Source organism: Rhizobium sp. R86522 (assembly GCF_042466255.1).
GTDB lineage: Bacteria > Pseudomonadota > Alphaproteobacteria > Rhizobiales > Rhizobiaceae > Allorhizobium.
On sequence record NZ_JAXHBX010000001.1, the window covers coordinates 3,050,874 to 3,164,533 of the forward strand.

At 60.8% G+C, this 113,660-nt stretch carries 108 protein-coding genes and 1 tRNA gene (2 of these 109 cut by a window edge); 32 read left to right on the forward strand and 77 right to left on the reverse strand.

Annotated elements, in window-relative coordinates; translation table 11 throughout:
* Window positions 1-2,716: the 3' portion of an EAL domain-containing protein gene (locus SJY08_RS14820; RefSeq protein ID WP_377276593.1), read on the forward strand. It extends 119 nt beyond the left edge of the window; 2,716 of the gene's 2,835 nt are visible here — the last part of the coding sequence; its start codon lies beyond the left edge, outside the window; its stop codon occupies window positions 2,714-2,716.
* On the opposite strand, the gene SJY08_RS14825 is transcribed toward SJY08_RS14820, so the two are convergent.
* A complete protein-coding gene (locus SJY08_RS14825; RefSeq protein ID WP_054150777.1) occupies window positions 2,691-3,053 on the reverse strand; it encodes a YbaN family protein in 363 nt (120 codons plus the stop codon). The genes SJY08_RS14820 and SJY08_RS14825 overlap by 26 nt on opposite strands.
* 165 nt (window positions 3,054-3,218) lie before the next feature.
* Here SJY08_RS14825 and SJY08_RS14830 point away from each other — a divergent pair, with 165 nt between their 5' ends.
* The 4 genes from SJY08_RS14830 (at window position 3,219) to aguB (ending at window position 8,304) form a co-directional block, all read left to right on the forward strand.
* Window positions 3,219-4,472: an NAD(P)/FAD-dependent oxidoreductase gene (locus SJY08_RS14830; protein WP_377276596.1), complete on the forward strand. Its 1,254-nt coding sequence runs from the start codon at window positions 3,219-3,221 to the stop codon at window positions 4,470-4,472.
* Between the two features lie 284 nt (window positions 4,473-4,756).
* On the forward strand, window positions 4,757-6,115 hold the full coding sequence (locus SJY08_RS14835) for a glutamine synthetase family protein (protein WP_054150779.1): 1,359 nt from the start codon (window positions 4,757-4,759) through the stop codon (window positions 6,113-6,115).
* Window positions 6,116-6,124: 9 nt separating this feature from the next.
* A complete protein-coding gene (locus SJY08_RS14840) occupies window positions 6,125-7,423 on the forward strand; it encodes an FAD-binding oxidoreductase (RefSeq protein WP_054150780.1) in 1,299 nt (432 codons plus the stop codon).
* An 11-nt stretch (window positions 7,424-7,434) separates the two neighbouring features.
* Window positions 7,435-8,304: an N-carbamoylputrescine amidase gene (gene aguB, locus SJY08_RS14845; RefSeq protein WP_377276598.1), complete on the forward strand. Its 870-nt coding sequence runs from the start codon at window positions 7,435-7,437 to the stop codon at window positions 8,302-8,304.
* A gap of 3 nt (window positions 8,305-8,307) precedes the next feature.
* On the opposite strand, the gene SJY08_RS14850 is transcribed toward aguB, so the two are convergent.
* From SJY08_RS14850 to rirA, 3 genes are all read right to left on the reverse strand, one after another.
* On the reverse strand, window positions 8,308-8,841 hold the full coding sequence (locus tag SJY08_RS14850; protein WP_377276600.1) for a gluconokinase: 534 nt from the start codon (window positions 8,839-8,841) through the stop codon (window positions 8,308-8,310).
* Between the two features lie 50 nt (window positions 8,842-8,891).
* Entirely contained in the window at window positions 8,892-10,559 is a 1,668-nt protein-coding gene (locus SJY08_RS14855) for a GMC family oxidoreductase (RefSeq protein WP_377276602.1), read from the reverse strand.
* A gap of 181 nt (window positions 10,560-10,740) precedes the next feature.
* Window positions 10,741-11,229 carry an iron-responsive transcriptional regulator RirA gene (rirA, locus tag SJY08_RS14860; protein WP_377276604.1) on the reverse strand — a complete coding sequence of 163 codons (489 nt, stop codon included), beginning with the start codon at window positions 11,227-11,229 and terminating at the stop codon, window positions 10,741-10,743.
* A 172-nt stretch (window positions 11,230-11,401) separates the two neighbouring features.
* Here rirA and SJY08_RS14865 point away from each other — a divergent pair, with 172 nt between their 5' ends.
* A complete protein-coding gene (locus tag SJY08_RS14865; protein WP_377276606.1) occupies window positions 11,402-12,439 on the forward strand; it encodes a Fe(3+) ABC transporter substrate-binding protein in 1,038 nt (345 codons plus the stop codon).
* A 97-nt stretch (window positions 12,440-12,536) separates the two neighbouring features.
* Here SJY08_RS14865 and SJY08_RS14870 read toward each other — a convergent pair whose 3' ends face one another.
* The 4 genes from SJY08_RS14870 to SJY08_RS14885 form a co-directional block, all read right to left on the reverse strand.
* On the reverse strand, window positions 12,537-13,595 hold the full coding sequence (locus SJY08_RS14870) for a M48 family metallopeptidase (protein ID WP_377276608.1): 1,059 nt from the start codon (window positions 13,593-13,595) through the stop codon (window positions 12,537-12,539).
* The gene (locus SJY08_RS14875) at window positions 13,585-14,652 is read right to left on the reverse strand and encodes a YjgN family protein (RefSeq protein WP_069042224.1); all 1,068 of its coding nucleotides are present in this window, start codon (window positions 14,650-14,652) and stop codon (window positions 13,585-13,587) included. The genes SJY08_RS14870 and SJY08_RS14875 overlap by 11 nt, the downstream gene beginning before the upstream one ends.
* A 124-nt stretch (window positions 14,653-14,776) precedes the next feature.
* Window positions 14,777-15,169 (reverse strand): GFA family protein, encoded by a 393-nt coding sequence (locus SJY08_RS14880; protein WP_377276610.1) that lies wholly within the window; start codon window positions 15,167-15,169, stop codon window positions 14,777-14,779.
* A gap of 107 nt (window positions 15,170-15,276) precedes the next feature.
* Window positions 15,277-16,773 carry a CoA-acylating methylmalonate-semialdehyde dehydrogenase gene (locus SJY08_RS14885; RefSeq protein WP_153761446.1) on the reverse strand — a complete coding sequence of 499 codons (1,497 nt, stop codon included), beginning with the start codon at window positions 16,771-16,773 and terminating at the stop codon, window positions 15,277-15,279.
* A 375-nt stretch (window positions 16,774-17,148) separates the two neighbouring features.
* Here SJY08_RS14885 and SJY08_RS14890 point away from each other — a divergent pair, with 375 nt between their 5' ends.
* The 4 genes from SJY08_RS14890 to SJY08_RS14905 all read left to right on the forward strand — a co-directional run bounded on the left by SJY08_RS14890 (window position 17,149) and on the right by SJY08_RS14905 (window position 21,026).
* Window positions 17,149-18,030, forward strand: a complete 882-nt coding sequence (locus tag SJY08_RS14890) for a LysR family transcriptional regulator (protein WP_300890767.1) — start codon at window positions 17,149-17,151, stop codon at window positions 18,028-18,030.
* A 97-nt stretch (window positions 18,031-18,127) separates the two neighbouring features.
* The gene (locus tag SJY08_RS14895; RefSeq protein ID WP_377276613.1) at window positions 18,128-18,733 is read left to right on the forward strand and encodes a HupE/UreJ family protein; all 606 of its coding nucleotides are present in this window, start codon (window positions 18,128-18,130) and stop codon (window positions 18,731-18,733) included.
* Window positions 18,734-18,892: 159 nt separating this feature from the next.
* A complete protein-coding gene (locus SJY08_RS14900) occupies window positions 18,893-19,996 on the forward strand; it encodes a branched-chain amino acid aminotransferase (RefSeq protein WP_377276615.1) in 1,104 nt (367 codons plus the stop codon).
* A gap of 166 nt (window positions 19,997-20,162) precedes the next feature.
* Window positions 20,163-21,026 carry a DUF6671 family protein gene (locus SJY08_RS14905; RefSeq protein WP_377276617.1) on the forward strand — a complete coding sequence of 288 codons (864 nt, stop codon included), beginning with the start codon at window positions 20,163-20,165 and terminating at the stop codon, window positions 21,024-21,026.
* Window positions 21,027-21,060: 34 nt separating this feature from the next.
* Here SJY08_RS14905 and SJY08_RS14910 read toward each other — a convergent pair whose 3' ends face one another.
* From SJY08_RS14910 to SJY08_RS14920, 3 genes are all read right to left on the reverse strand, one after another.
* Window positions 21,061-21,363, reverse strand: a complete 303-nt coding sequence (locus SJY08_RS14910; RefSeq protein ID WP_377276619.1) for a PilZ domain-containing protein — start codon at window positions 21,361-21,363, stop codon at window positions 21,061-21,063.
* 188 nt (window positions 21,364-21,551) lie between these two features.
* Window positions 21,552-21,628, reverse strand: a tRNA-His gene (locus tag SJY08_RS14915).
* A gap of 164 nt (window positions 21,629-21,792) precedes the next feature.
* The gene (locus SJY08_RS14920; protein ID WP_054150794.1) at window positions 21,793-22,233 is read right to left on the reverse strand and encodes a phasin; all 441 of its coding nucleotides are present in this window, start codon (window positions 22,231-22,233) and stop codon (window positions 21,793-21,795) included.
* Between the two features lie 247 nt (window positions 22,234-22,480).
* Here SJY08_RS14920 and SJY08_RS14925 point away from each other — a divergent pair, with 247 nt between their 5' ends.
* From SJY08_RS14925 to SJY08_RS14935, 3 genes are all read left to right on the forward strand, one after another.
* Complete coding sequence (locus SJY08_RS14925; RefSeq protein ID WP_377276621.1) at window positions 22,481-26,254, forward strand: ATP-binding protein; 3,774 nt, start codon at window positions 22,481-22,483, stop codon at window positions 26,252-26,254.
* Window positions 26,255-26,289: 35 nt separating this feature from the next.
* Window positions 26,290-26,931, forward strand: coding sequence for a LysE family translocator (locus SJY08_RS14930; RefSeq protein WP_054150796.1), 642 nt, complete (start codon window positions 26,290-26,292; stop codon window positions 26,929-26,931).
* A gap of 154 nt (window positions 26,932-27,085) precedes the next feature.
* A complete protein-coding gene (locus tag SJY08_RS14935; protein ID WP_377276624.1) occupies window positions 27,086-28,708 on the forward strand; it encodes an ABC transporter permease in 1,623 nt (540 codons plus the stop codon).
* A gap of 250 nt (window positions 28,709-28,958) precedes the next feature.
* Here SJY08_RS14935 and SJY08_RS14940 read toward each other — a convergent pair whose 3' ends face one another.
* A complete protein-coding gene (locus SJY08_RS14940; protein WP_377278623.1) occupies window positions 28,959-30,842 on the reverse strand; it encodes an acetoacetate--CoA ligase in 1,884 nt (627 codons plus the stop codon).
* A gap of 294 nt (window positions 30,843-31,136) precedes the next feature.
* Here SJY08_RS14940 and SJY08_RS14945 point away from each other — a divergent pair, with 294 nt between their 5' ends.
* Entirely contained in the window at window positions 31,137-32,948 is a 1,812-nt protein-coding gene (locus SJY08_RS14945) for an AsmA-like C-terminal region-containing protein (protein ID WP_069042233.1), read from the forward strand.
* A 91-nt stretch (window positions 32,949-33,039) separates the two neighbouring features.
* Complete coding sequence (locus SJY08_RS14950; protein ID WP_300899436.1) at window positions 33,040-33,273, forward strand: DUF6460 domain-containing protein; 234 nt, start codon at window positions 33,040-33,042, stop codon at window positions 33,271-33,273.
* 19 nt (window positions 33,274-33,292) lie between these two features.
* Here the strand turns inward: SJY08_RS14950 and SJY08_RS14955 are convergent, their stop codons facing one another.
* From SJY08_RS14955 to SJY08_RS14975, 5 genes are all read right to left on the reverse strand, one after another.
* Window positions 33,293-34,114, reverse strand: a complete 822-nt coding sequence (locus SJY08_RS14955) for an ABC transporter permease (RefSeq protein WP_054150801.1) — start codon at window positions 34,112-34,114, stop codon at window positions 33,293-33,295.
* A gap of 10 nt (window positions 34,115-34,124) precedes the next feature.
* Window positions 34,125-35,030, reverse strand: a complete 906-nt coding sequence (locus SJY08_RS14960) for an ABC transporter permease subunit (RefSeq protein WP_054150802.1) — start codon at window positions 35,028-35,030, stop codon at window positions 34,125-34,127.
* Window positions 35,031-35,040: 10 nt separating this feature from the next.
* A complete protein-coding gene (locus SJY08_RS14965; protein ID WP_153761435.1) occupies window positions 35,041-36,195 on the reverse strand; it encodes an ABC transporter ATP-binding protein in 1,155 nt (384 codons plus the stop codon).
* Window positions 36,196-36,282: 87 nt separating this feature from the next.
* On the reverse strand, window positions 36,283-37,383 hold the full coding sequence (locus tag SJY08_RS14970; RefSeq protein ID WP_054150804.1) for a polyamine ABC transporter substrate-binding protein: 1,101 nt from the start codon (window positions 37,381-37,383) through the stop codon (window positions 36,283-36,285).
* A 139-nt stretch (window positions 37,384-37,522) separates the two neighbouring features.
* Window positions 37,523-38,950, reverse strand: coding sequence for a short-chain fatty acyl-CoA regulator family protein (locus tag SJY08_RS14975; RefSeq protein ID WP_377276628.1), 1,428 nt, complete (start codon window positions 38,948-38,950; stop codon window positions 37,523-37,525).
* A gap of 241 nt (window positions 38,951-39,191) precedes the next feature.
* Between SJY08_RS14975 and aceA the strand changes: the two genes are divergently transcribed.
* On the forward strand, window positions 39,192-40,481 hold the full coding sequence (gene aceA / locus SJY08_RS14980) for an isocitrate lyase (RefSeq protein WP_069042236.1): 1,290 nt from the start codon (window positions 39,192-39,194) through the stop codon (window positions 40,479-40,481).
* Window positions 40,482-40,581: 100 nt separating this feature from the next.
* Window positions 40,582-40,830, forward strand: a complete 249-nt coding sequence (locus SJY08_RS14985; protein WP_054150807.1) for a hypothetical protein — start codon at window positions 40,582-40,584, stop codon at window positions 40,828-40,830.
* Between the two features lie 126 nt (window positions 40,831-40,956).
* Here SJY08_RS14985 and SJY08_RS14990 read toward each other — a convergent pair whose 3' ends face one another.
* A complete protein-coding gene (locus SJY08_RS14990) occupies window positions 40,957-41,832 on the reverse strand; it encodes a LysR family transcriptional regulator (RefSeq protein ID WP_377276631.1) in 876 nt (291 codons plus the stop codon).
* 89 nt (window positions 41,833-41,921) lie between these two features.
* Here SJY08_RS14990 and SJY08_RS14995 point away from each other — a divergent pair, with 89 nt between their 5' ends.
* Complete coding sequence (locus SJY08_RS14995; RefSeq protein ID WP_054150808.1) at window positions 41,922-42,146, forward strand: hypothetical protein; 225 nt, start codon at window positions 41,922-41,924, stop codon at window positions 42,144-42,146.
* 55 nt (window positions 42,147-42,201) lie between these two features.
* On the opposite strand, the gene SJY08_RS15000 is transcribed toward SJY08_RS14995, so the two are convergent.
* The 3 genes from SJY08_RS15000 to SJY08_RS15010 form a co-directional block, all read right to left on the reverse strand.
* Entirely contained in the window at window positions 42,202-44,730 is a 2,529-nt protein-coding gene (locus tag SJY08_RS15000; protein ID WP_377276633.1) for a methyl-accepting chemotaxis protein, read from the reverse strand.
* Window positions 44,731-45,011: 281 nt separating this feature from the next.
* On the reverse strand, window positions 45,012-45,161 hold the full coding sequence (locus SJY08_RS15005; protein ID WP_153761431.1) for a hypothetical protein: 150 nt from the start codon (window positions 45,159-45,161) through the stop codon (window positions 45,012-45,014).
* Window positions 45,162-45,336: 175 nt separating this feature from the next.
* The gene (locus SJY08_RS15010; RefSeq protein WP_377276635.1) at window positions 45,337-46,518 is read right to left on the reverse strand and encodes an NAD(P)/FAD-dependent oxidoreductase; all 1,182 of its coding nucleotides are present in this window, start codon (window positions 46,516-46,518) and stop codon (window positions 45,337-45,339) included.
* Window positions 46,519-46,661: 143 nt separating this feature from the next.
* Between SJY08_RS15010 and SJY08_RS15015 the strand changes: the two genes are divergently transcribed.
* The 6 genes from SJY08_RS15015 to SJY08_RS15040 all read left to right on the forward strand — a co-directional run bounded on the left by SJY08_RS15015 (window position 46,662) and on the right by SJY08_RS15040 (window position 55,758).
* On the forward strand, window positions 46,662-48,077 hold the full coding sequence (locus SJY08_RS15015; RefSeq protein WP_371418507.1) for a glutamine synthetase family protein: 1,416 nt from the start codon (window positions 46,662-46,664) through the stop codon (window positions 48,075-48,077).
* 12 nt (window positions 48,078-48,089) lie between these two features.
* Window positions 48,090-49,376, forward strand: a complete 1,287-nt coding sequence (locus SJY08_RS15020; protein ID WP_054150812.1) for an FAD-binding oxidoreductase — start codon at window positions 48,090-48,092, stop codon at window positions 49,374-49,376.
* Window positions 49,377-49,560: 184 nt separating this feature from the next.
* Window positions 49,561-51,033, forward strand: coding sequence for a glucose-6-phosphate dehydrogenase (gene zwf / locus SJY08_RS15025; protein ID WP_069042242.1), 1,473 nt, complete (start codon window positions 49,561-49,563; stop codon window positions 51,031-51,033).
* Window positions 51,034-51,044: 11 nt separating this feature from the next.
* Entirely contained in the window at window positions 51,045-51,743 is a 699-nt protein-coding gene (pgl, locus tag SJY08_RS15030; protein ID WP_377276638.1) for a 6-phosphogluconolactonase, read from the forward strand.
* A gap of 123 nt (window positions 51,744-51,866) precedes the next feature.
* The gene (gene edd, locus SJY08_RS15035; RefSeq protein WP_069042244.1) at window positions 51,867-53,684 is read left to right on the forward strand and encodes a phosphogluconate dehydratase; all 1,818 of its coding nucleotides are present in this window, start codon (window positions 51,867-51,869) and stop codon (window positions 53,682-53,684) included.
* A gap of 277 nt (window positions 53,685-53,961) precedes the next feature.
* Window positions 53,962-55,758: a methyl-accepting chemotaxis protein gene (locus SJY08_RS15040; protein ID WP_153761427.1), complete on the forward strand. Its 1,797-nt coding sequence runs from the start codon at window positions 53,962-53,964 to the stop codon at window positions 55,756-55,758.
* 43 nt (window positions 55,759-55,801) lie between these two features.
* Here SJY08_RS15040 and SJY08_RS15045 read toward each other — a convergent pair whose 3' ends face one another.
* Window positions 55,802-56,509: an anti-sigma factor domain-containing protein gene (locus SJY08_RS15045; protein WP_377276641.1), complete on the reverse strand. Its 708-nt coding sequence runs from the start codon at window positions 56,507-56,509 to the stop codon at window positions 55,802-55,804.
* On the reverse strand, window positions 56,506-57,057 hold the full coding sequence (locus SJY08_RS15050) for a sigma-70 family RNA polymerase sigma factor (RefSeq protein WP_377278626.1): 552 nt from the start codon (window positions 57,055-57,057) through the stop codon (window positions 56,506-56,508). Before SJY08_RS15050 ends, SJY08_RS15045 begins: the two co-directional genes overlap by 4 nt.
* Before the next feature lie 262 nt (window positions 57,058-57,319).
* Between SJY08_RS15050 and SJY08_RS15055 the strand changes: the two genes are divergently transcribed.
* Entirely contained in the window at window positions 57,320-58,105 is a 786-nt protein-coding gene (locus tag SJY08_RS15055) for a DUF4394 domain-containing protein (RefSeq protein WP_069042247.1), read from the forward strand.
* Window positions 58,106-58,191: 86 nt separating this feature from the next.
* Here SJY08_RS15055 and SJY08_RS15060 read toward each other — a convergent pair whose 3' ends face one another.
* The 8 genes from SJY08_RS15060 to SJY08_RS15095 form a co-directional block, all read right to left on the reverse strand.
* Window positions 58,192-59,523 (reverse strand): tlde1 domain-containing protein, encoded by a 1,332-nt coding sequence (locus SJY08_RS15060; protein WP_377276643.1) that lies wholly within the window; start codon window positions 59,521-59,523, stop codon window positions 58,192-58,194.
* Between the two features lie 185 nt (window positions 59,524-59,708).
* Complete coding sequence (locus SJY08_RS15065; RefSeq protein ID WP_377276645.1) at window positions 59,709-60,413, reverse strand: SDR family oxidoreductase; 705 nt, start codon at window positions 60,411-60,413, stop codon at window positions 59,709-59,711.
* A gap of 123 nt (window positions 60,414-60,536) precedes the next feature.
* The gene (locus SJY08_RS15070) at window positions 60,537-60,944 is read right to left on the reverse strand and encodes a hypothetical protein (protein ID WP_054150821.1); all 408 of its coding nucleotides are present in this window, start codon (window positions 60,942-60,944) and stop codon (window positions 60,537-60,539) included.
* 155 nt (window positions 60,945-61,099) lie between these two features.
* On the reverse strand, window positions 61,100-62,188 hold the full coding sequence (locus tag SJY08_RS15075) for an ABC transporter ATP-binding protein (RefSeq protein ID WP_377276648.1): 1,089 nt from the start codon (window positions 62,186-62,188) through the stop codon (window positions 61,100-61,102).
* A 14-nt stretch (window positions 62,189-62,202) separates the two neighbouring features.
* A complete protein-coding gene (locus SJY08_RS15080) occupies window positions 62,203-63,858 on the reverse strand; it encodes an alpha-glucosidase (protein ID WP_069042252.1) in 1,656 nt (551 codons plus the stop codon).
* A 36-nt stretch (window positions 63,859-63,894) separates the two neighbouring features.
* Window positions 63,895-65,058 (reverse strand): carbohydrate ABC transporter permease, encoded by a 1,164-nt coding sequence (locus tag SJY08_RS15085; protein WP_069042253.1) that lies wholly within the window; start codon window positions 65,056-65,058, stop codon window positions 63,895-63,897.
* A 14-nt stretch (window positions 65,059-65,072) separates the two neighbouring features.
* Window positions 65,073-66,314, reverse strand: coding sequence for a carbohydrate ABC transporter permease (locus tag SJY08_RS15090; protein WP_054150825.1), 1,242 nt, complete (start codon window positions 66,312-66,314; stop codon window positions 65,073-65,075).
* A gap of 92 nt (window positions 66,315-66,406) precedes the next feature.
* Complete coding sequence (locus SJY08_RS15095) at window positions 66,407-67,759, reverse strand: ABC transporter substrate-binding protein (protein WP_054150826.1); 1,353 nt, start codon at window positions 67,757-67,759, stop codon at window positions 66,407-66,409.
* Window positions 67,760-68,039: 280 nt separating this feature from the next.
* Between SJY08_RS15095 and SJY08_RS15100 the strand changes: the two genes are divergently transcribed.
* Window positions 68,040-69,065: a substrate-binding domain-containing protein gene (locus SJY08_RS15100; protein ID WP_300890551.1), complete on the forward strand. Its 1,026-nt coding sequence runs from the start codon at window positions 68,040-68,042 to the stop codon at window positions 69,063-69,065.
* Window positions 69,066-69,087: 22 nt separating this feature from the next.
* Here SJY08_RS15100 and folD read toward each other — a convergent pair whose 3' ends face one another.
* The 38 genes from folD to flgF all read right to left on the reverse strand — a co-directional run bounded on the left by folD (window position 69,088) and on the right by flgF (window position 101,798).
* A complete protein-coding gene (gene folD, locus SJY08_RS15105; RefSeq protein ID WP_377276652.1) occupies window positions 69,088-69,987 on the reverse strand; it encodes a bifunctional methylenetetrahydrofolate dehydrogenase/methenyltetrahydrofolate cyclohydrolase FolD in 900 nt (299 codons plus the stop codon).
* A 125-nt stretch (window positions 69,988-70,112) separates the two neighbouring features.
* Window positions 70,113-70,934, reverse strand: coding sequence for a WecB/TagA/CpsF family glycosyltransferase (locus SJY08_RS15110; protein WP_156322945.1), 822 nt, complete (start codon window positions 70,932-70,934; stop codon window positions 70,113-70,115).
* Window positions 70,935-71,057: 123 nt separating this feature from the next.
* Complete coding sequence (locus SJY08_RS15115; protein WP_054150829.1) at window positions 71,058-71,597, reverse strand: flagellar basal body-associated FliL family protein; 540 nt, start codon at window positions 71,595-71,597, stop codon at window positions 71,058-71,060.
* Window positions 71,597-71,962: a hypothetical protein gene (locus SJY08_RS15120; protein ID WP_054150928.1), complete on the reverse strand. Its 366-nt coding sequence runs from the start codon at window positions 71,960-71,962 to the stop codon at window positions 71,597-71,599. Before SJY08_RS15120 ends, SJY08_RS15115 begins: the two co-directional genes overlap by 1 nt.
* A 29-nt stretch (window positions 71,963-71,991) precedes the next feature.
* Window positions 71,992-72,552 (reverse strand): rod-binding protein, encoded by a 561-nt coding sequence (locus SJY08_RS15125; RefSeq protein ID WP_069042257.1) that lies wholly within the window; start codon window positions 72,550-72,552, stop codon window positions 71,992-71,994.
* 33 nt (window positions 72,553-72,585) lie between these two features.
* Window positions 72,586-72,939 carry a hypothetical protein gene (locus SJY08_RS15130; protein WP_052018175.1) on the reverse strand — a complete coding sequence of 118 codons (354 nt, stop codon included), beginning with the start codon at window positions 72,937-72,939 and terminating at the stop codon, window positions 72,586-72,588.
* Between the two features lie 67 nt (window positions 72,940-73,006).
* On the reverse strand, window positions 73,007-73,756 hold the full coding sequence (locus SJY08_RS15135; protein WP_054150831.1) for a flagellar biosynthetic protein FliR: 750 nt from the start codon (window positions 73,754-73,756) through the stop codon (window positions 73,007-73,009).
* Window positions 73,753-75,840, reverse strand: coding sequence for a flagellar biosynthesis protein FlhA (gene flhA / locus SJY08_RS15140; RefSeq protein WP_377276656.1), 2,088 nt, complete (start codon window positions 75,838-75,840; stop codon window positions 73,753-73,755). Before flhA ends, SJY08_RS15135 begins: the two co-directional genes overlap by 4 nt.
* A 106-nt stretch (window positions 75,841-75,946) precedes the next feature.
* Window positions 75,947-76,213, reverse strand: a complete 267-nt coding sequence (locus tag SJY08_RS15145) for a flagellar biosynthetic protein FliQ (protein WP_054150832.1) — start codon at window positions 76,211-76,213, stop codon at window positions 75,947-75,949.
* Window positions 76,214-76,271: 58 nt separating this feature from the next.
* A complete protein-coding gene (gene flgD / locus SJY08_RS15150; RefSeq protein WP_054150833.1) occupies window positions 76,272-76,715 on the reverse strand; it encodes a flagellar hook assembly protein FlgD in 444 nt (147 codons plus the stop codon).
* Window positions 76,706-77,155 (reverse strand): flagellar biosynthesis repressor FlbT, encoded by a 450-nt coding sequence (flbT, locus tag SJY08_RS15155; RefSeq protein WP_054150834.1) that lies wholly within the window; start codon window positions 77,153-77,155, stop codon window positions 76,706-76,708. Before flbT ends, flgD begins: the two co-directional genes overlap by 10 nt.
* Entirely contained in the window at window positions 77,152-77,499 is a 348-nt protein-coding gene (gene flaF / locus SJY08_RS15160) for a flagellar biosynthesis regulator FlaF (RefSeq protein WP_006726381.1), read from the reverse strand. The genes flbT and flaF overlap by 4 nt, the downstream gene beginning before the upstream one ends.
* A gap of 36 nt (window positions 77,500-77,535) precedes the next feature.
* Window positions 77,536-78,600 (reverse strand): flagellar hook-associated family protein, encoded by a 1,065-nt coding sequence (locus tag SJY08_RS15165; RefSeq protein WP_377276660.1) that lies wholly within the window; start codon window positions 78,598-78,600, stop codon window positions 77,536-77,538.
* 5 nt (window positions 78,601-78,605) lie between these two features.
* Window positions 78,606-80,060: a flagellar hook-associated protein FlgK gene (gene flgK / locus SJY08_RS15170; protein WP_377276662.1), complete on the reverse strand. Its 1,455-nt coding sequence runs from the start codon at window positions 80,058-80,060 to the stop codon at window positions 78,606-78,608.
* Between the two features lie 21 nt (window positions 80,061-80,081).
* On the reverse strand, window positions 80,082-81,308 hold the full coding sequence (locus tag SJY08_RS15175) for a flagellar hook protein FlgE (RefSeq protein WP_377276664.1): 1,227 nt from the start codon (window positions 81,306-81,308) through the stop codon (window positions 80,082-80,084).
* Window positions 81,309-81,446: 138 nt separating this feature from the next.
* Window positions 81,447-82,118, reverse strand: a complete 672-nt coding sequence (gene rem / locus SJY08_RS15180) for a transcriptional activator Rem (RefSeq protein ID WP_054150838.1) — start codon at window positions 82,116-82,118, stop codon at window positions 81,447-81,449.
* 280 nt (window positions 82,119-82,398) lie between these two features.
* The gene (locus SJY08_RS15185; RefSeq protein ID WP_054150839.1) at window positions 82,399-82,956 is read right to left on the reverse strand and encodes a transglycosylase SLT domain-containing protein; all 558 of its coding nucleotides are present in this window, start codon (window positions 82,954-82,956) and stop codon (window positions 82,399-82,401) included.
* Complete coding sequence (locus SJY08_RS15190) at window positions 82,904-84,301, reverse strand: flagellar hook-length control protein FliK (RefSeq protein WP_377276667.1); 1,398 nt, start codon at window positions 84,299-84,301, stop codon at window positions 82,904-82,906. The genes SJY08_RS15185 and SJY08_RS15190 overlap by 53 nt, the downstream gene beginning before the upstream one ends.
* A gap of 1 nt (window position 84,302) precedes the next feature.
* Complete coding sequence (motC, locus tag SJY08_RS15195) at window positions 84,303-85,625, reverse strand: chemotaxis protein MotC (protein WP_377276669.1); 1,323 nt, start codon at window positions 85,623-85,625, stop codon at window positions 84,303-84,305.
* Between the two features lie 2 nt (window positions 85,626-85,627).
* Window positions 85,628-86,950, reverse strand: a complete 1,323-nt coding sequence (locus tag SJY08_RS15200; RefSeq protein WP_054150842.1) for a MotB family protein — start codon at window positions 86,948-86,950, stop codon at window positions 85,628-85,630.
* Window positions 86,947-87,594 (reverse strand): GTPase, encoded by a 648-nt coding sequence (locus SJY08_RS15205; protein WP_069042263.1) that lies wholly within the window; start codon window positions 87,592-87,594, stop codon window positions 86,947-86,949. The genes SJY08_RS15200 and SJY08_RS15205 overlap by 4 nt, the downstream gene beginning before the upstream one ends.
* Before the next feature lie 263 nt (window positions 87,595-87,857).
* Window positions 87,858-88,817, reverse strand: a complete 960-nt coding sequence (locus tag SJY08_RS15210; protein ID WP_054150844.1) for a flagellin — start codon at window positions 88,815-88,817, stop codon at window positions 87,858-87,860.
* 305 nt (window positions 88,818-89,122) lie between these two features.
* Complete coding sequence (locus tag SJY08_RS15215) at window positions 89,123-90,121, reverse strand: flagellin (protein WP_377276672.1); 999 nt, start codon at window positions 90,119-90,121, stop codon at window positions 89,123-89,125.
* 222 nt (window positions 90,122-90,343) lie between these two features.
* Entirely contained in the window at window positions 90,344-91,339 is a 996-nt protein-coding gene (locus tag SJY08_RS15220) for a flagellin (RefSeq protein WP_300890557.1), read from the reverse strand.
* A gap of 402 nt (window positions 91,340-91,741) precedes the next feature.
* Complete coding sequence (locus SJY08_RS15225) at window positions 91,742-92,668, reverse strand: flagellin (RefSeq protein ID WP_153761415.1); 927 nt, start codon at window positions 92,666-92,668, stop codon at window positions 91,742-91,744.
* A gap of 248 nt (window positions 92,669-92,916) precedes the next feature.
* Window positions 92,917-93,654: a flagellar type III secretion system pore protein FliP gene (gene fliP / locus SJY08_RS15230; RefSeq protein WP_153761414.1), complete on the reverse strand. Its 738-nt coding sequence runs from the start codon at window positions 93,652-93,654 to the stop codon at window positions 92,917-92,919.
* Window positions 93,651-94,169, reverse strand: coding sequence for a flagellar basal body-associated FliL family protein (locus tag SJY08_RS15235; RefSeq protein WP_069042267.1), 519 nt, complete (start codon window positions 94,167-94,169; stop codon window positions 93,651-93,653). The genes fliP and SJY08_RS15235 overlap by 4 nt, the downstream gene beginning before the upstream one ends.
* A gap of 19 nt (window positions 94,170-94,188) precedes the next feature.
* Window positions 94,189-94,908, reverse strand: coding sequence for a flagellar basal body L-ring protein FlgH (gene flgH / locus SJY08_RS15240; protein ID WP_069042268.1), 720 nt, complete (start codon window positions 94,906-94,908; stop codon window positions 94,189-94,191).
* Complete coding sequence (locus SJY08_RS15245; RefSeq protein WP_377276677.1) at window positions 94,905-95,441, reverse strand: MotE family protein; 537 nt, start codon at window positions 95,439-95,441, stop codon at window positions 94,905-94,907. Before SJY08_RS15245 ends, flgH begins: the two co-directional genes overlap by 4 nt.
* Window positions 95,438-96,541 (reverse strand): flagellar basal body P-ring protein FlgI, encoded by a 1,104-nt coding sequence (locus SJY08_RS15250; RefSeq protein ID WP_377278629.1) that lies wholly within the window; start codon window positions 96,539-96,541, stop codon window positions 95,438-95,440. The genes SJY08_RS15245 and SJY08_RS15250 overlap by 4 nt, the downstream gene beginning before the upstream one ends.
* A 14-nt stretch (window positions 96,542-96,555) precedes the next feature.
* Window positions 96,556-97,032 (reverse strand): flagellar basal body P-ring formation chaperone FlgA, encoded by a 477-nt coding sequence (flgA, locus tag SJY08_RS15255; RefSeq protein WP_069042271.1) that lies wholly within the window; start codon window positions 97,030-97,032, stop codon window positions 96,556-96,558.
* A 17-nt stretch (window positions 97,033-97,049) separates the two neighbouring features.
* Entirely contained in the window at window positions 97,050-97,838 is a 789-nt protein-coding gene (gene flgG, locus SJY08_RS15260) for a flagellar basal-body rod protein FlgG (RefSeq protein ID WP_006726361.1), read from the reverse strand.
* Between the two features lie 15 nt (window positions 97,839-97,853).
* The gene (locus tag SJY08_RS15265; RefSeq protein WP_054150854.1) at window positions 97,854-98,189 is read right to left on the reverse strand and encodes a flagellar hook-basal body complex protein FliE; all 336 of its coding nucleotides are present in this window, start codon (window positions 98,187-98,189) and stop codon (window positions 97,854-97,856) included.
* Entirely contained in the window at window positions 98,186-98,608 is a 423-nt protein-coding gene (flgC, locus tag SJY08_RS15270) for a flagellar basal body rod protein FlgC (RefSeq protein ID WP_054150855.1), read from the reverse strand. The genes SJY08_RS15265 and flgC overlap by 4 nt, the downstream gene beginning before the upstream one ends.
* On the reverse strand, window positions 98,608-99,003 hold the full coding sequence (gene flgB / locus SJY08_RS15275) for a flagellar basal body rod protein FlgB (RefSeq protein WP_054150856.1): 396 nt from the start codon (window positions 99,001-99,003) through the stop codon (window positions 98,608-98,610). The genes flgC and flgB overlap by 1 nt, the downstream gene beginning before the upstream one ends.
* 75 nt (window positions 99,004-99,078) lie before the next feature.
* Complete coding sequence (locus tag SJY08_RS15280) at window positions 99,079-99,654, reverse strand: flagellar protein (protein ID WP_377276682.1); 576 nt, start codon at window positions 99,652-99,654, stop codon at window positions 99,079-99,081.
* 2 nt (window positions 99,655-99,656) lie between these two features.
* A complete protein-coding gene (gene fliI / locus SJY08_RS15285; RefSeq protein WP_054150858.1) occupies window positions 99,657-101,045 on the reverse strand; it encodes a flagellar protein export ATPase FliI in 1,389 nt (462 codons plus the stop codon).
* An 18-nt stretch (window positions 101,046-101,063) separates the two neighbouring features.
* The gene (gene flgF / locus SJY08_RS15290; protein WP_054150859.1) at window positions 101,064-101,798 is read right to left on the reverse strand and encodes a flagellar basal-body rod protein FlgF; all 735 of its coding nucleotides are present in this window, start codon (window positions 101,796-101,798) and stop codon (window positions 101,064-101,066) included.
* A 222-nt stretch (window positions 101,799-102,020) separates the two neighbouring features.
* Here flgF and motA point away from each other — a divergent pair, with 222 nt between their 5' ends.
* From motA to SJY08_RS15320, 6 genes are all read left to right on the forward strand, one after another.
* Complete coding sequence (gene motA, locus SJY08_RS15295) at window positions 102,021-102,899, forward strand: flagellar motor stator protein MotA (RefSeq protein WP_377276685.1); 879 nt, start codon at window positions 102,021-102,023, stop codon at window positions 102,897-102,899.
* Between the two features lie 2 nt (window positions 102,900-102,901).
* Window positions 102,902-103,849, forward strand: coding sequence for a FliM/FliN family flagellar motor switch protein (locus SJY08_RS15300; protein ID WP_377276687.1), 948 nt, complete (start codon window positions 102,902-102,904; stop codon window positions 103,847-103,849).
* A gap of 61 nt (window positions 103,850-103,910) precedes the next feature.
* Window positions 103,911-104,540 carry a flagellar motor switch protein FliN gene (gene fliN, locus SJY08_RS15305; RefSeq protein ID WP_054150862.1) on the forward strand — a complete coding sequence of 210 codons (630 nt, stop codon included), beginning with the start codon at window positions 103,911-103,913 and terminating at the stop codon, window positions 104,538-104,540.
* Window positions 104,541-104,568: 28 nt separating this feature from the next.
* Window positions 104,569-105,609 carry a flagellar motor switch protein FliG gene (gene fliG / locus SJY08_RS15310; protein ID WP_377276690.1) on the forward strand — a complete coding sequence of 347 codons (1,041 nt, stop codon included), beginning with the start codon at window positions 104,569-104,571 and terminating at the stop codon, window positions 105,607-105,609.
* Between the two features lie 182 nt (window positions 105,610-105,791).
* Window positions 105,792-106,874 (forward strand): flagellar biosynthesis protein FlhB, encoded by a 1,083-nt coding sequence (flhB, locus tag SJY08_RS15315; RefSeq protein ID WP_054150863.1) that lies wholly within the window; start codon window positions 105,792-105,794, stop codon window positions 106,872-106,874.
* A 5-nt stretch (window positions 106,875-106,879) separates the two neighbouring features.
* Window positions 106,880-107,320, forward strand: a complete 441-nt coding sequence (locus SJY08_RS15320) for a hypothetical protein (RefSeq protein ID WP_054150864.1) — start codon at window positions 106,880-106,882, stop codon at window positions 107,318-107,320.
* A gap of 7 nt (window positions 107,321-107,327) precedes the next feature.
* On the opposite strand, the gene visR is transcribed toward SJY08_RS15320, so the two are convergent.
* The 8 genes from visR to cheR form a co-directional block, all read right to left on the reverse strand.
* Window positions 107,328-108,077: a transcriptional regulator VisR gene (gene visR, locus SJY08_RS15325; protein WP_054150865.1), complete on the reverse strand. Its 750-nt coding sequence runs from the start codon at window positions 108,075-108,077 to the stop codon at window positions 107,328-107,330.
* A gap of 10 nt (window positions 108,078-108,087) precedes the next feature.
* Window positions 108,088-108,837 carry a transcriptional regulator VisN gene (gene visN / locus SJY08_RS15330; protein ID WP_153761410.1) on the reverse strand — a complete coding sequence of 250 codons (750 nt, stop codon included), beginning with the start codon at window positions 108,835-108,837 and terminating at the stop codon, window positions 108,088-108,090.
* 268 nt (window positions 108,838-109,105) lie between these two features.
* On the reverse strand, window positions 109,106-110,800 hold the full coding sequence (gene fliF / locus SJY08_RS15335) for a flagellar basal-body MS-ring/collar protein FliF (RefSeq protein WP_377276694.1): 1,695 nt from the start codon (window positions 110,798-110,800) through the stop codon (window positions 109,106-109,108).
* A 170-nt stretch (window positions 110,801-110,970) separates the two neighbouring features.
* Complete coding sequence (locus SJY08_RS15340) at window positions 110,971-111,360, reverse strand: hypothetical protein (protein WP_006726291.1); 390 nt, start codon at window positions 111,358-111,360, stop codon at window positions 110,971-110,973.
* 13 nt (window positions 111,361-111,373) lie between these two features.
* Window positions 111,374-111,928 carry a chemoreceptor glutamine deamidase CheD gene (gene cheD, locus SJY08_RS15345; RefSeq protein ID WP_054150868.1) on the reverse strand — a complete coding sequence of 185 codons (555 nt, stop codon included), beginning with the start codon at window positions 111,926-111,928 and terminating at the stop codon, window positions 111,374-111,376.
* Window positions 111,925-112,314 carry a response regulator gene (locus SJY08_RS15350; protein ID WP_006726293.1) on the reverse strand — a complete coding sequence of 130 codons (390 nt, stop codon included), beginning with the start codon at window positions 112,312-112,314 and terminating at the stop codon, window positions 111,925-111,927. The genes cheD and SJY08_RS15350 overlap by 4 nt, the downstream gene beginning before the upstream one ends.
* Window positions 112,314-113,360, reverse strand: a complete 1,047-nt coding sequence (gene cheB / locus SJY08_RS15355) for a protein-glutamate O-methylesterase CheB (protein WP_054150869.1) — start codon at window positions 113,358-113,360, stop codon at window positions 112,314-112,316. Before cheB ends, SJY08_RS15350 begins: the two co-directional genes overlap by 1 nt.
* Window positions 113,360-113,660 carry the final stretch of a protein-glutamate O-methyltransferase CheR gene (gene cheR / locus SJY08_RS15360; RefSeq protein ID WP_054150870.1) on the reverse strand. Its footprint extends 602 nt past the window's final position, so only the last 301 of its 903 coding nucleotides appear in the window; the start codon falls outside the window, past its right edge; its stop codon occupies window positions 113,360-113,362. The genes cheB and cheR overlap by 1 nt, the downstream gene beginning before the upstream one ends.

Here is a 113,660-nt window from a genome sequence, read left to right on the forward strand (position 1 = left end):
GCATCTCGACAACGATCTGAGCGCCTTTCGCGCCGCTGCGGCCCCCCGTGCTGCCAGCGGCGACTTCGTATTCGTCGCGATCGACAAGAAAAGCCTGATCGAGGTTGGCACCTGGCCCTGGCCGCGCGCCGTACATGCCGAGCTGATCGACAGGCTCGTGGCGTCTGGCGCTCAGGACATCTTCCTGGATATCGACTTCAGCACGCCCTCCCAGCCGGAAAATGATGTCCGGCTTGCAAAAGCTCTCGAAGAGGCCGGTGGCGGTGTCATCCTGCCGATTTTCCGTCAGCAGTTCGGTGCCAGGTCATCGGATCCGTTGACTGTGACTGCGCCGCTGCCGATCTTTGCGGAGCATTCCTGGCCGGCTTTGGTGGACGTTGCGCTTGATGACGATGGCTTGATGCGGTCCTTCCCGGTGACGGAACTCATCGACGGTATTCCGACGCAGTCGGCGCCCGCAGTCCTTGCCGGCTACAGTGATGCACGGACCAGCCGGCTCGAGATCGACTTCTCCATTCGGCCTGAAACAGTTCCCACCTATTCGGTCACCGATATCCTCTCCGGCGCTGTCGGAGGCGATGCCATCGATGGCAAGTCGGTGGTGGTCGGCGCTTATGCGACGGAACTGAAGGACCTCTTTGCGGTGCCCGTCTACGGCATCCTCAGCGGGCCGATGCTGCATGTGCTGGCGACGGAGACACTGGTCCAGGAGCGAATTCTCCGGCCACTGCGCACCGAGCCGATCGGCCTGCTGCTCGCGGCCTTGATCATCGCCTATACGCTGACATTCCATCGCCAGTTGCTGGGCGTGCCGCTCGCAGCGTCCGCAGCCTTGCTGACGATTGCCGAGGCGGTCTCCTTCCTCCTCTACAAGCACGAGGCCCTGGTCTTCCACACCGCCAGCCTTTGGCTGATGTTCGCCTTCGGCTTTTTCATGCTGATGGCCGAAAAAGTGGGGCTCAGCGGATGGCTCGCGGAGCTCGCGGTAACGGAGAATCGCGACATTCGCCGTGTCCTGAAGCGCATCATCAATGACAGCATCGACCCGGTCATCGTGCTCGATCAGAAGCGTAACCTGCTCGATGCAAGCCAGACCCTGAGCGGCGTGCTCGAACGCGACGAAGCGGTTGTGCGCGGTAGCAATCTGAGTGTGTTTGCGCCCCCTGCCCTCACCGAGGCTCTGCTCGCTCTCGAAGCGATCCACATCACAGAGCCCCAGCAGATTCACAGCCAGACCGTTGCACTCGACATTCCGGGCCGAAAGGGCCGGCGCCATCTCGAAGCCGCCATTACGATCTCGCCCTTCGAAAGCCGTGGCGGCCAGGGGCTGTCACCGGTCGGCTCACATGTAACCTGCATCAGCCTGCGAGACGTGACGGCCCGCCGCCTCTACGAAACCAAGCTCGAAGAGATGGCACGGGTCGACGACCTCACCGGGCTCCTGACCCGACGCGGCCTGATCGACGCGATGGCAGCCACCGGACGCGGCTTCTCCGTCTTTGCCATCGACCTGCATCGCTTCGGTCATCTGAATGAAATGCTCGGCCGGGAAAAAGGCGACAGCGTCCTTCAGGCCGTCGCCGCCCGACTTCGGCGCCATGCGGGGATAGACGGCCTGACGGCCCGGCTTGCTGGCGACGTTCTCTGCTTGGCGACCGCCGGCATCGAGAGCGAGGATGCACTCGCTGAAAGTGCCGCGCAGTTGCTCGCACTCTTCGACACGCCCTTCGGTATCGACGGGATCAAGATCGAACTCAACGCCCGCATCGGCGCCTGCAGTGGCTCGGAAAACCTCGGCAGCCCGGGGAAATGGATCGAAGCAGCCGAACTGGCGCTCATCGATGCCAAACGGGTCGGAGGAAGTGGCTGGCGGGCGTATGACCCCGCCTCGACGCTGCGCAGGGCCCGCTCAAGGCTGCTCGAAGCAGAGCTGCGCACCGGGCTCGATCAGGGACAGTTTTTCCTGCTCTTTCAGCCCCAGGTCGCCCTCACCTCCGGGCGGCTCGTGGGCGCCGAGGCGCTTTTACGGTGGCAGCATCCGACGCTCGGCATGATTTCGCCGGCGGAATTCATCAGCATCTCGGAAGCCAATGGCTTCATCTGCGATCTCGGCCAGTTCATGTTCCGGGAGGCCTGCAAGGCCGCCACGAACTGGCCCTCGCATGTCAGCGTCGCGGTCAACATTTCCCCGGTCCAGTTTCTGCGCGGCGATCTGCTTTCCGACATCCGTGCGGCGCTCGACGCCAGCGGTCTTCAGCCACATCGGCTGCATGTCGAGATCACCGAATCCATCTTCGTCGAACGCTCCGAGGAGCTTCTCACCAAACTGGATGCGCTGCGTGATCTCGGCGTGACCATTGCCCTCGACGACTTCGGGACAGGTTATTCATCGCTCAGCTACATCTCCAGCCTGCCGCTCGACAAGCTGAAGATCGATCAGTCCTTCGTCCGTGACATGGTCAGCGATCCCGCAGCCCAGAGTATCGTTCAGGCGGTCATGACGCTCGCCCACGGCCTCGGCCTCAAGGTGGTCGGCGAGGGTATCGAAAATGCGCTGCAGGCGGAAATGCTCACGGCCATGGGCTGCGAAGAAGGGCAAGGCTATCTCTTCGGCCGGCCGCAGTCGGCCCGCCAGGTCCAGGCCCTGTCGGCCGCCCACTCGCTGCTTTCCGGCGGCCATGAAGCCTCTGTCAGCGCCCTGGCGCAGGCCGGGTGAGGACAAAGGCCGCACAGGCGACGAGGATGACGCCGATCAGCAGCTTCAGCCAAAGCTGCGGTGGCCCGAAGAAGACAACAATGCCGTAGCTCAGGGTCATCAACGACACCGATGCAATCTTGGCCCTTTGCGAAATCGCGCCTTCACGACGCCAGTCGATCAGGGGCTGTCCATAGCGGGGGTGGTCGAGCAACCATTGCTCGAAGCGCGGGGAAGACCGGGCGAAGAGCGCGGCGGCGAGGATCATGAAAGGCGTCGTGGGCAAGACCGGCAGGAAAATGCCGATGACACCGATCCCGACCATCAGCCAGGCGCAGCCAAGAATGAGCAGGCGCATCAAGTCCCCTTCGCTGGCTGCCGTCGCTTCGACTGGAGATATGGCATGATTCGGGATCGACAAGGATTTTGAGGATTGCGGCAAATGCGGCGATTTTTCGTTTGCGCCGCAACAGGCTGAAATGCATCCTTGCCCGGCAATCCCACATTCAGGAATTCAACTGACATGTCCAAGGTTACCCTCGTGCTCGGCGCCGGCATTATCGGCGTTTCCACAGCCATCCATCTCGCCCGCCGCGGGCGTTCGGTGGTGCTGGTGGACCGCCGGGGCGCCGGTGAGGAAACCTCTTTCGGCAATGCGGGCCTGATCCAGCGCGAGGGCGTCGTGCCCTACGGTTTCCCGCAGGAACTCGGGATGCTGATCCGCTACGGTTTCAACAACCGGATCGACGCGCATTATCATGCAAGCGCGATGCTGAAGCTCGTGCCGTTCCTGTCCCGCTACTGGTGGCATTCGAACAAGAGCCGCCATCAGGCGATTGCACGCGCCTATGCGCCACTGATCGAAAACTCGATCACCGAGCATCAGGACCTGATCCAGGCGGCCAAGGCCGACCATCTGATCCGCAAGGATGGCTGGATGGAGATCTTCCGCACGACGGCCAAACGCGACGGCGAGCTTGCCGAGGCCGCTCGCCTCGCCCGCGAATATGGCGTCAGCTACAGGGCCTTGAACCGCGAAGAGCTGGCCAAGGAAGAGCCACATATCAGGGGCGACTTCGTCGGCGGTCTGAAGTGGAACGACCCCTGGTCGGTCACCAATCCGCATGGCCTGACGCAAGCCTATCTCACCTATTTTCAGTCGATTGGCGGGCGCTTCGTCAAGGGCGACGCCACATCGCTGGAAACGGGCGCTTCCGGCAAGGGCTGGCGCGTAAAGACCGATGACGGGATGGTCGATGGCGACGATGTGGTGCTGGCACTTGGCCCCTGGTCGGAGGAAGTCACCCGAAAGTTCGGCTACCGCTTCCTGCTCGGCGTCAAGCGCGGCTACCACATGCACTACGCGCCCGAGGGCAATGCCGTCCTCAACAACTGGACCATGGATGCCGAGCGCGGCTATTTCCTGGCACCTATGGAAAAGGGCATTCGCCTGACGACGGGTGCGGAATTTGCCAATCGCGATGCGCCCAAGTCTCCCGTCCAGCTCGCCCGGGCGGAAAAGGTGGCGCGCGACATCTTCCCGCTGGCCGACAGGCTCGACGCCGAACCCTGGATGGGCGCCCGCCCCTGCACGCCCGACATGATGCCGGTCATCGGCAAGGCGCCGCGCCACGAGGGCATGTGGTTCGCGTTTGGCCATGCGCATCACGGCCTGACGCTGGGTCCGGTCACGGGCCGTCTGATCGGGGAAATGATGGACGGGGAGAAGACATTCATCGACGCAAAGGCCTGGAGCCCTGAGCGTTTTCGCCCCTGAAAAACAACGCGTTTCTAGCCCCCTTCTCAGGGGGCTAGCCTTTTTGGCGCCGAGGTGGTAGTCATCCCTCATAATTTGATCAAATTGTTTCCCGGTGGAAACAGGCCGGAACGAAGCTCGCGTCGCAAGAACGCCGCCGGTCGAGGGGATCAGGAAAAGACGGACAGTGGCATGCGCCGGTGTTTGATCCATAACGCGAAAAGCGTCTATCGTTAGCGGACCAGCATCCGTTCGCGCCCTTATGCGTGTTTCGAACCCGATCGACATCAGCCACACGGTGATCCATGGACATGGCCGAAGAGGCACGCGAATTCTTCGCGGCAAATCCCGATATTGAAGTACTTGAAGCCTTCGTCATTGACGTGAACGGCGTGCCACGCGGCAAGTGGATCCCACGCGAGCGGGCCATCGACGTCTTGACCAAGGGCATGGCCATGCCGCGCTCGGTCTATGCCCTCGACGTATGGGGCCGCGACGTGAATGCCGCGGGCCTTGCCGAGGGAACCGGCGATCCTGATGGCATCTGCTTTCCGGTTCCGGGAACGCTCTCGCGCGTGACCTGGCTGTCGCGCCCGACGGCGCAGGTGCTCTTGCAAATGCACACGCAGGAAGGCGAGAGCTTCTACGCCGATCCGCGCCAGGTGCTCGGCAACGTGATGAAGCGCTTCACAGCGGCGAAACTGACGCCTGTCGTTGCCACAGAACTCGAATTCTACCTGATCGACCCGGTGCGCTCGGCGCTCGATCCGGTACGTCCGCCAAATACGCGAGACGGTCGCTGGCATACCGGCCAGACGCAGGTTCTGTCGATCTCCGAACTGCAGGACTTCGAAGAGGTCTTCCACGGCATTTCGACGGCCGCCCGCGCCCAGAACGTGCCGGCCGATACGACGTTGCGCGAAAACGGTCCCGGTCAGTACGAGATCAACCTCAATCACGTGCCGGATGCGCTGGCGGCTGCGGACTATGCGGTATTGCTCAAGCGCATCGTCAAGGGTGTGGCGCGCGCCAGCGATCTCGACGCCACCTTCATGGCCAAGCCCTATGGCACCCAGGCCGGTAGCGGCATGCATGTGCATTTCTCGATCCTGAACGAGAAGGGCGAGAACATCTATGTCGGCGAGGATGGACCCTCGGACGCCCTTTTCCATTCGGTCGGCGGGCTTCTCGAAAGCATGGGCGAGAGCATGGCGATCTTTGCACCGCACCAGAACTCCTATCGCCGCCTGCGCCCATCCGAACATGCGCCGACCTATGCGTCCTGGGGCTTCGATAACCGGTCTGCTGCCGTTCGCGTCATCACCGCATCGAAGCCTGCGACTCGCATCGAGCATCGCGTCGCCGGATCCGACACCAATCCCTATCTGGTTCTCGCCATGATCCTGTCGGCGGCGCTCGCCGGCATGAAGGAGAAGCTTTCGCCCGGTGGGGCGATCTCCGGCGACGACCATGCCGTCAACCACGAGCCGCTGCCGACCAACTGGGACTATGCGCTTCAGCGCTTTGGCAAGTCGAGCTTTGCCTATGCGGCGCTCGGGCCGAAATATCGCAGCCTTTATACCGCCTGCAAGCAGCAGGAACTCTCGGAGTTCTCGCTGCGTGTGACCGACGTCGAATACGACGCCTATATCCGGACCGTGTGAGGTGAAGCCATGACGAAGTCGATCGGACCCAATCCCGGCCATGCGGCCACCTATTACGCAGCCTCTGCCCGCGACAAGCGCGTGCGCCCGAAGCTTGACGGCCAGCACACGGCCGACATCTGCATCATCGGCGCCGGCTTTACCGGCATTTCGGCAGCCCTTGAGCTTTCGGAAAAGGGCTATGCCGTGATCGTTCTCGAAGGCGATCGGATCGGCTTCGGCGCCTCGGGTCGCAATGGCGGTCAGATCGTCAACGGCTATAGCCGTGATCTTGAAACGATTGCAAAACGCTACGGGCAGGAAAAGGCGGATCGGCTCGGCGAGATGTCGCTCGAGGGTGGTCGGATCATCCGCGAGCGCGTGGCGAAATACGGGATCGAATGCGATCTCGTCGACGGCGGGTTCTTCGCAGCCTTCACCGACAAGCAGGTGAAGGAGATGGCGGACGTCCGGGCCCACTGGATGAAGCATGGGCATGACGGGCTGGAGATGGTCTCCAAGGCCGAGGTCGCCAAGTATGCCAAGACCGACCGCTATGTCGGCGGCATGATCGATCGCCACGGCGGCCATATCCATCCGCTCGATCTGGTGCTCGGCGAGGCGGCAGCGGCCGAAAGCCTCGGCGCCAAGATCTTTGAAAACTCCAAGGTCGTGCATCTCGACACCGGCCCGCAGCCCTTCGTCTGCACCGAGGGCGGCATTGTCAGGGCCAAGCACATTCTCGTCTGCGGCAATGCCTATATGGCCGGCATCGCGCCGAAGGTGACCGAGAAGATGATGCCGGTCTCCAGCCAGGTGATGGCCACGGAGCCGCTCGATGCCAAGCTGATCGAGGAACTGCTGCCCTCCAATTACTGCGTCGAAGATGCAAACTACGTGCTCGACTATTACCGCCGCACCGCCGACAACCGCCTGCTTTACGGCGGCGGCATCGGCTATGGCGGCCAGGACCCTAAGAACCTGACGGGCGTCATCCGGCCGAACATGCTGAAAACCTTCCCGCAGCTGAAGGACGTGAAGATCGACTATGCCTGGAGCGGCAATTTTGCCCTCACGCTGACCCGCATCCCGCATATGGGCAAGCTGTCGGACACGGTCTACTTCTCGCATGGCGACAGCGGCCATGGCGTGACGACGACGCATCTGCTTGGCAAGATCCTTGGCGAGGCTGTTCATGGCCAGATGAGCCGCTTCGATGTCTGGTCGTCGTTGCAGGCCTATCCGTTCCCGGGCGGGCGCATGTTCCGCGTGCCGTTCACGGCACTCGGTGCCTGGTATTACGGCATGCGTGATCGGCTCGGCGTTTGAGGAAAGAAGAGATGACCCGCACCGTCACCGTCGCCGCCACCCAGATGGCCTGCACATGGGATCTGCCCGGCAATATCGTACGGGCCGAAAAGCTCGTGCGCGAGGCTGCCGCAAAGGGCGCACAAATCGTCCTGATCCAGGAGCTGTTCGAGGCACCTTATTTCTGCCAGGACCAGATCGCCGAGTTCTTCGATCTCGCCAAGCCGGCCCATGACAATGCACTGATCGAGCACTTCGCAGCGCTTGCCGAAGAGCTCAACGTCGTCATTCCCGTCAGCTTCTTCGAAAAGGCCGGGCAGACGTTCTTCAACAGCGTGGCCATCGTCGACGCGACCGGGGACGTGCTCGGCATCTATCGCAAGAGCCATATTCCTGATGGTCCTGGATATACCGAGAAGTTCTACTTCTCGCCCGGCGATACCGGTTTCGAAGTCTGGGAGACGCGGCATGCGGCGATCGGCGTCGGCATCTGCTGGGACCAGTGGTTCCCGGAGGCGGCCCGTGCCATGGCGCTGCAAGGCGCCGAACTTCTGTTCTATCCGACCGCGATCGGCTCGGAGCCGCAGGATGCGAGCCTCGACAGCTCCGGCCATTGGCAGCGGGTGATGCAGGGGCATGCAGCGGCCAATCTCATGCCGGTCATCGCGTCGAATTGGATCGGCAAGGAAGATGGTCGCAAGGGTACCTCGCTTACCTTCTACGGCTCGTCCTTCATCTGCGACCAGACCGGTTCAATGGTGGCAACTGCCGACCGGGAGACTGAGACGGTGTTGACCGCGACCTTCGACCTCGATGGAATCGCAAGGCAGCGCGCCAGCTGGGGCCTGTTCCGAGACCGCCGGCCGGAGCTTTACGGCCCGCTCCTGGGTTACGAGGGCTGAAGCTCAGGTTTCCGCTTTCAGACCGTCGAGCGCGTCGGCGACGATGCCCTCGACGGTCTGATCGATCGAGACGGTGACAACGCCCGGCTCGCCGGTCGGGACTTCCAGGGTGGCGAGCTGGCTATCGAGCAGACCAAGCGGCATGAAATGCCCAGTGCGGGCGCCCATGCGGCGGCCGAGCAGTTCCCGTGAACCATCGAGATAGACGAAGGCGAGGCGACCACCGGTCGCGGCACGCAAGTGTTCGCGGTAGATCTTCTTCAGCGCCGAGCAGGACACGATGATCCCCTCCCCGCGCGCCAAGGCGTCCGCCATGCGCTCGCCGATCACGGTCAGCCAGGGCCAGCGATCCTCGTCGGTTAGCGGCGTACCGGCGGCCATCTTCGCGACGTTGCTTTCGGGGTGCAGGACATCCCCCTCGATGAAGGGAAGCCCGAGACGGGCCGCGAGCGCCTCGCCGACCGAGGACTTTCCGCAGCTGCTGACTCCCATGACGATCACCGCCTGCGGGGCGGCCAGCTTGTTGTCCTGCGGCATGCTCTTCCTCTTCCTCAGCCCTCATCCAGGGGCCGCGACAATAGGAAGGTTCAGGCGAAATGCAATCCGCTCTCACTGTTTGCGCTTCTGCCGGTGGCCCGTTCCCTGGCTGCTCTCGCCTCTGCCCGGATGGATGCGGCGATCTTTTCCGCCATCATGATGACGGGGGCGTTGGTGTTGCCGCCAATCAGACGCGGCATGACTGAGGCGTCGACGACACGCAGCCCCACTATGCCCTTCAGCCTGAGATCGGGATCGACCACCGCATCGCCATCGGAGCCCATGCGGCAGGTGCCGACGGGGTGATAGATCGTATCGGCGCGGGTACGGATCGCCGCGTCGAGTTCCGCATCCGACGTTCCGGCCGGATAGAGTTCAGGTCCGCGATAGCGATTGAATGCGGGGGCTGCCATGATCTCGGCCATCATGCGGGCACCCTTGCGCAGGGTTTCCAAGTCGCGCGGATCCGAGAGAAATGCGGGATCGATGAGCGGCGAAGCGGACGGATCGGTGCTCGCGAGCCGGACCGTGCCACGCGAATGCGGGCGCAAGACGCAGACATGGCAGGAATAGCCGTGGCCCCAATGCATCTTGCGCACGTGGTCGTCGACCATCGCAACGAGGAAATGCAGCTGGATGTCAGGACGATCGAGCGACGGATCGGTCTTCAGAAAAGCACCCGATTCCGCGCAGGTCGATCGCAGGTGACCCATACGCTCCGTGCGCCACTCGTTTGCGGCGCGCATCAGATCGCGCGTCGCCATGATACCCAAGCCGAACATGTCGGTATCCGGCGAGCGGAAGATCATGGTGTAGTCGAGATGATCCTGGAGGTTGGCGCCGACTTCCGTTCGGTCCAGCACGACGGGAATGCCAAGAGAGGTCAGATGGTCTGCAGGGCCAATGCCCGAGAGCATCAGGATCTGCGGTGATTGCAGCGCCCCTGCCGACAAGAGCACCTCGCGATCGGCGCGGACGATCCGCTGCTCGTCCTTGCCGAAGCGATAGGCGACGCCGACCGCCCTGCCCTGTTCGACCAGGATGCGCGATACATGCGCTTCGGTGATGACGGTGAGATTGCGCCGCGTCATCACGTCGTGGAGATAGGCGGCAGCTGCCGAGCAGCGTTCGCCACGCTTTGGGCCGTTCCAGAACTGGGTGGCCTGATAGACGCCGGCCCCCTCCTGCATCGGCCCGTTGAAATCGTCGTTCTGACGGTGACCGCGCTGTTCGCAGGCCTTCAGGAAGGCCTGGTTGATCGGGCGCGCCCAGTTCTGATCGCAGACCTGAAGAGGGCCACCGCGGCCATGCAAATCGTCCGCCCCACGGATGTTGTCCTCGGCCTTCTTGAACCAGGGAAGGACGTCCTTCCACGACCAGCCTTCACAGCCGAGAGACGCCCACTCATCGTAATCGCCGGTATGCCCGCGGACATAGAGCATGGCATTGATCAGGCTCGATCCGCCAAGGCCGCGACCGCGCGGCTGGTAACCCCGACGTCCGTTGAGGCCCTCCTGCGGCACCGTCGAAAAACGCCAGTTTCCGCTCTTCACATGACCCGGCACAACAGCCGCTGACGCCATCGGCACGCGGGCGAAGATGCCGTCACCCCGACCGCCGGCTTCCAGCAGGCAGACGGTAACCGACGGGTCCTCGCTCAGCCGCGCCGCAAGGACCGAGCCGGCCGATCCGCCACCGATGATGACATAGTCGTACATGCTCCCCCCAGAGACCTGCACCAGCGACCCGTTTCAAGCCGCCCCAACCGGCAGATCTTAACTGCCGTGAACGTAAACGTAGCAGAGTGCCGGAAGGAAGCAAGGCGGGCGTACAGGCACTGCCCTGGAACGAAAAAACCCGCCTTTCGGCGGGTTTGATCAAGTGAATATTCGATGTTTTTCAGGCGGCCGGTGCGGCAGCTGGAGCGGTGGCCACACGGCGCGGCTGCAGGTCGTCGATGCCGAGCAGGAAGTTGATCTGCGGGCGTGCTTTGACGAGGTCGTCGATCGTGTATTCGGAAAGCACGTCGAAGAAGGCATTCAGCGCCTTGCGCAGCGCAGAGTTCAGGCCACAGCTGTCGATCAGCGGGCATTCGACGTCACCGTCGTCCTCGAAGCATTCCGCCATGGCGAAGCTGTCTTCCGTGACCTTCACGACATCGAACAGCGTGATCTTTTCGGCCGGACGGCCGAGGCGCACGCCACCGTTACGACCGCGGACGGTCTCGACCAAACCGGCCTTATTCAGCGGCTGCAGAATCTTGAACAGGAAGAGCTCCGACACGCCATAGGCCTTGGCGATCTCCGGGATCCGGCTCAACTGATCGCTGTTGGCTGCGCAATACATCAGCATGCGCACGGCGTAATTTGTCTGTTTTGTCAAACGCATGCACGATTCCTCTGTTTTCTTGCGGCTTATATAGCGCCTTTTGCAGTTTTGAACAATTCCAAAATACTCAAGTTCTAAACTCACGTGTTGGTGATTAAACTGGACTGCAATTGACAGCTTATCCTATTTCATGAATATGCGCCTCAACAATCCGCAAAGAGGGAGGCCTACCATGACATCCATCCGTACCATCGCACTCGGTGCAGTTTCCGTTCTGGCCCTTTCGGCCGGCTCGGCACTGGCAGACGGCGAAGTCAACATCTATTCCTATCGTCAGCCGGAACTGATCCAGCCGCTGATGGACGCCTTCACCAAGGAAACGGGCATCAAGACCAATGTGCTTTTCCTCGACAAGGGCCTCGTCGAGCGCATCACGGCAGAAGGTGCAAACTCGCCGGCCGACGTCATTCTGACGGTCGACATCGCGCGCCTCACGGAAGCCAGGGATGGCGGCGTGACCCAGCCGCTCGTCGACGAGAACATCAACAGCCAGATCCCGGCGCAGTATCGTGATCCGGAAGGCAATTGGTTCGGCCTGACCACCCGTGGCCGCGTTCTCTATGCTTCCAAGGACCGCGTATCCGAAGATGCGATCACCTATGAGGAACTCGCCGATCCCAAGTGGAAGGGCCGCATTTGCATGCGCGACGGTCAGCACGCCTACAATGTCGGCCTCTTCGCCTCGATGGTCGCCCACCATGGCGCCGAATACACGGAAACATGGCTCGCAGGCCTGAAGCAGAACCTGGTCAAGAAGCCTGACGGCAACGACCGCGCCCAGGCGAAGGCAATCCATGCCGGCGAATGCGATCTCGGCCTTGCCAACACCTACTACCTCGGTCTGATGAAGACCAACGAGAAGGATCCGGAAGAAAAGGACTGGGCCGCTTCGGTCAAGGTTCTCTTCCCCAACGCCGCTGACCGTGGCACGCATGTCAACATTTCCGGCATGGCGCTGACAAAGAACGCACCGAACAAGGACAATGCCGTCAAGCTGATGGAATTCCTGGCTTCCGACGAAGCGCAGACCATCTATGCCGAGCAGGTCTTCGAATATCCTGTCGGCCCCAATGCCAAGGTTTCCGAGATGGTTGCCAGCTTCGGCGCGATCAAGGCTGATCCGCTGCCGCTCGCCGACATCGCTGCCAACCGCAAGACCGCTTCCGAACTGGTCGACAAGGTCGGCCTGAACGACGGCGCAACGCAGTAATCTTCCGCGTATACTTGAAAGCAGAAGGGGCGGTCTCAGACCGCCCCTTCTTGCATTTCGGCATGTGCCATAGTCCGCCTCCCGCCTGGCCTCCCCCTCAGATGCCACCAGCTTCGACAGTTTTCGCGTGATCGTCGATTGCCTCCCGCCGCTCACTGGTGCCCGGATGGGTGGACAGGAAGGAGGAGTCTCCATCGAGACCGAGTTTTTCTTCCAGCCGAGCGAAGAAGCGGCCGATGGCGCGCGGATCACGGCCGGCCTTGGCCATGAGCTCCACCGAGATACGGTCGGCCTCGTTTTCCGCGTCACGCGAATGGGAGAGTGACATCAGGGCAGCGCCATTGGTCAGAATGTCCTCGCCGGCCGCACCGACATCGCCGGCGATCAGCATGATTAGACCGGCCATGCCGGCTGCGCGATAGAGCTGGCGGAGCGAGTGCTCCTCCTCGACATGGCCGATTTCGTGGGCAAGGACCCCGATGATCATGTCCATGTCGCCGTCTACAAGTTCGATCAGTTCGTCGGTGATGACAAGCGTTCCATCGGGAAGGGCAAACGCGTTCGGGCCAATCGGGCCACCCTGACGGAAATTGAGATTGTAGCCGGCAACACCCCGGGACGAGAGGACTGCGACCTGATTGAAGGCCTTCAGGATCTCCGTCTGACGGGCTTCGGGCAGTCGGCTTTCGCTGAACACCGCCTGGTCGAGCGACAGAAGCGTACCGCTTGCCATCCACTCGGTGACCGCCGGCGGTGTCACCAGAACGGCCACTTCGACCAGCGCCGGAACTGCATAGCGGTAGATCAGGCCCGCAAGCACGACAACAGCGAAGACGAAGGCGACCAGACGTGGGTGAAACCGCTCCAGTTCGTGAACGACGCCCTTCTTGCCATGCTTGCTCAGCCACAGGTCGACGGCGTCGTTGTCATCGGTCTCGAAGAGCGAGCTATCGGCGAAGGTGACCCGGCGGGGAATGCGACCGACGCGGGCCGATATCTCCGTCCGTGCCAGGTCTCCCAGAGACACCGGATCGCCTCCGGCGTCTAGCCGGACAAAAAGGGTCTTGCCCTCCGCCAGAAGGACCGCCGGCGCCGACCGGCTCGAGCCGGGAGGATGCCAGCGACCGGAGGCGATGCGCTTGTCGTCAGAAGCCAAAGTCGAACCCTTCAAGATCGAGATATTCCGCCGTCACGGCGGAGCCGGACGCCTGCATCGAGGATACCACATCACCGAGTTCACCATCGACCACGATGCCGGAATGCTCGATCACATAGCGGTGCTCGCGGACCGCTGCCCAGGGGCGCATCAGGCTGAGGGTGAGGATGGTGACGACCAGATTTGAGACGACGATCCAGAAATAACGCAGGCGGCCCAGATCCGAAAAAAGGGAATGACGGGTATCGAAGCGGGCTGAATTCATCACCACGTTGCGAACGCCGATGCGATAGAAAATCGCCGCGACGCCCCAAAGCAACAAGACCGGGATCACCGTTCCATAGATGCCGAGAACGAGCAGGGCCTCGCCATCCATGCCCGAGTCGGCGCTGGCCACCGCACCATAATAGATCAGGACAAAGAGAGCCCCTCCGACTGCCGCACCGACAAGCATCAGCAGGAAGGCTGGCAGCCAGACGCGGTAGAGCGCACCGATCTTCGGATCTGTCTCGAAGGCCCGGTCGCCGTAACGCAGGTTGTTGAAGATGTAGCGATAGAGCCAGCGGCTGGCGAAAGGCGCGAGGATGCCAAGCGAGAAGAAGGCGATGAGGCCGCCGAAGATGATCGCGACGAAGGCGCCCCAGGTCTTTCCGACGAAGTCGAAACGGATGTTGCGATAGCTCGTGACGCGGGCGTTGAAGCGAAGGCTGCGCATGACGATCCAGGGAAGCAGCACGAACATCAGCAACGCCAGGATACCGCCCGCGATCGGGCTGAAGGTCAGGAGAATGTTGTAGCCAATGATGTAGCCGAAAACGATGGCACGACCGATGAAGATCTGTAGCCCCTTGGCGTGGTAGTCGAAGGAGTGACCGTCAATGAATGAGTTTCCGTAGAAATAGCGGTTGCGCCGAACCTTGGCCCAGGCGGAGTAGATGCCGACCGTGACGATCGTCAGGAGAATGTTGACGATCCAGATACCGAAATACTCACCGGCGCTGCCGCGAAACTCGCCGCGGCGCAAAGCGTCGGCGCGGCCGAAGACTGCCTCTTGCATGAAATGTCCCTCATGAAATCAAAACCTGCACGTCGCTATCCCCCGCAACGCACGCCTGAACATTGACCATGAGAGCACCACGCACTCAAGTGCGCTCGGACACTTCGGGCGCCCGTTGCACCGTTCAGGTCTCGCAGATCTCGATGCACCACCATTTCGGCCGGCCACCCTTGTAGGAATGATAGGCGGGCCTGAGATCGGCGGCGCTGGTGCGATCGAAGGCTCCGAGCAGGAGCGCCACCGTCGGCTGATCGTCGATGGCGCCGATCGAAGAGCCGCAGGTGTCGCAGAATGCACGTGACGAAAAGTCGGAGGAGCGCCATGTGGCGGGGATGCCTGCAGGGCCAACCCAGCGCACGGCCTCGCGCGGGAATTCGACCCAGGTGGCGGTGAGACTGCCTGTATGGCGTTGGCACATCTTGCAGGAACAGGTGTGTGGCTTGGCGGCCGGCGCATCGGCTTCGAAGCGGATCGCGCCACAGAGGCAGCCGCCGGTATGGATCTTCTTTTTCGGCATGATCAGCCCTCCCCGCGGAGAAGCTACCAACTGGAGACAGGCAGACAAGAGAACGCCACCCTGCCTTTCGACGGGGTGGCGCAAATGTGATCGAACGGGTGGTTCGCTTACTTCATCGTCGGCATGACGAATTCGGCACCATCCTTGATGCCGGACGGCCAACGGCTGGTGACCGTCTTGGTGCGGGTCCAGAACTTGATCGAGTCCGTGCCGTGCTGGTTGAGATCCCCGAAGGAGGAAGACTTCCAGCCCCCGAAGGAGTGGTAGGCGAGCGGAACCGGGATCGGCACGTTGATGCCGACCATGCCGATGTTGATGCGGCTGGCGAAGTCACGGGCAGCGTCGCCGTCGCGGGTGTAGATTGCAACGCCATTGCCGTATTCATGCTTCATCGGCAGATCGAGGGCTTCCTCATAGGTCTTCGCGCGAACGACCGAGAGGACCGGGCCGAAGATTTCGGTCTTGTAGATGTCCATATCCGGCGTGACGTGGTCGAAGAGGCAGCCGCCGACGAAATAGCCGTTTTCATAGCCCTGGAGCTTGAAATCGCGGCCATCGACCACGAGCTTGGCACCGGCTTCGACGCCAGAGTCGATCAGGCCCTTGATGCGGGCCTGGGCTTCCTTGGTGACGACGGGGCCGAGATCGGCCTTGTCATCGGTGTAGGGGCCGATGCGCAGGCTTTCCACCATCGGTGTCAGCTTTTCGATCAGGCGGTTGGCGGTTTCTTCACCGACCGGAACGGCAACCGAGATCGCCATGCAGCGTTCGCCGGCCGAGCCGTAGCCGGCCCCCATCAGCGCCTGAGCGGCCTGGTCGAGGTCGGCATCCGGCATGATGATCATGTGGTTCTTGGCGCCGCCGAAGCACTGAGCGCGCTTGCCGTTCATCGCAGCCGTTCCATAGACGTAACGGGCAATCGGGGTCGAGCCGACGAAGGAGACGGCCGAGATGTCCGGATGCGTCAAGATGCCGTCGACGGCGGACTTGTCACCATTGACGACATTGAGGATGCCGGCGGGAAGCCCTGCCTCGATCATCAGTTCAGCCAGGCGGATCGGAACGGACGGGTCACGCTCGGACGGCTTCAGGATGAAGGCGTTGCCGCAGGCAATCGCAGGTGCGAACATCCACATCGGGATCATGGCCGGGAAGTTGAACGGCGTGATGCCGGCGCCGATGCCGACCGCTTGCCGAATTGAATACATGTCGATGTTCGGGCCAGCGCCTTCAGTGAACTCGCTCTTCGACAGATGCGGGATACCGATGACGAATTCGCAGACTTCCAGGCCACGGACGATGTCGCCCTTGGCGTCTTCGATGGTCTTGCCGTGTTCGCGCGAGAGAGTCTCGGCGAGTGAATCCATATTGTCGTTCAGGAGCTGAACGAACTTCATGAAGACGCGGGCGCGGCGCTGCGGATTGGTGGCGGCCCACTTGGCCTGGGCCGACTTGGCGTTCTCGACCGCCGCGTTCAGCTCTTCAGCGCTTGCGAGCGAGACCTCGCCCTGCACTTCGCCGGTGGCCGGGTTGTAGATCGGCTGCTTGCGGCCCGACGTGCCGGCGACATGCTTGCCGCCGATGAAATGACCAACCTGATACATGGGTGTCCTCCTGGATTGTTGTGGAGGCAGTATGCGCTTTGATTTGCACAAATCAACGCGATGATTTACGCATCTGTTGTGCGAAAATTAATGTTAGGTGACATCGTTGATCGGTCTTTCGTGTGGCACCCCCCTCTGCCCTGCCAGGCATCTCCCCCACACAGGCAGGGCTATCGCATATGAATACCTGCCTCGGTCACTGCGTGACATTTCCCCCGCAAGGGGGGAGAGCGGGGCGCCGCGTTTGCTGCTCGGTTCAGCAAGCTCCAAAGGCGGGCGACCGGCCGGCAGCTCATCAGTTCTTGCCCCATGTGGGGAGATGGCCGGCAGGCCAGAGGGGGGTAACCCGCATTCCGGGAGCAGAGGGGCCCACCGATGAACTGGGATGACGTTCGCATCTTTCTGGCCGTGGCGCGCACGGGCCAGATCCTCGCCGCCTCCAGACGTCTGGGCCTGAACCACGCCACGCTTTCGCGTCGGCTGACGGCGCTGGAGACGGCGCTGAAGACACGGCTCTTCATCCGCCGCACCAATGGCTGCGAACTGACCGCCGAGGGCGAGGCGTTTCTCGCCTCTGCGGAGCGGATGGAAACGGAGATGCTGGAGGTGCAGGCGCGGCTTGGTCGGACGGACACCCAGGTGGCGGGTACAGTACGGATCGGCGCACCGGACGGCTTTGGCGTCTTCTTTCTCGCCTCCCGGCTCGGCACGCTGATCGAGCGCCATCCCGAACTGAAGATCCAGCTGGTACCGGTGCCGCGCTCGTTTTCGCTGTCGCAGCGCGAAGCGGATATCGCTGTCACCCTGGAGCGGCCGGATCAGGGGCGGCTCGTCTCGTCGAAGCTTGTCGACTACACGCTCGGGCTCTATGCATCGAAGGGTTATGCCGGAACGAACGGTCTCCCGACGACCGCCGAAGGTCTCAAGGCCCATCGCCGGATCGGCTATGTGGAGGACCTGATCTTCACGCCGTCGCTGAATTTCACCGGCGAGGTGATGCGCGACTGGAATGCCGGCTTCGAGATCTCCTCGGCGATTGGCCAGACGGAAGCGGTTCTGGCGGGTGCGGGCATCGGTATCCTGCACAGCTATATCGCCCGGCAGCATGACAACCTCGTTCGCGTGCTGCCCGAGGTCACGATCCGGCGAGCCTATTGGACGACCTTCCATGAAAGCGCGCGGGAACTCGTGCGCGTTCGGGCGGTGGTGCAATTCCTGCAGGATGCGGTGGACGAAGATCGCGCGATCTTCAGCTGACGCGGTTGGCCGATGACCGGAGTGCGTTTTGAGGACGCTTTTCCGTCATGAGCGACGCAGATAGACTGCGCCGATCTGATCACCCATGGATACTGACATGCGCCAGCCCTTGCTTCATCTCGGCCTTCCGGCCTTTCTGTTTGCACTCCTCTTTGCACTTCCCGCCCATGCGCATGTGATGGACGGACCGCTCGGCGGGTTCGGCTCGGGCTTCGGCCATCCGCTGGCTGGCTTAGACCATCTGCTGGCCATGCTCGCCGTCGGGCTCTGGGGCGCGCAGATGGGTGGCCGATCGGTCTGGACGCTGCCCGCGACTTTCCCGATGATCATGTGCGCGGGCGGCATCATCGGCATGACCGGCCTTCTGCCCGACCAGCCGATCGAATACGGGATTGCCGTTTCTGTCATCGTTCTCGGCGGTGCGATTGCGGCCGCGTGGCGGGCGCCGGAATGGGCGGCGCTGGTGCTGATTGCAGCCTTTGCGCTCATGCATGGCTATCCGCATGGTGTGCTCGCGCCGCGCGCCAGCGACCCCGCAGCCTTTACCGTGGGCTTCGTGGTCTCCACTGGCGTGATCCATGTGATCGGGATCGCAATCGGTGCTGCCCTGAAGCCGATCGGCGGCGGCCGGCTGGTGCAGGCGCTGGGGGCTGCCATCTCGCTCGCCGGCTTCTGGTTCCTGTTCGGGCTCGCGATGCGCTAAGCCGGCTCTCGGCCCTGCAGACCAAGCGTTTTGCTGCATCGCGATAGCATGGTTTCTGTTGACAAACCGCGATCAAACCGCACAAACGACGGCACCGGTCGCGACCGTCTCCATCGGCGCGGCCCGCGCAACCGTGAACAGCTCAGACACAGGCTCTCCATGACCACGAATACCGCACTCCTCGACTTCCAGATCATTCCGAATGCCTCGCCCATGCCGGAAGCCGAGCGGCTCGCGGCTTTCGAAAACCTGGGCTTCGGAACGCTGTTCACCGACCACATGGCGGTGGTACATTGGCACGTCGACAAGGGCTGGCACAGCCCGGAAGTCTCGGCGCGCAAACCCTTCCAGATCGATCCGGCGGCAAGCGTGTTGCATTATGCGCAGGAGATCTTCGAGGGCATGAAGGCCTACAAGGCTGCCGATGGCCGCATCACGCTCTTCCGCCCGGAAGAAAATGCCCGCCGCTTCAACAGGTCGGCCGAGCGTATGGCAATGCCTGATGTGCCGGAAGAGCTTTTCCTTAAGGCTGTCGAAGAACTGGTCAAGATCGATGCCAAGTGGGTTCCGGAAGGCGAAGGCAGCCTCTATCTGCGTCCCTTCATGTTCGCCAGCGAAGCCTTCCTCGGCGTTCGCCCGTCGCGCGAATATATCTTCTGCGTCATCGCCTCACCTGTCGGCCCCTATTTCAAGGGCGGCAGCAAGCCGGTCACGCTCTGGGTCAGCGAGCACTACACCCGCGCAGCCCCTGGCGGCACGGGCGCTGCCAAGTGCGGCGGCAACTATGCGGCGAGCCTTCTCGCCCAGAAGGAAGCGGCAAGCCGCGGCTGCGACCAGGTCGTCTTCCTGGATGCCGCCGAGCACAAATGGATCGAAGAATTGGGCGGCATGAACGTCTTCTTCGTCATGGACGACAACACTGTCGTCACGCCGCCGCTCTCGGGCACGATCCTGCCGGGCATCACGCGCAACTCGATCATCAAGCTTGCCGGAGACAACGGCCTTGATGTCATCGAGCGCCCCTATTCCTTCGATGAATGGATGGCGGACGCCAAGAGCGGCAAGCTGCGCGAGGCCTTCGCCTGCGGCACGGCTGCCGTTGTTGCAGCGATCGGCACGGTGCGCCATCCCGGCGGCGAATTCGTCATCGGCAATGCCGGCACGGGCATGGAAACGGAAAAGCTGCGCAACCAGCTGACCGGCATCCAGCGCGGATCCGTGGCGGATACACATGGCTGGGTGAAGGAAGTGACGCGCGCCTGACGACAGGCACAGTCACACGCTTTGAACCCCCGTCATGGCAACATGGCGGGGTATTTCGTTTGGGCGGACGCCTTGGACACCGGAACGGACCGGCGCAAGCAATGAAGGTCCGAAACAAAAGAGACGGCGGCACATCTGCGGCCCGGAACAGATGCAGGAAGACGACATGACGAACGGTCGGTCCGCCTCGGACTTCGTGCTGCCGCGACGGATGGCCATGGCGACGATTCACGGAAAGGAGCGCGCTCTCTCCGCGTCATTCGCAGCCATCGGTATCGACCTGGTGCTGCCATCGGCCCTCGATACCGATCAATTCGGGACCTTCACCCGGGATCGGCCGCGATCCGGGACGATGCTGGAGGCGGCACGGGCCAAGGCACAAGCCGCCATGCAGGAAACTGGTCTGCAGGCAGCGCTTGCCAGCGAGGGCGCCTATGGCCCCCATCCGACCATTCCATTGCTCGCGGTCGGTCGCGAGCTGCTGCTCTACGTGGACGCGGCACAGGGCTTCGAAATCGCGGAGATGAGGATCGACGAGCAGCCAACATTCGGTCACTGCCCTGCCGTTTCGGTCGGGGATGCAGACGACTTTCTCGAGCGGATCGGCTTCCCGGAGCAGGGCCTGGTCGTCGCGCCCGTAGGTCGGTTGAACGCACCGGTGGCCAAGGGCATTCGCACTGTTGCGGATCTGGAAATCGCGATCGGGACCGCGGCCGGGCTTTCCTCGACCGGACGAGCGCATATCGAGACCGACATGCGGGCCTTCATGAATCCCCGGCGAATGGTGGTGATTGGCGAGGTTGGACGGCAGATGGCAGCGCGTCTGTCGACACCTTGCACGCATTGCCGCCATCCGGGCTGGGGCAAGGTCAGAACCGAATACGGTCTGCCCTGCAGTCTCTGTGGCTGTCCGACATCGCTGCCGCGGCATGATGTGTTCGGGTGTGTTTCCTGTGGCGTGGAGGAGCGCCATGAGCAAGCCTTCGGCGCCGTTGCGGACCCTACCTACTGCGCGCTCTGCAATCCGTGACGACAACGACGCGGCAGCCTGAAGACCGCAATCATCAGATCCTCGATGGCTGCAGGAGGTAGGGCCGGATCCGGCTGCTGACCGCCGCCGTCTTCCAGTTGCGTATCCGCGCTCCGATCCTCTCGTCCTGCTTCCAGATGATCTCGGCATGCAGAACACCGAACAGATCGCAATAAAGGACAAGCGGCTCCTGATCCGCGAGTTCTACGCCTTCGGAGAGCACCAGACCCAGCCCCTTGGGGCTGCAGTCGGAAATCCGTCCCCGGACATGGCAGCCGAACATCAGGACCAGCGAATCCAGTTCGCAGCGGTGTCTTATCTCATTGCGACGTTCCATCGGACCTCCGCTCGTCTGGTTCAAGTGAGAGCACCAAAAGGTCGAGGTTCAAAGCCGGAACTGTCCGAAGCCTTGTTTTCAGGTTAATGCAAACGATCGCATTTTAGGCATTGAAGAGCATGCGGACACACACACGGGCCGCGCCAAGCGGGCGTTCCAGATTGCTTCAGTATCAACCAGGGAGAAAATGGTACGGTTGGGGGGTCTCGAACCTCCGACCTCAGGTGCCACAAACCTGCGCTCTAACCAACTGAGCTACAACCGCACATGACCGCGTCGCTGACGCCGTCGAGGGGTCACATACGAGCAGATGGATTTTTTTTCAAGCCCTTTCTGCGCATCAGGCGAAAAGGCTTGGGGTTATGAAAAAGGCCGGGCGCTATGCCCGGCCCAAGATCCTTGGGAGGATTTTTCAGTAATCGCAGTCGATCAGGCGACCTTGAGCGAGGACATGACCTTTTCGGCAGCTTCCTTGCCAGGCTTGGTCATCGTTTCGGCAACCTTCTTGGCGGTTTCCTGGATCGCCTTGGCCTGTTCGATCGTCACTTCAGCCTGCTTGCGGATGAAGGCGGTCTGGAGTTCGACCAGTTCAGCCATCGACTTGACGCCGAGCAGCGCTTCCATGTGCGAGAGCGAGAGATCGGCATTGGTGCGCATGGCGTCGATCGCCTTGAGGCCGAGTTCGACGGTGCCGGCCTGGGCCGTCTGGACGGTCGCTTCCACGGTCTTCGTGGCTTCTTCCGTGGCGGACTTCATCTTGGCATAGGCTTCCTTCGACTGGACTGCGCCCTTTTCGGCGAAGTCACGGAAGCTTTCCTGCATCTTCGAAGGGTCGAAGGAGGAGAAAGAGAAGATATCATTGGTGTTCATGCTGCATTTCCTCTTGTCGGGGGATCTCGGCGACCCCTCATGTTTCATTCATGAACCCTATATAGCATCTGATATTGTGCATTGCAATATCATTGTGCGCTGCACAATTAGATTTTCTGCATGTTGAAAACCGGGGCGGATTAACCTTACCAATCGAAAGGGTCCCGACTTTCTGGACCCAAAGGCACTGCCTAGCTATTAAAAATCTGTTAATTTACTCGCAGGCCATGAAGCGACAGGTCCGAAAATGCCCGCTCAATACCCATTCATCGACGTCGCCGTGCACGACCTCATCCGACCGCGTCTGGCGCGGGGCGAGGCGCTCGTGCTGTTTGCGCCGGGGCTGGGGCGGGTACTCTGGTGCAACGGGGCCGGCGCCCGCTTCTTCGGCGCCAACTCGATCTACGACTTTCTCGAGGAAGGCCCTAACCGCGGAGACATCACCTTTCGGCAGCTCGAAACGGTTGCCCGCCAACTGTCTGCGCCGGGCGACAGCCGCAACCTGATGCTGCGCATCACCTCGGGCTTCCAGAAGCTGCCGATCACGGCATCCGCCGACTGCATCGAGATCCGCAAGGGGGAGCCGGTGATCCTGCTCTCGCTGCCGGCCCTCAAGCGCGCGACCGGGGATAAGCAGCTCGCCCAGGAACTGATGAGCGGCTTCGACGATCCGGACACGCATATGGCCGTGCTCGATGGCGAGGGCGGCCTCGTCGCGAGCTCCGACGGCTTCCCGGGCCTCGGCATCACGCCGCAGACGGCGCGCATGCTGATCAATCTCGTCGAGGCGGATGCAGACAGGCTCGTCAAGCGGCCGATCCCGACAGGCCGGGGATATCTCCCCGCCGCCATCGGCAAGATTTCTGACGCGCCGGCGCTCCATCTTCTGTTCGCGGTCGAGACGATCCTCGGCCAGATGGACCCGAGCGACGACTTTGCAGAAGACGAGGATCTGCCGACCGCAATCGCCGAGCCTGTCCGGGCCGACGATACGGTCGAAGACGAGACCGAGACCGAGACCGAGACCGAGACCGAGACCGAGACCGAGACCGAGACCGAGACCGAGACCGAAGACTTCGCAATCTCCGCGGATGAGGCAATGGCAGAATCGGCCGAGCTCCCCTCGCCTGCTGCGCCCTTTGAGAGCGTGATTGCTGCCCTCGGAGACATTGAAGAAATCGAGCCGGACACCGACGCTTTCGACGCGCAGGACGAAACGACCGATGCAGACGTTGATGTGCTGGTGGTCGAGTTGGCTGAGGCAGAGGTCGAAGCGATCCCGGACGAGACTGACGACACGTTTGCCAACGAGCCGGATGAGCCCTTGTCGTCGGAAGCGGCCGATCATTTCGACGAACCGCCTGTTGTCACGGAAGCGGACGTGCCCGCTACCAATCAGATCGTGGAGACCGTTGAGACCGCCGCTGCAGCGACCGTCGCGCCGACAACCAGGCTCGCCGGCCATGGCCCCGACACCGAAGGTTTCACGTTTCATCAGGATCGGCGCGCCACACGCTTTGTCTGGAAGATCGATGCCGAGGGCCGGTTCAGCGAGGTTTCGGCGGAGTTTGCCCAGGCCGTCGGCCCGCGTGCGGCCGATATCGGGGGCGTTGCCTTCTCCGATCTCGCGGCCCTTTTCAATCTCGATCCGGACGGCAAGATCAGCGAACTCTTGAAGAAACGCGACACCTGGTCCGGCAAGACGATCTACTGGCCCGTCGAAGGAACACGGCTGGTCGTGCCCGTCGATCTGGCGGCCCTGCCAACCTATACGCGCAACCGCGAATTCGACGGCTTCCGCGGTTTCGGGATCGTCAGGGTCGCGGACGCACAGGACGATCCAGACGCGATCGGCATGACCTTTGTTGAGCAGCGGCCCTCCGTTGATGCGCCGGATGAACTGCCGACCGGTATGCACAGCGACCGGGACGAGGAACTCGCGGAGTTCTTGAGCGAACTCAGCGAAGGCGAGAGTCATCCGCCGGAAGATTATCTCGAAGAGCAGATCTCCGAGGCAGGCGAACAGGTTCTCGACACCCGCATCGAGGCGGATGACGACAACGACGCGGTTGACGACGCTGAGCCGAGCGTGGAAGCCGAAAGCGCCAACGATCTTGCGCCGTCGCGCCCGGTCGACTTCGAGCCACCGGTGCTGCGGATCATGGAGCCGCGCAAACCCAGCCTGCCTGACAAGGTGGTGCAGCTGCAGGATCATCGTGTCCGCCAGCGCGACAGCCTGACACCCGGCGAACAGGCCGCATTCCAGGAGATCGCCCGCAAGCTCGATCCGCTCAGCCTCAGGGCAAAGGTCGAGCAGTCGCTGGCGTCGTCGGAGCCACCCGTGCTGCGAAACGAGCCGGCCGCGCCGTCACCGAAGACGCCGGAAGCGCCCCAAACGCCGCCCGCCAGCGCGATCACGCCGACCGAGCCCGTCGCCGAGCCTTCGGCCGAAGCCAATTTGCCGAGCCCATCGGCGGATCGGCCGGCCGGAAGACGCGAGCGCAGCCTGACCGCCGATATCATCGACCTGATGCCGGTCGCGCTTCTGGTGCATGTCGGCGACCGGCTGATCCACGCCAATCCGGAATTCTTCGCGCTCACCGGCTACAAGACGCTTAGCGAGCTCGACGAGGTCGGTGGCCTCGACACGCTGATCCAGCGTCGTGATCTGGAAGAGCCCGGCGATGAGGCGGGCCAGGTCGTGGCGCTCTGCGCCGACGATCGCCTGCTGCCGGTGACGGCACGCCTGCAATCCGTACGCTTCGAGGAAACCACCGCCCTGATGCTGGCACTGATTGCCCAGCCCGAAGAACAGGTCCGGCCGGAAATGTCGGCCGAGCCTGAGACGGTGACGGTTGCACCGGCCGCGACACCGGCGCAGGCGGGGGAACTCGCGCGCATGAAGGTCGAAGTGGACGAGCTGCGTTCGATCCTGGAAACCGCGACCGACGGCGTGGTGATCCTCGATTCCGACGGTGACATCCGTTCGATGAACCGGGCGGCAAGCGCGCTCTTCAACTTCGACGACATGGAGACGCGCGGGAAACCCTTTGTCATGCTGTTTGCGCATGAGAGCCAGAAGTCGATCCTCGACTATCTGAGCGGACTTGCCGGTCATGGCGTCGCTAGCGTCCTGAACGACGGTCGCGAAGTGATCGGTCGCGAGGCCTCCGGCGGCTTCCTGCCGCTGTTCATGACCATCGGCAGGCTCAACTCCTCCAACGGCTATTGCGCAGTCATCCGCGACATCACGCAATGGAAGCGGACCGAGGAAGAGCTGCGCAACGCAAAGCGCGCGGCGGAAACGGCCAACGCCCACAAGACCGACTTCCTTGCCCGCGTCAGCCATGAGATCCGGACACCGCTCAACGCGATCATCGGCTTTGCCGACATGATGGCCAACGAGCATTTCGGCCCGGTCGGTCATCCGCGCTACGGCGAATATGCCCATGACATCGTGCGCTCTGGCCGTCATGTGCTCGACATCGTCAACGACCTCCTCGACATTTCCAAGATCGAGGCGGGCGAGATGGAGCTCGATTTCTCCTCCGTCGGGCTGAACGAAATGGTGCAGGCAGCCGTATCGATCGTGCAGCCGCAGGCGAATGGCCAGCGGGTGATCATCCGCACCGCGCTGTCGCAGGCCGTGCCGAATGTTGTGGCCGACGGGCGCTCGATCAAGCAGATCGTGCTGAACATCCTGGCCAATGCGATCCGCTTCACGCCGTCTGGCGGACAGATCATCGTGTCGACGGCTTATGAAGCGAATGGCAGCGTGGCGCTCCGGATCCGGGATACCGGCATTGGAATGTCGCGCAGCGAACTCGAGCAGGCGATGAAACCCTTCCGCCAGGTTTCGACCGGCACGCCACGCAATCGCGGCGACGGCACCGGTCTCGGCCTTCCGCTGACCAAGGCCATGGTTGACGCGAACCGGGCCCAGTTTGCGATCTCGTCGACGCCGAACGAAGGCACGCTGGTCGAGGTGACCTTTCCTTCGCCGAGGGTATTGGCGGACTGACATCTCGGAATGATCGCGAGGACGGGGAGAACGGCATGACGGCATTCAGCATTCTCCTCGGCATTGCCGTCGCCATCGCGGTCGGTGCCATGAGCCCCGGGCCGAGCTTCGTACTTGTTTCGCGGATTTCGGTTGCCAATACGCGATTGCATGGACTTGCAGCAGCGATCGGGATGGGGCTTGGTGGGGCTCTGTTTGCGGTTCTGGCGCTCGCTGGTCTTATTGCTCTGCTCGAACGGGTTGAATGGCTCTACCTGGTTTTGAAGGTCGCGGGCGGGCTCTATCTCGTCTATCTCGGTGTGATGATCTGGCGCGGCGCAGCTGCGCCGATCTCGGTCGGATCGGCAGAGGGGCGGACCATGCACTCGCTGCCGCGCTGCTTGGCGCTCGGCTTCGTCACGCAGATCAGCAATCCGAAGACTGCCGTGGTCTATGCCAGCATCTTTGCGGCCCTGATGCCGCAAAACCCGCCACTCATGGTGGTTATTGCACTGCCGCCGGTGATCTTTCTGATCGAGGCCGGGTGGTATGCCATCGTTGCGATCGCCTTCTCGGTGCCGCGCTCGCAACGCGCCTATCTCAGCGCGAAACTTTGGGTCGACCGGCTCGCCGGCGTTGTCATCGGTGCACTTGGGTTGCGATTGATCGGCGAAAGTCTCGCACATCTGCGGCGCTGACCACGCCGCGACAGTCGGGCCGGTTTTCATCGCCCTCGCTTTCCGCTAGAGGAAAACCATTCCCGCATTCGCAAGGGCCGACCGTTTGTCCACATTGCCGCGCACGGGCACAGCCCACTCCGTTTCGCCCAAGGGCACGCATGCCAGCAGACGCATGGGATCGGCAACGTTTGCTGCGCTGATTGCCGCGGCGGTCGTTTTCATGCCGATCGTGGCGATCTTCGTCATCGGCTTCTCGGCCGAGCCCGACAACTGGCAGCACATGATGACGAATGTCATCCCGCGCGCTGGCGTCAGGACCTTCTGGCTGCTGCTCTTCACCGGGCTCGTGACGGCTGTGGTCGGGGTCGGCACGGCATGGCTGGTCACGGCATGCGAGTTTCCGCTGCGGCGCCTCCTCTCTCCAGCCCTTGTTCTGCCGCTCGCCATTCCCTCATATCTGGCTGCCTATGCCTTCGGGGAGTTTCTCGATTTCACGGGACCGGTGCAGACGACCTACAGGGCAATCTTCGGCTTCACGTCGTCGCGCGAATACAGTTTCTTCGATGTGAAATCGCTGTCGGGCGCCGTACTGGTCATGTCGGCGGTGCTCTATCCCTACGTCTACCTCGCCTGCCGATCGATGTTCCTGATGCAGGGACGCGCAGCAGCCGATGTCGCCCGCACACTCGGTTCCAGCCCATTCAGGGTCTTTGCCCGCATCCAGGTCCCGATGGCGCGCCCGGCGATCATGATCGGTCTGACGCTTGTGATGATGGAGACTCTGAACGACATCGGGGCAGTCGAGTATCTCGGCGTGCAGACGCTGACCTTCTCCGTCTATGACACCTGGCTTAATCGCGGCAGTCTGGCGGGTGCAGCGCAGATCGCCTGCGTGATGCTGGTGATCGTGGCCGGCCTTCTGGTCATCGAGCGCATCGCTCGCAGACAGCAGCGCTTCTCGAGCCACAAGACGACGGCCATCGTGCCCGATGCCATCCGGCTCAGGCTGAAGGGCCCGAAGGCATGGCTTGCGGCGATCTTCTGCCTTCTGCCGATCCTTGTCGGTTTCGTCGTGCCTGTCTTCGTGCTGGGCGGGTTCGCATTGCGTCGTCTCGAAGATTTCCTCGAGCCGCGCCTGCTTGATGCCCTCTGGAACTCGACGCTCGTGTCCTCGGCCGCCGCCCTGATCACGGTCTTCCTGGCCTTTGTGCTCTCCTATGCCGCGCGGACAGACCGTTCGCGCCTGGCGAAGGCCGCCGGACGGCTTGCCGCACTCGGTTATGGCATTCCCGGTACGGTGCTGGGGATTGGCGTTCTGATCCCGCTTGCGAGCTTCGACAACGCCCTGGACGGTTGGCTGCGTGAAAATCTGGGCATTTCGACCGGCCTTCTTCTGTCGGGCACAGGTTTTGCGATCGTCTATGCCTATACCGTCCGCTTCCTGACCATGGCGGAAGGCACGATCGATGCCGGTTTCCAGAAGCTATCCCCGCATCTCGACATGGCGGCTCGGACTCTCGGCCGCTCGGGTCTGCAGACATTGCGCCAGGTGCTGCTTCCCAACCTGCGTCCTGCCGTACTGACGGCGGCTTTGCTCGTCTTCATCGAGACGCTGAAGGAGCTCTCGGCCACGATCCTGCTGAGACCATTCAACTTCAATACGCTGGCGACGCTGGTCTATGAAGATGCCTCGCGGGGCATGGCACAGGATGCCTCGGTGGCGGCGATCATCATCATTGCTGCCGGCCTGATCCCGGTGATCCTGGTTTCCCGATCGCTCGACGAGAGGCGTTGAACCGGCCTCGCACGACAAAAAAAGGGCGGCCGAAGCCGCCCTTGAGTCAATGCTGTCGAACCGGAGTACTCGAGCGATCGACATTTTGTCGGAGGCGTATCTTGCGGCCTCACTGCGTCTGATCGCGCATCTCCAAGTTGCCCTCAGTCTTGCCGAATGCCAGTTAAGAGATCCTTACTCGGCAGCGCCGCCAGCTACCCAACATTTGAGGTATTGCCCTGATATTGCTGTGTTTCGGGACACATTTTCGTCAGGAGCGCAGCTGTGGCAGATCGGCAAAGAGGGCGAGCGCTTCCGGATTGGCGAGCGCCTCCCTGTTCTTGACAGGTCGTCCGTGCACCACCTCGCGCACGGCAAGCTCGACGATTTTGCCGGACTTGGTGCGGGGAATATCGTCCACCTGAATGATCTTGGCCGGGACGTGACGCGGCGAGGCGCCGGTGCGGATCTGCGTCTTGATCTTTTTGTCGAGTTCCTCGGTCAGAGACAGGCCCGGCGCGAGGCGCACGAATAGGATAACGCGGACATCGTCATCCCAGTCCTGACCGATGCAGATCGCCTCGACCACTTCATCGAGCTTTTCAACCTGGTTGTAGATCTCGGCCGTTCCGATCCGGACACCGCCAGGGTTCAGGGTCGCGTCTGAACGGCCGTGGATGACAATCCCGTCATGCTGGGTCCATTCGGCAAAGTCCCCATGGCACCAGGTGTTGTCGAAGCGTTCGAAGTAAGCGGCGCGATACTTGGCGCCGTCGGGATCGTTCCAGAACATCACCGGCATGGACGGGAAGGCCTTGGCACAGATCAGTTCGCCCTTCTCGCCGCGGACCGGTTTGCCGTCGTCATCCCAGACCTCAACCGCAAGCCCGAGGCCCGGCCCCTGGATTTCGCCACGCCAGACGGGCTTCAACGGATTGCCGAGCACGAAGCAGGACACGATGTCGGTGCCGCCGGAAATGGAGGCAAGCTGGATATCGTCCTTGATCCCCTCATAGACGAAGGAGAAGCCTTCCGGCGACAGCGGCGAGCCGGTCGACGTCATCAGCCTCAGGCTCGATAGATCATGCGAGCTCTTCGGCACGAGGCCGCCCTTTCGGACGGCATCGATGTATTTGGCCGATGTGCCGAAGATGGCGAACTTCTCGGTCGCGGCATAGTCGAAGAGGACATTGCCGTCGGGATAGAAGGGCGATCCATCGTAGAGGCAGAGGGTCGCGCCACAGGCAAGGCCTGAGACGAGCCAGTTCCACATCATCCAGCCGCAGGTGGTGAAGTAGAAAAGCCGCTCTCCGGCCTCAAGCCCGCAATGGAAACGGTGCTCCTTCAGATGCTGCAAGAGGGTGCCGCCGGCCGAATGCACGATGCATTTTGGCACGCCGGTCGTGCCGGAGGAGAAGAGGATGTAGATCGGATGGGAGAACGGCAGACGGCGATACTCGATGTCCTTGACCGAGAAATCGGTGATGAACTGTTCGAAGCTGCGGCCATCCGGCAAGCGCTCGATCAGCGCCGCCGTGTCTCCTGCGTAGGGAACGACGAGCACCGGGACATCGAGCTTGGCGGCGACGGCGACAATCTTGTCGGAGACGTCCTGCCGCTTGCCGTTATACCAATAGCCGTCACAGGCAACGAAAAGCTTCGGTTCGATCTGGCCGAAACGGTCGAGCACGCCCTGATCGCCGAAATCAGGCGAGCAGGAGGACCAGATCGCACCGAGCGAGGTAACGGCCAGCATCAGCGCCACCGTCTCCGGCATGTTCGGCATCATGGCCGCCACACGGTCACCTTCACCGATGCCCATGGCTGAAAGCGCCTGCTGCAGGCGGGATACCGTCGCAGTCAGTCGAGACCAGGACCACCGATCGGCGACCTTGTTTTCGCCCCGGAAGAGCAGCGCATCGCCCTCGCCTGCATGGGCGAGCAGATTCTCGGCGAAATTCAGTCGCGCTTCGGGGAAGAAGCGCGCCTTGAGCATGTCATCGCCGTCAGACAGCGCCAAACCGCCCTTTTCGCCGATCACCTCGCAATAGTCCCAGACAGCAGACCAGAATGCAGCGCGGTCCTCGACCGACCAGCGATGAAAATCATCATAATCCGCAAAGCTCCGGCCAAGGCGATCGGCGCACCACTGCATGAACAGGGTAAGCGGCTGTTTCGTCTTGAAATCTTCAGACGGTGTCCAAAGGGCTTTTTGTCCGGTCATGCTGATCCTCCTCAAGCGCATGGTCTTTCTATAGCATGCGGCAATGCAATATACAGACGCGTGCGGCTTGGAATATGGTCTGACATTTGCACCAGAGGGCAAATTCCTATATCCGCGCAGAAGTTCACGAAACCTCAGGACCTTCATCAGGGCATGCGCAATCCAGGACGTGGCGATCATACTTCACGCCCCTCCTCCCGCTGGCCGCGTGGCCGCCGCAGGGGCATGATCAAGCTCGCCTTGCTGATCGCCGCTGTCATCGTGGCCGTATCGGTCGTCCTGCGGCTCAGCGCTCCTTATCTGGTGTCGAGTTCCGTGGTGCGATCTGCCATCGCCTCGTCGATTGCGGCCTGGGTCGGACACGAGGTGACGATCGACGACGTAGCCGATATCGGCTTCTGGCCGCAGCCGGAGATCACGTTGACCGGCATCAAGGTGACGCGCATCTCCAATGGCGAACTGGAGACGCTTGGGGAGGTTGATCGGCTGTCTGCGCGGTTCGGCCTGATCTCCGCGCTTGCCGGCCGGCCGGACTTCAGTGCGTTTCGCCTGGAGCGCCCGCGGATCCAGGTCTGGCGCGGTATCGATGGTGGGCTCGACTGGAGCGATCAAGGCGTCTTGAGCGATGCGGTCCGCGCGGCAGTAGCCGCCACGCCTGATGTTCAGACAAACGGTGCCGCCGACAATGCGGAAATCGGATCGGTCGAGATCATCGATGGCGAGGTCACGCTGACCGATGTCGCCAGCGGCGCGTCTTTCGTTGCAAGCGGCGTCAATGCAAATATCGATTGGCCAGGTCTTGCAGCGCCCCTGTCCGGCCAGGGACGTTTTCGGCTGGGCGACACTCCGGTTTCGGTCAAACTCCAGACGCCGACGCCGTTGGTCCTGATCGGCGGAGCGGCGAGCCGGGTTGATGCATCCGCCTCGATTGCGGATTTGAGCGCAGAAGTTCGCGGAACCGTTAGCCTGCGTCAGGCGAGCGCCGAAGACACCGATATCAACATTCGCATCTCCGATGTTCCCAAGACGGCTGCGGCCCTCGGCCTTCGCCTTGCCGGAACCGAACGCTGGCGAACCGCCGCCATCCAGGCGCGGGTGACGAATGCCGAGGACGAATGGCGCTTCGAGGATCTCGACTTCGAGATCAACGATAGCCGCGGTGACGGCATCCTGGCGCTCAAAAATCGTCCCGGCGAGCGCCCCCTCCTGAGCAGCACGCTTGCAATCGACCATCTTCAACTGGACGATATGCTTCAGGCCCTGTCCATCAATGTCGGTGACCGGGCGAATGTTCGCCTGCCCGGCCTGACCCGTTGGCTCGACATCGACCTGCGCCTTTCGGCGGCCACGGCCGCTTTCGGCGGCTTTCCCATGAGTGACCTCGGGGCAAGCCTTATCGGTCGGGGTGATGCGCTCAACCTGGTGATTGCCGACACGCGCTTCCTCGGTGGGACGATTGCTGCCCGGCTGAGCGGCACGGGAGAAGGTTTCGACAAAGGCGCGGACGTCGCGGTGACAATGACACGCGTCGATCTCGGAGATCTGATGTCGCGCCTCTCACTTGATGGGGGCCCTTCACTCAAGGGGACCGGATCAGTCGGCTTCAATGCGAAACTGGTCGGGACCGGCTGGCAGCAGAACATCGAGGCCATGTCCGGCAAATTGACGATTGCGTCGGACAATGGGCAGGTCACCGGCTTCAGCCCGGACGGCTTGCGGCGGCTCGCAGCCGACCGGGCTTACTTCCAGCTGAGCGCCACCGGAAACGACGGCTTGGATTACAGCACGCTGGATATCGCCGTCAGTTTTTCGGAGGGGTCGGCGGAAGTCGAACGAGCTGACATCATCGGTAAGCGACAGAAGCTCGACCTGGCGGGGATCATTCCCTACAGCCGCCAGGCACTGGCGCTGACAGGTGCACTGTCAGCGGCCAGCAACGGCGACCAGACACAGCTTCCGCTCAGCTTCTTCATTGGCGGCGCGTGGAGCGATCCCGTCATCTCGCCTATCCCCGCTCGGCCGGTCCCTGGACAATAAAGGTCCGAAGTGTCGCTGCCTGACAGTTCCATTCGAAAACTCAAATACTAGAATGGACGAATCACAGGTTGGGGGACGGCTGGTGCAAACAATGCTGTCGGGTTTTCTGAAACTGGCTCTGGCATCGTTGCTGGCCGGCAGCCTGCTGTCCATCTTCGGCATCACGCCCAGATCGGTCATGGACTTCCTGGGTGTGACGGCCGAGGAGTTGCACAATGGCATGATCTCGGCCTTCGCCTGGGCGGCACCGCGCATGGTGATGGGGGCCCTGGTCATCCTGCCGATCTGGCTGGTCACCTATATCCTGATGCCGCCGAGGGGCTGACACACCCCGTTTTGCATATTCAGGCCAGTGTGCCTCGCGCGGCGACATGTTCGTCTCGCTGCCGCTGAAGCTCCCGCTGCTTGGTACCGATCGAGGCGATGATGACGCCGAGGGTCACGATCCCGATGAGGATGGTGCAGATAGCGTTGATCTCGGGCGTTACCCCTAAGCGCACCTGCGAGTAGATCTTGATCGGTAGCGTCGTGGCACCTGGACCGGTGGTGAAGCTTGCGATGACGAGATCGTCCAGCGAGAGCGTGAAGGCGAGCATCCAGCCGGAGATGACGGCGGGCAGGATCAGCGGCAGGGTCACCTTGAAGAAGGTCTTGACCGGCGGGCAGCCGAGATCCTGCGCTGCCTCTTCAAGGCTCGTATCGAAGGTGAGGAGACGCGACTGCACGACGATCGCCACGTAACACATGGTGAAGGTCGTGTGGGCGATCACGACGGTCATCAGGCCGCGATCGACGCCGATGGCGACGAAGAGCAAGAGCAGCGACAGGCCGGTGATGACTTCAGGCATGACCAGTGGGGCATAGACCATGCCGGAAAACAGCAGGCGTCCCTTGAAGCGTGTGTAGCGAACGAGTGTGAGAGCGGCGAGCGTGCCGAGCACCGTGCCGAGCGTGGCGCTCAAAAGACCGACCTGGAGCGTGACCCAGGCCGCGCTCATCAGGCCGGCATTGCGCCACATCTCGCCGTACCATTTGAGCGAAAAGCCACCCCAGACCGTCACCAGCTTCGACTCGTTGAAGGAATAGATCACCAGGATCAGGATCGGGATGTAGAGAAAGGCGAAGCTGAGCGTCAGGATAGTGGCGTCGAATTTTCCGGGTTTCATCATCGCGCCCTCACACTTTCTGCTGCTGGTTCTGGAAGATCGCGATGGGCACGACCAGAATGAGCAGGAGCAGGACGGCGACGGCGGAAGCCAGCGGCCAGTCGCGGTTGCCGAAGAATTCGGTCCACAGCGTCTTGCCGATCATCAGCGTATCAGCACCGCCAAGCAGATCGGGGATGACAAATTCGCCGGTGATCGGGATGAAGCAGATCATCGAGCCGGCGATCACGCCCGGGATCGACAGCGGGAAGGTGATCTTCCAGAAGGCCTTCCACGGCGGGCAGCCGAGGTCGCTTGCGGCTTCCAGCAGGGTGCCGTCCATCTTCTCCAGAGCCGAATAGAGCGGCAGCACCATGAAGGGCAGATAGGAATAGACGATGCCGATGAAGACGGCGATCTCAGTGCGGAAGATCTGGACCTGGCTGCCTTCGTCCATCAGGCCGAGCGATTGCAGAAGTACGGTCAGCAGCCCCTCCGGCTTCAGGATGCCGATCCAGGCATAGACGCGGATCAGGAACGAGGTCCAGAAGGGCAGGATGACCAGCATAACAAGCGTCGGGCGAATGCTGACGGAAGCACGCGCCATAGCAAGCGCCATGGGATAACCGATCAGAAGCAGCAGAAAGGTCGAGATTAGCGCGATGCGGAGCGACGAAACATAGGCGTTGAAATAGAGAGAGTCTTCCGTGAGGAAGACGTAGTTCTCGAAATCCAGCTGGCTAATGAAATCCCCGATCGCTGCGAAACCTTCCAACACCGGCGTGTAGGGCGGCATGGCGATCGCCGTGTCGGACAGCGAAATCTTCACGATGATCAGGAAGGGCGTCAGGAAGAAGAGCACCATCCACAGATAGGGAATGATGACGACCAGCCATTTGGCCAATCCTGGCTTCGAGGGAGCGACGGTTTCGGCCATTCTTGCCCCCTCAGCGTGTCAAAACAAGGCCGGCATCGGCCGACCAGGACAGCCAGACCATGTCGCCGAAGGTTATCGGGCGATCGACGAGACGCGAGACATTGGCCTGGGCGGCGCGGAACATGCGGCCATCGTCAAGGCGGACGATGAAGACCGAGAAGTCGCCGAGATAGCCGATGTCCCAGACCTCGCCATGCAGAGCGTTTGCAGTCTCGCCTTCCGGCTGGGTGGTGGAGATGCGCACCTTTTCGGGTCGGATGGCAAATGCGACTGTGTCACCGCTGTGGGCCTCGCAGGCCTGTTCGACCACGATCTTCACACCATCGCTGTCGATGCGAACAAGGTCGTCGGCCCCGTGGCTTTCCTTGGATTCGAGCTTGGCTTCGAGAATGTTGATGTCACCGATAAAGTCTGCGACGTAACGCGAGTTGGGCGCCTCGTAGATTTCCGCCGGCGTCGCCACCTGGACGAGGATGCCCTTGTCCATGACCGCGATGCGATCCGAGACGGTCATCGCCTCTTCCTGGTCATGGGTGACGATCAGAAAGGTCAGACCGAGCTTGGTCTGAATGTCCATCAACTCGAACTGTGTTTCTTCGCGCAGCTTGCGATCCAGAGCGCCGAGCGGCTCGTCGAGCAGCAGCACCTTGGGACGCTTGGCCAGCGAGCGAGCGAGTGCCACGCGCTGGCGCTGACCACCGGAAAGTTGGTTGGGCTTGCGCTTGGCGAACTGATCGAGCTTGACCAGCTTCAGCATTTCCTGGACGCGCGCGTCGATCTCGGCCTTCGGCAGATTGTCCTGCTCCAGACCAAAGGCGATGTTCTTCTCGACCGTCATATGCGGGAAGAGCGCGTAGGACTGGAACATCATGTTGGTCGGGCGCTTGTAGGGCGGCACGCCGGAGAGATCCTGGCCCTGCAGCAGAATTCGACCGGAGGTCGGCTGCTCGAAGCCGGCCAGCATGCGCATCAGCGTGGTCTTGCCGCAGCCCGAGGGGCCAAGCAGCGAGAAGAATTCCCGCTCGTAGATATCGAGGCTCAGATTGTCGACAGCGACGAAATCGCCGAAGCGCTTGGTGACGTTTTCGAAGCGGATGAATGGAACGGCATCCGGATCGGTCCAAGGAGAAAATTTACGCTTAACAGGCCCCAGTGTCTTCGCCATTACCCGATCCCAGCCGTTCTTCTTGTTGCCCCTACACCTTAAGCAATTCGCCGGGCGTTTGTGGCGCCCGGCGATTTCAGTGTTTGATCAGTTGCCGGTCTTGATCGTTGTCCAGACCCGGTTCAACACGCGTTGTTCACGCGGGCCATAAGGGGAAATGGTGAAGAGCTTGGCCATGACATCTTCCGGCGGATAAACGGCCGGATTGTCCTTAACCTCGGGGGCGAGCATCTCCTTCGACGCCAGGTTGCCGTTGGCATACTGGACGTAGTTGGAGGCCTTGGCGATCACGTCAGGGCGCATCAGGAAGTTGATGAACTCATGCGCTTCGGCGACGTTCTTGGCATCCGCGGGGATCGCCATGTTGTCGAACCACATGTAGGTGCCCTCCTTCGGGATCACGTAGTTGATCTCGACGCCGTTATTGGCCTCCTCGGCTCGTGCCTTCGCCTGGAGGATATCGCCCGACCAACCGATCGTCATGCAGACGTCACCGTTCGCGAGATCGTCGATATAGGCGGAGGAATTGAAGGTGCGCACCGAGGGGCGGATCTTCATATAGACTTCGCCACCGGCTTCCAGATCGGCCGATTCCTTGCTGTCCGGGTCTTTGCCGATATAGTTCATCGCGATCGCGAAGGTCTCGTCCGAAGCGTCGAGGATGTTGATGCCACAGGACTTCAGCTTCTCGGCATTTTCAGGCTTGAAAATCGCATCCCAGCTGTCGACAGTGAAATCGGCACCCAGTGCTTCCTTGACCTTGGCAACGTTGTAACCGATTCCGGTCGTGCCCCACATGTAATTGACGGCATATTCGTTGCCGGGGTCATATTTCGCGAGGCGCTCTGACACCATCGGCCAGAGGTTCGGCAGGTTGGTGAGCTTGGATTTGTCGAGTTTCTGGAAGACGCCTGCCTGGATCTGGCGCGCCAGGAAGGGTGCCGTCGGCACGACAACATCGTAGCCCGAGCCGCCAGCCAGCAGCTTGGTTTCGAGCAGTTCGTTGGAATCAAAGACGTCGTAGACGACCTTGATGCCGGTTTCCTTGGTGAAATCCTCAAGGACGGATTCGTCGATATAGTCCGACCAGTTGTAGACGTTGACGACGCGTTCCTGCGCCTGGACAGCCGATGCGATGAAGATCGTCGCCAGGGCTACCGACGCCGTACGGATGAAATGAGCCTTCATTTTTTTCTCCTGTTCCAGCCTTGGGGAGCGGAGAGCCCCCGATGCCATTCCCGTTATTTTTTAAGAGACTAGAAAGGAATTGGACGGGCGACAAGCGAAATTCTTCGCAGTCGCGAATGCTTTATCGGGTGTATCTGCTTCATTGGAAATCGAACGCCGAAAGGCCCGTGACCATCTCGTCGAGGCCGAGCGGGCGGGTGAGCGGCGGCTCGGCGCGCGCCAGACAGCCAGATCTTTCGCACAGCCGGCAGGCGGGGCCGATGGCGATTGCCGGCTGCGATCGATCGGGCAAAGCGGCGGCATAGGCCACCTCTTCGCGGCTCACGGCGTCGCAGCCGACCAGAAGGGCCGTGCGCCTGATACGCTCGCCGAAACCGGCCTGCGGACCTTCGAGGGTCCGCGAGATCGTCACGAAGCCGCTGCCATCCGGCATCTCAACCTGCTCGACCAACACCTGACCCGGCTGGGCAAACGCTGCATGGACATTGAGCTTGGGACAGCCGCCACCGAACTTCGAATGTGGGAAACCGGTGGCGCCCGCCCGGCGGAAGCGGTTTCCGGCATTGTCGATCTCCATCATGAAGAAGGGTACGCCCGTAGCACCCGGGCGCTGCATCATGGTCAGACGGTTGGCGGCCTGTTCGAAGGAAACATTGAAACGGGCACGCAACACGTCGATGTCGTAGCGGGCGCGGATCGCAGCCGAGAGAAAGGCGCCGTAGGGCATCATCAGGGCATGGGCTGTGTAACGGGCGAGCTCGAAGCGGGCGATGCGGCGCGCCTCGCCGGACGACAGCCCCAACGCATCCAGTTCGGCCTGGACATGTTCGCCGAGCGCCAGAAGCACCACCTCCATGGCCACCTCGCGCAACTGATCGAAGGGCGACAAGCGCTCGGAAAGGAACAGGCGCATGGAATGGCGGTCGTATCGGCGGCGCAGCGACGGCATCGTCTGCACCGGCAAGGCGCGAACAACAATGCCATGGGTGGAGCGCAGCCAGGCCTTGAGCGCGACGGCGAGATCATCACCGGGCGCGAGGTTCAAGCCCGCATGAAATGTCTCGGCTGCCTCGTCGAGCCGGGCGAAATAATTCGGTCGACGCTCGAAGACTTCGCGGACCTCATCGATCGGCAGACGCGCGCCTGATAGAGAGGTTTCGTGCCCCTCGCGGGCCAGGAGATCGGCGAGATCGGAGAGCCGGGCCGCCTGCTCGCGGTAAGCCCTGTAGAGCTTGACGATGCCACTCGCGGCATTGGGGGCGGCTTCCGCCACCTCGATCAGCTCCTGATCGCCTGGCAGCTCGCCTAAAAGCAGGGGATCTGCGAAGACCTCACGCAGCTGGCTCGTCGATCCACCGGCCTCCCCCTGCAGCTCATCGAGATCGACCTTGTAAACGGAGGCAAGCTTCAAGAGCAGCTGGACCGTGAGCGGCCGCTGATTGCGCTCAATGAGATTAAGATAGGACGGCGAGATTTCGAGCGCCTCGGCCATGGCCGTCTGGGTGAGGCCGAGGCCGTTTCTGATGCGGCGGACGCGGGGGCCCGCGAAAATCTTGCGCTCTGCCAATTTACAGCTCCTTTACAAGATTAGACCGGCACGATCGGCCCTTGCGTTGTGACTGTTTTTACAAATTTACACGGGACTTCTGTCAAAGGCAAGACAGCCTAACCTCTTTCATCCCTTTGTTTTATCGAATTTTCTGGTCGTCTTTTGCAGTGCGGTGTAAATCTAGTCACATCAGAAGCGGCCAAACAGCTCCAAGAACTACGGCTGATCCCGCTTCCTGCAGTGAACAGGGAGACCCGATATGACTGAATTTTACAATCTCGTTCCGAATGCCCCCAAGGGCCGCTATGACGGCATCGATCGTCCCTACACTGCAGCAGACGTACAGCGCCTGCGCGGCTCGGTCGAGATCAAGTATACGCTCGCCGAAATGGGCGCCAATCGCCTGTGGAAGCTGATCAACGAAGAGTCCTTCGTCAACGCGCTCGGCGCGCTCTCCGGCAACCAGGCCATGCAGATGGTCCGCGCCGGCCTCAAGGCCATCTACCTCTCCGGCTGGCAGGTCGCAGCTGACGCCAACACGGCCTCCGCCATGTATCCCGACCAGTCGCTCTATCCGGCCAATGCCGCACCGGAGCTTGCCAAGCGCATCAATCGCACACTTCAGCGTGCCGACCAGATCGAAACCCAGGAAGGCAAGGGCCTTTCGGTCGATACCTGGTTCGCCCCGATCGTTGCAGACGCTGAAGCCGGTTTCGGCGGACCGCTCAACGCGTTTGAGATCATGAAGGCCTTCATCGAGGCGGGTGCTGCAGGCGTGCACTTCGAGGACCAGCTGGCGTCTGAAAAGAAGTGCGGCCATCTCGGCGGCAAGGTTCTGATCCCGACGGCCGCCCATATCCGCAACCTGACGGCTGCCCGTCTGGCTGCCGACATCATGGGTGTCCCCACGCTGATCGTCGCCCGTACTGATGCCGAAGCCGCAAAGCTTCTCACCTCCGACATCGACGAGCGCGACCAGCCCTTCGTCGACTATGACGCGGGTCGCACTGCGGAAGGCTTCTACCAGGTTAAGAACGGCATCGAGCCCTGCATTGCACGCGCAATCGCCTACGCTCCTTACTGCGACATGATCTGGATGGAGACAGGCAAGCCGGATCTCGAACAGGCCCGCAAGTTCGCCGAAGCCGTGCACAAGGTCCATCCGGGCAAGAAGCTCGCCTACAACTGCTCGCCTTCCTTCAACTGGAAGAAGCACCTCGACGACGCGACGATTGCCAAGTTCCAGCGCGAACTGGGTGCGATGGGCTACAAGTTCCAGTTCATCACGCTCGCCGGCTTCCACCAGCTGAACTACGGCATGTTCGAACTGGCTCGCGGCTACAAGGATCGCCAAATGGCGGCCTATTCGGAGCTGCAGGAGGCGGAATTCGCCGCCGAGGTCAATGGTTACACCGCGACCAAGCACCAGCGCGAAGTCGGCACCGGTTACTTCGACGCCGTCTCGCTCGCCATCACCGCCGGCCAGTCTTCGACGACCGCGATGAAGGAATCGACCGAAACCGAGCAGTTCAAGCCGGCAGCTGAATAAACCTGGGCGACGGCCCCTCACCCTACCCTCTCCCCGCAAGCGGGGAAAGGAAGACGAGATCCACCATTCAAGAACCCCCAACACCAAGAGGAGAAATGCCATGACACCCCAGACCCGAGTCAAGGAACGCGCCGAAGAACAGTCCTCGGCCATGAGCACCGATCAGCAGGCGATGATCCGCATGCTGGCCAATGACCTGCACCGTCTCAACCATTCGATCATGAAGGCCGTAGATGCCGGCGTCTCGGTCGAGCTCGTCCGCTCCGCCCGCCATCATGGTGGCGACGGCAACTGGGGTGATCTCTTGATCCCCGTCATCGTGACCCAGGGCAATCATCAGGCCGCCTGAGCCACATCACTATCCCCCGTCACTATCCCCCGTCCGGCACCTGACCTCCGGATCGGTTCCCGCACGATGATCGCCTCTGAGGAGGAGTGCCGGTCGTCGTGCGGGTTTTTCATTTTCGGCTTGACGTCAGTTGCTCGTGCTGGGGCGCTTGCCCGCCAGAACATCCCGATGTGACTTCAACAGTTTTGCAACCCGATCGGCCACCATGCGGATATCGCTTCGATGACGATCGTCATTGTTGATGACGATCCACTGGCGATGGCGCAGTTCCGGGATTTCCTCGCCGACCCGCTCGAGTGTCGGATCGAGATCCCCAACGAAGCAGGGAAGCACGCCGACACCGGCTCCCGCCCTGACGAGATCCCTCAGCGACCTCGGGCGATTGACCGTCGCGACGATCTGCTCCGCCGACTGCTGGCGCGGCCAGCGCAGATAGGCGGAGACGGCATTCTCGTCATCAACCGCGACCCAGGGCTCCGGGCCCATCCATTCCCTGTTGCGGGCCCTGTAGGCCGCATAGGCCACTTCGCCTGCTGCGATCGCGGCGAGGTTCGGCTCTTCTGGTTCAAAGGCGCGGATGCCGATGTCACTCTCCCGATGCGCAAGCCTGGCACGTTGCTCGGCGACGTGCAGGTCGATGCGGAAGGCGTCGCGGGGGGTGCGGATCGTCGACATGTTCTGGCAGAGCAGCCAGGCGATCCAGGTACCAAGGCTGATGCGCACCAGGGACTGACCCGCCTTGCCACGTCGCCATTCCTCCACCCTCCTGCTTCCGGCTTCCAATTCAACCAGATGCTGCAGCAACTGGCTGCCGTCGCGGGTGAGGCGATAACCGGTCTGGCTGCGCAGGAAGAGCTCGCGGCCCAGCACCTGCTCAAGTTCGACCATGCGTCGGCCAAGGGTGGCGGCACTGAGACCGGTGGTCTCAGCGGCAGCCGACAGGCCGCCTTGCCGCGCAACGGCGAGGAAGAGTTGATAGGCGTCCCACGATATGTCTTTCATAGATGAAATGCATAGCACGATCATGAGCGTACCTGCATCCAAAAATGATGGATAAAAGGGAAGACGGCTTCAACAGCAGGAGATCCGTCATGCACGAAGTTTATGCAGCCCTCGCCATTGCCGCGCTAAACCAAGAACAAGGGCAGAAGGCCCGACTGTCCGAAGAGGAATTCTACGCACAGTATAGCGAAGTGCCCTGGGCCCGTCTGCGGCGCTTCATCCGCACCATGCGCGAAAGACAGGTTCGCAGACGAGATGCGGAGGTCGATTGCGAGACCGATCCGGGCAGATCTTGTCGTCTGGCTGAGGCTTGATACAAAAAAGGCCCGGTGCGATGACCGGGCTTTTCCGTTTGGCGAAGGTGGAACCTCAGGCGGCGCGATCGACAGACCGCGAACGACCGGCCTCGATGCGGAACTGCTGGAGCAGATCCCGCAGGGCATCGGTCTGGGCCGAGAGATCCTGTGTGGCGGCGGTCGCTTCCTCAACCATCGCAGCATTCTGCTGGGTCATCTGGTCCATGCGACCGACGGCACCATTGACCTCCTGCAGCGCGCCGGACTGCTCGCTGCTCGTCTCGGCAATCTTCTCGATATGCTCGCTGATCATCGCGATCTGGCCGCCGATGCGCGAGAGCACGGTTCCCGTCTGCTGAACGTGGGTGGAGCCGTTCGCCACCTCTTCGGCAGAACGGTTGATGAGCGCCTTGATTTCCTTTGCGGCACCGGCCGAGCGCTGGGCCAGTTCACGCACTTCCTGGGCAACGACGGCGAAGCCCTTGCCGGCCTCCCCGGCGCGGGCGGCTTCGACGCCAGCGTTCAGAGCGAGCAGGTTGGTCTGGAAGGCGATCTCGTCGATGACGCCGATGATGTTGGAGATCTGACGCGAGGCCTCCTCGATGCGGCCCATGGCCGAAATCGCGCTGCCGACGACCACAGCGGATTCGTCGGCGTTCTGTTTCGCCTCGCGGACGACGCCATTCACCATCTCGGCGCGCTCCGAGGACGAGCGAACGGCTGCGGTGATCTCATCGACCGCGGCAGCGGTCTCCTCAAGCGAGGCTGCCTGCTGCTCGGTGCGGCGGGCGAGATCGAGTGCAGACTGCGCCATCTGGCGGCCATTGTTCTGGATCTGGTCGACGTTCCCGGAGATCTGATGCATCGTGTCGCGCAGACGCGACAGCGACAGGTTGAAGTCGTTGCGGAGCTGTTCCAGGCGTCCGTGGAAGCGGCCTTCGATCTCGAAGGAAATATCGCCATTGGCAAGACGCTCCAGCGCCTGGGCGAGCTTGCCGACGGCATGTTCGATCTCCCGGTCGAGCGCCTGCTTTTCCTCGTCGTTGCGGCGACGCTCGGCTTCCGCTTCCATCTGCTCGCGCTGCCGCTCGGATTCGATCTCGAGCTTGGTGCGGGCGTTCGTCTTGAAGACGGCGAGTGCGCGGGCCATGGCGCCGATCTCGTCACCGCGCTTGTCGCCGGCAATGCCGGCTTCGAGGTCACCTTCAGCAAGGCGCTGCATGGTTGTGGTGATGCGGGTGATCGGCCGCTGCAGGGTCAGGACCAGCGCGATACCGCCGATGACGGCGAGGAGGACACCGGCGATCATGGTGCCGATCGAAAGGCGGTTTGCTTCCTGGCGCTCCGTGCCGGCGACATCCTTCTGCAGATCGGCAAAGGAGGTCAGCGAGGCCCAGATGGCATCCATCGTGCGGCTCGCCTGATCGAAGCTCGCGATGCGTTCGGCGCTGGTCTTCACGAGGGCTTCGGTATCGATCGTCAGCGAGACCAGCAGCGGTGTGATGGCTGCCGTCAGGCTGTCGTAGAAGGCCTTGTCGGCGATACTGCCGCCGAGAACCGCAAGGTTGTCGCCGATCAGCTTGATCTGGCGAAGGATCGGCTCGCGGGTCTTGTCATCCTTTACGTTCAGGAAAGTGGCGGTCATGATGCGCAGATCATAGACATCGGCGATCAGGGTGCGGCTGCCGACGAGAACATCGGCTGCCTGTACGGCGCCGGTCTCGACAGCGGCGAATTTCTGCACGGACTCGGCATATTTGACGGCGGCACCCGCGCTGAGCGTCGCTTCGAAGCCGCGGAAACGCGAGATCATCGAGCCAACGGCACGGGCGTTCTCAAGGCTCATGTCGCCGGTCGCGACCTTCGCCTTGATCTCGTTGATCGCAGCCAGGAGGGCCTTGCCCATGTCCCTGCTTTCAGCCGGCAGGGCATTGGCAATCTTGCGCTGGGTCTTGACCAGTTCAGGCAATTGTTTCTGCAGGTAGGGGAATTGCTCTTCAGGGGTTCCTGCGGAGAAGAAGCCCTGGAAGACTTCCGAGAGGTGCTTGGCACCGGAAGACAGGCGCTCGGCTTCCTTCAAGGCACCCTTCGCATCATTTTCACCACCGACGACGGCGCGCTGCAGTTTCTGCGCCTCATCCGACACGCGGATCTGCTGCGCCATCAAGCCCGTCAGATGGTTCTGGATGGAAGTGGCCAGCTTCACCTCCGCCTCGTGCAACTGCCAGAGCGCATCGATCTTCTCGTTGACGGCACCCGTGCCGGCAATCGCCTCATCAAGGAAGTTGCGCCCCATGCCGTCGGCGCCGATTTCCGAGATGTTCTGCGTGAGCGTCGACTGCTGGGACGCAAGCTGGTTCAAGACGGCGCTGCGCGTTTCTTCCGAGGTCTGATCGAGGAAGTGGGTCATGGCGGCGTTGACGTTCCGGAAGCCGTTCAGCGAACGCATCGTGCCGTTGGAAATTTCCATGCGCTGCTGCAGGAGGCCGGATGCGTAGAGGCCCATGAGACCGACTGCGGTGATCGACAGGACGAAGGGCAGCACAAAGGCAATGACCTTGGTCGATATCGAAAAGCGCGACAGTATTTGATCGATCAACATTGTTCCTCCAAACGAAAACGGCATCAAAGCTGCGCCGCAACCTTAAAAAAGTGGCGGCTCTGACTGTCGTCTTCGCCGTCTTTGCTCCTACCAGCCAAAACAGTTGCAGTAAAAGTCTCAAGACGGAGTTAAGGCCAAAGACTGACATCCCGAAGCGGGACAGAGATCGTTGATCGAGGAAAAGCTAGCACCGCCAAAGGGTCGGGGTGTCAAAGAGTGGCTGTCGTCAAACCGCTGAAAAGCGACTTGCTGCCACTGACAGGGAGGACCGTCGAGACGCCCTAGCCGAGGAGACCAAAGGCAAGTGCAGCGACAGCGCTTGCGGCATAAAAGCAGACGATACTCACATGACGCAACCGGTCGCGCTCTGCGTCACGGGTGCGGGTGGCGGCAATGGCGATGGCACGGGGCTTGCGGGTCTCATGGTTCATGGGGCGCGGTCCTTGATGCAGCCAGGGAAGGTCATGCCCTTGCGGGGCCTTAAGCCGGCCAAACCTCATGTCGCGATATCAGACGATATCGCACCGGCATTCGGGCAGGATGACCGACGCATGTTAACAAGCCCTGAATTACAGATATAAGCTTGTCCGGAGCGTGAGACTTTGCTCAGACGGCCTCGCCAACCGCATGGCCGGAGGCCCAGGCCCACTGGAAATTATAGCCCCCGAGCCAGCCTGTCACATCGACACACTCTCCGATGAAGAAGAGGCCCGGCACGGTTTTCGCCTGCATGGTACGGCTGTCGAGCGCGCCGGTATCGATGCCGCCGAGCGTTACTTCCGCCGTACGGTAGCCTTCCGACCCCGCCGGTTTGATCGGCCAGCGACGAATGCGGTCGGCAAGCGATGACAAGGCCTTGTCGGGGAGATCAGCGAGAGGACGTTCCAGCTTGGCGGTCTCCGCCAGATATTGCGAAAGGCGCTTGGGCAAATGCTGGGCGAGCACCGTCTGCACCTGCTGGCGCCCGTTTTCGCGCTTTGCCGCCTTCAGGAGCTCCGCAAAATCCGTCTCGGGTTGCAGAGAAAGCAGGATCTCGTCCCCTTCCCGCCAATAGCTTGAGATCTGCAGGATGGACGGACCGGACAGTCCGCGATGGGTGAAGAGAAGCGCCTCGTGGAAGCGGGTCTTGCCGCAGGAGACGTCCGCATCGATGGCAACACCCGAGAGCTCCGACAATTCGCCGAGCAGATTGGGTTCGAGCGTCAACGGCACAAGCGCGGGCCGGGTGTCGGTCACGGGCAGGCCGAACTGCTCGGCGATGCGATAGGCAAAGCCGGTCGCGCCCATCTTGGGGATCGACTTGCCGCCGCAGGCAACCACCAGACTGTCCGCGGCAATCGGGCCTTCGCTGGTGGAGAGGCGGAAACCGTCCGGTCCCTTCTCCAGTTCGGAGATCTCGCAGGAGAGTTTCAGGTCGACATGTACCGCGCGCATCTCCTCTAGAAGCATGCGAATGATGTCTTTCGCGCTGTCATCGCAAAAGAGCTGGCCGAGGGTCTTTTCGTGCCATGCGATCTTGTGGCGGTCGACCATGGCGATGAAGTCTGACGGTGTGTAGCGGGCGAGCGCCGACTTGGCGAAATGCGGGTTCTCAGAGATGTAGTTCTTCGGCGTGGCATGGATGTTGGTGAAGTTGCATCGCCCGCCGCCTGAGATGCGGATCTTCTCACCCGGGGCCTTGGCGTGGTCGAGGACGATGACAGATTTCCCACGCCGGCCGGCGGTAAAGGCCGCCATCATGCCGGCGGCACCGGCTCCGATGATCGCGACGTCGTACTTCCTGGCCATGCTGCTGCTCCCGGGGATCTGCCGCCTGTCTCGACAAACTTATGATCAAAGTCAACGCGTCCCGCTGGCCAAAGGCCAAAGTCTGGCTATGATGACCAGCATTAACAACCAACCGGTGAGACATGCCCGCGAAGAAATCCATGATGAGATCCCACAACGCTCCCTCCAAGAAGGCGGTGATCCCGCCGGATCCAGGATCCAAGCGCGGCGTCTCGAACTGGAAGGAAGCGGCCACCTGGCTCCGGGCGCGCGGCATCGAGGATATCGAGTGCATTACGCCTGACCTCGCCGGCGTGCCGCGCGGCAAGATGATGCCGTCGTCGAAGTTCACGTCCAACACGTCGTTGGCGCTTCCCTCGGCACTCTACCGCCACACGATCTCGGGCGAATATCCTGACGAGACGGAGAATTTCCGCTACGAGCCGCGCGACAGCGATCTGAAGCTCTTGCCGGATCTTTCGACGCTTTCGGTCGTGCCGTGGGAGACCGATCCGACCGCACAGGTGATCTGCGACATCGTCAATGTGGACGGGGAGAACGTCTCCTACACGCCGCGCAATGTGTTGAAGAACGTGCTGCGCCTTTATGACGAAAAGGGCTGGAAGCCGGTGGTCGCGCCGGAAATCGAGTTCTATCTCGTCGCCATGAACGACGACCCGGACTATCCGCTGCATCCGCCGAAGGGCCGCTCCGGTCGCTCGATCATCGGTGGCCAGGGCTATTCGATCGCCGCCATCAACGAATTCGACGAGCTGATCGACGACATCTATCACTTCTCGGAGAAGCAGGGACTCGAGATCGACACCCTGATTCACGAGGAAGGGCCGGCACAGCTCGAAATCAATCTGCGCCACGGCAATCCGATCGAACTTGCCGACCAGGTCTTCATGTTCAAGCGCACGATCCGCGAAGCGGCGCTGAAGCACGGGATCTATGCGACCTTCATGGCCAAGCCGATGCAGGGGCAGCCGGGATCCGCGATGCACATCCACCAGTCGGTCGTCGATGCCAAAACAGGCAAGAATATCTTCTCCAATCCAGACGGCTCTGCCTCGCCGGAATTCTTCCACTTCATCGGCGGCATGCAGAAATATGTACCAAGCTCGCTGGTGATGCTGGCGCCTTACGTGAATTCCTACCGTCGCCTGACGCCGGACATGGCCGCACCCGTCAACAATGCCTGGGGTTACGACAACCGCACGACGGCCTTCCGCGTGCCGGTGTCGGATTCCGCCGCACGGCGCGTCGAAAACCGCCTGCCGAGTTCGGATGCCAATCCTTATCTTGCGCTCGCGGCTTCGCTCGCCTGTGGTTATCTCGGCATCGTCAAGGAAATCGAACCGACGGCAGCGGCGGAAGGGTCGGCGAACGAGGGATCCGTCGATCTGCCACGCGGCCTGCTGGAAGCCGTTGCCCTGCTCGAGGGTGAAACCGACTTCCACGAGGTCTTCGGTTCGGAATTCGTCGGCCTCTATGCCGGCGTGAAGCGCGGCGAGTTCGAGACCTTCATGCAGGTGATCAGCCCGTGGGAACGCGAATTCCTCCTGCTCAACGTGTGAGGGAGGCGCCCCATGACATGGCAAAGCCCGATCGCGCCGGGAATTTCCTGGTATCAGGCGAGTGTTGGCGAGCGGCCGGAATACCCGGCCCTCGACGGTTCCACCTCTGCAGACGTCGCCATCATCGGCGGCGGCTTTACCGGCCTGCAGGCCGCATTCAACCTTGCCCGCCTCGGCGTCTCGGTCGTGCTGATCGAGGGGGGCCGCTTTGGTGACGGCGCCTCGGGTCGCAATGGCGGCCAGCTCGGCACCGGCCAGCGCGCATCTCCGGCAGAACTGGAGACCGAACTCGGCTTCGAGCGGTCAAAGGCGCTGTTCGAGATGGCGGAGAACGCCAAGCATTACCTGCTGGACTTCGCCGAACAGCACGGCATCGATATTGAATATCTTCCGGGGCAGATGAATGTCTCGCACAAGCGCGGTGGGGAAGAGGAATATCGGCACGAGGCCGAGATCATGGCCGTTCGCTATGGCTATCCGCATATTTCCTTCATGGACCGGGAAGAAACCCATGAGCGTGTCGGCTCGACGCGTTATCACTACGGCGTGCGCGATACCGGCACGGGGCATATCCATCCGCTGAAGCTGCTGGTTGGTCTGGCAAGGGTCGCGGCGGCGGCCGGAGCTCGCATCCACGAGATGACGCCCGCGAACGCCATTCGCCAGGAAGGCGGCAAGACCTTAATCGACACGCCGCGTGGCACGATCACTGCCGACCGTCTGCTGATCGCGACCAATGCCTATATCGGCAATCTGGAGCCGGTGACGGCGGCCCATGTGATGCCGATCCGCTCCTTCATCGGGGCGACGGAACCGCTGGACATGTTCCCGCAGGTGCTCAAGGGCTCGGAGGCCGTTGCCGACAGCCGGTTCGTGGTGCGCTACTTTCGCAAGAGTCGCGATGGGCGGCTTCTGTTCGGCGGGCGCGAGGCCTATACCGCCGATAGCCCGCGCGATATCTCGACCCATATCCGCCGGCAAATCGCCGAGATCTATCCCGATCTCAAGACCATCGAGATCACCCATGGCTGGGGCGGCTCGGTTGGCATTACCCTGCCGCGCAAGCCTTTTGCCCGGGATGTGATGCCCGGCGTAACCTCACTTGCGGGTTATTCGGGACACGGCGTGATGCTCTCCAACTATTGCGGCAAGATGTATGCCGACATGGTGGCCGGCAATGCCCGAGAGCTGGACGTGCTCAAGGACCTGAAGATCCCGCCCTTCCCAGGAGGTGCCAGCCTGCGCAAGCCACTGCTGTTCCTCGCGCTCACCTGGTATGCGCTCCGGGACCGTTTCTGACACGTGAGTGCCACCTGCCGGAGCCGCTCACACTGGGCGCTGGCAGGTGTGTTTGATTGTCGCAGAACACACTTTGTTCATACTTCCAGCGCCATCCAAAGACAATTTCCACCCGGTCGGGGTGGCTTTTTTAAATCGATTAGATTAGAACCTGTCCAACGAATTTGCCGAACGAGAGATGCGCATGAGCAGCCAGATCATCCCCGTTGAACCCTTTGACTACGTCGTCTTCGGCGGCACCGGCGACTTGGCCGAGCGCAAGCTACTGCCGGCTCTGTTCCACCGCCAGCTCGCGGGTCAGTTGACGGAGCCGACCCGTATCATCGGTGCTTCACGCACGGCGATGACGCATGAAGAGTATCGCAAGTTCACGCTCGACGCGCTTCATGAGCACCTGAAGGCCGAGGAGCTGGAAGAGAGCGAAGTCGCAAAGTTTCTCGATCGCGTCCATTACGTCTCTGTCGATGCCAAGTCGGACCAGGGCTGGGAAGATCTGAAGAAGCTGCTCGATCAGGGCAAGGATATCGTTCGCGCCTTCTATCTCGCCGTGTCCCCGTCGATCTTTGGCGACATTGCCGACAAGATCCGCGACCACAAGCTGATCACCAAGTCGACCCGGATCGTTGTCGAAAAGCCGATCGGCCGTGATCTCGCCTCGGCGCAGATCCTCAACGACACGATCGGCAAGGTGTTCAAGGAAGAGCAGATCTTCCGCATCGATCACTATCTCGGCAAGGAGACGGTGCAGAACCTGATGGCGTTGCGCTTCGCCAACGCGCTCTACGAGCCGCTGTGGAATTCCGCCCATATCGACCACGTTCAGATCACGGTGGCCGAATCCGTCGGCCTCGAAGGCCGCGTCACCTATTACGACAAGGCCGGCGCGCTGCGTGACATGGTGCAGAACCATATCCTGCAGCTGCTTTGCCTTGTGGCCATGGAAGCGCCCTCCTCGCTCGACGCCGAGGCCGTGCGCGACGAGAAGCTCAAAGTGCTGCGCTCGCTGAAGCCGATCACGCCGGCCAATGTCGAGAAGCAGACGGTTCGCGGCCAATATCGCGCTGGCGCTTCCGCCGGTGGTGCCGTCAATGGTTACCAGGAGGAGCTGGGCTCCGTGTCCGACACGGAAACCTTCGTCGCGATCAAGGCGGAGATCAACAACTGGCGCTGGGCGGGCGTGCCCTTCTACCTGCGAACCGGCAAGCGTCTGGCAACCCGCATGTCGGAGATCGTCATCGCCTTCAAGCCGATCCCGCATTCGATCTTCGGCGATGCAGCCGGCCGCATCGAGGCCAACAAGCTGGTCATCCGCCTGCAGCCGGACGAAGGCGTCAAGCAGTGGCTGATGATCAAGGATCCGGGTCCGGGCGGCATGCGCCTGCGCCACGTGTCGCTCGACATGAGCTTCGCCCAGGCCTTCGACGTGCGCAATCCGGATGCCTATGAACGCCTGCTGATGGACGTCATCCGTTCGAACCAGACGCTGTTCATGCGCCGCGACGAAGTGGAAGCCGCATGGAACTGGTGCGATCCGATCCTCAAATCCTGGGAGGAAATTGGCCAGAAGGCGCAGGGCTATACGTCCGGCACCTGGGGCCCGAGCCAGGCCATTGCGCTGATCGAGCGTGACGGTCGCACCTGGCACGAAATCGACTGAGGCCCGGACCAATGGCGCATCAGATGAAGATTTTCGAGAACGGAGCCGCTCTTGCGGCTGGTCTCGCCGATACCGTGGCTTCGGCCTTGTCGGCTGCGATTGCCGAGCGCGGCGAAGCCACGCTTGCCGTCTCCGGTGGCTCGACGCCCAAGGTGTTCTTCGAGGCTCTGTCAACGCGAGCGCTCGCCTGGCCGAAGGTCAAGGTGACGCTGGTGGATGAGCGCTTCGTGCCGGAAGACAATCCGCGTTCGAACCACCTGCTGGTCAAGACGCATCTCCTGAAGAATGCGGCTGAAGCGGCAGAGTTCGTGCCGCTCTACCGTCCGGAAGCGACGATCGAGGAGGCTGCAAAGACGGCCTCCGGCATCGTGCCCGGCATGACGGAACCCTTCGACGTTGCGATCCTCGGCATGGGCACGGACGGGCATACCGCCTCGTTCTTTCCCGGCGGCGACCATCTGGACGCCGCGCTCGATCTGAAGCAGCCGCGCCGCGTCATGACCATGGAAGCGCCAGGTGCGGGCGAAGCCCGCCTGACGCTGTCATTCTCCGCTCTTCATGATGCCGGCCTGCTGGTCGTGCATATCGAAGGTGCAGAAAAGAAAGCTGTGCTGGACAAGGCGCTTGCCGGCACGGACGAGGCAGAGATGCCGATCCGGGCCGTTCTTGAACGGGCCCATACCGCAACCGACATCTACTGGGCGCCCTGAGGGAGAGCCCTCGCCTGTCGGAGCGTTCCGGCAGGTGATGCGCATAAGACGAGTTTCACGGCCGAGGAGGCCTTTGCGCGATGTGCGCCTTGAGCGCCCGCGCCAGATGAGGAGCAATATCTCATGAGTGCAGACAGCCGCATCGAAGCCATCACCAAGCGGATCGTCGAGCGTTCCAAACCGACCCGCGAAGCCTATCTCGACCGCACACGTCGGGCAATCTCCAAGGGCGTGCATCGTTCGACTCTGTCATGCGGCAACCTCGCCCATGGCTTCGCCGTCTGTTCCCCCAAGGACAAGGAAGCCCTGGCCGGCGACGTGGTGCCCAACCTCGGCATCATCACGGCCTATAACGACATGCTCTCGGCCCACCAGCCCTTTGAGACCTATCCGGCGCTGATCCGCCAGGCAGCATCCGAAGCCGGCGGCGTGGCACAGGTCGCGGGTGGTGTTCCCGCAATGTGCGACGGCGTAACCCAGGGCCAACCGGGCATGGAGCTCTCGCTCTTCTCGCGCGATGCGATCGCGATGTCGGCGGCCATCGGCCTGTCGCACAACATGTTCGACAGCTCCGTTTATCTCGGCGTCTGCGACAAGATCGTGCCCGGTCTGATGATCGCTGCCCTCACCTTCGGCCACCTGCCCGCCGTATTCGTTCCTGCCGGACCGATGACGACCGGTCTCCCGAACGACGAGAAGTCGCGCATTCGCCAGCTCTATGCCGAGGGCAAGGTCGGGCGTGCGGAACTGCTCGAAGCGGAATCCAAGTCCTATCATGGGCCGGGCACCTGTACCTTCTACGGTACGGCCAACTCCAACCAGATGCTGATGGAGATCATGGGCTTCCACCTGCCCGGCGCCTCCTTCATCAATCCGGGCACTCCGCTGCGCGACGCTCTCACCAAGGAAGCGACGAAGCGGGCGCTCGCCATTACCGCGCTCGGCAACGAATTCACGCCGGCTGGCGAGATGATCGACGAACGCTCGATCGTCAACGGTGTCGTCGGTCTGCACGCAACCGGCGGCTCCACCAACCATACGATCCACCTGATCGCCATGGCGCGTGCCGGCGGCATCCAGCTCACCTGGCAGGACATTTCGGAACTCTCCGACATCGTGCCGCTTCTCGCCCGCGTCTATCCGAACGGGCTTGCCGACGTGAACCACTTCCACGCAGCCGGCGGCATGGGCTTCCTGATCAAGCAATTGCTCAAGGCAGGTTATGTGCATGACGACGTACGCACCGTCTACGGCCAGGGTCTGGCTGCCTATACGATCGATCCGAAGCTCGGCGATGACGGTAACGTCCACCGAGAGCCGGCAGCGGAGGTCAGCGCCGATCCGAAGGTGCTGACAACGATCGACAAGCCTTTCCAGGCCAATGGCGGATTGAAGATGCTGACGGGAAATCTCGGCAAGGCGGTCATCAAGATTTCGGCCGTCAAGCCGGAGCGCCATGTCGTCGAAGCCCCCGCGATCGTTTTCAACGATCAGCAGGAACTGCAGGATGCTTTCAAGGCCGGCAAGCTGGAAAAGGACTTCATCGCCGTCGTTCGCTTCCAGGGTCCCAAGGCCAACGGCATGCCGGAGCTGCACCGTCTGACACCACCGCTCGGCGTTCTTCAGGATCGCGGCTTCAAGGTGGCACTCGTTACCGACGGGCGCATGTCCGGCGCCTCGGGCAAGATCCCGGCAGCGATCCACCTGACGCCGGAAGCCGTCGATGGCGGCGCAATTGCCAAGATCAAGGACGGAGACATTGTCCGGCTGGACGCTATCGCCGGCACGCTCGAAGTTATGGTCGATGCCGCCGAATTCGATGCCCGGCCGCTGGCGACGACCAATCTGGATGACAATGAATTCGGTATGGGACGCGAGTTGTTTGCGAGCTTCCGCAGGATCGCCGGGCCTGCCGACCAAGGCGCAAGCGTCTTGTTCTGAATCCGTCTTTTGCGCACATGTTTGACTAGAGGCCGCGAGCGATCGCGGCCTTTTTTGTCTGTTCCGACTGACAGTGTTCGTCCGGCAGTGTGCTCGCAAACGCGTCCTTTAATAAATTCGACACTTCTAATTTTATATAATTTGAAACAGAAACAAAGGCGATATCAATAGGTTATACAAAACGACGATTCTGCTGCTGCACCTTCGCCCTTTGTCTACCTTTTGAATGTGCGGTCCGGTTTCTGAAGCAGGAAATTGGCCAAAGGACCAAGGCAACATGTTTGGAATGTCCAGCAACACCCACTCGCAGCTTGAATCGCTTGAGGTCATTACCGCGAACATCATGATCGCCGACGACAAACTCAACATCCGCTACATGAACACCGCTACGAAGGCGATGTTGAAGGAAGCGGAGAGTGACCTGAAAAAGGAATTGCCGCGCTTCGACTTCGACAGGCTGATCGGCAGCAATATCGACATCTTCCACAAAGATCCCGGGCATCAGCGTAACATGCTGTCGAGCCTGAAGAATCAGCACAAGGCAACCATCTGGGTCGGCCACCGGGCTTTTGACCTGATCGTCACGCCGCTGAAGAATGGCGCCAAAACCACCGGCTTCGTCGTGGAATGGGCCAACGCCAAGGAACGGTTGCAGAACCTCGACTTCCAGAACCAGATGGAGGCCATCAGCCGCGTCCAGGCCATCATCGAATTCACGCCGCAAGGGGAAGTGGTCTCGGCCAATCAGAACTTTCTTGATGCCCTCGGCTACCGAATGGACGAGATCAAGGGCAAGCAGCACAGTCTGTTTGTCGACCCCGAATATGCGCGCACGCCTGACTATCAGGAGTTCTGGACGCAGTTGCGAGCCGGCAAGTTCCAGGCCGCCGAGTTCACCCGCTACGGCAAGGGCGGCAAGAAGGTCGTGATAAACGCCTCCTACAATCCGATCATGGACGATCGCGGCCGTGTGACCAAGGTGGTGAAATTTGCCACCGATGTGACCGAGCGCGTGCATGCCGTGGACACGATCGGCGATGCGCTTGGACGCATGGCCAAGGGCGATGTCAGCTTCACGATCGACAGACCCTTCGCTCGGGATTTCGAAGCTCTCAGAACCAACCTCAACGACGCCGTGACGCAGCTTGCAACCACGCTCGGCGCCGTGGCGCAATCGACCGACCAGATCGACAGCGGCAGCCGCGAGATCAGCTCGAGCGCCGAAGACCTGTCGAAACGCACCGAACAGCAGGCGGCTTCGCTCGAGGAGACGGCAGCGGCCCTCGACCAGATCACCGTCAACGTCAACAACGCCTCGAAGCGCGCCGAGGAAGCCCGACACGCCACCCTCGCCGCCGATACGAGCGCGACGCGCTCCGGCCAGATCGTTGCCGAGGCTGTAGGCGCCATGGCACGCATCGAGCAGTCCTCGAACCAGATTTCCAATATCATCGGGGTGATCGACGAAATTGCCTTCCAGACTAACCTGCTGGCGCTGAATGCCGGCGTCGAAGCGGCTCGCGCCGGCGAAGCGGGCAAGGGTTTTGCTGTTGTTGCGCAGGAAGTCCGCGAGCTCGCGCAGCGGTCCGCCGGTGCTGCGAAGGAGATCAAGGAGCTGATCCGCAACTCCTCCGAAGAAGTCAAGAACGGCGTCAAGCTGGTCAGCGAGACCGGTGAGGCCTTGAAGACGATCCAGGACAATATCGTGGCGGTCAATGACCACATGCAGGCCATAGCCAGCTCGGCACGCGAACAGGCAACCGGCCTCTCCGAGGTCAACTCGGCGGTCAATCAGATGGACCAGGTCACCCAGCAAAACGCTGCCATGGTGGAAGAGTCCAACGCTGCGAGCGCCACGCTGGCAACGGAGACACAGCGGCTTCGCCAGTTCATCTCCCGCTTTACCCTCGGCAGGCACTATACCGGCCAGCAGGGGACGACGTCAGCATCCCATGGTGCGGCACGCGCTCACACGCCATCCAGCCCTGCAGCAGCACCCCGGCGCGCACCGGCACGCCCGGCGCAGACGCATGGAAATGCCGCTCTCAAGCAGGACGAGTGGCAGGAGTTCTGAGCCTGACAAGGGTCGCGCCTGCACGCCGGGCGCGACGCCACACTCATGGGCGCGGCACCTTTGCGAAGCCCTTGCCCAGGATCGGGCCTGTCGGCTTGCCCGTCGGTGATCCACCCAAAGGCTCCACCGTGATCTCGTAGAGCTGCTCCTCGATTGGGCCGGGAAGATCAGGCCCTTCGACTGTTGCCGTCCGCCAACCGTCGAGAACGCCGAGCGATACCGGTCCGGTATCGCTCGGCGGCAGCGTCCAGAGCTGCAGCGACCGGTCTGCGGCCACGGACACGTCGGAAAGCGGGATCACCTTGGCCGTCTCATTGCCGAAATCCTCGATCATCACGACCGGCTCGCCCTGTTCATTCATCAGAACGGCGATGACCTGTGGCTCCGCGCTGCGGAGAAGGGTGTAAGACAAGGCGCCGACAAGCAGGAGTGAGGCGGCCGCAGCCGCCAGACCGAAGCCTCGCCACCAGGAGAGGCCATTGTCGTTGACAGCCGCTGGCGGAGCGGCGGCGCTCTTCGGTCGCTCCTGCGGACCGAGCTGTCGTTCAATCCTTGCCCAGAGATCAGGAGATACGCTCGCGGTCGGACCGACGAGGTCGAGCTCTAGGAACTTATCACGCGACACGGCAACGGCACGGGCGAGGCTCTCGTCGCGTTCCATCTCGGTTTCGGTTGAACGATGCTCGTCCTCGTCCATCAGTCCGAGAACATAGGCATCGGCGCGTTCGGCTAAAGTGTGCCATGTGCTCATGCCATGCACTCCCTCAGCGCTACCAGCGAGCGGCGGATCCAGGCCTTGGCGGTCCCAAGCGGCAATTTCAAACGACCGGCGATCTCGCCATGGCTGTAGCCCGAGACATAAGCCATCATGACCGTCTTGCGACGCAGCCCGTCGAGCCGTCCAAGACAGGCGCGAAGGCGACTTGTTGTATCGAGCTGATCGAACAGATCGTGATAGAGGGCATCCGCGCCATCATCCTGCAGTCGCTCGAGGCTGTCCGTTTCAGTCAGATCTTCCCGCCCACCATCCCGGAGTGCATTCAGCGAGCGTGACCGAACAATTGCAAAGATCCATCCGCGCGCGGAGCCGCGCGACGGATCGTACTGCCAGGCCTTGTTCCAGATCTGCAAGAAGGCTTCCTGGACGATTTCCTCCGCCAGGTCGTGACGACGCAAGATTCGCTCAGCCACCGTGACCATGCGAGCCGCCTCGCTTTCGTAGATCAAGGCCAGGCCGTTGCGATCCCCTGCGGCACAGGCTTTCAGTGCCGCACCGAGCTTATCTTGCTCATTCTCCATCCAGCTTCCTTCCAAGAACCTGCGCGGAAAGTAGCTCACCCGTCTGATTTGGCAACCTGCACCACATGCACCCGCCGAAGAACTGCCGCTCGTCATCGCCACGTCCATGAGTTTCTCCTTCATTTCGGAGACACGCGACGAGCGTCTCTGGATGCAGAAGAAAAAAACTTCTGACGCCTGCATCCAATCGGCATCTGCCGCGTGTCTTTGGTTCAGGAGGCACCAGATCGGTGTCGCCACCATCCAAACGGGAGAGTTTTCCATGACCAGCATCCGTATCCTCAGCCTTGCCGCAGCCACCGCCCTTGCGGCCTTCGGCGCCCAGGCCGCTCAGGTCGTCGGTCTCGCAGGCGACAAGACGCTCGTGATGTTCGACACTGAAAAGCCTGAAGTCTCGAAGTCGATGGACGTCACCGGCGTCGATCGCCTCGTCGGCATCGACTACCGTCCGGCCAATCAGACCATCGTTGGCGTGACGGCGGACAATGTCATCGTCACCATCGATCCGGAAACCGGCGCGGCAACGGAACTCGCCAAGATGGACAAGCCGCTGACGATCGGCGATGCGCCTGTGGTCGTGAACTTCAACCCGGCGGCTGACCGGCTGCGCTACATGACCGGCACCACCAATCATCGCGTCCATCCCGACACGGGTGCCGTGACCGTGGACGGCAGCCTCGTCTTCGAGGAAGGCGACATGCACAAGGGCGAAACCCCGAATACCGTCGCTGCCGCCTATACGAATTCTGTCGGCAAGCCGGAAAAGACCGCGATGTACAACATCGACGCGACGATCGGCGCGCTCATCCAGCAGACCAAGCCGAATGACGGAACGCTGAAGGCGATCGGCAAGCTGGGCATCGAGGGCATGCCGAAGACCTATGCCTTCGACATCGAAGCGGGAGCCGACGGCAAGAATACCGCCTGGCTGGTTGCCGATAGCGCACTCTACACGGTCAGCCTTGAAACGGGTGCAGCAACGAAGACCGGTGACATCACCGGTGCGCCGGCGGCGATCAAGTCGATCACGGTGATCCCGGCGATGTAAGCCAGAGCTTACAAGGGGCCTGTATCCGCAGGCTCCGCCAAGCAAAGCGAAAAGGCCTCCGCGAGATCATCGCGGGGGCCTTTTCATCAGAGCATCGCCATATATTTTGGCAGTTCCCGCATGCTGGGCACGACGATCAACGTATGGACGTGTCCCCGCTTATAGGCATTGAGGAACTTATTGTAGTCTTCGAAGACGACACAGCCTGAGCTGTCACCACGACGGCGCAGCAGGTAAGTGTGGGTCAGGAAGCCATCGCGGTTATACATCTTGGCATCGCCGACGGGGTTCATGCGAATGGCCTCGATGCCATGGAAACGGGCTTCGCGCATGCGCAGCTTGTAAACGTTGGGTGGCGTCGGCCCCATGTTCTTTACATGCACATATTTGGGATTGTCGCGCATGTGGCCACGACCGGAATGGGCGCGCAGCTTTTCACCATTGGGCATGTGCACGACGGAATCCTCGATCACGTAGACGGCAATGCGGCTTCCCGGACCGGGCAGGCTATTCTTGCGGTTGAAGATGCCCCCTGCCCCGTCATCCGTGGTGATCGGATTTTCCGGCTTGGCGTAGGCCAGCATGCCGAACAGCGTCTTTTTATTCGGCTTTTCAGTCGTGGTGACTGCAACAGGCGCTTCCGGAGCCGGCACGCGCTCGACACGCGGTTTGGCCTGCGGCTTGGCACCCGGAACCGGGCCGTCATCCGGCAGAGCACCGTGATCTTCTGTATGGGGTGCCGAGAGCAATTCCTCGAAGGGCTCTTCGCGCGGATCGGCCGCGGCCATCGTTTCGGATGCGCTTGGCGTTGCAGCATAGCCGAGGGCGACAGGTGCTGCCTCGGCCGTGTTCCTCGTGATGGAGGCGGTGACGACGGGATCAACGTCGTCTCTCTCGCTGCGGCGTTCATGGGCGGCAGTCGCAAGGGCGGCCTGCTGACGCCCCGCTTCCGCTTGAGCCAGCGCTTCGCGCAACACCGCAATGTCCTGTGCGCCGACAACGCTCTCCACACGGGCGAGCAGCAGGCGGTCGGACTTGTCGACCTCTGCAAGCTGCATGGCAGCAGGCAGCATCAGCAGGCCAAGATGGTCGGTGGCGGCGATCGCCTCGGCAAAGCGGTGGCGCATCTCGTCAAGGGCTGCGAAATCCGACGATGGTGCCGGCACGGTTCGGGGCGGAAGCGGCTTCGACAGGGCGAGATCCGGCTTCGGCAGGCTGTGGCCCACCACGCTCGGTGCCTGGATTGTGGAGGATGACAGTCCCTTGATTACGGCGAGGCTTGCTGTGCCCCAGAAGAGGCAGGCCAGTGAGATGCCCAAGACCGTCGGCAGGCTGGAGCCGCGCTTATTTCTGCGCGACTTTGTCTTCTGAACGGCGGCGCGATCGCCACCGATGACCTGAGGGGTCAAGGACGCCATGATACCTGAACTCGCTTACCAAAACTCGGAGAACCGGTCGCCTAGCAGCGGAAACCGGCTTTACTGGGACAGGATGCCCGATGGTCGTCCTGTCGGCTGTCCTAAAGAATGAAGAAGTTTGGTAACCAAGAGGTTTACGCCCGGAGCTCCTTTGTGACATTTCCGGGCGCGGCGTCGAGATAGTTTCAAACGTGACGGGTCAACCCGCCATCAACCTTAAGGTTCTGACCCGTGATGTAAGCCGCACCATCCGAGGCGAGGAAGGCGATCGTGGCTGCGATTTCCTCGCTCGTACCGTAGCGTTTCATCGGCACACCATCACGCCGCTCCTCGGTCGCAGGCAGGCTGTCGATCCAGCCGGGAAGGACATTGTTCATCCGGATATTCTCGCCCGCATAGGTATCGGCGAAGAGCTTGGTAAAGGACGCGAGGCCTGCGCGGAAGACGGCCGAGGTCGGGAACATCGAAGATGGTTCAAAGGCCCAGGCTGTCGAGATGTTGATGATGGCCCCGGATTTCTGGCTCTGCATGATCGGCGTGACGAGGCGTGTCGGACGGATAACATTGAGAAGATAGACATCCATGCCTTTGGCCCACTGCTCATCGGTGATCTCGAGGATCGGGGCCCGCGGGCCGTGGCCTGCACTGTTCACCAGGACATCGACGCGACCATAGCGCTCCATCGTGCCGTCCACGAGGCGTGCAAGGTCTTCTGGAGACTGGTTCGACCCGGTGATCCCGAAGCCACCAAGTTCGGCGGCGAGTGCCTCCCCCTTGCCGGAGGACGAGAGGATGGCGACCCTGAAACCGTCGACGGCAAGGCGCCTTGCGGCAGCCGCCCCCATACCGCTTCCCCCTGCCGTGACGATGGCGACCTTCTGACTGGACATGTCTGTATCTCCCTTTGATGGGAGCGAAGATCAAAGGTCAGCCCGGCGATGTCCAGTCAGAAATGCTGAAGGCCGGTGCAACGTTTGTGGCACCGGCCTTGATGGATTTCGTGGAAGCGCAGGTTACCAGCTGCGAACGTCGAGAACGCGGTCCTTGTGCGCCGGATGGGTGGAGAAGACGAAGATGCGATCCAGCTCCTTCTGCGTCAGCAGGCGCAGGAAACGGATTTCGGCCGTGTTGTTGGCAAAGCTCTTCATCAGCACCGCACCCACCTTGTTGATGCGCGCATCCGGAATATCGAGATAGAACTCCTTGGGAAGATTGACCTGCGTGATCAGTCCGATCACCGCGCCGCTGAGCGATATGCGCAGGACGTCGCAACGCCGCGCTGCCATGTGGGACATGCCGTTCTCGGTGTATTCGAGGCGCCCGGCATTCATCGTATCCTCCATGCGATACCGGTTCTCCCGGTCATACATGAAGGATTCCTCCTTCTTCAGGAAATGAGATCCGCCGCTTGCTGCTCTCATCGTTTCTGCCCTCGTCTTTTTGTCAATTGTTATGGGCAAAAAGCTAACAGCGACAACTTAACAGTCGGTGTTGCCGCAAGGGCCATTCCTGACCACGAAAAAGCCCTGTTATCGGTAAGGATAACAGGGCTTTAAGCAGATTGGTCAAGTTATGGTCAGCGGCGGTAGGTCTGACCATCGGCGTCGAACAGATGGAGCTTGGTCTTGTCTGCGGAAAAGCGCAGCGTCTGCCCCTTTTTCACATCGACAATGCCGGGCAGCTTGACGACGATCGGCTCTTCTTCGACCGGCCCCTTGACATAGAGAAGCGTGACTTCGCCGAGTGCCTCGACGATGTCCACATTGCCCTCGAAGAGAAATTCCGCGCCGGTTGAGATCGCAAGATCTTCCGGTCGGACGCCAAAGCTTGCGGACTTGCCCTGTTCCGATGCGGCGATCGCCACATCAACGGTGACTTCCGAGCCATCCTTCAACTTGATCCGGGTCGCCTCGCCCGTGCCGATCACGGTCACCGGCATGATGTTCATGGCCGGCGAGCCGATGAAGCGGGCGACGAAGAGGTTGGCCGGACGCTCATAGAGTTCGAGCGGCGGACCGACCTGTTCGATCTTGCCAGCCGAGAGGACCACGATCCGGTCCGCAAGCGTCATCGCCTCGACCTGGTCGTGGGTCACGTAGATCATCGTAGTGTCCGCCATCTGCTCGTTGAGCTTGGCGATCTCGATGCGGGTCGCGACACGCAGGGCCGCATCGAGGTTGGACAACGGCTCGTCGAACAGGAAGACCTTGGGGTCGCGGCAGATGGCGCGACCGATGGCAACGCGCTGGCGCTGACCGCCGGACAGCGCCTTCGGCAGGCGGTCGAGATAGGAATCAAGCTGAAGAATGTTCGCCGCAGAGCGAACGCGACGGTCGATCTCTTCCTTGCTTTCCCCGGCGATGCGCATGCCGAAGGCCATGTTGTCATAGACGGTCATATGCGGGTAGAGCGCATAGGACTGGAACACCATGGCAATGCCGCGCTTGGACGGCGGCACATCGTTGACGAGCTGGCCGTCGATATAGAGTTCACCGCCTGTGATGTCCTCAAGGCCCGCAATCATGCGCAGGAGCGTGGACTTGCCGCAGCCCGAGGGGCCGACAAAGACCACGAACTCGCCTTCCTTGATCTCCAGATCGATGCCGTGCAGGACCTTCACCTGCCCGTATGCTTTGCGGATGTCCTTGAGAACGAGACCCGTCATGCTTTCCTCCCCTGTCAGGCGTGGCGCGCGAAATAGGCGCCCCAAGCCGGCAACTCTACCTTGTTATCGTTGATTGCACTGTCAAAGCCGTGGCCTTCGAGCGCGATCCATTCGCCGGATGGCATGGCAATCGACGTTTGATCGGCGCTCATGTTGAAGATGCAAAGCAGCTTCTCATTGCCGAAGGCGCGGGTGTACACCAGCTGGTCATCGCCTGCCTCGTGGAAGGTGATGTCGCCCTTGGCAAAGGCCGGATACTGTCGGCGGAAGGCCAGGAAGCGACGATAGTGCTCGAGCACGGATTCCGGCTTGCCAAACTGCGTGTTGACCGCGCGCAGGTTATGTTCAACCGGGATGGGCAGCCAGGTCTTCTGCGCCGTCGAGAAGCCCGCCTGGGTCGCATGATCGTCCCAGACCATTGGCGTGCGGCAACCGTCGCGACCCTTGAACTCCGGCCAGAACTGAATGCCATAGGGGTCCTGGAGATCCTCGAAGGCGATTTCGGCTTCCGTGAGGCCGAGTTCTTCGCCCTGGTAGATGCAGACGGAGCCGCGCTGGGTCAACAGCAGCGCCGAGGTCATCTTCGCATAGGCGTCGCGATCGAGAACGTTTGCTCCCCAGCGGGATACGTGGCGAACAACGTCATGGTTGGAGAAGGCCCAGCAGGCCCAGCCTTCAGGGGCTGCATTTGCGAATGCATTCTGCGTGTTGCGCACGACTTCCGGCGTCAGAGGTTCCGGCGCCAGGAATTCGAAGGCATAGCACATCTGCATCTTGTCATTGCCGGAGGTGTATTCGCCAACGATTTCCAGACCACGCTGGCTGTCGCCGACTTCGCCGACGGCGGCAATCGCCGGATACTCGTCGAGCAGCGCACGGAAGCGCTTCAGGAAGGCGATGTTCTCAGGGCGGTTCTTGTCGTAGATGTGTTCCTGGAAGTTGTAAGGGTTCACGGCCGGTGCGGTCGAGGCGTTGCGGCGCTCCGGTGCAAGCGGCGGATTGTCCCGCAGTTCCTTGTCGTGGAAGTAGAAGTTGATCGTGTCGAGGCGGAAGCCGTCGACGCCGCGGTCGAGCCAGAAGCGTGTGGCCGCCAGGAGCGCATCCTGCACTTCCGGATTGTGCAGGTTCATGTCCGGCTGCGAGGTCAGGAAGTTGTGCATGTAATACTGCATGCGGGTTGGATCCCACTGCCAGGCGGACCCGCCGAAGATCGACAGCCAGTTGTTCGGCGGCGTGCCATCCGGCTTCGAATCCGCCCAGACATACCAGTCAGCCTTGGGATTGACGCGGCTCGAGCGGCTCTCGACAAACCAAGGGTGCTGGTCCGACGAGTGCGACATCACGAGGTCGATCATGACCTTGATGTTGAGGCGGTGGGCTTCGGCGATCAGGCCGTCGAAATCGGTCAGCGAGCCGAACATCGGGTCGACGTCGACGTAGTTCGAGACGTCGTAGCCGAAGTCCTTCATCGGCGAGGCGAAGAAAGGCGAGATCCAGATCGCGTCGGCGCCGAGATCGGCGATATGTGACAGACGGGCGGTGATGCCCTTCAGGTCACCGATGCCGTCACCGTTGGAGTCCTGATAGGAGCGTGGGTAGATCTGATAGATCACCGCGCCGCGCCACCAGTCCTTGTCGGGCGTCATGACGGGATTTGCATCTGCACTCATTTAGATATTCCTGTTGGCTTGGTCTGAAACCCGGCGTCAGCCACCCTTGACCGATCCGGCAAGGAGGCCACGCACGAGGTAGCGTTGCATGAAGAAGAAGACGAGGAGCGGCACCGCGATCGACACGAAGGCGGCTGTCGCCAGGATTTCCCAGTTGCCGCCGCGCGTGCCCAGAAGCTCGACGATCTGGTTCGTCATCACGGTCGTCTCGCCGGTCGCATCGATCAGGAAGACCTTGGCGACGAGCAGGTCGTTCCAGGTCCAGAGGAACTGGAAGATGGCGAAGGAGGCGAGCGCCGGGAACGATAGGGGAAGGATGATGCGGGTGAAGATCTGGAAATCCGTCGCACCGTCCACCTTCGCGCATTCGATGATGTCGCGCGGGAGCCCCACCATGTAATTGCGCAGGAGGTAGATCGCGAGCGGCAGGCCGAAACCCGTATGGGCGAGCCAGACACCGAGATAGCCCTTGCCGATGCCGATCGACAAATGCAGACGCAGCAGCGGGATGAGTGCGAGCTGCAGCGGAACGACCAGAAGTGCTACCACGGCCGCGATCAGCAAAGCGCGGCCGGGGAATTCCATCCACGCGAGCGCATAGGCAGCGAAGGCTGCAATCACGATCGGGATGACGGTCGCGGGAATGGTGACCGTCAGCGTGTTGAAGAAGGCTTTTGCCATGGAGTCCGTGGTCGAGCCGGAAAAGAGGACCGTCTCGTAATTGTCGAGCGTAAACTTCGGCGGCAGCTCGGCCGTGACGAAGATGCGATCACCGCGGCTTCCGGTCAGTTCGACATCGCTTTCCAGACGATAGTCGCCATTGGCCTGGACGGTCACACGTGCATTGTCTCCCATTGGCGCGGTCGCACCGGGCTCGTATTCACTGATGGCACGCGAGGATGTTCCCCAGACCGAGATCTCTGCTTCGGCCGAAGCACCGCCTTCGCTGAGCAGATTGCCCTCGATGACCCAGAGATTGCCTTCCTGCTGCTGGGTGGACGGAGCCGCCGTTCTCAAGACGAGGTTCTGCTCCTGCGAGAAGAGCGAGCTCCACCAGCCGCTGGTGGAAATCTGGTCCGCCGTGCGGAATGACGAGATGAAAAGGCCCGCGGTCGGCAGCAGCCAAAGGATGACCAGTGCCACGACCGAGAGATGAACGGCCCAGACGAGACCGGATTTCTTGCCTGCAATCTTTGCCATGATCCCGCCTCCCCTCAGCGCATTTCTTTTCGAGCGTTGTAGACGTTCCAGACCAGGATCGGCAGAACCAGCAGCATGATCACCATGGCGCTTGCCGAACCGATGCCCCAGTCATTGGCCCGGAAGAGCTTGTCGAACATGTAGTTGGCAAGCACCTGCGTTTCCCACTGGCCATTGGTCATCGCAAAGACGATGTCGAAGACCTTGAGAACGACGAGCGTGATGGTGGTCCAGACGACGACCACGGTTCCCATGATCTGCGGGATCTTGATCTTGAAGAAGATCTCAAAATCGTTCGCGCCATCGATGACGGCCGCCTCGATTGTCTCTTCCGGGATGCCGCGAATGGCCGCCGACAGGATGACCATCGCGAAGCCCGTCTGGATCCAGATCAGCACGACCATCAGGAAGAAGTTGTTCCAGAACGGAATCGTCAACCAGGTCTGCGGCTCGCCATAGGGATAGGCGAAGGTCATGACGGTGTAGATGGAGACAAGCGCACGATAGCAGAGCCAGGCACCGGCGAGCGTCAGCGCAACGCGGACCACGACACCGAATTTCGAGCTTCCACCACGATGGCCGATTCCTCCGCCGAGGGGACGCAACAGCTGGTAAATGCCATAGGCGACGAAGGCAATGAACGCGAGGAGCAGCAGTGCCGGCAGGATACGCAGGGTCAGAACCGCCCCAAATCCGCCATCGAAAGACAGCCAGATGGCGTTGAGGATACCGATCTGTTCCTCACCCGCCGGTCGTGTGTCATACACCAGCTTGAAGATGACTGACGCACCGACGAAGGAGATCGCCATAGGCATGAAGATCAGCGATTTCGCGATGCTGCCCCAGGAAATGCGGTCGGTAAGCTGTGCGGCCAGAAGGCCGAAGGCTGTGGAGACTGCCGGCACCACAATCAGCCATAGCAGATTGTTGGTGATCGCCTCCCAGAACTTCGGTTCAGCAGCCATCCGCTCATAATTGGCCAAGCCGACGAAGGCTCCCCCTAAACTGCGGTCCGACACGGATAGCCAGAGCGTGGCGATGACGGGATAGACCAGATAGAAGCCGAGGGCGACAATGGCAGGAAACAGGAACAGCCAAGGGCGGATCATATTGGCGCGGTTGATATTGCGCCCTGCGTGCTCACCCTTGGCGGGGAACAGCACCCTGTCGACAAAAATATTCGACAGGTAGAAATAACCGACACATCCACCGACACCGATGATGATCGTGATCAGAGCCTGCAACGCTGGATTCATGATGGTCTCCCCCTCCGCATGCCTTCTGATTTTTGCGAGCGCCCGGGCGGTTTAGCCCGGACGCTCGTGAGGCAGTACTGCTCTATGGCAGCTTACTTGACGCCGTCCCAGGCTGTCTGGATCGACTTTGCAACATCTTCCGCGGACTTGCCACCGACATAATCGACCATGCCGGTCCAGAAGCTTCCTGCGCCGATGGCGCCCGGCATCAGGTCGGAACCGTCAAAGCGGAACGTGGTCGCCTGCAGCAGGATATCGTTCATCTTGCGGACGGTAGGATCCGTGAAGACTTCCGGGTTCACGCCCTTGTGCGGGGTGAGGAAGCCCTTCTGGGCCATCCAGACTTCATGGGCGATCGGCGACTTCAGGAACTCGATGAAAGCGCGAGCGGCCTTGCTGTCCTTTGTGATAGTGAAGGTCGTGCCAGCGCCAAGAACCGGGCTTCCGAGGTTCTTTTCGGCATAGGCCGGGAAGTAGAAGAAGTCGGCATCTTCGCCCACCGACGTGCCTTCAGGGAAGAAGGACGGGATGAACGACGCCTGGCGGTGCATGTAGCACTGCGGCGGCGAGGCAAAGAGGCCCTTCGGGCTGTCGCGGAAGTCGGTCGAAGCGACGGCGCCGGCACCACCGACGACGAACTTGTCGTTCTTGGCGAACCAGCCGAACTCATTGATGGCATTGACGACGATCGGGTCGTCGAACTTCATCTCGTTGGAAACCCACTTGTCGTAGTCTTCCGGCGACGCCGTGCGCAGCATCATGTCCTCGACCCAGTCGGTGGCCGGCCAACCGGTGGCGGCACCCGAACCGAGACCGATGCACCACGGCGTACCACCGTCAGCGACGATCTTCTCGGTCAGAGCCTTGAGCTCTTCCATGGTCTGCGGGACTTCGTAACCGGCATCTTCGAAGTTTTCAGGCGAATACCAGACGAGCGACTTCAGGTCGGTCTTGAAGGGGAAGCCGTAGAAGGCCTTGTTGCCGTCCTGGCCAGCATAGGTGCCGAGATCGACCCAGGACTGGCCAGCGGCGTAGTTATCCTTAAGCCAGGATGCGTTTTCAGCGCCGAGATCGGTCAGGAAGCCACGCTTCGCCATGTCGGACGCGAGGCCCGGCTGCGGGAAGATGGCGATGTTCGGGGCGGAGCCGGCTTCCAGATCGACGGCGATCTGCTGCTCGAAGCTGTCAGAGCCGGTGTAGCGGACATCCGCGCCGGTCGCGGCTGCGAAATAGGCCAGAACGCTTTCAACGAGGACTTGGTCCGGGCCCAGCCAGGGGCCAAAAATGGTGATCTGTTCGCCGTTGAGCTGGGTCTTCTTCAGCTCCTCGAAGCTTGCCCAATTGAACTTGGCATCTTCACCGGGAGCGAACTTCAATTCCTGTGCGCCGGCCGTGCCAGCAACGAGCGCGGCAGCAGCCACGGTCATCAAAAACAGTTTCTTCATGTGATTAACCTCCCATCACATCGGACGGCCAAACGTCCTTGGTCAGCGCATTATCCTCAAAGCGCTTTGGCCCCTATTTCATCCCATTGGGTTCCGTATTGAGTCAAGCGCTTTTCTGGTTCTGCCGCATTTTGGCGCAACCCCTGGCACGGCCAGCAGCATCTGCATTGATTTAAAGCATTTTTCTCTTGTCGCCGACCGGGCGTCTGCGCCATAGTCGAAGCGCTTTGACCACCTGCGGAGGCAACTGGCGGTCTTGCACGGGAGAGGAATGCCAGCAGTGAATCTCAAAGAATTGTCGCAGATGCTCGGTCTGTCGCAGACGACGATAAGCCGTGCGCTCAACGGCTATCCGGAAGTGAACGCGGAGACGCGCAGGCGCGTGCTTCAGGCGGCAAAGGAGACTGGCTACCGTCCGAACCGGGCGGCCCAGCGTCTGGCGACCGGCAAGGCCGGATCCATTGGGCTGATCATGCCGATCTCGCCCGATCATAGCTCGGACATGCACTTCGCCGAATTCCAGAGCGGGCTCGCCGAAGCCTCGATCGTCCACGACTTCCATTTCGTCATCATGCCGTCACGGGCTGAAGAAGAGGAACAGGCCATCCGCTGGCTCGTCTCAAGCGGCAGTGTCGATGGTTACTATCTCGCCTATGTGCGCGAGAAAGATCCGCGGATCGCGATGGCGAAATCCTTGTCCCTGCCCTTCATCGTGCACGGTCGATCCTCCGGTCTCGATCTGGACTACCCCTTCCTCGACGTGGACAACGAAGGCGCCTTTTATGATGCGACACGCTTCCTGCTCCAGCTCGGGCATAAGCGTATTGCCCTGCTGAATGGACAGGCGGAGCTCGACTTCGCCTATCGGCGTCGACTTGGAACGGAGAAGGCGCTTGCTGAGAAAGGGCTCCTGCTCGATCCCCGGCACACCCGGCACAGTTTCATGGGCGACGAGCAGGGCTATCGCGGCATGAAGGAGATCCTGGGCTTGCCGGATCGTCCAACCGCGGTTCTGTGTGCCAGTACCGTGCTTGCGCTTGGCGCCGTCCGGGCGATGAACGAATTCGGGCTGAAGCTCGGGACCGACATCTCGCTTATCGCCCATGACGACGAGTTGCCGCTGCTGAAGCCGGAAAACTTCTCGACGCCCCTCACCACGACCCGCTCGTCGTTGCGCGCAGCAGGAAAGCGGGTCGGCGAGCGCCTGATTGCAATGATCAACCAGAGCGAACCAGCCTTGCCCGAGCAGGAATTGTGGAAGGTGGAACTGGTGGTGCGGGCCTCGACGGGACCGGCGCCGGCCTGAGCACGGCGCCCCGCACGATCCGTCAGAAGCGCGGCGCCGCCATGCCTGCCCGACGATGGGCGGCGATCACTGTGTTGGCCATCAGCATGGCAATCGTCATCGGCCCGACGCCGCCCGGAACCGGCGAGATCGCCTTGGCAACCGGCTTGCATTCGGCAAAGGCGACGTCGCCGACCAGCTTGAACTTGCCCTCGCCCTTTTCCGGAGCCGCAACACGATTGATGCCGACATCGATGACGGTCGCGCCGGGCTTCAACCAGTCAGCCTTGACCATTTCAGCACGGCCGACGGCGGCGACCAGGATGTCGGCCTGGCGGGCGAGTTCCGGCAGGTCGCGGCTGCGAGAATGGCCGATAGTGACGGTGGCATTGGCATTCAGCAGCAATTGCGCCATCGGCTTTCCGAAGAGGTTCGACCGGCCGATCACCAGTGCATTCAGGCCGGACAGGTCGTCACCATGGATCTGGCGGACAAGGATCATGGCACCGGCCGGGGTGCAGGAGAGCAGGCCCGTCTTCAAATCACCTGTCGCAAGCTTTCCGGCATTGACGATGTGCAGGCCGTCGACATCCTTTTCCGGCAGGATCGACTGGATCACCGGCTCGCTGTCGAGATGCTTGGGAAGCGGGAGTTGGACGAGGATACCATCGATCTCGGGGTCGGCATTGAGCGAGGCGACCAGCGCCATCAGCTCGCCCTGAGAGGTCTCCTCCGGCAAGGTGTGCTGGATCGAGTTGAAACCGCACTGCTTGGCCATCCGGCTCTTCGCGCCGACATAGGCGTGACTTGCCGGGTCGTTGCCGATGATGACCACAGCCAGACCGGGCTTGCGATGGCCGGAGGTCTTGAGCGTCGTCGCTGCTGAGGTTACTGCTTCAATCACCGAAGCAGCGGCTGCCTTTCCATCGATTACCGTGGTCACTGTGCACAATCCCCGTCTAGAACTCGCAGCAAGCTAGCGCCAACATGCAGGCGCCGTTTGCCTGTCGCCGTCCTATGCTGTCAAAATGCGGCACATTGCAAGTGCAGGATCTCGCGGCCCTGGTGTCAGCCGGACATCGTTGCCGGCTGACTGAGCCGGTGACGCAGCACATATGCGAGAAAGACGGGGATGCCGAGCACATAGCGTCGCCAGAGGCGCGAAGGCTCCCGCCAAAGACGAAACAGCCATTCGGACCTGAGTTGGCGGACCCAGTCAGGCGCACGGGGGACACGTCCCGAGACGAAGTCGAGCAGTGCGCCAACGCTGATCACGACCCGCGCATGATCGCCGGTCAGATGCCTGTCGACCCATTTTTCCTGCAGCGGCGTGCCCATGGCGACGAGCAGCAGATCGATGCGGGCCTGCTCAATGCGCTTGAGGATGAATGTCGGATCGGCACGGTCGAAATAGCCATCCGAGATTTCGACGAATTCGTGCCAGGGTGTGTGAAGGCGAAAGTTCTTGGCGGCATCCTGCAGCACCTCGGATGTTGCTCCGAGCAGCCCTACCCTGAGCGGCTTCGTGATGAAGGTCAGGGCTGCCGGGACGAAATCGGTCCCGTTCAGATTGGCCGAGAAGCGGTCTCCGTGCAGGAACTTCGCGGCGATATCGACACCGATGCCATCCGGCAGGACCAGACACCGACCGAGAACCTCGCGGTAATCGGGGTCCCGCATCATCACATTGGCATTGTTGGCATTGAGGAAGGCGATGTGTGTGAGGCCCGTGTCCTCGGTCAGCTTTTCCTCAAGAAGGGCGAGCGCTGGCTTCCAGCCCAGGTCGTGGACGGGCATGTCGAGGATCGGGCGTACGGGGACAACCGTTTGCGGAGCCGGGCCAACGACGTCGTCAGGCTCTCTCACTGCAGAAAATGACGAAGCTGGCATGGAAGGGGTCCCAAGGATCGATGCCCAGAACCTATCAGTCACCGCTAAAATTCAGGTTAAGCTCCGCGCTACAATTCTCATGAGATGATCAACGCGGCGTTCACCATAAGGCCACGCGAATGGTCAATGCCCTGAGGATGCCGCCTTTTCCTCAACCTTTTCGCCTTCGACGACCGTGGTCTTCTCCATGGGCTTGGAACCACCGTCGGCAGCCTTGCGGGCGGCGTCCTTCGAGACGTAATCGAGCTGCTCAATCAGCACCTGAGCGATCATACCCTCACCGAGCCTTGCATTCATCTCGGTCTTGATCTGCTCACGAAACGAATTGACGTCGAAGGCGGAGACGTTGCCGATGTCGACCATCTTGTTGCCAACCAGCAGCGTGAACAGCTGGTCGGTCATCAATTCGGTCGTCGGCAGGTCCTGTCCTTTGAGCTTTTCCTTGTCCATCATGAAGGAGATGCGGGTCAGGAAATATCCGGTGACATCACCACCGCCGATGACCGGAATGGTGATGGACTCACCGCGAACGAGCTCGAGTGCGGCCGTCTTTGTTTCTTCCTCGCTCGGGCCGGCAGGGGCTGTCGCCAGATAGATCGAACCGTAGACGGCCCCCAGCGTGACGATGCAGACCCAAAGGCCGATTCCGAGTATCTTGCCCATCAGAACTCGCTGAACTGGAACTGTTCCTGAGAATAGGTGCCGTCACCGTCTGCGTCGCGAACCGCGTTCTTCAGGATGTCGGCAACCGCACGAACGGCCGCGAGATGCGCCTCGACGCGACGGGCGTTCAGAGCGAGCTTTTCCTTCAGAACATGGAGCTGCTCGACATAGTTGACCGCGAATTCGCGCGGGTCCGTGTCACGGAACAGCATGGTCAATTCGTAAAGGCAGCGGCTCTTGTGGGCGTTGGAAACCTTGAAGTCGAATTCCGGATCTTTGCCGATCCGCTCGTTCTCATTGTCGATGATACGCTCAAGCCGGCTCAGTACCGTCTTCACCCGATATTCGCTTGAAACAAATTCCATGAATTCTGCCCTGTCTTTCGAAAAATCGATCAATTCTTGTTATCGGTGTCGGCGCCGGCACCCAGGGTGCGGCGCTCCAGATCGGTCACCCAGCTCATGGCGAGCCCGCGATCTGTCTCGTCCGTGGCAGCATTGACGCTATCTTGTCCGCGCACGCGCTGGAGGGCCTGGTCATACATCTGCTCGGCGATGCCGACGCCGCCGGATTCAGACAGAACCGTGCCGAGTTGCTCGGCCATCATGCTCTTCCACATCTCGCCGGCATTGCCCTTGCCGTACACTTCCTCGCTCTCGTCCGGCAGCATGCTCTGGACGAAGTTGGTGAGATAAACGGCTTCAAAATCGCGGTAGATCTTCGGAGGCTTGCCGACATCCTCGGTCGGTTGCGCCGTCGCTTCGACGCGAGCGGCGTTGGCGCTGCGGTTCAGAATGTCGACAGTCGCGCCAAAACCTGCGCCCTTCTCGGCGAGACTGGTCGCCATGAAGTTCGCCCGGTTGGCTTTCAGTTGTTCCTGAGCAGCGGCAACTTGTGCCGGATCAGCAGCACGGACAACGTCCAGCACCAGATCGCTTGGAGGAGAAATGGCCACGATGACATCCTCGATTTCGGTTCGAGGCGACTATCACTCCTGAAGCTTGCTGGAGGCTGGTGTGGCAAATTTCAGGTCGATCAGATCATAGATGGCATCGTCATCGCGCTCGCGCTCTTCGTGGTCGCGCGCATCCTTCATGTTTTCTTCCAGCCGGTCGCCCTTGGCGCGCTCGCGCATCAGCTTCATCTCCTGAACCTGCTGCAGACCGTGCAACTGCTTGTCCGTGTTGGACAGGCGATCGAAGCGGTCCGCATAGTTCTGGGCGAAAAGCCGGTGCAAGGGATCGAGCGATCCGATGGCATCCATGACCGTGTCCATCGAACGAGCGTTTTCCTCGATGCGTTGTGCGGTGATGCCCAGATCGCTTTCGGCCATCCGCTCCATGTGACGCTGTACGGCGACCAGACGCTTGAGTTTGTCGGATTTCTTTTGCGGTCCCAAGGCAGCCTCGTCAGAAATTGAAGATCATCGGGAAATTCTGGCCGAACTGCATGACCATGGCAGCGATGGTGAAATAGACCAGGAGCAGTCCACCCATCAGCAGATAAGGGGTCGAGATGTAGAAGACGGGCACCTGGGGTGCGAGCTTGTTCACCAGACCGACGGCCACGTTGAACATCAGACCGAAGATCAGAAATGGGCTCGCCAAACGCAGCATCAGAAGGAAGGTCTGCGTCAGGGTGTCGGTCAGCGTGATCAGCATTTTCTGGCTGTCCGGCATGCCGCCGATCGGCATCACCGAATAGGAATCGAACAGCGCGCGAAACACCACATGGTGGAAATCCAACATGAAGAGCATGAGAAGGCCACCGAAGGAGATCAGATTGGTCATCTGGTTGTCAGGGGTGTCTTCGAGAACGTCTGACGCGCCCGGCGTGTTGAGGCCAATCGCCATCGAGATCGCCGAGCCTGCAAATTGCAATCCGAGTACATAGAAGCGCGGAACAAGGCCGTACATCATGCCAATCAGAAGCTCAGCGACGATGACGCCGATGAGAGAGGCCCCGCCTCCGGAGACCGTGGGGTACACGGTATCGAAGAGCAAAGGCGTCATAGCCAGCGAGATGGCAAAGGCAAGGAAGAACCGCACCGTCATCGAGATACGGGCCGAAGAAAAGCCCGGCAGGGTCATGATGCAGGCGCCGATGCGACAGAAAATCGCGATCAGTACCAGCACACTCCCCTGCGGGTCAGAAATCATGAAATGGAGCCCAGAATCTTGATCTCGATGCCCTTGGCGAGTTCCACATGTGAAAGGACCGGCAAGGTGGCAAAGAGTTGTTCGATGATCATGCGCACATAGGACCGTGTTTCGGGCGACGTGACAAGGACGAAGGGCAGGCCCCGGTCCATGAATTCACGGATAACCTGACTTGCCTGTTCGGAGAACTCTTCCAGGCTGCGCGGATCGATGTCGAATTCGACGATCTCGCCCTTGGCATCGCGCTTCAGCGCCTGGTGGAAGACGAGATCCCACTTGGAGCCGAGACGCAAGACGCGCAGGACACCGTTGTCGGTGAGGTCGCCGCAGAGTTGCTGGGCCATGCGGACACGCACATGCTCGACGATCTGCTCCGTCTTGCGGACATGCGGCGCGAGTTCGGCGACCGCTTCGAGAATGAGATGCAGGTTGCGGATCGAGACGCGCTCGGCGAGCAGCAGCTTCAAGACCGCCTGCAGGCCCGAATAGGACATATGCGACGAGCAGATCTCATCGGCGAGCTTCTTGTACTCGGGATCCAGGCGATCGATCAGCACCTTGACGTCCTTGTAGGACAGGAGCTGTGGCAGGTTGTTGCGGATGACTTCCGAGACATGCGTCAGCACGACCGAGACATTGTCGATCGGGTGGAAGCCTTCGCGCTTGAGTTCTTCTGTGAAGGTTTCGAGGACCGAGACCGCCGGCATGCCGAAAGCCGGTTCGCGGATCTCGTCGCCCGGTACGTTTGGCTTGCGACCAGAGCCTGTCACGACCAGAACTTCACCGACACGCAGGTTGTTCGACGCGACCGTCGTACCGTGGATACGGATCTGATAGGCCTTTTCCGGGATCGCGATATCGTCGGTCACCTTGATTTCCGGCACGACAAAACCGTACTGGCTGGCGAATTTCTTGCGCATTTTGCCAACGCGGAAGGCAAGTTCCTGATGGGCTCCAAGCAGTCGGGTGGAGACAAGCTTGCCAAGGGCCAGTTCGATCTCGGAAGTCTTGAGAACAGACTTGACCGAATCCTTCTCGGCTTCCTTGTTCTGGATGACCTTCTTTTCTTCCTGCTCGCGCTTGACCTGATTTTCGGCCTCGAGGCGGCGCGGGATGAGCCAGGCACCGAAGGCCATCAGACCACCTAGAACGGTAAAAGGGATCAGGGGAAGGCCGGGAACGAGCGCAAGTGCCCCCATCATTGCGGCCGCGACAGACAAGGCGCGCGGATAGCCGCTCAGCTGATTGACCACAGCCTCGTCGGTCGAGCCGGGTGTGCCGCCGCGCGAGACCAGAAGGCCGGCGGCCAGCGAAACGATCAGAGCTGGAACCTGGGAGACGATGCCGTCACCGACGGAGAGCTTGACGAAGACGTCTGCTGCTTCGCCGAGCTCCATGTCATGGCGGAAGTAGCCAATGACAATCCCGCCGACAACGTTGATGGCGGTGATGATCAGACCGGCGATCGCGTCGCCGCGGACAAACTTCGAAGCACCATCCATCGCACCGAAGAACGAGCTTTCCTGCTCCAGTTCACGGCGTCTGTGCTGTGCTTCCTTTTCGTCGATGATACCGGCCGATAGGTCGGCGTCGATCGACATCTGCTTGCCGGGGATTGCATCAAGGGTAAAGCGGGCGCCGACTTCCGCGATACGCGTGGCGCCCTTGGTGATGACGATGAAGTTGACGGTGATCAGGATCAGGAAGACGATCAGACCGATGACGAAGTCGCCGCCCATCACGAGGTTGGAGAAGCCGGCGATCACCCCGCCGGCGGCCCCGTGGCCCTCGTGACCATGGGTTAGAATGACGCGCGTCGTCGCGATGTTGAGCGACAGACGGATCATGGTGGCGATCAGCAGGATAGTCGGGAAGGACGAGAAGTCCAGAGGGCGCTGAATCCAGAGCGCGACCATCAGGATCAGGACGGAAAGTGCAATGGAGAATGCCAGGCCGACATCGATCAGAAAGGGCGGTATGGGCAGAAAGAGGATGCACAGGATCATCACGATCCCGAACGCGAAACCGATGTCACGCCCGCTGGGGCTGGCCTTCGGGATTACGAGTGCAGGTGGTTGCGCCATGTCCATTCCATCTCTTCATGAGAAGTCACCCGGAAGACCATGCTTCCGGCAGTCTGCCTTGAAGAGATAGACGGCGAAGCTTGCGCGAGGGTGTCAGACCGCTCCGCTAGAAGCCTGACTGGATCCGCGAGAAAACGAGGTTGCTGAAGAGATTGATCTGGGCTCCGACGAAAGGCGCCGAGATGCCGATCGTGATCATAATGGCAAGGATCTTCGGCACGAATGTCAGGGTCATTTCCTGGACCTGGGTCAGCGCCTGGATCAACGCGATGACGACACCGACGATCATGCCGGCGGCCACGGCCGGCCCGGAAGCGATGATGATTGTCCAGATTGCAGCCTGGAGAATGTCGAGAGCGTCTGCCTCATTCATGAGACGGTATCCTTTCGGAGTGGCGAATCACGCCTTCCACTCCGAAAGGCCTAGCATGTCACGTGCCGCTCGTCGTGGGCTTGGTCCCGACGCGGACGCCCACGGTGATGGGGATTTCCTTGCCCTCAGCGGTCGTTGCCACCATCGTGTCGCTATAGACGCGAACCGAGGCGATGACGCCGGTGGTCTTTTCATCGGCGCTGGTGATGGTCTTGCCGATGTAGGAGGAGGCGTTGCTCAGCGCGTTGCCGGTGATCAACGTCTCGAGGTTCGAGTTCGTCTGGATCGTCTGCTCGACCTGGGAGAAGGTGGCAAGCTGCGAGATCTGCTCCGTCGCATCCATAGGATTCGTCGGATCCTGGTTCTTCATCTGGGCGATCAGGAGCTTCAAGAAGCTATCGTAATCGATCGATGCCTTCTCGGCAGCCTTGCTCGCCGTGCTGCTGGTGGCAGACGATGTCGTCGTGGCCGCAGTGGCGGCAGCTACACCGTCTACCGCCATGGCGCAATCTCCTTGCGGATCTGCTCGATGGTCGCCGGCGTCATTTCCTGGTTGTTCAGGATGCGGTCCTCAATCGGATAGAGCTGACGGATCGCCTTCAAGGCATCGAAAGCGCGACCGGAGGAGACCATGCCATCGATGCGCTTCAGCTCAGCGAGGATCTCTTCGTTCTCGAAGCAGGACAACAGCATGATGACCGACTTGCGGAACATCGCCAGCGACTGATCCTTGCCTTCCGGATTGATCAGCATCATCTGGGCGATGAAGTAGAGCTGACGCAGCGGCGTGGTCGCCTGCTCCGGCTGCAGAACGTGGTTCTCGAGCAGGAAGGTGACATCGTTCAGGAACTCGAGGGCAACCTTGCGGTCGACGCGCAGAACCGCTCCATTGATGAAAATACGTTCGCCCGACTTGAGCGAGATGCGCAAAGTGCTCTTCATTTAAGTCCATCCCTGATGATGGTTGTCACGTCGATGATGCCCTGGAAGTTCTCGGACTCACGCTTACGGATCCGGTCACACTCTTTCAAAATCCAGATGGCGATGGAAATCAGATTGGCGCGTACTTCGTCGCCGAGCTGGTTCTCGGGGTTTTGCAGATCTTCGATCAGCCGGATCCAGACCCGGCGGGTATAAAACAGAGCTTCGATCGCCTCGCGGGAGTAGCCCTTCTTTTCACGGGCCGCGCTCAGAAGCTGGATGCAACGGTCAAGGGCCTGCCGTTCGCGCTCCTTGGCGTCAGCGACGCCATCTTCCATAATCTCGGCATATGAGAACTGGTACATTCAGTTGCCCTTCAGGTTCATTTCACCCTTTGCTCATCAAAGGTAGTTTACAAGACTCAAGCCCTGGATCCTCGATGTCAGCGTGTATGATGCTTCCACCATGGCAAGCAGAGAGTTAACGCGAGTTGACGCTTCGTACGCATCTACTTCAATTTTGCTCGACAGGCTGGTTTCGATAATATCCACCTGAACCTTGAGCGAGGCATCCGCCTTCTCAATTCGGTTCTCGGAAAGACCAAGTTCCGAGCGCGTCGAGTTGATGCCGGTGATGGCGCGGCCCGTGTAATCGATCGCCTTGTTGATCGCGACGGTCACTGCGGCCGCCGGCGCACCGATCGTCAGGAGCTCCTTGGTCACGATGGCAGAGAGCGCGAAGTAGCGGAAGCCGTCTTCGTTGGCCGAGGCCGACGTCTGGACAGTTTCAGACTGCGTGATGCGGCTGGTCATCGCCTGGTCGGTCGCGTTCGACCAATCGGTGTTCCAGTCGGCTCCGGTATACATCGGCTCCAGCGTGGAGGTGATGAAATCCTCCATGCTCGGGACTGCACCACTCGGGACGATCGTCGCGACGCTCGCCGTATCGGTCGGCGCGAAGCCGAAATAGGCGGTAAAGGCGTTGTCGAAAGCCGTCTTCGCCGGCGACGTGTTCGTGTACTCGCTGAACGGCTTCACATCGGTGTTGATGCCTGCGAACAGGAATTCACCATTGGCCGACTGGTTGGCCATGCTCGTCATCGTCGAGAGGGAGTTCGATACGGTCATCACGGTGGTGTTGATCGTGTCGCTGTTCGACGACCCGGAGATGGTGATCAGCGCGTTGTTCATCTCTTCGGCGGCGGTCGCGATCTGCTTCAGCGCTTCCTGGGAGGCGGACAGTCGCTGCGTCGCGATCGAGTTGTTGCTGATCATCGAGTTCAGCCGCAGGCTTTCCCGGTTCAGGTCAACGACGGTCGAAGTCTTGCTGCCCAGTTCCGCACCGATGTCGGCGTAGAAGCCGGTGCTGACTTCCTGCTGTGACTTCAAGAGCTCATTTTGCGCCTGCCGAATGGTCAGTCGCATGGATGTCTGGGTGGAAAGATTGGAGACGCTAGCTGTCGACATTGGGATTACCTCACCATATCCATGACGGCCTTCAGCATCTCATCCACCGTTGAGACGAGCTTGGCTGCGGCCTTGTAGGACTGTTCGACATCGAGCAGCATCGAGAGTTCTTCGTCGAGACTGACCGCCGTCTTGGAGGAGTAGGTCTGGAACGTACGCTCATAGAGCGCCTGCTTGTTTTCAAACGCCGTCGAGGCGTTCGAACGCAGCTCTTCGAGCCAGCCGATCGAGTTGCTGGCGAAGGACAAAACACTTGCATCCGTCTTGAGGTCCGCTTCGGCGGAGAAGCTTCTGTTCGCGGCGAGTTCGTCGACATAGCTGTTGATCAGATCGGTGAAGCCCGATGATCCATCGACGTTCTGCACATAGGCGGCGCCATTGATGCCACCGTCACGGATCAGCATTGGATCGCCGCCGGCATCCGAGCGAACGGCCGGATTGACTTGAATGAGGGCAGCCAGGCCAGGCTCGACCGTTCCCGTCAAGGGAATTGTGCCGGTCGGCCAGGTGAACAGGCCCGGCAGTTCACCGCCGCCGCCGGTGTCTACTTCCTGGAAGGCTTCGATCAGGCCACGCGCGATTTCATCGAGCTGGGTCTGGAAGGTCGGCGCAATGACATCGCGGATCTGCACGAGCGAAGCAAGCGAACCCTGGCCATCGGTATTGCCGCCGATGCCGGCGCGAACCGCCGTTCCGTCGATGTAGATGGCATTGCCGGAGACTGTCGAATTATAGGTAAACGTGCGCACGAAGCTGACTTCGCGCGGCTCCGTCTCGAACAGCGTCGTTCCGTCATAGGTGTACAGAACCATGTCGCTGTTATCGCGCATGTTCACGGACACGCCGACGATATTGGAGATCTCCTTGAGGAGCGTGTCGCGGCGATCGAGATAGTCGTCGGCATTGCCACCGGTCGCCGTCTGACGCACGACCGTATCGTTGACGATCTTGAACTCGGCGAGCAGCTTGTTCAGCGACTCGACCTGCTGAAACATCTGCGCATCGGTGTCTTCGCGCAGTTTCTGCGTCGACATCGTCGTATTGTTCAGCGAGTTGACGACGTCGATTGCATCCGTCACGACCGTGGAAGCGAGTGCGTATTCGCCCGGGGCGGCGGCGAAAGCCTGCAGGCTGCTTTGCAGGTTCGCGAGATAGTTGGATGGCGACAATTCCTTGTCATTGCCACCAAGCGCATTGGAAAGCGTGGTCAGGCCGTCCAGAAGTGTCGACTGCGCACTCTGCTGCCCCGTCGACGATGCCATCTGGCGCAGCAGAGCCATCTGCTGCGACCGTTCATTCTGCACCGTCGAGAAACCGTAGACGGTCTGCGTGACCACCGCATCACGGCGCACGTAGTTCTCGTTGCCGGTGTTGGCGATGTTCGTCGAGATTACGGACGTCTGCTGGGACGTATTCCGGAAAATCGAGTTGGCCGTATTCAGTGACGATGCAAGCGACATAGGACTAACCTACTCTTTCGATTATCTCTTCAGGTTGACCAGGACTTCCATCAATTCGGAGCCGGTCTGGAATACCTTGGAGTTTGCAGTGTAGTTGCGCTGGGACTCGATCATCGCGGTGAGCTCTTCAGCGACATCCACGTTGGAGTCTTCAAGTGCGCCCGACAGGATCGTGCCGAAGCCGCTGGAGCCGGCATAGCCAAGGATGACGACACCGGAGTCGTTCGACTGGGTGTACATGTTGCCGGCCACCGGATTGAGATTGTCCGGGCTCTGGACACTGGCGAGCGCGACGCGGAAGGTCGGCACCAGATCGCCGTTGTCGTAGGCAATCGAAACGATGCCCTTGTCGTCGATTTCGTAACCCTTGACCTTCGAGGCGGCGTTGCCGTCCACCTTGCCCAGCTGGACGGAGAAATCCGAGGCGAGCTGGGTCGTATCGCCAATGCTGATCAGGATACCGGTACCAGGGTCGCCGACTTCGGCGCCGTCTACAGTGTAGGGATCAAGCGGCAGCTCGGCTGGATCGGGAGTTACGAGTTTGCCGTCCGCGTCAAAAACCAACGTTTGGGGCGCAAGAACCTGAGTGCCGTTATCCCGTTCAACCGCAGAGACCTCCCACGTATTGTCGGCGATCTTCTCATAGGTGAAATCGATCAATCGGCTTGATCCCTGACTGTCAAAGACGGTCAGAGACGTCTTCTTGATGTCAGCGGCAACACCTACCTCGGCCGAGTTCGGCAGGTTCACGTTCAGCGTGCCTGTCAGTGATCTGACTGCCGAAATCCCCGAACCGGAGAGGTCCACTGGCTCCAAGCCATCGAAACCATTGACGACAATCGTCGGATCGACATCAGAATCATAGGGATAACCCTGCAGCGTATAGCCGGCCGTGTTCTTCAGGGTTCCGTCGTCCTGCAGAACAAAGGAACCGGCACGCGTCATATAGGGGGTGCCGTCGTCGCCCTTGACGATGAAGAAGCCGTCGCCATTGATGGCGAGGTCCGTCGTCGACGTCGTGTAGCTGAAGGTACCCTGGCTCGAAATCGAGTAGCGCACGTCCGTTTCGACACCGCCGGAATTGTAGGCGCCGTTCGTGGTCGGCAAAATCATGGATGAAAATTGCACCGAGGCCTTTTTGTAGCCGACAGTGCTGGAATTGGCGATGTTGTCAGCGACGGTGCTCAGCCGGTTCGACTGGGCATTCATGCCGGAGACACCCGTTCGCATGGTTCCGTAAAGGCTCATGTCAAAATCCTCGTTTGCTAGTCGATTTGGAGAGTATGAGGTGGGCCTTGCGTGAAGCTGTCTGGCTTGAGCGCCCAGCTTTTTCCCTCGCGTCGAGGGAAAAAAATGCGGCCGCTCAAGGGCGGCCGCAGGTAGAGATCAGCTCCAGTCGATGCAGTAGCCGAGGAAGCGTTTGGAATCGACAGGATCGAAACCCAGCTTCTTGCGCAGCTTCTTGCGAAGCTTGGAAATGTGACTTTCAACGACGTTCTCTTCGACTTCCTCGTCGAAGATCCCGTAGATCGCGTTGAAGATCTGCGTCTTCGATACGCGTCGGCCGCGGTTTGCGACCAAATATTCCAGGATGCGGCGCTCGCGGCGCGGCAAGGGGAAGACGTCGCCGGCGATCTCGGGATCACGGCCGTCGGAGAAGACCTTGATCGGACCGATCTCGGTGAAATTGGTGATTGCCCGAAGACGCCGGCGGATAGCCGCAGCGCGCGCCAGGATTTCACGGGGATGCACGGGCTTACGTACGACGTCATCGACTCCGCAATCGAAGAGCGCCAAAGTAGCCTCCAGGGATGGATGATCGCTGACCGCGATCACCGGCGCCTGGGTCCGGTCACGAATTGCCCGCGGCAATTCGAGGGTCATCTCGCCCTGGCCGAGGACGAACGCCTCAACCGCTGCAATGTCGGAATCGGCCGCCGTATTGACCCATTCCCCGAACTCCCGGGGGTCGAACCCCGTCGAGGGAATCCCCTCGCGTCCAAATAGTGATGTGTATCCGTCTTTCACGAGCTCGCGCTCATCTACCACGACGATCATTCAGCCGCCTCCGAATCAGTGTGGTGTTTCGATGCACCATGGGTACGAATCGGGGGATTCATGAACAACTAGGAGAACTTAACCATAGTAATTAACGATTGATTAACCATTTGGTGCCGATTTGAACTAGATCTAGTATGTTTTGAACTACGCTGACACAATTTTTCGGTGGAAAAGTTAACGCAAGTTTCGCACAAGGTCTTGCATGAGCTCTCGTTACCGCAGTGTCGCCACAATTCGCAAATCGGCACAATCGTGACTGTCAAACAATCATGGGTTGCTATTCACCGCAAAATTGTCGCGCATTGGGCGTCCAGTTCCCATAGCCCGTGGCAACCAGATTGGAGATCACACGGCACACGTAACGCTTCTGGGCGGGATCATTATTAGGTCCTGCATGATAGCGCGCAACCGCCATCGTCCAGGTTTCATGACGATTGTGAAGGTTGCTGAGGAAGCGAGCGGCATATTCCACGTTGCGCCTCGGGTCAAACATCGCCTCGACTGAGGTAAAGTGCTCCCCGTGGAAGTGCTGATTGATCTGCATGCAGCCGACATCGATCAGCTTCGCTCCGCCCATTCTTGCACGCTCGAAGCCGTCGAGAGCAGCATCCAGATCGTCGAAGTAATAGGCTTTGCCCTCGACGTTCATGGCATAGGGGGCAAGACTGCCCTTGCGGCCAGTCTCTGTCAGGCCGACCGAATAGAGAATGCCTTCGGGAACGCCGTATTTGGCAGCGGCCGCGCTGATGGCGCCCTCACAGGCACCGCGACTTGCCTCTACCTCAGACGTAAAGCTGATCAGGGCGAGCGCCGCGATTGCCGGAAGCGGGAACATCCGTCGTATCAGCCACACGCTCATCCGCCATCCTCACGGTATTTCCTGGCGCGTCACCGCGCTGCTGTCGTTCACCGCCCTGATTTCCGGGCTGGAATGCCTGTTGGCCGGACTGCTGGTTCTGCGATCCATTCTGTCCTGCATCTGCGCTGCGATCCGCCGACGGGGTCTGCATGGTCACCTGGACCTGGTCGACGACCAGACCCTGGGCCCGGAGTGCCTTCAGGATGTCGCTCTGATCGTTTGAGAGCTGGCGGAAGGCCGCCGGGTTGTCGACGGTCAGCTGAACACTCAGCTCTTCGCCTGACAGGCGCAGGGTCGCGGTGACACTGCCGAGCTCAATCGGTGTCATCTGGAGCTTCAACGTATGCACGACCTTGCCCTGGCTGGACTGGGCAGCGGCATTGGCGAGCTCTGAGCCGGGTGCCATGGCACCGAGCCACTCATTGTCGCCCAGCATCGCTGCAGTAATGGACGCGGCATTGGATGTGGAGACTGGAGCGATATAGCGGCGGCTATCGACGACCGTGACCGTTTCAACCACTTTCTGCTCGGTCTGCTCCGGAGAAGACGCCCCCTCCCCGCGCAGAACAAGTGGCTGCCCCTTGCCGTCTGCCCGGATGAAGCGGAAATCGCGATCGCCGTCCGAGCTGTCGTCATCCGAAGCGGAGTTATCGGCGGCGTCATGGGCCTTGGCGTCAATAAGGTTCCCGGCGAGAACCTTCTGATCGTCCTTGTCCGACTTGTCGCCCTTGGCTGGCTCCTTGCCCTTCTCGGCGGGATCAATCTTGCCACCTGCCAGAAGCTGAAGCACATCGGCGAGGTCCGCCACCGGAGTTTCGGACGGGGTCGCCTCGCCTGCAGCCTGCTCGGTCGCCACTGGTTCGCCTTCACCGGTTTCCTTGCGATCCCGAACGGCCGCCATCGCCTTCGCCAGTTGCGCCTTCAGTTCCGGATCAAGGCCTTCGATCTCGACCTGAGGCTCCTTATCGCCCTGAGCATTTGCTTTGGTCTTGGCCTGCGCCTTGGCGAGAGCCCGGATCAGATCCCCAGTCGAGACGTCAGCCGGAAGTGCATCGAGTTCCGCCAGCAAAGCATCATCGATGAAGGATCGTTCACTCGCCCGCGCCGTCTTTGCATCTGGCTGATTTACCTCTGCCTCCGAGGCTTCCGTCTCGTCGCGTGTGCGATCCTGCTTCGACGCACCTGCCTCCTGCTCGCCGGATTTGGAGAGCACCTTGGAGAAGCTGCCGTCGTCCGCCGCCTTGTCTGCGCGGCCCGAGCCGCTTGCAGCCGCCGGGCCATCCGTCGCGGGCATTCTGGGGGCGGAAAGTGCGTCCATCATGTTACGGGCCTTCTTTCTGGAGAAGATCGTCGATTGCGTCGAGCTTAGAGCGTCCGGAATCGACGAAGCTACGCAATTCCGGGTCGATTTCGGTTTGCTCGGCAGGAAGTGTCGCGGCTGCGTCGGCGACTGGCTGCGTTGCGTCAGCCTGCGTAACTGAGGCCGGCTCCGGCTGGGCAAACGGATCCTGCAGGTCCGGATCAGCCGATGCGGATTGTGCCGGATCGTCGATGCTCACAGCTTCCGCCGAAGGCGTCTGGGAACGCTGAATGGGTTCGGGTTTGCGCAGGACTTCTTTAGCGATGGTTTCAGCCGCCTGCCTCAAGGCGCGATCCCTGGGCGACAACATGTCCTCCGGGACCTGCATCAAGGCCGCCATCGCGTCGGTGACATTCTCAGTGGGGACACGCACGAGGCTGCCATAGAGTTTCGCCAGAGCGTCGGCACCTTCCTCGGTGCCGGAAAGCAGCTTTGCCTGCTCGGCAGCCATGGTCGCCAGTTGGTTGTGGCCGGCAATGGCCGCCTCACGGGCAATCCGTAGGTAGACCTCACGGCGCCGATCCGCGTCCATGTAGCCGAGTGTGGCTTCTATGTCGGTGGGCTTCAGCACCTCGTAATGCTCCACGACGAAACGGACGAACAGATCAGCGAACTGGCTGGCATAGGGAGAATAGAGGAAGCGACGCGCATAGCCATTGGCGTAAAGCGAGGCCTTGTCGACGATCTTGGCATCGACCGCGACCGCAAGCGACCGTCGCAGGGCCGCTTCCTCGACGATGGTGCCGGGCGCCGTAAGGCGGGCCCAATCGTAGAACTTGAGCGCAGCGGCCGGATCGCGCGTCAGGGTCACATTGCCGGCGACCAGCGCCAGATAAGGGCCGATCTTGTCATTCTTGTATTCGACGGCCATGTCGCCGAGGGTCTTGCCGATGAGAGTACCCTTGCCGCTCAGATACTTGCGCAAGGCATCACTGACCCGGTTGTCGAAGTTGCCCTCGATGTCGCGGGCGACCAGGAATTCCAGGGTTGCCGGATTTCCTCCGCTCATCGCGTAAATCAGGGCTGCATCGACGTTGCGAGGATCCTGGAAAATCTTCGGGTCGGCCGTGCGCAAACGCTCGTCGATCGTGTTGAGCACGAACCGCTGCATGTCGGCTGCAGAATGGTCGCCGCGCACCACAGTATCCTGGACGAATTGCAGCGATCGCAGCATTCGATACGGCTCGATCGCCTCGTCCGTCGACTGCGCATGGCCGAACGATCCGACCGAACATACGGTCAGACCGGACAGCAGCAGGCGGAGGGTGAGACGGCGGATGAGCATGGTCAGCCCTGCTCCGCTTCGATCAGGATCTCGATGCGACGGTTGGCGTCTGCGAGCGGATCCTCCGGCACCTGCAGGCGCCGATCGGCAAAGCCCGAGACCTGCTCGACACGATCCTCGTCAAGACCGCCGCGGACCAGCATGAAATAGGCGCTGTGGGCGCGGGCCATGGAAAGCCGCCAGTTGTCATTTTCCGTGCCGCGGAACGGGCGGGCGTCCGTATGGCCACGGATCACGATGCGGCCCGGCTTTTCCTGCAGGATCTGACCGAGTTTCTCCATGGCGACCACCAGTTCCCGGCGTGGCACGGCCGAGCCGAGATTGAACATGGCGGCATCGCTCTGATCGCTGATCGTGACCAGCAAGCCACCTTCCGTCGGCGTGACAATGAGCCCCTCGGCCAGCTTGCCGGCTGCTCCGCCAATGGCATTTGCGATTTCCGCCTTGAGGGTGTCCGCCGCCGCAAGCTGAGCCTCGAGCTCAGCCTCGGCGGTTTCCGGCTTCTCAGCAACTCCCTCGAGCGGCTGTTCGGTCTGGCCGATCTCCGACGCGTCTGCGTCGGCCGGCTTGTCAGCGGCCATCGCTTCTGATGGCGTGGCTGCCGGATCCGGTTTCTGACCGGGCACTACAAGGGCGATCTGCTGTTCAGGCTCGGTCGAAGGTTCAGACGTGTCAGTGTCGGATGGCGGGGCGGTCTGTGCCTGCTCGGCCGGCGTCTGCGCGTCGGTCGGATCGCCCGGCGGACCGTTGGCGGTCTGAACCTGCTGCGTCCAGAAATCCGGATCGAAGGGATCGCGATAGGCCTCACCGCCCTGAGCGCCGGTAGACGGGCCAGAGTCAGCTGCGCCGCCTTCGCCCTTGGCGCTGACATTGGCCTGTTGCCCGACTTCCTGGGCGATTTCAGCCAGAACCGAATAGGGGTTTTCGAAGAAGTCGGCCTCCGAATAATTGGCTTCGTCGCCCGAGGAGGCCGTCTGGTCGTCACCGGTCGCGGCGGCGGAACCTACCTTGTCCTGGTCTTCATCGACCTGGGAGCGTTCCTTCTTCTCTTGGCCCTCGCTGGTTTCGACCGGCTTCTCGAGCCCCTTTTCGGTGGGCTTTTCGTCGGCAAGCTGAATTGGATTGAAGTAACTGGCCACCGTGGCCTTGGTCTCTTCATTGGCAGCATTGACCAGCCACATGACGAGGAAGAAGGCCATCATCGCTGTCATGAAGTCGGCAAAGGCGATCTTCCACGCTCCGCCATGCGCGCCATCGTGGTCACCCTTGCGGCGCTTGACGATGATGATCTGGCTCTTGCCGTGGTGGTGGTTCTCGTCGCTCATGCCAGCACTTTCTTCAGGCTCGCCGTAAAGGCCGAGATGCGGGTGACGAGCGCGGCATCGCCGAATTCAGCCGAGAGATCGAGGTCCGGATCCTCGACATGGCGCAGGAAACTTGTCTGCTCCGGCATTTCCGACTGCAGCTTTTCAAACAGGAGACGAGGCCCCTTGACCTCAATCGTGCCTGCCTCGCCCGCATTTATGGCTGCCTTCAAGAGTTCAGCCAGGTCTTTCACAGCCTTCTCGGCAAGGGCCTCGCCAATCGCCGGAGCGAGCGCAATCGCCGCCTGTTCGCTCACGGCCATCGAGAGCCTCTCGATCACGTCCGGCAGCTTCGTCGCGAGCAGGTCTGCAAATTCATCACGCAGTTTCTGGTCACGCTCGGCCAGCGCCTGCGCGTGGGCTATCTCGATTGCCTGCCGGTCCACCTCGAAACGCTCCGCAGCTGCCTTTTCACCGGCTTCATGACCCTCGGCATAGGCCTCGCGCTTGATGGCCTCGACGTCGACTGCCTCGGGTTCGGGAAGCGCCGGGAAGTCCATGTCGAAGGCATCCACCGACGGCATATCGAAGGCCGGCGCCGGCGGCGCAGGTGGCGCGACCGTTGTCGAAAAGTCCTTGAGATAACGGGCCAAAGGCATGCTCATGGGCAATCGCCTCCATCGGCGACAGATTGGACACGGCTGAAGTGCAATTCCAGGAGAAGAAGATCAAACATCAGCATGTCCGTACGCGTTCTCTCATCTTCAAGGATCGTTCAAAGCTCATTCGGCACGGCTTGGCTTCTGATGCCACGTGCGCTTCCTGAAGCTAGGGGTTCAAACTTGCGCGAAGATGAATGAGGTTGGTGGCGACCTGCTTCAAAACGGCACGGAACCGCTGGATACCAGTATATCCAGCGGTTCAAGGCTTATCGCTGGAAGAGCGTCAGGAGTTTTTCTGCGCTGCTATTGGCGATCGAGAGTGCCTGGATGCCAAGCTGCTGCTGGGTCTGCAACGCCTTCAGACGCGTCGATTCCTCGTTCATGTCGGCATCGACCAGACGGCCAATGCCCTTGTCGATCACGTCCATGAGGTTCGAGACGAAGGTGTCCTGCATCTCGATACGGCTGGTGATGGCGCCGAGGGTGGCGGCGGCATCGGTCAGTTGCTGGATGACGTTGTCGACGACGGCAATCATGTCGTCGAGCGCTTCCTTGGACGTGTTGGTGTTTATCGCGATCTCGTCGCCACCGGTCGGCGCCCCCATATCGAGGAGGTAATATTCGCGTGCACCGGTACCGGTGTTGCGCAGCACGTCGGCGTCGATTGACTTGGTGAGGAAGCCGCGAGACGCATCCTGGATATCGATCAGGACGGATTCGGCGGTGTCAAAGTCGAGGGTCGTGACCTGAACGCTGCCGTCGGCTCCGCGGACGAAGGAGGAAACGACCTGCTTGGTACCCAGCTCCAGCGCATTGGTGTTGTAAAGCCAGTTTTCACCCGAGAAGGATGCGGACTGAGCAGAAGAAATCAGCTGGTTCTTCAGCTGCGTCATTTCTTCGTTGATCTTGTTCTTGTCGACGCCGGGCTCGCTCGCGGCAACCAGCTTTGCCTTGATCGTGGACATCACGTCGACGACATTGTCGAGCGCCGTGTAAGCGGTATCAACGGTTGCCGCACCGAGGCCAAGTGCGTCGGAAACTGTCGAGAGCGCAGCATTGTCGGAACGCATCGTCGTGGCGATTGACCAATAGCCGGCATTGTCGGCTGCCGTTTCGACCCGGTAACCCGACGATACGCGCCGCTGGGTCATCTCGAGATTGTTGTCGATCGAACGAAGTGTCTGCAGCGCCGCCATGGCGGCCGCATTGGTCATAATACTGGTCATGCTTGGTGCCCCTAAGCGTGTCGGACTGCGCATCCGGCGACTTGCCGGCACGACGGGAGGGCATCATGCAAAACGCGCGAACGCGCGATCCCCGTCACTGTTAACAAATCGTTAACAGCGGCAGTTAACAAACAGACCAAGGACATGGCAAGGCACAGGCTTGTCTTTTGTAGTTCAAACGAAATTGCCAAAAGTTTCGCGCAAGGCTCAAACGAAAATCCGCGCCTCTTACGAGGCGCGGATTCACACCGAGAACATCCGACACTGTCAGGGCGGGACGAAGTCGCCCCTAGCCAGAGCGCCGCTTACTGACGGAAGAGAGTCAGGATGCTTTCGGAAGAGGTGTTGGCGATCGAGAGCGACTGGATGGCCAGCTGCTGCTGGGTCTGCAGCGCCTTCAGGCGGGTCGATTCTTCGTTCATGTCGGCATCGACGAGACGACCGACACCACTGTCAATCGAGTTGGTCAGAGCCGCAACGAAGTCCTCCTGCATGCCGATGCGCATGGAAATCGAACCCAAGGCTGCTGCGGCACTGGTCATCTGCTGCAGGCCGTATTCAACCAGAGACAGGGCTTCCTGCATGCCGGCGGTGGTCAGGGCGGTGATGTCGAGCTGATCGATGGAAACGCCCGCGATTTCAGCCGCGGCTGCACCGACCACGCCGTCATTGTCCCAGTCGACAAAGGCGTCGAAGGTATCGGATACGCTGCCAATGATACCGGAGTTGTAGTCGATCAGGCCGGTCGCGTCGCCACCGAACAGAACTGTCATGCCGTCCGCTGTCGTTGCATCGAGAGAATAGAGAGTGGTCGACACGGAAACATTGCCGCTGGAGTCGCGAATGAAGCCTGACACAACCGTCACGTCGACGGGTGCCGTGACCGTATCGGGGCCGGTTGCGACCCAGTTCTGGCCGCTGAAGCTCGCCGATTCGGAGATCGAGCGAAGCTGCTCCTGCAGCTGGTCGATTTCTTCCTGGATCTTCGACTTATCGACGCCTTCTTCCGTGGCGGCGACGACCTTTGCCTTGATTTCCTTCATCACTTCGATGGAGCTTTCCATCGCGGCATAGGCCGTATCGATCTTGGCGGCGCCGAGACCAAGTGCGTCCTGGACGGCGGAGAGCGCCATGTTGTCCGAGCGCATCGTTGTTGCGATCGACCAATAGGCGGCGTTGTCGGAAGCTCCGCCGACACGCAGACCGGAGGATACACGCGCCTGGGTATCCTGCATCTTCGAGTCGATGGAACGGAGAGTCTGGAGTGCAGCCATCGCTGCATTGTTCGTCAAAATGCTGGTCACGGTCGTGTCCCTTAAATGGCTAGATTTGGGGACATCCCGGTCTTTCCGGGAACGATGAAGCGGCCTAATGCCCTTAACCAGTTCTTCGTCTTGGTTAACTCATCGTTACATGAGCCCATGTAACGACCGTATGGTTAACGCATGGTTAAAGAGATCTGATAAAATCGTTAAAATGCAAAAAGCCGCCCCGGAGGGCGGCTTCTATTTTCAGACTCTTCGGTCTTAACGGAAGAGCGAAAGGATAACTTCCGAAGAAGAGTTGGCGATCGAGAGCGACTGAACGGCCAGCTGCTGCTGGGTCTGCAGTGCCTTAAGGCGGGTCGATTCTTCGTTCATGTCGGCGTCGACGAGACGACCGACGCCCGAGTCGAGCGAGTCAGACAGCTTGTTGACGAAGTCTTCCTGCAGATCGATGCGCATCGAGATCGAACCAAGGTCAGCGCCGGCGCTTGTCATGAAGGCCAGAGCTGCATCGACGAGCGTCAGGGCTTCTGCCATGGCCGCGCCGTCAAAACCGTTGATGTCCAGCGTATAGACAGACATACCACCTACGGCGGTCGCTGCGGCGTCGGTACCGGCGGCGGTCGGGTCGAAGTCGGTGGTCGTGAAGTCGGCTGCATTCGTGCCGAGGATGCCACTGGTTGTATCAACTGCACCAGTCGCGTCGCCGCCGAACAGAAGGGTCATGCTACCAGCCGTTTCGGCGTCGAGCGTGTAGGACGTGGTCTTTACGGCAACGTTGTTGGCGGCATCACGGACGAAGCCGGATACAACGGTCACCTGGGCAGCGGTCGTCGAAGTGTCAGTGCCACCAGCGATCCAGTTTTCGCCGGAGAAAGAGGCCGAGTCGGCGATCGACTTCAGCTGGCCCTGAAGCTGCGTGATTTCTTCCTGGACCTTAGCCTTGTCGACACCTTCTTCGGTCGCGGTGACCAGCTTGGCCTTGATTTCCTTCACGACATCGATGGCCGATTCCATACCGGCATAAGCGGTGTCGATCTTGGAGGCGCCGAGGCCGAGGGCGTCAGACACGGCGGAGAGCGCCATGTTGTCGGACTTCATGGTGGTGGCGATCGACCAATAGGCGGCGTTGTCGGAAGCTTCGCCGACGCGCTGACCAGACGAAACGCGGGCCTGAGTGTCTTCCATGCTGCTGCCGATGGAGCGCAAGGTCTGGAGTGCCGACATGGCGGCGATATTGGTAAGAATGCTCGTCATGGTAGTGTTGCCCCTTGAATGGCTGACTAAGAAGGGACATTCCGGTCTCACCGGTAACGGCGCACAGCATCATGCCTGCTAACTGGCTGATTTTTAATAGTTAGCTCGCCGTTTCGATAGGCTTAGATAAAACCATCAAGGTTAATGAAGACCTAAACGAAACGATGTGACGGCAGATTTTCGATTTTTTTTGCAACCTTCGCGCGTACGCGCGCGTAGCAGATGATGATTAATAAAACGCAAAGGCCGCGTTCGTTTGCGAACGCGGCCTTCGTGTAGCTTCCGTTCCGGTTCAGCCTCCGGAGGGTTAAGCCTTCCCTTCGCACGCCTCTGGTCAGCCACCAAGGCATATCGGCGTCGGGATAGTCTAGCCGGCCCTTACGGGCCGACCTGATCTTGCGATTAACGGAAGAGCGACAGGATGTTCTGCGAGTCGTTGTTCGCGATCGAGAGAGCCTGGATCGCCAGCTGCTGCTGGGTCTGCAGGGCCTTCAGGCGGGTCGACTCTTCGTTCATGTCGGCGTCGACAAGACGGCCAACGCCCTTCTCGATGGCGTCAGACAGCTTGCCTGCGAATTCAGTCTGAAGGTCAATTCGCTTCGAGACCGAGCCGAGTTCAGCGCCAGCGCTCGTCATTTTCTCAAGAGCAGCGTCGACAGATGCGAGAGCCACGTCAAGATCGTCGTTCTCGACGTCGAGGTCGGTGATCTTGATCGACTGTACCGCCGCAGCCGCGCCGCTGACCGTAACGTTGTCGGTGCTCGTCAGGATCGATTCCTGAGCGTCATCGACTTCACCCTGCGCGTCAAAACGGTAGAGCAGGTTGTTCTGATCCAGGGTGTAGGTCGTGGTCTTAACACCGACATTGCCCGATGCATCGCGGATGAAGCCCGACACGACCGTCTTGTCGCCAGCAGTTTCAACCGCCAGCCAGTTTTCGCCGTTGAAGGACGAGCTCTTCGCGATCGACACCAGCTGTTCCTTCAGCTGCGTGATCTCTTCCTGAACCTTGGCCTTGTCAACGCCTTCTTCGGTGGCGGCGACAACCTTGGTCTTGATTTCCTTCATAACGTCGATGGCGGATTCCATACCGGCATATGCGGTATCAACCTTTGCAGCACCAACGCCGAGAGCGTCGGTAACTGCGCCGAGCGCCATGTTGTCGGAGCGCATGCCCGTCGAGATCGACCAGTAGGCAGCGTTGTCGGAGGCCTTGGAAACCTTCATGCCGGTCGAGATGGAGTTCTGCGTGGCTTCCATATTGGAAGCGATGGAGCGCAGGGTGGAGAGCGCGGACATCGCGCTGGAGTTGGTCAGAATGCTGGCCATAGGATTTGTCCCTTAAAAACGAGATACAAGAGGGGACATACCGGACTAAAAGACTTACCGGTCACGGACGTTCGGCATCATGCCTTTTGGTATTTTTCGTTGCTACCAGACCCGTCGTGCGAGGTCCAAACTCGCAGCCAATCCTTGCCAACTTCTTTACAATTGAAGGCAGCTCAAGGGACGCTGATGACGTGGTAAACCGCCCGTAAGGGAGCGTGGTGAATCAACCGTAAGCGGGGATGGTTAACTTAAACGAACGACCGGACGAGACTGCCGACGAGCAGGTTCCAGCCGTCGATCAAGACGAAGAACAGGATCTTGAACGGCAGCGAGATCGAGGTGGGCGGCAGCATCATCATACCCATGGCCATGGTGATGGTTGCCACCACCATGTCGATGACGAGGAAGGGCAGGATGATCAGGAAGCCGATCTCGAAGCCGCGTCGGATTTCCGACAGCATGAAAGCCGGGATGAGGACACGGTAGTCGATCTGGCCGTCCACTATGGTTGCCTGGCCGCGCTCATTGGCAATATCGACGAAAAGCGCGAGATCCCTGTCGCGCGTGTTTGCGGTCATGAAGGCGCGAAACGGCTCGGCAATGAGGGCGACCGCTTCAGCTTCGGTGATCTGATTGTTGATGAGCGGCTGAACGCCTTCGCGCCAGGAGCGGTCCATGGTCGGCGCCATGACATAGAAGGTCATGAACAGCGCCATGCTGGTCAGGATCATGTTCGACGGCGTGGTGGCAAGCCCCATGCCGGAGCGAAGAATGGAGAAGGCGATCAGGAAACGCGGGAAACTCGTGACCATGATCAGAATGCCGGGCGCGATCGACAGCACCGTCAGCAGCCCGAAGGTACGAATGATCCACGCCGCCACCGACCCATCGATCGGGGTGTTGAAGATATCCGTCGGCAACTGCTGGGCCACAGCCAGTTGCGGCGCCATCATCATGACAGCGACGAGGAGTAGAAACCGAATCATTCGATCACGAGCGTTCTGAACATCACCTTGGATACGCGGCCTTCCGAGCGCAGGTCAACTCGCTCCTGAAGGTCATCCTTGAGATATTGAAAGCCGCGCGGGCCCTCGACCTGTTGCAGTGATACGGTGCGAAGATAGGCCATGATGTCCTGGTGCACCGCTTCGGCGATCTGGACATCCGGCGGGCCGTTGAACATCAGGGCCACTTCGAGACGGATCCAGTTTTCCGACGGGTATGCGAGGTTTGTCGTGATCGGCTCAAGCGCCACGACACCATTGGCCTCGGTGGAGATCGGAGGAAGTCCCTCCTCGTCTTTCTTGGCCTCACCACCCTTCTCACCGGCCGCCGCTTCAGCGGCCTTGGCTGCGTCTTCGGCCTGCTTCACTTGGGGGGCGAGCATGTTGCCGATCACCCAGCCGCCACCGCCACCGACGGCGGTGAGGACCACGAGCGGGATGACGAGTGCCATCAGCCCGGACTTCTTCTTGGCTTGGCCTTCCTGACCTTCTTCCATGTCTCTTGCCTCCCCCGCGTCAGAACGGCGAGTAGATGTCGACGACCTGCTGGCCGATTGGCGGCTGCTGGACCTCGGTCAGACGGCCGCGACCACCATAGGAGATGCGGGCCTCGGCGATCCGGTCATAAGAGATCTCGTTGTCCGCGTTGACATCCTGCGGCCGGACGATACCGGCGACGTTCAGGATGCGAAGCTCGTGGTTCACGCGCACTTCCTGCGAACCGCTGATCAGCAGGTTGCCGTTTTCGAGCACACCCGTGACGACCGCGGCGACGAGCAGGTTCAAGCGCTCCGAGCGTTCCGTGGAGCCTTTGCCGGACGAACTGGTCGTGGAATCAGTCGACAGATCTCCGGTGGTCCCCGTCGCCGTAGAGAAGCCGAGGAAGTTGGAAATCTCAGCGCCCCAAGACAGGCCCGTATTGTTGTCACGACTGCGATCGGTCTCGTTATTGAACGACGCACGGTCATTGATCTCAATGTTGACGGTCAGGATGTCGCCGACGTTCAGCGCACGCGCATCCTTGAATAGCGCGGACTGGCTGTCGCTCCACAGGGAATAGCCGCTTGCGGTCTGGGCCTGCTGCTTCGGGTACATCGCCATCTGCGGGGTCTGGCTGTAGCGCAGTCCGGACCCGATCGGGCTCATCGACGGTGCATTGCCGATCTCCTTGATGGTCTGGCTCTGGCAGCCGGCCAGGAGGAGAACGGCCAGCAGTGCCGGGAAACGCTTCATCATGATGGGTCCTTCGATGTATTGGGGTTGCCGGCGCTCGACATGATCGAAGCGACCTGGGCAGCCTTGGCCGGGCTCATCTCTGTCAGGATGAGACTCGACTGGCGCGGCGGCAGTTTCATGATGATGGCGGCCGCCAGCATGACGTTGGTTTCCTCAAGTTGAGGAGCTGCCGCATCCGGCGCCATTTTCCGGTAAATTTCGACGAGCTGCCCTTCGGCCTGCCTCATGAATTCGTTGCGACGGGTCAGCCAGTCCTCGTATTCCGCGCGGCGCTCTTCGAGGATGGCGATACGGCTGTCCACGTCGGCCTGCAACTTGTCGAGTTCCTGCTTCTGCAGGAGGTAACGCTGGTCGCGTGCTGCATCGGCGATGCCGGTGCAGAACTGGCGGATTTCGGCTTCTGTCGCACTTCCAAGCGGCTGTTGCTGGCCGACCGCGTTCTGGGCGAAGGCCGGCAAGGTGGCGACGGCCACGACCATAGCCACGTTGCGCAGCGACTTGGCAGAGGGGCGAAGACAATCGAGATGGATCATTGCAGCACGAGCTCCGCTTGCAGCGCACCGGCGGACTTGATGCCCTGCAGGATGGCAATGACGCCGTCCGGCTTGATGCCGATGCTGTTGAGGCCGCTGACGAGGGTTCTGAGATCAGGTCCATCGACGATTGCGATCTGATCGCCTTCCTGCCGGATCGAGATATCTGTCTGCGGCTGGACAGCCGTCTCACCGCGCGAGAACGCCTCTGGCTGAATGATCTGCGGGGTTTCCTGCACCTGAACCGTCAGCGTTCCATAGCTCACGGCAACGCGCGAGACACGGACATCGGCGCCGATGACGATGGTACCGGTACGCTCGTTGATGACGACACGGGCCGGCGAATCCGTTGCGACGACCAGGTTTTCGATATCGGCCATCAGGCGGGCGAGGTCGGCCGTGCGGGGTTTCTGGACAACCACTTCCTGGCTGTCGCGTGCCTCGGCGATCGGCGCGCCGTAGTTGGCAGCCGCATAGGCGTTGATCGTATCAGCGATACGAAGCGACGTGGTGAAGTCGGCGTTGCGGAGCTGCAGCACGAGATTGACGCTATCCTTGAACTTGGACGGCAGTTCGCGCTCGATGATGGCACCCGTCGGCACGCGGCCGGAGGTGGTAATGCCTTGCTGCACGGCTGCAGCATCGCCCTGGGCATTGAAGCCCGACACGACGACAGACCCCTGCGCAACGGCGTAGATTTGACCGTCAGCGCCGGTCAGCGACGTCATGACCAGCGTGCCACCGCGCAGAGACGTTGCGTCACCCAGCGAGCTCACGGTCACGTCGATGCGGCTTCCGGGGCTTGCGAAAGGCGGCAGATTGGCGGTGACCATGACGGCCGCGACGTTCTTGGCGTTCGACTGCCCGCCCTGCGTTGAAATGCCAAGGTTCTGGAGCATCGCGCGCATCGACTGGTCGGTAAACGGCGAAGAACGCAGGCTGTCGCCGGTTCCCTGCAGACCGACCACGAGGCCATAACCGATGAGCTGGTTGTCTCGTCCGGACTGGAGCGAGGCGATGTCCTTGATGCGCGAATTGGCGCTCATGGCCGGCTCGAGGGGAGCCATGACCAGCGCCAGCGCGCAGAGCGCAATCCGCATGGGAGCAATCAATCTCATTTTGCCATCACCTGTACCGTGCCATCCGCCATGACCGTGCCAGACACGATCGAGCCGGAATCGATATTGCGCACCTTCACGACCTCGCCGACCGAGGCGTCGGTCAGCGGCGTACCGCTGGCGCTGATCAGCATGGTGCCGATCGAGAAGGTCAGACGAACGCTGCTTCCGCGCTTGACCGCAAACGCTTCGCGGAGGCCATGGACCGGAATGGTCCGACCGGGGAGCAAGGTGCGCTTGGCCACCATGCCGACCACTTCTTCCCTGGTGCGGGCATAGCCTCCGGCCAGATTCGGATTGGTTACGGGAACCACATCGACCTGCTCGGATGCAATGGTTTCGCCTGGATAGATCACCTGTTTGGGGATCACGGCCGTGTTCTGCGCCAGGGCAGTGCCGGCGCCGAGAGCCATGGCGGCGACGGCGACAGCCATCGCGCGCAAGGCATGTCCGAATTTCCGGCGAAACCTCATGTTTGCCTCCAGTTGTCTTACTTGAGGTTCTTGCTGACGATCTGAGCCATCTCGTCGGCAGTGGTGATGACCTTGGAATTCATCTCGTAGGCGCGCTGGGCCGAGATCATGTCCGTGATCTCCTTCACCGAGTCGACGTTCGAAGCTTCCAGGTAGGACTGCTTGATGTAGCCGAAGCCCGGATCTTCCGGCGCACCCACGATTGCGGCACCCGAGGCTGCGGTTTCGGCGAACAGGTTGTCACCGAGCGGCTTCAGACCGGCTTCGTTGACGAAGTTGGCGATGGTCAGCTGTCCGAGGTCGGTATAGTCGGCATCGTTGCCGATGCGGGCCTGAACCTGGCCTGTCCGGCTGATCACCACTTCGCTGGCATCCTGCGGGATCGTGATCTGCGGCGTGACGAGGTAACCGTCGATCGTGACCAGCTGGCCCTCGGCATTCATGTTGAATGCGCCGGAGCGGCTGTAGAGCGTTGCACCATCGGGGCTTTCGATCTGGAACCAGCCACGGCCGATGAGCGCGAGGTCCAATTCGTTACCGGTCTGCGTCAGCTGACCCTGGGTATGAATATTGCGGACGGCCGCCGTCTGCACGCCAAGACCGATGTTGGCGCCTTCCGGCACGATCGCCTGGTTTGCGCGGTTCGGTACGCCCTGGGCCCGCTCCGTCTGGTAGAGGAGGTCGGAAAACTCAGCACGTGCGCGCTTGAAGCCCGTCGTGTTGATGTTGGCGATGTTGTTGGCGATGACCTCAAGATTGGTCTGCTGGGCATCCATACCCGTGGCTGCGATGGCGAGCGCTCTCATAGTTCGGTACCCCTGTCAGATCTGCATCTTGGTGATTTCGAGATAGGCGTTGACGATCTTGTCGCGGAACGCGATCGCCGTCTGGAGCGATTGCTCGGCCTGCATGACGGCATCGACCACTTCGCGGGTCGTCGCCTTGCCCAGGATCCCATCGAAGGAGACCTGTTCAGCCTGCTTCAGGTTGTTGGCTGCGCCCGACGCAACATTGCTCAGCGCTGCCATGAAGGTCTCGCCGGTCATGGTGCCAGGCGTCGTACCCTCGGTGGTCAGGCCCTTGGACGAAAACGAGCTGGACAGTGAATCCAGGCCGCCGATGCCCAATGCGCTGGTCTTCGTGATAGATTCGATCATTGCGAGGCCCTCAGGAGCGCGATTGTCTGAGAGAGCATTTCACGAGTCTGCTTGATGGTTTGCAGATTCGCTTCATACGTGCGGTTGGATTCACGCATGTCAGCCATCTCGATCAGAATGTTGACGTTCGGCATCTTGACGATGCCGCGCTCGTCAGCCGCCGGGTTACCCGGATCGTATTCCGCAATGAAATCACTCTGATCCACGCCGAGCTTCTTGACCTCGACGGTCTGTGCACCCGTCACGCGATCCAGCTCGGCACCAAAGGTAATCGTCTTGCGGCGATAGGGATCAGCGCCAGGCGTATCGCCCGTGGTGCGCGCATTGGCGATGTTTTCCGATACAATGCGAAGGCGGGTCGACTGGGCTTCCAGCCCGCTTCCCGCAACCCGCAAGGTTGCCATCAATGGATCAGTCATCAGCGTTTCACCGTCATTAGCATCATGCGATGGAAGGAGGAGACCAACGAGGTATTCAGCTCGTGGTTGCGTTTGTTTTCACCGGTCTTTCTCAGTTCGTCCGAGAGCGCGACCGTGTTGCCCGATTCCTGAATGCCGATCTCGTTGTTGAGATCTTCGTCCTCGACGGCGATGTTGCGATCGCTGAAGTCGTTGGCAGCCATGTGGCCCGGCTGGGTGACGGCCATGCCCTGCACGGTGCTCGTCCGGTCCAGGACCGCACTGAAGGGCGTGATATCCTTGGCCAGAAATTTCGGGGTATTGGCGTTGGCGATGTTGGTCGCCACGACCTGCTGCCGCACCGAAAGCCATTCCGACTGTCGGGATGCCAGCTCGAACAACTGGATGGGATTCATGGGCGTTACTCCGTCTTTTACTGATCGGAGCCTAGGCCCTTAATCTTGCGTGGGACTTGCCCGCCCCGCGCCTTTTCAATTGTTTCGAACAACTTCGCCGGCCGAGGTTACAATGACCCATTTTCCGTCACGCTGCTCAAGCGTGGCGACACGGCTGTTGTCGGGCAGGATCGAACCCACCCGCACGAGAAACATGCCGGACTTGTCTTCGATCAGCGCACGACCATTGGCGACATGCAAAAGGCGGAAGCCGCTTTTTCCTGGAAATGGCTGCGCGCTCGGCACATCGAGCGCTTCCGGCTGCTCCCGCCCCAAGGTCGGGACGGTCGCGGTGACGATCTGGTCAACCGCGTCTACCTCGCCCTCGCCCTCGCTATTATCTTCATCATCATCGTTGTCCACGAGAGCAAGCGGCGATACGCTGAAGACGTTGCGTCCCGGGCCCTCGGGCAGATCACGCGTAGGCCCCCACTCGGCAAGCCGGACGCCGAATTTCCCTTCATTGAAGAAAACGTACCAGGGAAACAGCGCGGCACTGCATGCCAGCGCAATGCCGGTGAAGGCCAGAACACGGTCGACGGTCGGAACGCGGCGCTTCGCCAAGACCGGTCGCAGCGGAGCCACGGGCTCGTCAGCATCGAAATCGGTCATGGTCACCCCCTTTGCCTCATACCTTGCCCGCCGGCAGCCGCCTTGAGAGCGTTTGCCAGATCGGCATAGGCATCCAGTGCCGGTTTCTCGCCCGGCGTCTGCTTCAGAATATCGTAGATGACCGGCACCTGCTTGATCGCCATGTCGAGATCGGGGTCGGAACCGTTACGGTAGCCGCCGATCAGGCGCAGGTCCCGGGTTTCCTCGAAGCGATGAATCAGCGCCTTGAGGCGCGACACCAGCTTCTCCTGCTCGGGCGTCCAGGCCTTGCGGGCCAGACGGGAGATCGATGTCAGGGGATTGATCGGCGGATAACGTCCCTCGTCGGCAAGGGCACGATCAAGCACGATGTGACCGTCGAGGATACCGCGTGTCGAGTCGGCAATCGGGTCGTTGTGGTTGTCGCCGTCAACGAGGATCGAGATGATCGCGGTGATGGTTCCCGCCCCTTCCGCGCCCGGACCGGCACGCTCAAGAAGGCGTGGCAATTCCGTGAAGACCGAGGCCGGATAACCGCGGGCAATCGGTGGCTCGCCGGCGGCCGTGGCCACCTCGCGGATTGCATGGGCAAAACGCGTGACACTGTCGACGATGAAGAGAACGTTCTGGCCCTTGTCGCGGAAGTGCTCGGCAATGGTGATCGCCGTCAGCGGCGCCATCTTTCTGAGCATCGGGCTCTCGTCGCTGGTCGCGACCACAGCGATCGATTTCGCCATGTTGTCGCCGAGCGTGTCCTCGATGAATTCGCGCACTTCGCGACCACGTTCGCCGACCAGGGCGATGACGACCTTGTCGAAGGCATCGGCGCGGGCGAGCATGGACAGAAGCGTCGACTTGCCGACGCCGGACCCGGCGAAGATGCCAAGACGCTGGCCGAGGCAAAGCGGCGAGAAAATGTCGATTGCACGAACACCGGTCTTGAAACCGGTCTCGACACGCTGTCGTGTCATGGAAGGTGGTGCCGTCGTCGAGATTGGACGACGCTCGGGTCCAGGCGCCAGCGCCGGACCGTTGTCGATGGGATCGCCCAGCGCGTTGATGGTGCGGCCACACCAGCTGTCGTCGGGTGCGATGCGAAAGGCACCCTTGCGGATCACGACATCGTGGATGCCGATGGGTTCGCCGGGTTCGATCGGGCAGACGTAACAGACATCCGGCTCTACACGCACGACCTCGCCGAGATGCACGCCCGTCGACGACCGGTGCGCGACGAATTCACCGAGGCGGACATGGCGCGAGAGGCCGGTTACCGTGTAGTGCCCGGCTGCGATGGTGCGAACATGGCCGCCCTGCGTGACGGAATTGGTCGGCCGGGAATAACGCTGCGCCAACGCCGCCAGTTGCCCGAGCTTGGGTGACAGCGGAAATTCGTCTGGTGTCGGCGCACTCATGATTATCCGCTTTCAGGCTTAGTTGCCGCCGCCGAGGACCTTGATCGCCTCGCTCATGGTATTCTCGCTCGAGCTGATCAGAGCGCTGATGGCTTCGAAAGCGCGATTGACCTGGATGAGCTGGGTCATTTCGCCGATGCCGTTGACGTTGGAGTTTTCGACATAGCCCTGAAGAATCGAGATTTCCGGGTTGTCGACGACCGGCTGCGGGTTGTCGACGGTGGTCACGCCGCTGTTCTCATATCGAAGGAAGCCGTTGCGCACGTCCGCAGTGAAGATGCCGAGCGTGGCGACGACACGACCGTCCTGTATGATCTGACCACTGGCCCCGACTTCCGGCGGACCGCCGGCGCGGTTGAGCTGGATCGGCGCGCCGCCGGCATCGAGAACCGGGTAGCCACGGGTCGAAACCAGCTCGCCAGTGTCAGTCATGGTGAAACGGCCATCGCGTGTCAGCACCTGGCCGACCGGTGTGTCGATTGAAAACCAGGCGTCACCCTTGATCGCGAAGTCCAGCACATTGCCGGTCTCGCGCAGTTCGCCGCTCTTGGTCGACAGATAGTCGTTGCCCTGGCTCACGAATGCGATTTTCGCATTAAGCTCATTGCCGGTTCGGCTCAGCATCTCGTCGAATTTCACATCCGTCGAGCGAAAGCCCACCGTGTTCACATTGGCCATGTTGTCGGCGATGGTGGTGAGACGACGCTCAAGGGCCATCTGCGACGACAGGGACACATAGATACCGGATTGCACCGCTTTGCCTCCGCAAGTGAATAATATCAGTAAATCATTATTTAACGCAGGATAGCCTACGCTCCATGCCACTCTTCTTGCGGCAAAAGGCTTGCGCGAAACTGTCGAGACGGAACCAGGCCTTAAGAAGCGGGGACACCTAAAAGGAAACCCTGATTCAGCCTCACGCAAGGCAGGTGCCTTATCGCTCAAAGTGAATAGTAACGTTCGGGTACGGGCAAAATGAACATTATCATCGGATTCGTGATCACTCTGGGCTGCGTGCTCGGCGGCTACATGGCCATGGGTGGCAAGCTCGCCGTGCTCAACCAGCCGTTCGAGCTGCTCATCATCGGAGGCGCGGGCGTCGGCGGCTTCATCATGGCTAACTCCATGAAGGTCATAAAGGATACCGGAAAGGCTGTTGGCGAAGCCATAAAGTACAAGGTACCCAAGGAACGCGACTATCTGGACGTGCTGGGTGTTCTCTATTCTCTGATGCGTGACCTTCGCACGAAGTCGCGCAACGAGATCGAAGCCCATATCGACAACCCGGAAGAATCCTCGATCTTCACGGCAGCACCGAACCTGCTGAAGAACAAGGAGCTGACCTCCTTCATCTGCGACTATGTCCGCCTGATCATCATCGGCAATGCCCGCAGCCACGAGATCGAAGCGCTGATGGACGAAGAGATCGAGACGATTCTCTACGACAAGATGAAACCCTATTATTCGCTGAACACGGTCGGTGACGCCTTCCCTGCCATCGGCATCATCGCGGCCGTGCTCGGGATCATCAAGACCATGGGCTACATCAACGAATTGCCCGAGGTGATCGGCGGCCTGGTTGGCGCCGCACTGGTCGGCACCATGCTCGGTATCTTCCTGTCCTACTGCCTCGTCAGCCCGCTGATCGCACAGATAAAGGTCGTCCGCACCAAGCAGCATCGCCTTTACATCATCGTGAAGCAGACACTACTCGCCTACATGAACGGCTCGGTGCCGCAGGTGGCACTCGAATACGGCCGCAAGACAATTTCCTCGCACGAGCGTCCGTCGATCGACGCCGTCGAGCAGGAAATGATGAACCCGGGTGGCGGCGGTGAAAGCAAGGCAGCTTGATCATGACCGAGACCATCCCTGAGACAGCACCCAGCATGGACCGCGCGCTTCTCGCCAAACTGACCGGCGGGCTGGGCGATTCGAAAACCCTGCAGCGCCTGTGCAGCGACTTCGGCCAGCTCTATGTCGAGTTCCTGCCGGACGTCTTCCACAGCGAGACCGGGCTCACCATGCAGGTTCACTACCACGGCCACGAAAGCGGCCTGATGACGGACCTGGTTGCCGATCTCGGCGACAATGTCTCGCTTGCCGACGGGCAATTGCGCAACTGGTCACCGAACTTCGTGCTGGCATGCGGCAACAGCTTCGTCATCACGCTGATGGAAAATCTTCTCGGTGCCCTGCCGGAGACGATCCAGGAGCCGATCGAGCGCCCTCTGTCGCAGATCGAACTCGATCTGGCCGTCATGGTTTTCGACAAGATCGCAAACGTTCTGCGCTCAGGCGTCAACGCGCCCGGCGGGTTCGAGCCGCTGCTCGAAAAGGCTCACAATGCCGAAGATCGTCAGAAGCTGGAAGAAGACCATGTTGACGAATACGCGGTGACAGTGAAGCTCGGCATCACGCTTGGCACGGTCACCTCGGAATTCTACCTGATGATTCCGCAGAAGGCGCTCCTCAAGACTGTCGTCACGATGCCGAAGTCGAAGAACCAGGCCAGCAAGTCGAAGAAGGAATGGCAGGAACAGATCGCCGAGCAGGTTCGTCGCTCCCAGGTCACCCTGGAAGCCCGGGTCCGACTCGATTCGCTGACGCTCGCCACCGTTTCGCGCCTCGTCGCCGGCGACGTCATTCCCTTCCACGACAAGGGCGACGTGATGGTGGATGTCAGCGCCAACGGCAAGAATCTCTACCGCTGCGAGTTCGGCCGCGCAGGCGATCGATACACCGTGCGCGTAAAGGACAATGTGAGCAGCGAAGATGAGATTCTAAAGCATTTGATGAGCTAGCAATTTACCGGGGCTCGCCGCACGGCAGCTTGAGGCAAGTTTCAAGAGGAATAATCAACCCATGGCAACGAAGAAGACACCACCGAAGGATGACGACGCGCTGGCGATGCCGGGCGCGAGCGACACCGATTTCGATCAGGCCGTCGATGACCTGCGCGGCGTCCTCAAGGCTGACGCGGACGGAGGTCTCGGGGACTTCGGTTCGGACCTTGGTCTCAAGGACGACCCGCTCGCAGCGTTTGAGTCGGATTTCGGCGGCGGCGCTGCAGCTGGCCCAAGCGATGACTTCGGACTTGGCGATTTCGGCGGCTCCAGCGATCTCGGCGGTGGCAGCGATTTTGGCGGCTCAAGCGATTTCGGTGGTGGCAGCGATTTCGGCGGCGGCGCCGACTTCGGCGGCTCCAGCGGCTCGCAGCAGGAACCGGGCAGCGGCCTCACCGCCAATCTCGACCTGATCATGGACATCCCGATCGAGGTCCAGATCGTGCTCGGCTCCAGCCGGATGCAGGTTTCCGGACTGATGAACCTGGAAGAAGGCGCCATTATCGCGCTGGACAAGAAGATCGGCGAACCTGTCGAGATCATGGTGAATGGTCGTCGCATTGCGCGCGGCGAGATCACCGTTCTCGAGAACGACGATACACGATTTGGTGTCAAACTGATTGAAGTGATGGCGACCAAGACATCCTGACCCATGACGGGCCAGAGAGGACAAGACCATGATGGACTTCGACGATTTTGGCGGCCCCTTAACCGGAAAACCGCTTTCCCAGGCCGATAAGGCAGCCGCCGTGCTGCTGGCCATGGGAAAGGGCGTTGCCGGCAAGCTGCTCAAATACTTCACGCAGGCGGAGCTGCAGACGATCATCGCATCGGCACAGACCCTGCGTACCATTCCGCCGGATGAACTGACCGAACTCGTCAACGAGTTCGAAGACCTGTTCACCGAAGGTGCGGGCCTCATGGACAATGCCAAGGCCATCGAGAGCATTCTCGAAGAAGGTCTGACGCCCGAGGAAGTCGACGGACTTCTCGGACGTCGTACCGCGTTCCAGGCCTATGAAGCTTCCATCTGGGACCGTCTGCAGGACGCCGATCCTGATTTCATCGCACGCTTCCTGATGCGCGAGCACCCGCAGACTGTCGCCTATATCCTCTCTATGCTGCCCTCGTCCTTCGGCGCCAAGGTGCTCCTGAAGCTGCCCGAAAGCCGTCGCGCAGACATCATGAACCGCACGGTGAATCTGAAGAATGTCAGCCCGAAGGCTGCCCAGATCATCGAGAACCGCGTTCACGACCTGATCGCCGAAATCGAAGCCGAAAAGAACTCGACAGGCTCGGCCAAGGTGGCGGAACTGATGAACGAACTGGAAAAGACCGAAGTCGATACATTGCTCACCTCGCTGGAATCGATCAGCAAGGAATTGGTCAACAAGGTTCGCCCGAAGATCTTCCTGTTCGAAGATCTGCTCGTCATGCCGCAGCGCAGCCGCGTGCTCCTGCTGAACGACATCTCCGGCGATATCCTGACCATGGCGCTGCGTGGTGCCAGCGCGGAGATCAAGGAATGCGTGCTGGCCTCGATCAGCCCTCGCTCCCGCCGCATGATCGAATCAGACCTGCAGGCCGGAACCGCCGGAATCAACCCGCGGGAGATCGCGATCGCGCGCCGTGCAGTGGCGCAGGAAGCGATCCGCCTCGCCAATGCCGGTCAGATTCAGCTGAAAGATACCGAAGGCGGCGATACGCAGGCGGCCTGAGCGGTCACCTCTGTTGAAAACCCGATCCTTTTGATCACCCGCCGATTGAACCCCAATCGGCGGGTGTCTACGTTCAAGGCACCGGCACCTTTCCGGTGGCCGTGGGCGCCAAGCGCAGACGGCTCAATCGACCGGGGCATCATCGAACCCGCCCGGTGCAGCCTCCGAGGATGGCAGCGGCCATGGCCGAAGATGACGACAAAGACAGCAAAACCGAAGACCCGACCGAGAAAAAGCTTCGGGACGCGATGGAGAAGGGAAACGTGCCGAGCTCACGCGAAGCACCGCTCTTTGCGACTGCACTCGGCTTCTATCTCTTCGCGGTGTTCTTCATGCCCGGGGCGGTCACGCGCCTGGCACAATCGCTGAAGGACATCTTCGAGCGCCCCGACCAATGGTATCTCGGCACGGCCGTCGACGTCGTCTCTCTCTTCACCCATCTCGCTTGGGAGATCGGCGCCTTCCTCGCTCCCATGCTGATCATGCTGATCTTGCTCGGGGTTACGGCCAATGTCGCGCAGAACATGCCCTACTTCGTTCTGGAGCGAATCAGGCCCCAGGTGAACCGGATCTCGCTCTTCGCCGGCTGGAAACGGATCTTCAGCGCCCAGGGCATGGTCGAATTCGCCAAATCGATCTTCAAGATCGTCGTGCTTTCGGCGATCATGGTGTTTGCGCTGCGCAACGATTACTTCGCCGTCATCGACACGATGTTCTCCGACCCTCAGGTCATTTTCGTCAAGATGTCGGAGATCCTGAACAAGATGATGATCATCGTCGTCATGGCGACGGCACTGCTGGCAACAGTCGATATCTTCTGGACGCGGTATCACTGGTACGAACAGCTGCGCATGACCAAACAAGAGGTGAAGGAAGAGTACAAGCAGGCTCAGGGTGACCCAATCGTCAAGGCCCGCCAGCGCTCCATTGCTCGAGATCGGGCCCGCAAACGCATGATTGCCAGCGTTCCCCGTGCGACGTTGGTGATCACCAATCCGACTCACTACGCGGTGGCCTTGCGATATGTGCGCGAGGAAAACGAGGCACCGATGGTCGTTGCCAAGGGGCAGGATCTGGTGGCGCTGAAAATCCGCGAAATCGCTCGCGAAAACGACATTCCCATTTTTGAGGATCCCCCGCTCGCCCGCTCCATGTTTGCGCAAGTCTCGGTCGATAGCGTCATTCCGTCAGTATTTTACAAGGCAGTCGCAGAGCTCGTGCACCGGGTCTATGCGTCCAAGGCCCCCAAGAGACGGATACGCTAGGCCCGATGAAGAAGTGCTCCTATACCAACCAGCGTGAACGCATCGTTGCGGAGGCTATCAGCCCCGTCGCGAGTGAATTGCGCCTTCTCGACGCTGCCGACCTCATTTCACTCCTACGTTTTGAACTTTACGGAAATCTCTCGGACCTCGTTTCGTCCGCAGCCGAACTCTATTTCCATCCTGGTACCGTCGTCTTCGGCGCCGGGGGCGATTATCGGCTCGAATGGGGTGGTCCGCCGGAAGTCGTGCTCGATCTTGAGATCAAGCCGCGTGGTATTACTATCTACTCGCAGCTGACGCTGACCAACGAGCATGCCGGCCTCGATATCAAGCATATCGCGTTTCACGACACCTCCGGAGATCCGGACGGCAATACGCGTATGCTGGAAGAACGCCTGGAAGAAGCGCGCTTCGTCAAGGGACAGGCGTCCCCGCTCTACGGATGAGACCGGTTCAGGTGATGTAGCCGAGGCGGATCGCCTTGGCGATCGCCTGGATGCGGTTGACCGAATCAAGCTTGATGGTTGCCGATCCCAGATAGGCGTTGACGGTATGCACCGACAGGCCGAGACGTTCTGCGATCTCTTCGCTGATGCGTCCATCTCCTGCAAGCTGCAGGCAGGCGATCTCACGTTCACTCAAGGTTTCGGATGGTGCCGCCCGGCGTTCATCAAGCGACAGGATATCGGTCATCACCTTGTAGCAGCGGCTATGCACCGCAAGGATCAGCTCGCCGGGCAGATCGGCTCCGCCAATCGTCGGAAAGACAACATAGCCGTTCCCGACAGCACCGAGACGCACTGGAAAAGCGATACCGGAATAGGGTAGCAGGCGCTCCTGCAACTGGACGGCAAAGGGCGTGAAGTCGGATGCATCCAGGAAGCTCGTCTTCTCTTCTGCGCTCCAGAGCAGAGGCAGGGTCGAAGTCTCAATATGCGCCAGAAGTGCATCCCCATAGGCCCCGATGAAAGCTTCCCGGCCGCTGCTGAGGCCGCTGCTCCAGTTCTCGAATTCCGGATCGAGGCGTCGCTTGTGCGGCAGGCTGGCGCCGGCCACGCGAAACGCTGCAAAGCCGCGTGCATTCAGAGATCGCTGCAGCGACACGAGCTTCGGGAAGATGTCCGAACGGGAGGTGACGGGGCGCTGGCCTGACCAAGTCGCATCTTCAAGGATGTTTCCGCCTGGTCTGGTGGTCGTGGCCATTCCTGCTCCCTCAAACGAGATTGTTGCGCACCGCATAGGCGATGGCTTCCGAGCGTGTCTTCGTCGCAGTCTTGCGCATCACGCTCGTGATGTAGTTGTTGATCGTATTGCGCGAGATGCCGAGAATCGTGGCGATCTCGTCGCTGGTCTTGCCCTCGGCAATCCAGAACAGGCACTCCAGTTCACGATCGGTCAAATCGAAGTCGCGATCGCTCTTGTGCCCCTTGTTCGCAGACAGGCTCAGCGCATAAGCGGCAAGCAGGCCGACTTCCCGCAAGCGCTCGGGCGACAGCACATAGTCCTGCGGGAAGAGCAGAAGCAGTGCAAGACGGGTTCGTCCGACATTGAGGGTCACCGTGCAATACTGGCGGCTGGTGCCGTCAGGGACATGCGCATCGTCGGGGAGAATGGCATATTTAGGCTGCAGCACCGAAAGGCACTTCTCGAGCTCGGTCGACTGGGAATAGCTCGCGGCCAGTTCGCTCTCGAGGCGGCGGACCAGATCGAACGGCCAATCGGCGGCCACGACGAAGTCGAGCCCTTCTTCCTGGACGAGATCGTAGCGCGCGAGCAAGTGATGCGAGGCGCCGACATAATCACACAGAACGCGAAGGCAATGGCCCATGTCGCCCGAGAGCGCCGGGGTCGCCAGCCTTCGGATCAACACGTCCTTCGACGATGAGCCTTTCTGCAGAGGCTCTGCCGGAGAAGCGGCACGAGACCGCCCCTCATTGCCCTCTGTTGTCAGCTCGGCATCCATTCAATGTGCCCCTTTGAAGTGACAGCCTAGCATTGTCGCAGTCTTCGCCACGTCCGAGTGCAGGCGACTCACATACGGCCCAATCTCCGACTACCGAATCATGTTCACTGTAAAATATAAAGTGGCAAAGGTCACAAGCATTTGCGGTATTGCGAGACGGGTCCAAGCATGCCCGGCGATGACCTTTGGCGCAACCCCGTATCGATATGGCACTACAATGCAAAACCGCGCCCGGAGGGCGCGGTCGGTACTGGCTTGTTCTTCAAAATCAGGCGGCGTTGTCCACAGCCCATTTGCGAAGGATCTTGGCGGCGCGCTCTTCCGAGATTTCCACCATGCGCGAAAGGCGCCGCTCCGGACCTTCCTTGACCCGGCGGTTGAAGCCGCCATTCGGGTCGTCGTCCATCGTAAGAAGGTCGTCGGTCGAGTCGAAGCCGAAGTCGGATCCGAAACCATCCATAAGACCGCCCCCTGACCCGCCACCAAGGGCAGGCGAGAAGTCGGGGAGCTCGAGGCCGGCAGCCTGCTCGCCAATTCCGCCGGCGAGTGCCGTATCGGCACCACCGCCACCCGCGGTGCGGATCATCGGACGGATGCCCATCCAGACAATGAGGAAAGCGACGGCGACGAAGGCCAAGGAGTTGATGATGCCGCCGATGTTGCGGCTCAGGATTTCCATGAAGCCGGGGCCCGTCGCGGATTCTTCGAGCAACTGGTTTTCCAGGAATTCCATGGCCGTCAGTGTGACGACGTCACCGCGATTGGTGTCGAGGCCAGCTGCAGACGTCACGATCTTCTGCATCTCAGCGAGATAGGCGTCGATCTTGGCCTGGTCGACGGGCTCTCCCACCATCATGGCAATGCGACCACGGTTGACGACGACGGCGACGGAGAGCTTCTCGACGGTGTAGCTGTTCTTGACCGTCGCGACGGTCTTGCTGTTGATCTCGTAGTTGGTCTGCTCTTCCTTCTTGTCCTGCTCGTCGGACAATTCAGGGCCACCGCCGCCGGCATCGGGCGCGGCCTGAGGAATGTTCTGTTCGACCGTGGCTGCCGTATCCGACTGGCGCTGCAGGGATTTCTGCGCTTCCTTGGTGACGCGAACGGAGCGCTCGACGCGCGATTCCGGATCGTAGATCGTTTCCTGGATCTGCTGGCTGTCGGTGTTGATCTGGGCCGTGACGCTGGAGCGGAAGTTGTCCATTCCGAGGAAAGGCGCCAAGGCCTTGTCGATATTGGTTTCGATTTCGCGCTGAACGGACTGAACAACGCCCAGCGAGCGGGAGGCTTCGCCACCCGTTTCGTCGCCTGCTGCAAGCAGCTGGCCGGTGGAATCCAGAATCGTCACGTCCTCGACGTCCAGACCCGGGACGGACGAGGCGACCAACTGGCGGATCGATGCTGCTGCCTTGCGGCCGGCATCCGTCGAGGCGCGAATCATGACGGACGCCGTCGGCTTCTGTTCGCCGCGACGGAAGTTGCCGATGTCCGGCATGACGATGTGGACGCGGGCTGCGGCAATGCCTGCGATCTGCTGGATGGTGCGTGCGACTTCACCTTCCAGCGCGCGGACACGCGTGACTTCCTGCATGAACGAGGTCAGACCCAGCGAGCCGACATTGTCGAATAGCTCGTAGCCGGCATTGGCGCTGTTGGGCAGTCCACGCTCGGCGAGCAGGAGGCGCGCCTTTCCGGTCATGCCGGCACGCACACTGATGCTCTGGCCATCGGCACCGGTCTCGAAATCGATGCCCGATTCGGCAAGAGCGATGCTGATCTGGTTCATGTCGACCGGCTCGAGGCCGACATAGAGCGTCTCGTAGGAGGGTTTGTTAACGTAAAGAGCGCCTGCAATGATGATCGCGAAGGAAACGACAGCAACCCCAGCCATGGCCAGGATCTTCGTCTGGCCCATCGCCGCGAAATTTTTTGGTATCTGAAGTAATTGATTTAACAGATTCATTCTGTCTCGCACCATCTACAAGGAGGGTCTGGGCGCTTTTGCCCTTGGCGCGACAATAGAAATCGAAACTTGTGCGAACGTTTCGCGGGACGGGAAAGCCGAATTCATTTCGGCATCCGGCAGATTCAGGATCTGCGGCCCGTACGTACAGAGAGAGTTCTGAAGGTAGGTTAAAAGAAGTCGAAGTCGCCTGCAGCCTTGACCAGCGGTTGCGAATGGCCGTGACGAAGGCCTGCCCCCAGCGCCTTCTGCATGTCAGCCAGCTTCACGAGGCTCAAGGCCGTCGTCATGTCGATCATCCAGTCCGACGGGATCGTCCCGGTGATTGTGTCGACGAATTCGGCCAGTCCGCGCGCCTTTTGAACGGCAAGGTCAATGCCTTGCAGAACCTTGAGGCTGTCTGGATGCTCCAGTACCTTCGGGCCGCCGAGTTCGAGCAGGTGCGGTTCCACACGCTCGATCAGATAAGCCACGTCATGCAGCTCGCTGACGATGCGCATGAGGATTTCCGGAAGTTCTTCCCGTGTATCCTGGTTTCCCGCCAAGTGTTCGTTTTGCATCCGATGTCCAGTACTAGAAGAACTCGATTGAGGTTTCCACCGGCTTCGAAACAGGAACCGGACGCTGCTCCAGCGCCACCGTCTTCTGCGTTTCTGCGCCCGTGAGCGGATACTGTCTTGCCCGGCCGCTGACCGGCCAGAATTCCAGCTTGCGGCCGTGGTCTCCGCCCGTGGAGGACCCGACGACCTTGATGCCTTCGTCGCGCAGGAATTGCTGGGCAAATGCTGCGTTCTGTTCACCGACGTTCGAGAACGTCGCGATCGTCTTGGCGCCACCGAAAACCTTGGCTTCCAGGCGATCCCTGCGAGCGCCCTGCTTCAGAAGGCCGTTGATCAACAGCTCCATGAGGTGAACGCCGTAGCGGGTTGCGTCGCCGCCACCAGCACCGGGCACTGCCGAACCCGGAAGCAGGAAGTGGTTCATGCCACCTACTCCTGCAATCGGATCCCGAATACAGGCAGCAACACACGAACCGAGGATCGTCGACAGGACCACATTCGGATCCTTGCTGACCTTCCACTCCCCTTGAATAATGTGGACGCGCTTTGCTGCACCGTCTTCAGTCATTTCAGCGCTCCGAATACGGCTTCGATGGCCGCCTTCATCTTCTCGATCGTGAACGGTTTCGCCAGGACGTTGTTCGCACCCAGCTGTGCAGCCTTCTGGACTAGCGCACGGTCGCCCTGCGCGGTCAGGATGATGAAGGCCGCCTTCTTGGTGTTGGGATTGGTACGTACCGCCTGGAGCAAGCCCAAGCCGTCCATCTTCGGCATGTTGAAGTCCGAGATGACCAGGTGATGGGGCTGCTGCTCCATGATCTTCATGCCCTGCTCGCCGTCACCGGCGGCAGTGATCTGCTTGAAGCCCAGCTGGGTCAGCGCGTCGCTGAGCAGCAGGCGACTTGTGACCTGATCGTCGACGATCAGAACTTTGATTTTTTCGGCTAGGGACATTATTCGATACCTTCTTTTCGGGCAGCAGTGAGTTTGAGGATTTCCTCGCCAATGGAGGTGAGAGGCAGTTGATGCTCGACAGCGCCCAGCTCATAGGCGACTCGTGGCATCCCGTAGACCACACAGGTCTTTTCGTTCTGGCCGATGGTGCGAGCACCGGCGTGACGCATCTTCAGAAGACCGGAGGCGCCATCGCGCCCCATGCCCGTCAGGATCACTCCGACGGCGTTGCGGCCGGCAAGCTCGGCAACTGAGTCGAAGAGAACATCGACAGAAGGCCGGTGTCCGTTGACCGGCGCGCGATCCACCAGTCGGCAGCAGGGCGCCGATGCATTCGAGACCTGCATGTGACGCTCGCCGCCCGGGGCAAGGTAGATCTTGCCGATCTCGAGCCGTGCGCCATCCGTGGCCTCCTCCACCACGGGGGCGCAAAGACGGTTCAAACGCTCGGCGAAGCTCTTCGTGAACGTTGGAGGCATGTGCTGCGTAATCACCGTCGGCGGGCAATTGCGCGGGAATTTCTGCAGGACGGCGATCAGCGCTTCGACGCCGCCGGTGGACGAGCCGATGGCCACGATCTTGCGGCCGACGCGGAAGTCTGCAGCAGGCGCAGTCGCGACCGGCTGGATCTGCGGTGCCGAATGATGCCGGTGCTGAGAACGCGCCGCCGCCTTGACCTTCTCGGCAAGCTCGCCGAACGGACGAGGCTCTCCTGGCTGGGGCTTCGCCACACAGTCGAAGGCGCCGATTTCGAGTGCCGCCAGAGTGGCTTCCGCGCCGCGATGCGTCATGGTCGAAACCATGATCACCGGCATGGGCCGCAGCTTCATGATCTTTTCCAGGAACTCAAGGCCGTTCATGTTCGGCATCTCGATGTCGAGGGTCAGGACATCGGGATTGAGTTGCTTGATCGCTGCGCGAGCTTCCATGGCATCGCCGGCCTGACCGATGACGCTGACATCCGGATCCTGGTTGAGGACGGCCGTGATCAGTCCACGCATCGTAGGGCTGTCATCGACGACGAGAACGCGTGCAGGTGCCGCCATTACTTTCGCCCTCCGTTCTTGCCGATGTAGCGATAGGTGGTGATACCGATATTGTCGAAGTCGTTCTTCGAGTCACCCGAGACACGCTCGGAGTGGCCGATATACAGGTGTCCGCCGATCGGTAACAGATCGGCAAATCGGGTCCAGATGCGCATCTGTGTCGGCTCGTCGAAGTAGATCACGACGTTGCGGCAGAAGATGACGTCGAACTTGCCCTTGAAGGGCCACTGGGCCATCAGGTTCAGCTCGTTATAGGTGATCAGACGCTTCAGGCGATCGTCGACCTGGAACTTGCGGCGT

What these genes read in the sequence shown, in the direction of transcription:
- zwf (WP_069042242.1), top strand. Translation starts at nt 49,561, where the DNA reads ATGAGCAGCCAGATCATCCCCGTTGAACCCTTTGACTACGTCGTCTTC.
- SJY08_RS15145 (WP_054150832.1), bottom strand. Translation starts at nt 76,213, where the DNA reads ATGAATGAGGCAGACGCTCTCGACATTCTCCAGGCTGCAATCTGGACA.
- SJY08_RS15005 (WP_153761431.1), bottom strand. Translation starts at nt 45,161, where the DNA reads ATGAACCATGAGACCCGCAAGCCCCGTGCCATCGCCATTGCCGCCACC.
- SJY08_RS14885 (WP_153761446.1), bottom strand. Translation starts at nt 16,773, where the DNA reads ATGTATCAGGTTGGTCATTTCATCGGCGGCAAGCATGTCGCCGGCACG.
- fliF (WP_377276694.1), bottom strand. Translation starts at nt 110,800, where the DNA reads ATGAATCTGTTAAATCAATTACTTCAGATACCAAAAAATTTCGCGGCG.
- SJY08_RS14835 (WP_054150779.1), top strand. Translation starts at nt 4,757, where the DNA reads ATGGACATGGCCGAAGAGGCACGCGAATTCTTCGCGGCAAATCCCGAT.
- flgA (WP_069042271.1), bottom strand. Translation starts at nt 97,032, where the DNA reads ATGAGGTTTCGCCGGAAATTCGGACATGCCTTGCGCGCGATGGCTGTC.
- SJY08_RS14995 (WP_054150808.1), top strand. Translation starts at nt 41,922, where the DNA reads ATGCACGAAGTTTATGCAGCCCTCGCCATTGCCGCGCTAAACCAAGAA.
- SJY08_RS15095 (WP_054150826.1), bottom strand. Translation starts at nt 67,759, where the DNA reads ATGAAGAAACTGTTTTTGATGACCGTGGCTGCTGCCGCGCTCGTTGCT.
- SJY08_RS15200 (WP_054150842.1), bottom strand. Translation starts at nt 86,950, where the DNA reads ATGAGCGACGAGAACCACCACCACGGCAAGAGCCAGATCATCATCGTC.
- SJY08_RS15210 (WP_054150844.1), bottom strand. Translation starts at nt 88,817, where the DNA reads ATGACCAGTATTATGACCAATGCGGCCGCCATGGCGGCGCTGCAGACA.
- aceA (WP_069042236.1), top strand. Translation starts at nt 39,192, where the DNA reads ATGACTGAATTTTACAATCTCGTTCCGAATGCCCCCAAGGGCCGCTAT.
- flgK (WP_377276662.1), bottom strand. Translation starts at nt 80,060, where the DNA reads ATGTCGCTTGCATCGTCACTGAATACGGCCAACTCGATTTTCCGGAAT.
- SJY08_RS14825 (WP_054150777.1), bottom strand. Translation starts at nt 3,053, where the DNA reads ATGCGCCTGCTCATTCTTGGCTGCGCCTGGCTGATGGTCGGGATCGGT.
- SJY08_RS15340 (WP_006726291.1), bottom strand. Translation starts at nt 111,360, where the DNA reads ATGCAAAACGAACACTTGGCGGGAAACCAGGATACACGGGAAGAACTT.
- SJY08_RS14985 (WP_054150807.1), top strand. Translation starts at nt 40,582, where the DNA reads ATGACACCCCAGACCCGAGTCAAGGAACGCGCCGAAGAACAGTCCTCG.
- SJY08_RS15090 (WP_054150825.1), bottom strand. Translation starts at nt 66,314, where the DNA reads ATGAATCCAGCGTTGCAGGCTCTGATCACGATCATCATCGGTGTCGGT.
- SJY08_RS15065 (WP_377276645.1), bottom strand. Translation starts at nt 60,413, where the DNA reads ATGTCCAGTCAGAAGGTCGCCATCGTCACGGCAGGGGGAAGCGGTATG.
- SJY08_RS15015 (WP_371418507.1), top strand. Translation starts at nt 46,662, where the DNA reads ATGAGATCCCACAACGCTCCCTCCAAGAAGGCGGTGATCCCGCCGGAT.
- SJY08_RS15265 (WP_054150854.1), bottom strand. Translation starts at nt 98,189, where the DNA reads ATGATCGAATCTATCACGAAGACCAGCGCATTGGGCATCGGCGGCCTG.
- SJY08_RS15130 (WP_052018175.1), bottom strand. Translation starts at nt 72,939, where the DNA reads ATGGAGCGGATGGCCGAAAGCGATCTGGGCATCACCGCACAACGCATC.
- aguB (WP_377276598.1), top strand. Translation starts at nt 7,435, where the DNA reads ATGACCCGCACCGTCACCGTCGCCGCCACCCAGATGGCCTGCACATGG.
- SJY08_RS15075 (WP_377276648.1), bottom strand. Translation starts at nt 62,188, where the DNA reads ATGACGGGTCTCGTTCTCAAGGACATCCGCAAAGCATACGGGCAGGTG.
- flhB (WP_054150863.1), top strand. Translation starts at nt 105,792, where the DNA reads ATGGCCGAAGATGACGACAAAGACAGCAAAACCGAAGACCCGACCGAG.
- SJY08_RS14855 (WP_377276602.1), bottom strand. Translation starts at nt 10,559, where the DNA reads ATGTACGACTATGTCATCATCGGTGGCGGATCGGCCGGCTCGGTCCTT.
- flbT (WP_054150834.1), bottom strand. Translation starts at nt 77,155, where the DNA reads ATGAAGAGCACTTTGCGCATCTCGCTCAAGTCGGGCGAACGTATTTTC.
- cheB (WP_054150869.1), bottom strand. Translation starts at nt 113,360, where the DNA reads ATGGCGGCACCTGCACGCGTTCTCGTCGTCGATGACAGCCCTACGATG.
- rirA (WP_377276604.1), bottom strand. Translation starts at nt 11,229, where the DNA reads ATGCGTTTGACAAAACAGACAAATTACGCCGTGCGCATGCTGATGTAT.
- SJY08_RS14950 (WP_300899436.1), top strand. Translation starts at nt 33,040, where the DNA reads ATGCTGTCGGGTTTTCTGAAACTGGCTCTGGCATCGTTGCTGGCCGGC.
- fliP (WP_153761414.1), bottom strand. Translation starts at nt 93,654, where the DNA reads ATGATTCGGTTTCTACTCCTCGTCGCTGTCATGATGATGGCGCCGCAA.
- SJY08_RS15190 (WP_377276667.1), bottom strand. Translation starts at nt 84,301, where the DNA reads ATGATGGACGCACTTTCCGCCCCCAGAATGCCCGCGACGGATGGCCCG.
- edd (WP_069042244.1), top strand. Translation starts at nt 51,867, where the DNA reads ATGAGTGCAGACAGCCGCATCGAAGCCATCACCAAGCGGATCGTCGAG.
- pgl (WP_377276638.1), top strand. Translation starts at nt 51,045, where the DNA reads ATGGCGCATCAGATGAAGATTTTCGAGAACGGAGCCGCTCTTGCGGCT.
- cheD (WP_054150868.1), bottom strand. Translation starts at nt 111,928, where the DNA reads ATGACTGAAGACGGTGCAGCAAAGCGCGTCCACATTATTCAAGGGGAG.
- rem (WP_054150838.1), bottom strand. Translation starts at nt 82,118, where the DNA reads ATGATCGTCGTGGTAGATGAGCGCGAGCTCGTGAAAGACGGATACACA.
- fliN (WP_054150862.1), top strand. Translation starts at nt 103,911, where the DNA reads ATGGCAACGAAGAAGACACCACCGAAGGATGACGACGCGCTGGCGATG.
- SJY08_RS15080 (WP_069042252.1), bottom strand. Translation starts at nt 63,858, where the DNA reads ATGAGTGCAGATGCAAATCCCGTCATGACGCCCGACAAGGACTGGTGG.
- SJY08_RS15110 (WP_156322945.1), bottom strand. Translation starts at nt 70,934, where the DNA reads ATGCCAGCTTCGTCATTTTCTGCAGTGAGAGAGCCTGACGACGTCGTT.
- flgB (WP_054150856.1), bottom strand. Translation starts at nt 99,003, where the DNA reads ATGAATCCCATCCAGTTGTTCGAGCTGGCATCCCGACAGTCGGAATGG.
- SJY08_RS14905 (WP_377276617.1), top strand. Translation starts at nt 20,163, where the DNA reads ATGACGAACGGTCGGTCCGCCTCGGACTTCGTGCTGCCGCGACGGATG.
- fliG (WP_377276690.1), top strand. Translation starts at nt 104,569, where the DNA reads ATGATGGACTTCGACGATTTTGGCGGCCCCTTAACCGGAAAACCGCTT.
- flhA (WP_377276656.1), bottom strand. Translation starts at nt 75,840, where the DNA reads ATGGCGCAACCACCTGCACTCGTAATCCCGAAGGCCAGCCCCAGCGGG.
- SJY08_RS14890 (WP_300890767.1), top strand. Translation starts at nt 17,149, where the DNA reads ATGAACTGGGATGACGTTCGCATCTTTCTGGCCGTGGCGCGCACGGGC.
- SJY08_RS15050 (WP_377278626.1), bottom strand. Translation starts at nt 57,057, where the DNA reads ATGGAGAATGAGCAAGATAAGCTCGGTGCGGCACTGAAAGCCTGTGCC.
- SJY08_RS15205 (WP_069042263.1), bottom strand. Translation starts at nt 87,594, where the DNA reads ATGAGCATGCCTTTGGCCCGTTATCTCAAGGACTTTTCGACAACGGTC.
- SJY08_RS15320 (WP_054150864.1), top strand. Translation starts at nt 106,880, where the DNA reads ATGAAGAAGTGCTCCTATACCAACCAGCGTGAACGCATCGTTGCGGAG.
- SJY08_RS15245 (WP_377276677.1), bottom strand. Translation starts at nt 95,441, where the DNA reads ATGATCCATCTCGATTGTCTTCGCCCCTCTGCCAAGTCGCTGCGCAAC.
- SJY08_RS15060 (WP_377276643.1), bottom strand. Translation starts at nt 59,523, where the DNA reads ATGGCGTCCTTGACCCCTCAGGTCATCGGTGGCGATCGCGCCGCCGTT.
- SJY08_RS14900 (WP_377276615.1), top strand. Translation starts at nt 18,893, where the DNA reads ATGACCACGAATACCGCACTCCTCGACTTCCAGATCATTCCGAATGCC.
- visR (WP_054150865.1), bottom strand. Translation starts at nt 108,077, where the DNA reads ATGGCCACGACCACCAGACCAGGCGGAAACATCCTTGAAGATGCGACT.
- SJY08_RS14940 (WP_377278623.1), bottom strand. Translation starts at nt 30,842, where the DNA reads ATGCAGTGGTGCGCCGATCGCCTTGGCCGGAGCTTTGCGGATTATGAT.
- SJY08_RS14895 (WP_377276613.1), top strand. Translation starts at nt 18,128, where the DNA reads ATGCGCCAGCCCTTGCTTCATCTCGGCCTTCCGGCCTTTCTGTTTGCA.
- SJY08_RS14865 (WP_377276606.1), top strand. Translation starts at nt 11,402, where the DNA reads ATGACATCCATCCGTACCATCGCACTCGGTGCAGTTTCCGTTCTGGCC.
- SJY08_RS14875 (WP_069042224.1), bottom strand. Translation starts at nt 14,652, where the DNA reads ATGCAAGAGGCAGTCTTCGGCCGCGCCGACGCTTTGCGCCGCGGCGAG.
- SJY08_RS15055 (WP_069042247.1), top strand. Translation starts at nt 57,320, where the DNA reads ATGACCAGCATCCGTATCCTCAGCCTTGCCGCAGCCACCGCCCTTGCG.
- SJY08_RS15085 (WP_069042253.1), bottom strand. Translation starts at nt 65,058, where the DNA reads ATGGCAAAGATTGCAGGCAAGAAATCCGGTCTCGTCTGGGCCGTTCAT.
- SJY08_RS15350 (WP_006726293.1), bottom strand. Translation starts at nt 112,314, where the DNA reads ATGTCCCTAGCCGAAAAAATCAAAGTTCTGATCGTCGACGATCAGGTC.
- SJY08_RS15010 (WP_377276635.1), bottom strand. Translation starts at nt 46,518, where the DNA reads ATGGCCAGGAAGTACGACGTCGCGATCATCGGAGCCGGTGCCGCCGGC.
- SJY08_RS15115 (WP_054150829.1), bottom strand. Translation starts at nt 71,597, where the DNA reads ATGGGCAAGATACTCGGAATCGGCCTTTGGGTCTGCATCGTCACGCTG.
- SJY08_RS14935 (WP_377276624.1), top strand. Translation starts at nt 27,086, where the DNA reads ATGGGATCGGCAACGTTTGCTGCGCTGATTGCCGCGGCGGTCGTTTTC.
- SJY08_RS14850 (WP_377276600.1), bottom strand. Translation starts at nt 8,841, where the DNA reads ATGCCGCAGGACAACAAGCTGGCCGCCCCGCAGGCGGTGATCGTCATG.
- SJY08_RS14840 (WP_054150780.1), top strand. Translation starts at nt 6,125, where the DNA reads ATGACGAAGTCGATCGGACCCAATCCCGGCCATGCGGCCACCTATTAC.
- SJY08_RS14910 (WP_377276619.1), bottom strand. Translation starts at nt 21,363, where the DNA reads ATGGAACGTCGCAATGAGATAAGACACCGCTGCGAACTGGATTCGCTG.
- SJY08_RS14930 (WP_054150796.1), top strand. Translation starts at nt 26,290, where the DNA reads ATGACGGCATTCAGCATTCTCCTCGGCATTGCCGTCGCCATCGCGGTC.
- flgC (WP_054150855.1), bottom strand. Translation starts at nt 98,608, where the DNA reads ATGACTGATCCATTGATGGCAACCTTGCGGGTTGCGGGAAGCGGGCTG.
- SJY08_RS14830 (WP_377276596.1), top strand. Translation starts at nt 3,219, where the DNA reads ATGTCCAAGGTTACCCTCGTGCTCGGCGCCGGCATTATCGGCGTTTCC.
- SJY08_RS15000 (WP_377276633.1), bottom strand. Translation starts at nt 44,730, where the DNA reads ATGTTGATCGATCAAATACTGTCGCGCTTTTCGATATCGACCAAGGTC.
- SJY08_RS15070 (WP_054150821.1), bottom strand. Translation starts at nt 60,944, where the DNA reads ATGAGAGCAGCAAGCGGCGGATCTCATTTCCTGAAGAAGGAGGAATCC.
- SJY08_RS15120 (WP_054150928.1), bottom strand. Translation starts at nt 71,962, where the DNA reads ATGGAATTTGTTTCAAGCGAATATCGGGTGAAGACGGTACTGAGCCGG.
- flgH (WP_069042268.1), bottom strand. Translation starts at nt 94,908, where the DNA reads ATGATGAAGCGTTTCCCGGCACTGCTGGCCGTTCTCCTCCTGGCCGGC.
- visN (WP_153761410.1), bottom strand. Translation starts at nt 108,837, where the DNA reads ATGGATGCCGAGCTGACAACAGAGGGCAATGAGGGGCGGTCTCGTGCC.
- SJY08_RS15250 (WP_377278629.1), bottom strand. Translation starts at nt 96,541, where the DNA reads ATGCGGATTGCGCTCTGCGCGCTGGCGCTGGTCATGGCTCCCCTCGAG.
- SJY08_RS15165 (WP_377276660.1), bottom strand. Translation starts at nt 78,600, where the DNA reads ATGTCGACAGCTAGCGTCTCCAATCTTTCCACCCAGACATCCATGCGA.
- SJY08_RS14990 (WP_377276631.1), bottom strand. Translation starts at nt 41,832, where the DNA reads ATGAAAGACATATCGTGGGACGCCTATCAACTCTTCCTCGCCGTTGCG.
- SJY08_RS14965 (WP_153761435.1), bottom strand. Translation starts at nt 36,195, where the DNA reads ATGGCGAAGACACTGGGGCCTGTTAAGCGTAAATTTTCTCCTTGGACC.
- SJY08_RS15040 (WP_153761427.1), top strand. Translation starts at nt 53,962, where the DNA reads ATGTTTGGAATGTCCAGCAACACCCACTCGCAGCTTGAATCGCTTGAG.
- SJY08_RS14945 (WP_069042233.1), top strand. Translation starts at nt 31,137, where the DNA reads ATGATCAAGCTCGCCTTGCTGATCGCCGCTGTCATCGTGGCCGTATCG.
- flgD (WP_054150833.1), bottom strand. Translation starts at nt 76,715, where the DNA reads ATGGCGGTAGACGGTGTAGCTGCCGCCACTGCGGCCACGACGACATCG.
- SJY08_RS15020 (WP_054150812.1), top strand. Translation starts at nt 48,090, where the DNA reads ATGACATGGCAAAGCCCGATCGCGCCGGGAATTTCCTGGTATCAGGCG.
- SJY08_RS15175 (WP_377276664.1), bottom strand. Translation starts at nt 81,308, where the DNA reads ATGAGCCTTTACGGAACCATGCGAACGGGTGTCTCCGGCATGAATGCC.
- SJY08_RS14920 (WP_054150794.1), bottom strand. Translation starts at nt 22,233, where the DNA reads ATGAACACCAATGATATCTTCTCTTTCTCCTCCTTCGACCCTTCGAAG.
- SJY08_RS14955 (WP_054150801.1), bottom strand. Translation starts at nt 34,114, where the DNA reads ATGAAACCCGGAAAATTCGACGCCACTATCCTGACGCTCAGCTTCGCC.
- SJY08_RS14880 (WP_377276610.1), bottom strand. Translation starts at nt 15,169, where the DNA reads ATGCCGAAAAAGAAGATCCATACCGGCGGCTGCCTCTGTGGCGCGATC.
- SJY08_RS14925 (WP_377276621.1), top strand. Translation starts at nt 22,481, where the DNA reads ATGCCCGCTCAATACCCATTCATCGACGTCGCCGTGCACGACCTCATC.
- SJY08_RS15185 (WP_054150839.1), bottom strand. Translation starts at nt 82,956, where the DNA reads ATGTTCCCGCTTCCGGCAATCGCGGCGCTCGCCCTGATCAGCTTTACG.
- fliI (WP_054150858.1), bottom strand. Translation starts at nt 101,045, where the DNA reads ATGAGTGCGCCGACACCAGACGAATTTCCGCTGTCACCCAAGCTCGGG.
- motC (WP_377276669.1), bottom strand. Translation starts at nt 85,625, where the DNA reads ATGCTCATCCGCCGTCTCACCCTCCGCCTGCTGCTGTCCGGTCTGACC.
- motA (WP_377276685.1), top strand. Translation starts at nt 102,021, where the DNA reads ATGAACATTATCATCGGATTCGTGATCACTCTGGGCTGCGTGCTCGGC.
- SJY08_RS14970 (WP_054150804.1), bottom strand. Translation starts at nt 37,383, where the DNA reads ATGAAGGCTCATTTCATCCGTACGGCGTCGGTAGCCCTGGCGACGATC.
- flaF (WP_006726381.1), bottom strand. Translation starts at nt 77,499, where the DNA reads ATGTACCAGTTCTCATATGCCGAGATTATGGAAGATGGCGTCGCTGAC.
- SJY08_RS15045 (WP_377276641.1), bottom strand. Translation starts at nt 56,509, where the DNA reads ATGAGCACATGGCACACTTTAGCCGAACGCGCCGATGCCTATGTTCTC.
- flgG (WP_006726361.1), bottom strand. Translation starts at nt 97,838, where the DNA reads ATGAGAGCGCTCGCCATCGCAGCCACGGGTATGGATGCCCAGCAGACC.
- SJY08_RS15225 (WP_153761415.1), bottom strand. Translation starts at nt 92,668, where the DNA reads ATGGCCAGCATTCTGACCAACTCCAGCGCGATGTCCGCGCTCTCCACC.
- SJY08_RS15235 (WP_069042267.1), bottom strand. Translation starts at nt 94,169, where the DNA reads ATGGAAGAAGGTCAGGAAGGCCAAGCCAAGAAGAAGTCCGGGCTGATG.
- SJY08_RS15280 (WP_377276682.1), bottom strand. Translation starts at nt 99,654, where the DNA reads ATGACCGATTTCGATGCTGACGAGCCCGTGGCTCCGCTGCGACCGGTC.
- SJY08_RS14960 (WP_054150802.1), bottom strand. Translation starts at nt 35,030, where the DNA reads ATGGCCGAAACCGTCGCTCCCTCGAAGCCAGGATTGGCCAAATGGCTG.
- SJY08_RS15300 (WP_377276687.1), top strand. Translation starts at nt 102,902, where the DNA reads ATGACCGAGACCATCCCTGAGACAGCACCCAGCATGGACCGCGCGCTT.
- SJY08_RS15135 (WP_054150831.1), bottom strand. Translation starts at nt 73,756, where the DNA reads ATGATTTCTGACCCGCAGGGGAGTGTGCTGGTACTGATCGCGATTTTC.
- SJY08_RS15220 (WP_300890557.1), bottom strand. Translation starts at nt 91,339, where the DNA reads ATGACGAGCATTCTTACCAATATCGCCGCCATGTCGGCACTCCAGACC.